Below are 110,903 nucleotides of genomic sequence, written 5' to 3'. Positions count from 1 at the left end.
TTGGCGATCGAGTTTTTCGCCACCAAAGAAGGCCCGGTGTTCAACGAAATGGCACCGCGGGTGCACAATAGCGGCCACTGGACCATCGAGGGCGCGGCGACGAGCCAGTTCGAAAACCATATCCGGGCGATTTGCGGCCTGCCGCTGGGCGATACCCGGCTGATCGAAGGCGGGGCGCAGATGCACAATCTGATAGGCGAAGAAGTCGGCCAGTGGCGCGATCACCTGTCCGACAGCGGCAGCCATCTGCATCTCTATGGCAAGCGCGAACCTCGCCCCGGCCGCAAAATGGGCCACGTCACGCAATTATTGCCATACGCCAAATGAACGCAAGCCCAGTACACCCGACCATCACGATGGTCCTTGCTCGCGCCGAAAATGGCGTGATCGGGCGTGACGGCGCCTTGCCTTGGCATCTTCCCGAGGATCTCAAACGCTTCAAACGGCTCACCATGGGCAAGCCGATGGTTATGGGACGCAAGACTTTTGACTCGCTGCCCGGGCTACTGCCTGGGCGTCGACATATCGTGTTGACCCGCAATACCGGCTGGCATGCTGAAGGCGCCGAGGTTGCAACCAGCATTGAACAGGCGATGCACCTAGCGGCTGAGGCCGAGGCGATAGCCGTTATCGGTGGCGCGCAAATCTATCGCCTGTTCGAGCCGCTGGCTGACCGCATCGAGATCACCCATGTGCATGCCGAAAGCGCGGGCGATACCCGTATCGATGATTTCGATCTGCGCATCTGGCGCGAAATCAGCGCCGAACATCATGGCGCCGAAAATGGCCGCCCGGCCTATAGCTGGGTGACGCTCGAACGCATATCTGCGACCGATTAGACGTGCAAAACCAGTTGCCGAAATCGCCAAATCGCGCCAATGAGAGCGGCATGACCACCAACAGGCATATTTCCAGCCGATGATCACTGCCAGCGCGACCAGACTGGACGGCAACCAGCCGGTGCCTGATGCTTTGCGTGGCGCGATGATCGCGCTGGGCAATTTCGATGGCTTTCATACCGGGCACCAGGCGGTGGCAGGCGAGGCCATCCGATGGGCAAAGGCTTCGGGTCGCCCCGCCATTATCGCCACCTTCGATCCGCATCCGGTGCGCTTTTTCCGCCCTGACGCGCCGCCCTTCCGGCTGACGACACTCGATCAGCGTGAGCGGCTGTTTCTCGCAGCCGGGGCCGATGCGATGCTGGTGTTCAGCTTCGGCAGGGAACTGGCCGGCACCAGCGCCGAGGATTTTATCACCGCGCTGCTGATCGAGCGCTTTGGTGCCCATGGTGTGGTTACCGGTGAGGATTTCAGCTTCGGCAAGGGAGCAAAGGGCAATATCGCCATTTTGCGCGATCATGGCGCAGCGCATGGGCTGGAGGCGCGCGCGGTGTCGCCGGTTAAAGATGGCGAGGTGATTTCCTCGAGCCGCATCCGCGAGGCGCTGCAAGCAGGTGATCCGCAAGAGGCGGCGCGGCTGATGTCCCGGCCCTTTGCGGTTCAGGCCGAAGTGCAGCATGGCGACAAAAACGGGCGCAAGCTCGGCTATCCCACTGCCAATCTCGATCTCGGCCATTATCTGCGGCCGAAATATGGCGTCTATGCCGTGACCGGCCGGCTATCCGATGGCCGTGTCCTCAAAGGGGCCGCCAATCTCGGTATCAGGCCGCAATTCGATCCGCCCAAAGAGCTGCTCGAGCCGTATTTCTTCGACTTTGATGAAGACCTTTACGGCCAGACGATCGAGGTGGCGCTGCATCACTATCTGCGGGCCGAGGCGAAATTCGATGATCTCGATGCGCTGATGGCGCAGATGGCACGCGATTGCGAACAGGCACGGCAGCTGCTTGGCTGAGCAGCCCCGGCCTGTGCGCGTCGGGAAGTTCTAGATATTGGTGCTGGTCGGTATCAGGCTCGGCTGGAGATAGGGATAGGGATATTTGCGCTGCTGATTGCGCGCAACGATCTGCTTCTCCACCTGTTTCAGCGCGGCTTTGAAGCGTGGCAACGCGGCCCCGGCGCCGATAATCTGCGGATCGCGGAACCATTGCGGATAGGGCAGGTGGTTACTGCGATAATCCCCCAATGGCCGATAATGCACCGAACCGAGCAGCGTTAGTACATTCAGCTGTTCCATCGCCAATGGCAGCGGCAGCATCGCGCGCAGCCAGTCCGGTTTGTCATGCCCTGCCTGGTCGGTCGGAGCCGGCTGCCAGGCAGCACCGCTGATTGCCGGGCCAAAGGCCATGAGGTCCTTTTGCGGAAAATTGACTGCGGCATGCTGGGCGCTGGCGGTGAAGATGATCATGGCGCAGACATCGGCAAGCTGGGCGCGGCTGGTGATCGGCTTGAAACCTTTGATCTTGCCCTCGCTGATGAGCGTATTGGTCCATGCCGTCAGCTCGGTATCGCCGGTGACCGCAGCGTCATCGGCATAATAGATGCGGACATATTGCGTCGCCCAGTCATGGATGGCCTGCCACACCAGCAATGCATCATCGCGATAGGGATAGTCGGGCAGCTTCTTGGCATCATTGACATTGCGCGCGGCCAGTTCAGCAGGCGGCATATGGGCGTAAAAGTCAAAGGCCAATCGGTCCTGCACTGCTGCCTGCTGGCTCGAATCGATTGTGCCGGCAAAGATATGATCGATCGGACCATTGCCCGCGATCAGCGAATTTGCCGCCTGATTGTTGATGAATAACGTGCCCTCGAAATGCGGCACCAGCAGTGCCCAGATCGGGTGAACGCTGGCAAGATGGCGATGGGTAGCGATGGCGATGGCTTCGGTGACCAGATGGGTACGGGCCAGATGCACAAACAGTTCGTGATAATTGCCGTCGGCGACTTGAACCACCAGCTTGGCCATTTCCCAGCCCCAGCTGTCCTCGGCCCGCGGCGAAGGGGTGAATATGGGATTGCTGCCGCTGTCCTGATCGCACTGAATAGCCACCGGCACCAATGATGCACCGCCCGGCGGTACCGCGAACAGCGCCATAGGCTGGGTGATATATTTGGGCAGACCGTCCCATTCGCCTTCCTTCAGCACGCTGAGTTCGGCATAGTCGCTGAGATAGACCCGGCCATCGGCCAGCGCCGTCTCGAGCGTGTCGCCATTGACCACGGCAGCATATTGGTCGGCGGTGACGGGGAAATTCTCGGGCAGCACCGAGATGCCTTTGATGAGTACCGAATTGGGGCCGGCAACGCGCATCCGGGCAAAGGCTTCGTCCGCCATGAATTGATAGGCAAAGCCGGGCACCGGCAGGGTATCGAACAGGGCGCGGTAATTGTCGAGCGACGGGGTTGGCGGACTGACATCGCCGGTTCTCATGACCAGCTGGCACAGTGCTTCGAAATGGCCTTTCAGTTGCGCCAGATGGTCATCATATTCGGCGCTGGCAGCGGCGGCATCGCCCACTGCCTCGGCAATATCGGCGGACGCATCGCGTTTCTTGCCATGCTGTGCAACCACGCGATTCAGCGTTGCCTCTATAGCGTCAAGCTGCTCCGAGACCTGGCTGTCCTCGGCTGCGGTGGCGGTGACTGTGTCGGCCAGGTCCGGGTCCTCGCGGTGCGACAGGTTGACCGCAATCTGGTTGCGCACGATCTTGATGCCGACGCCGATAAGGATGGCGAACCATTCGAGTGTCGGGGTCTCATTGGCGTCCACCGACTGGGCCAGCGGTACGCCTTCAAGTGTGGGGACATTGTCGTCCCACACATATTTGGCGCTGGCAGCGGCGATCTGTTCCGCCCGTTTCGCCTGTTCGGCGGGTGTGTCATTTTGCGGCAATGTCGGGTGTCTGGCAGCACGACCGGCGCTGGCAGTGGCGAGAATTTGTGCAGACTGGAACATGATCGGCCATCCTTGTTGAATAGAGCAAGTAACAGGGTGATGGCCGCACTATCGGTATATATCCTTAACGTCGCGTCAATAGCGCAATAACAATTACTTTCAAGGCACAGTAATTTTTACTCCATTATGGCGATATTTTCTATAATGTTAAACTAGCATTTACCTTGGTGATTTATCGCCAAACATATGCAGCGGGTCGCCCAAATATTGCAGCGCAAGTTTTTTCCTGCCATCCCCGAATTGGTGGCGGACGATTTGGCGATCATCCAGGCCAGGCGCATCATCTATCATTGCCGCTGGCTGCACCTTGCCCTGTTCTGCGGTGTCCCCGCAGCAATTTATGGCGGCAGCCCCGATAGCGGGCTGTTTATCCGGATTATCCTGCCGACAATTATCGGCGCGGCATTCATCCTCGGCTTTCTGTCGCTGACCATGGCGCGCAAAAAACGGCTGCACCCAAAAAATTCACGGCGGCTGGTGCGCGAGGCGGGCATTGGCTGCTGTATTGTCGCACTGCTGTGTTCGATATGGTGTGTGTTCAGCTGGCTGTCGGCGCCGGCGGAGATGAAAAGCCATTATCCGCTGATCATGGCCATGGGCTCGCTTGGCACCACCTTCTGCATGTCGAACATGCGTGCGGCGGCGATAAGCAACGCCGCAATCGGGCTGGTGCCGATCAGCTTTCTGCTGTTCTTCTCCGGCCAGCCCGTGGATATTGCAGCCGGGATCAGCATGCTTGTCGCCAGCGCCTTTTTGCTGCGCATGATATTGGAACAGCATCACCAGCTGGTTGATCTGTTGCTGCTTCAGAAGCAGCTGCACGATCTTGCGGTCACCGATCCGCTTACCGGGCTGCTCAATCGGCGCGGTCTCGATGAAAGCCTGGAAGTAGCGATGGCGCCGCACCGCGACAGGGTGCGGCCTTTTTCGATCGCGCTGCTCGACCTTGATGGCTTCAAGCCGATCAATGACTGTCATGGCCATGGCATTGGCGATATGGTGTTGCAGGCCGTGGGGCAGCGCCTGCGCGCAGCGGCCGGGGATAAGGCCAGGGTGGTGCGGATGGGCGGCGATGAATTTGCCGTACTTATCCCGCATGAATCGGATATCGCCCCCGATGCTGTCGGTACGCATATGCTGGCGGCGCTCGCGGCTCCATTTCGCATTGCGGATCTCAATCTTGCCATCGGTGCCAGTATCGGCGTTGCCCAATGGCCGCGCGATGGCGATAACCCGGAACAGCTGTTCGACACGGCGGATAATGCACTCTATTCGGCAAAGGCCGCTGCCAAGGCGAGCGCCCAAGCTGTCGCCATGCCCAGAGACGATGAAGGGCAAAGTGCCATGGGCCTGCGATAATTTTACTTGATGTCAATTTTTGTTGACAGATGCTCGCATTGCCGCTTGTTTGTAGCCATGGACATGGAATCCCCCCGGCTATGAATTACCATCACGGCAATTGCGATGACTGCAGCGTACGGAATCACGCCATTTGCAGCGCGCTCAGCGATGACGAACTGGCGGTACTCAACAGCAAGGGGCGAAAGCACCGGCTGTCGGCGGGCCAGACTTTGGTATGGGAAGGGGATGAGTCGCTGCTGGTGGCCAATGTTGTCGAAGGGGTGATGAAGCTCTCCACTTCGATGGGCGATGGTCGCGAGCAGATTGTCGGCATTGTCTATCCATCGGATTTTATCGGCCGCCCCTTTGGTGGCCGCAGCCTGCATTCGGTCACCGCGCTGACCGATGCCCATCTCTGCGCTTTTTCGCGCCGTGATTTCGACAGTTTCGCGCGTGAGCATCCCGATCTTGAGCACAAGCTGCTCGACCGGACGCTGACCGAACTTGATCGCGCACGCCACTGGATGTTGCTGCTCGGTCGCAAGACAGCACCGGAGAAGATTGCCAGCTTTCTGCTCGAAATGTCCGAGCGTCTGGCCGATCCGACGGATCCGGGAAAGACGGTATCGGGCGTGTTCGAACTGCCCTTTGGCCGCCAGCAGATTGCCGATATTCTCGGCATGACGATCGAGACGGTGAGCCGTCAGCTCAGCCGGTTGAAGAAAGCGGGCATCATAGCGCTGCCCGACCGGCGTCATATCCAGATCGTCGATCGCCACCGGCTGGCGCAGGAAGCTGAAACCGATATCTGATCCCGCTTCCAGGGTGCTTGCTGAGCGATGCAGGCACCAGCTGATGAGCCCGTGATGCCGATAGAAAATCGCCAACGGGCCGGTGCCATAGCTGTAACCTATGGTGATGTGTCGCCGCGATAGTCGGGGCATGTAGTGGCCCCGAACTTTCTTGTTTCGCTGCTGTTTCTTTGACCCAGATCAATGAACGCCGGCACTCTTCCGGTGCAATCACGCCAGCATGTGGGGGGCTATGCCGCCGCCCGGCAGATTGACCAAATGGGAAGGGCATTATGGAAACTCTGGTAATGAAGGCTGGCGGATGGCTGCTATTATCGCTGCTGGCGCTGGCGGCGGTCGTGTTTGCGGCGGACGGGGGCTTTGCGGTACATATGGGCATTGTCGCCCTGGTGTGCCTGTTCATGATGTGGCACACAATGAGCGGCGCCGATTATGCGTCGATGGCAAAAGGCATTTTGCGGGTTCCGGCAGATCCCGGCCGATATGATGATGATGTCGTGCGCTGGGGCGTGATTGCGACCATCTTCTGGGGCATGGCGGGCTTTCTTGTTGGCCTTTATATCGCTCTGCAGCTGGCCTTTCCGGTGCTTAATCTCAATCTGGAATATACCACTTTCGGGCGGCTCAGGCCGCTGCATACTTCGGCAGTGATCTTTGCCTTTGGCGGCAATGCCCTGCTCGCCACCAGCTTCTATATCGTCCAGCGCACCTGCCGTGCGCGGCTCGCTTTCCCGGGCCTCGCACGCTTTGTGTTCTGGGGCTATCAGCTGTTTATCGTGCTGGCGGCTACCGGCTATCTTCTCGGCATCACCCAGTCGAAAGAATATGCCGAACCCGAATGGTATGTCGACCTGTGGCTGGCGATCGTGTGGATCAGCTATGGCGTGGTGTTTATCGGCACCATCGCCAAACGCTCCGAACCGCATATCTATGTCGCCAACTGGTTTTTCCTGAGCTTCATCCTCACCGTGGCGATGCTGCATGTGGTCAATGCGCTGACCATTCCGGTGTCGTTCCTCGGCTCGAAAAGCTATAGTGCCTTTGCCGGGGTGCAGGATGCGCTGACGCAATGGTGGTATGGCCACAATGCGGTCGGCTTCTTCCTCACCGCCGGTTTTCTGGCGATGATGTATTATTTCGTGCCGAAACAGGCCGAGCGACCGGTGTATAGCTATCGCCTGTCGATCATCCACTTCTGGTCGCTGATCTTCCTCTATATCTGGGCCGGTCCGCACCACCTCCATTATACTGCGCTGCCCGACTGGGCGCAGACTCTGGGCATGGTGTTCTCGATCATGCTGTGGATGCCGAGCTGGGGCGGTATGATCAACGGCCTGATGACGCTCAACGGCGCCTGGGACAAGATCCGCACCGACCCGATCATCCGCATGATGGTCCTGGCGCTGGCCTTTTACGGCATGAGCACCTTTGAAGGCCCGATGCTGTCGATCAAGGCGGTGAACTCGCTGTCGCACTATACCGACTGGACCATCGGCCATGTCCATAGTGGCGCTCTGGGCTGGAACGGCATGATCACCTTTGCGGCTATCTACTATCTGGTGCCGCGCCTCTGGGGGCGTCAGCGTCTCTATTCGCTGCGCATGGTCAACTGGCACTTCTGGCTCGCGACCATGGGTATCGTGCTCTACGCCGCGGCGATGTGGGTTGCCGGCATCATGCAGGGCCTGTTGTGGCGTGAATATGGCGCTGATGGCTATCTGGTCTATTCGTTCAGCGAGGTCATCGACGCGATGCTGCCGATGTATCTGATCCGTGCTGCGGGTGGGCTGCTCTATCTCGCCGGTGCCGGGGTGCTGGTCTACAATGTCTGGCGCACCATCCTCGGTCATCAGCGCGAGGAAAAGGCGATGACCGAAACCCCCTATGATGCCGAGGCCGACCGTCCGGTCGTGCCCCAGGCCATGCCGGCCGAGTAAGAGGGAAAAGACCAATGGACAATCTGGCAAAAAACCACAAAAAGCTCGAACGCAACGTCACCCTTCTTTCGGTCTTCGCCTTTCTGGCGGTGATTATCGGCGGCATCGTCGAGATTGCGCCCTTGTTCTGGATCGACAACACCATCGAGGAGGTTGAGGGTGTACGGCCCTATACCCCGCTCGAACTGGCCGGGCGCAACATCTATATCCGCGAGGGTTGCTATACCTGCCATTCGCAGATGGTGCGCCCGTTTCGCGACGAGGTCGAGCGCTATGGCCATTACAGCCTTGCGGCGGAGTCGATGTATGACCACCCATTCCAGTGGGGCTCGAAGCGCACCGGGCCCGATCTGGCGCGTGTCGGCAACCGCTATTCGGATGAGTGGCACCGGGCACATCTGATCAATCCGCGCTCGGTGGTGCCGACGTCGATCATGCCGCCCTATGCCTTTCTTGCCGACCGTCCGCTGAAAGCCGGAGATATGCGCGGTGACCTCAAGGCACTGTCCCTGGTCGGTGTGCCCTATGACGAGGCGGCGATTGCAGCGGCCAATGAAGACCTGGCGGCGCAGGCCGATCCCAATGCCGATACATCCGAACTGGAGGCACGCTACCCCAAGGCGCAGATACGCGATTTTGACGGCAACCCCGGCCAGCTGACCGAGATGGATGCGCTGATTGCCTATCTGCAGATGCTGGGCACGCTGGTCGACTTTGAGTCCGCCGAAGCACTGGAGGAACCACGATGAACTATGAAGCGATGCGGCAATTTGCCGACAGCTGGGGCCTGTTGTTCATGGCGATATTGTGGATCAGCTTCGCATTATGGCTGTTCCGCCCCGGCGGCGCCAAGCACAGCCGCGATGCGGCAAACATGATTTTCGCCGAGGACGAGAAAGGCGGGGAAGACAAAAATGGCTGAGAATATTCGCACCGATGAAGCGACGGGTACCCAGACCGTTGGTCATGAATGGGACGGTATCGAGGAGCTGAACACGCCGCTGCCGCGCTGGTGGCTGTGGACCTTCTATGCCACCGTCTTCTGGTCGATTGTCTATGTCATCCTCTATCCGGCATGGCCTTTGGTCAACAGCGCCACTGCCGGGGTACTTGGCTGGTCGAGCCGTGGCGATGTCGAGCAGCAACTGGCGGCACGCGAGGCCGAGCTGGCACCGATCCACGAGGCGCTGGTGGCGGCGGATATCAACAGTCTGGTCGCCAATGCCGAATTGAGGAACACCGCGATCCAGGGTGGCCAGTCGGCCTATAAGGTGCATTGCGTGCAATGCCATGGCGCCGATGCCGCCGGTCTGGGCGGCTATCCCAATCTGAACGATGATGACTGGCTGTGGGGCGGAGATCTGGAAGCGATCGAATATACGCTGATTCATGGCATCCGGAACCCCGACCATCCGGAAACCCGGTTCTCGCAAATGCCGGCCTTTGGTGCCGATGGTCTGCTCAATGATGCCGAAATTGGTGATGTCGCCTCCTATGTCCGGCTGCTGTCCGGCGAGGAACAGGCCAGCGCCGCATCGCAGCGTGGTGCGACGCTTTTTGCCAATAACTGCGCCGTTTGCCATGGCGGCGATGGCAAGGGCAATCGTGAACTCGGTGCGCCCAATCTGACCGATGCCATCAGCCTTTACGGTACTGATCGCGAAGCGCTGACCGAAACCATCTATTACAGCCGCAATGGTGTGATGCCGCGCTGGGGCCAGCGTCTCGACCCGGCAACGATCCGCATGCTCGCCGTTTATGTCCACTCACTGGGCGGCGGCGAGGTAGCGCCGGCTGCTGCTGAGGATCAGGCTCCTGACGCTGCAGAAACCGCGTCAGCCGTGCCACCGGATGACGGAAAGGCGGGTGATGCCAGTTCCTGACGACACCCTTGAGCCCCCCCTTCAGCTCTATGCAGCACGCAAGGATGTCTTTCCCAAGGCGGTAAACGGCTTTTTCCGCCGGCTGAAATGGCAGATCATGGCGGCAACGCTGGCGATCTATTACATCACCCCGTGGATTCGCTGGGATCGTGGCCCTTATGCCCCGGACCAGGCGGTGCTGGTCGACCTTGCCAATCGCCGTTTCTACATGTTCGGCCTCGAAATCTGGCCGCATGAATTTTATTATGTTGCGGGAATGCTGGTGATGGCAGGCATCGGCCTGTTTCTGGTTACCTCCGCCGTCGGTCGCGCCTGGTGCGGCTATGCCTGCCCGCAGACTGTATGGACCGATCTGTTCCAGCATGTCGAGCGCTGGGTCGATGGCGACCGCAATGCCCAGTTCCGGCTCAAGGACTCGCCGTGGAATGGCACCAAGATCCGCAAGCGGTTGACCAAATGGGGCATCTGGCTGTTCATCAGCTTCTGGACCGGCGGTGCGTGGATCATGTATTTCGCCGATGCGCCGACGCTTACCGTCGACTTCTGGCAGGGCGAGGCACATTATATCGCTTATGCCACGGTTGGCATATTGACGGCGATCACCTTCATCTTTGGCGGCTTTATGCGCGAGCAGGTGTGCATCTATATGTGCCCCTGGCCGCGCATCCAGACCGCGATGATGGACGAAAAATCACTGATGGTCACCTATAAGGACTGGCGCGGTGAGAAGCGTGGCAGCGTCAAGAAAGCGCTGAAAAATCCTGGCGAATTTGGCGACTGTATCGATTGCAACCAGTGCGTTGCGGTATGCCCCACCGGCATCGATATTCGCGAAGGCCCGCAAATCGGCTGTATCACCTGCGCTTTGTGCATCGATGCCTGTGACACAGTGATGGAACAGACCGGTCGTCCACGCGGCCTGATCGACTATATCACTGAGGAAGATGCCGAGCGCGAGCAGAAGGGCGAGAAGGCCCGGGCCAGCTGGAAGATGCTGCTGCGCCCGCGCACCATGGCCTATTTCACCGTCTGGGCCAGTATCGGTGTGGCGATGCTGTTTGCCGTCGGCAATCGCAGCCGGCTCGACCTGTCGGTGCAGCAGGATCGCAGCCCGGCCTATGTCCAGCTCGCCAATGGCGATGTACGCAACAGTTTCACCGTTAAGCTGCGCAACATGGAAAACCGCCCGCGCGATGTCGTGGTGTCGGTAAGCGGCCTGCCCGGTGCCAGCATCTGGAGCGAAAGCGTGCCGCGCCGTGACGGCCAGACCAGCATTACCGCGACGGTGCCCGCCGACAGCGTTGGCAAGCTTAACCTGTTCGTTGTCGCACCGCGCGAGGGCGGCGCGGACGAGGCGTTCACTATCACCGCTACCGGTGCCGATGCCGAAGCAGGTGACAGCGGCGCTACCGACAGCGACACATTCACTTTCAAAAGGCCGGAACGGTGAGCATGATCATGGGCAATGAAGCAGGCGATGACCGCAAACCCGGAAAGGGCAAGATCAACGGCTATCATGTCACCGCGATGCTGGTGGCTTTTTTCGGTGTAATTATCGCGGTCAATCTGGTGATGGCGCGCTACGCCATTTCCAGCTTTGGCGGTACGGTGGTCGATAACAGCTATGTCGCCAGCCAGAAATATAATGACTGGCTCGAGGCGGCCCGGGCCCAGCAACGCTATGGCTGGACCATCGCCGAACCGCTGCGCCAGGACGGCCATGTCGTGATGCGCATTGCCATGACTGAGGGCGGCGGCGCGATGACCGGTGCCAGCATCACCGCCGAGGCGATGCATCCGGTCGGTCGCAGCGACTCCTTCACCTTCACCTTTTCCGAGACCGCGCCCGGCGTCTATCGCAGCGTCGATCCGGTTCCCCAGGGACGCTGGAAGCTGCAGATCAGCATTGATCGCGCCGGTCAGACCTATCGCATGCGGAGCGAGATCCTGTGAACGCCAGCTATCCGATAGCGGTGTCCGGTGGCGACAATGCCACAATTGAGGCCACTTCCTGCGAGGATAGCCGTTTCGCCGTGCCCGCCATTCGCTGCGCCGGCTGTATCTCCAAGATCGAGCGCGGGCTGCATGCGGTGCCCGGGGTGGTGACCGCGCGGGTGAATTTCTCGTCGAAACGGGTGGCAGTGACGCATGATCCGGCACTCAGCGAAGCCGATCTGCTGCATGCTATCGAGGATATCGGCTTCGAGGCGCAGATCCTCGCCGACAATCCGCTGGCTGAGGAAAAGGGGTCGAGCAAGGCGCTGTTGCGGGCACTGGCGGTCGCCGGTTTCGGCATGATGAACATCATGCTGCTCTCGGTCAGCATCTGGTCGGGTGCCGATGGCGAGACAAGAGCGCTGTTTCACTGGCTCTCGGCGCTGATCGCCATCCCGGTCATCGCCTATGCCGGACGCCCCTTTTTCGCCTCGGCGATGATGGCGCTCAGCCATCGCCGCACCAATATGGATGTACCGATCAGCATTGGTATATTGCTGGCCACCGGGCTCAGCCTATACGAGACCGCGACCGATGGACCGCATGCCTATTTTGACGGTGTGGTGATGCTGATCTTCTTCCTGCTTGCGGGGCGTGCGCTTGATGGCATGATGCGCGACAAGGCGCGCAGCGGCATTGCTGCCCTGCTCGGCAAGAGCGCGCCCGGTGCCATGGTGGTGCAGCCCGACGGCACGACTGAATGGACCAGGGCCGGTGACATCCGCTCCGATATGGTGATGCAGCTTGCTGCCGGCGAACGGCTTGCCGCCGATGGCGTGGTTGAAAGCGGCCTGAGCGGTTTCGACATGGCGATGCTCACCGGCGAGAGTGACCCGCAATATAAAGGGGTCGGCGAGGCGGTTTATGCCGGAACGGTGAACCTGACCGCGCCGGTGCGCGTTCGTGTCACCGCCAGCGGCAAGGATACCGGCATCGCCGATATTGCGCGGCTTATGGACGAGGCCGGGCAGCATCGCTCTTTCCATGTTCGCGTCGCCGACAAGGCGGCCCGCTATTATGCCCCGGCGGTCCATAGCCTGGCACTGCTGTCTTTTGCCGGCTGGATGCTGGCCGGGGCGGGCTGGCACCAGTCGCTGCTGATCGCGGTGGCGGTGCTGATCATCACCTGCCCCTGTGCGCTCGGCCTCGCGGTGCCGGCGGCGCAGGTGGTCGCGGCGGGGGCTTTGATGAAGCGCGGGGTGCTGGTCAAGGATGGCAGCGCGCTCGAGCGGCTGGCCACTGCCGACCATGTGATTTTCGACAAGACCGGCACATTGACACTGGGTCGGCCGCGTCCCGGCGATCTTGGCCATTTGTCGGATCAGCAGAAAAGCATCGCGCTGGCGCTGGCGCAGCTCAGCCGCCATCCGCTGAGCAAGGGGCTGCGCGAAGTGCTGCTTGCCGAAAAGATTGTCCCTGCCGATATCAGCAGTCCCGAAGAGGTCGCCGGTGAAGGCATGCGGGCGCGCTGGAAGGATGAGGATGTCCGTCTCGGCAAGGGCGGTGATCAGACCGAAGGGCTGGCGGTCACGCTGACCATTGGCGACGACACCAGCCTTGTCCGCTTTACCGACCCGCTGCGCCCCGATGTCGATGATGTGCTGGCGGCGTTCGCGGCCGAGGACATGCAGGCCTCGATCCTGTCCGGCGACAATCTCGATGCGGTGGCACCGGTGGCACGGCGTCTCGGCCTGATGGCACAGGCCTCGGCAACGCCACAGGAAAAGCTCGCGACCATTGACCGGCTCAGCGGTGCCGGGCGCAAGGTGCTGATGGTTGGCGACGGCCTGAATGACGGTCCGGCGCTGGCGGCGGCGCATGTTTCCATGGCACCCGGATCGGCGAGTGATGTCGGGCAGCAGGCGGCCGATGCGGTGTTCACGGGAGATTCGCTGATGGGCCCTGCGCTGGCGGTGCATATGGCGCGGCGCACCATGCGCATCGTGCGGCAGAATTTCGTGCTGGCCATCGGCTATAATGTGCTTGCCGTTCCGCTGGCAATTGCCGGGCTGGTCACGCCGCTAATTGCCGCGATTGCCATGTCGTTGTCGTCGCTGATCGTTGTCGGCAATGCGCTGCGGCTCTACCGCGGGCTGCCATGCCCAATTGCGATGCGCGGCAAGCTTGCCGGAGAAAGGGCATGAGCGGGCTTGCGATCCTGATCCCCATTGCCCTGTTCATGGGGCTGTGTGGCTTGGGGTTCTTCTTCTGGGCGATGCGCAATGGCCAGTTTGAGGATCTCGACGGCGCGGCGCAGCGGGTGTTGATCGATGACGAGGGACCTGAGCCTGTAAATGACCGGCAGCAGGAGGAGCAAGGCTGATGCACTGGTTCCGCAGCCATGTACTGGCCATCGCACCGGCGCTGTCATCGCTTTCGGCGATGGCGCTGTCTCCCATATTGGTCCAGCTGCTGTCGCCTGAAGACGGCGTGATGCTGATCAGCCTGTGTTCGTCCGATGGCGTTGAGCAGACCATCGCTGTGCCGCTGGGCGATGGCGCGGATGGCGATGGTGATGCGCCGATGGACCATTGCAAAATGGCCTGTCATGCAGCCTGTTCGCGCAAGGATCAGGGGAAACCGGCGCAAAAGCCGAAACTATAGACCGATGCGCCGGCTCTCTTTCGACCAGTGGAAATCAAAATGACCGGAAACTGCATTTGCGGCGCTGTCAGCATCACTATCGAAACCAGACCCGACTTCATCCATGAGTGCAATTGCAGTTTATGCCGCAAATCCGGTGCTGCCTGGGGGTATTTCCCAGGGTCGCAAGTGCACAGGCAGGGTGCGACCATATCCATGATGCGCAACGACAAGGAAAACCCCGTAGCCGAGGTCCATTCCTGCCCCCATTGTTTCACGACGACGCATTTTGTCCTGACGGGGTCACCTGATGGCGGGCAGGGGCCGCGGGACATGATCGGTGTCAATATGCGACTGTTCGACCCGGATGCGCTGGCAGGCGTCGAAATTCGCTTTCCTGATGGCAAGGCTTGGTCCGGCGAAGGCGAATTTGGCTATCGGCGCACTTCAGTCACCATAGGTGAGGGGTTTGCCTGGTAACGGTCTTTTGCCAGAGCCAATGGCACGCTTTCCATGATCACAATTGGAAAGGGCGGAGATTTCCCCCCGCCCTTTCCGGCATATCGCCATAATGCAGATGGCGTGCCGCTTAATTGCGACCTTCGCGGCAGCGCCGGGATTACAGCTTTATGCCGATGCCGACGCCAACGACCAGCGGGTCGAGCGAAATATCGACCGTCTGCGTTCCGGCAGCCGTGGTGGTGAACCGCGCGGTGGTATCGATATCGATATATTTAATATCGAGATTGAGGAACACGCGTTCGCTGACCTCGATATCGACGCCTGCCTGAAGCGCATAGCCGAAGCTGTCATCCAGGCTGACGCTGGTCGGGCCGACGGCGCCTTCAAGCGCGCTGCTGGCATCTTCGGAGAAGAAGATGGTGTAGTTGATGCCGGCGCCGACATAGGGCCGCACTTTTCCTTCGGGGGCAAAGTGATATTGCGCCGTTAGCGTTGGCGGCAACACCCAGGTTTCGGCCAGCGGGCCGAGCGTTCCGGTGGTGCCGCTAATGCCCGATGCAGTGTGCTCGGTCACGGCGGCAATCAGCTCAAAGCCGATATTGTCGGTGGCCATATAGGTGATGTCGACTTCGGGCATGATGCTGTTGTCGACGCTGACCTCTTCACCCGGGAAAGCGGGCAGGATGTCGCCGCTGCTTTCATTCGGGATGACGTTGATGGCACGCGCCCTGAGCAGCCAGTCGCCCTGTTCTGCCATGGCCGGTGTTGCCGAAAAAACCGCGCCAATTGCTGCGGTTGCTGCGAGCATGGTTTTATATGTCTTCACGATAAACTTCCCTGTCGTTTCTTCCTGTTTCAACGCTGGGGAAACTAGGATGATCGGAACGCAGTCTCATTGATCTGGAACAAGCAAAACTTTGATCTGGCGCAAAGACTTGGGAGGCGGTGAGGTTCAGATATGAAGATATGTGGACATATTATCCTGAATTGCTGGAACAGCCGGTACCGCGTTATACCAGCTATCCGACGGCGGCGGATTTTGCCGACAATGTCGGGGTGACGGATTATGAGGCGTGGCTCGACAAGCTGGCGCCGGATCAGCCGGTCTCGCTTTATGTCCACATTCCGTTTTGCGAGAAAATCTGCTGGTATTGCGGCTGTAACACCGCAAAATCCAGCCATATCGCCCGGCTCGACAGCTATTTGCGGGCGCTGTGCGACGAGATTGACTTGGTGACCCACAGGCTTGGCGGCAGGGGCCGGGTCAAACGCATCGCCTTTGGCGGCGGCAGCCCCAATGCGCTCGGCGCGTTGCGTTTCGCCCGGCTGCTCGACATGCTGATGCTGGCTTTTCTGGTGCGCGATCCGGTCATCTCGATCGAGCTTGATCCGCGCAGTTTCAGTGATGACTGGGTGCGTGTCATCCAGAGCGCCCGGATCAGCCATGCCAGCCTTGGCGTGCAGACATTCGATCCAAAGCTGCAACAGGCCATTGGCCGCATCCAGCCGACCGAGGATATAATCGAAACGGTCGCGGCGCTGCGCCGGGCTGGCATCACCTCGCTCAATCTCGACCTGATGTATGGCCTGCCGGGCCAGAGCAATGCCGATCTCGACGACACGCTGTCGCGCGCAATTGCGCTTCAGCCCGAGCGTGTTGCGCTGTTCGGCTATGCCCATGTGCCGTCGCTGATCCCGCGCCAGCGCTGTATCGATGACAGCGCGCTGCCCGGCGCCGCGGAACGCTTTGACATGGCGCAATTTGGCTATGACCGGCTGGTCCGGGCCGGCTACCAGCCAGTCGGGTTCGATCATTTTGCGCTGCCCCATGACCACCTCGCCAAGGTGGCGAAGAGCGGTCTGTTACGGCGCAATTTCCAGGGTTTTACCGACGACCAGAGCAATGTTCTGCTGGGTTTCGGGGCGTCCGCGATCAGCGAATTTCCCGGTCTTATTGTGCAGAACGAAAAGAATATCGGCGATTATCGCAGGCGACTGGCAGCTGGGGGGCTTGCCAGTTCGCGTGGCATAAAGCGCACGCTGAACGATCAGCGTCGTGCCGCGGTGATCGCCGATATACTCTGCCATGGCAGCGCCGATCTCTCCGCGCTGTCCGATGGCGGAGACCATCGTGACCAGCTCGCGCCGTTCGTTGCGCGCGGGCTGGTCACGTACCATGGCGATCATATCGCGCTGGCACCCGGGGCGCTGCCCTATGCCCGCACCATTGCGGCCCAGTTTGACAGCCATCGCGATTGCGCACCCAAGGTGTTCAGCAGCGCCGTCTGACGCGGCGGCCACGCCGGATTGCGGTAAATTACTGCGTGGCAAATAGCGCATCAATGCGTATGCTTTATCCCGATCGGGATAAGGAGTGCATATGACAGACGAGCCAGGCACCAGCTCGGCAAAACTGCTGCTCTTCGGTGCAACCGGTGACCTCGCCCGGCGCAAATTGCTGCCGTCGCTGTTTGCGCTGCATGCCGACCGGCTGATCGCCGACAATCTGTGCATCATCGGTACTGCGCGTAGCCAGCTCAGCGATGACGACTATCGCGCCATGGCCGGTGAGGCGCTGCATGCCCATCTGCCCGATTTTCGTCGGGATGAGGACGAGATAGACGCTTTTCTCAAACGGCTTCGCTATCAGCCGCTCGACGCCTCGACGATTGAGGGCTTTGATGATCTTGCCGCCAAGGTCGGCGATACCGCGCAGGGCCTGTCGATCTTCCTGTCGACAGCGCCATTCCTGTTCGAGCCGACGATCAAGGGGCTGCAATCGGCCGGTCTAGCGGGTGGCAATGTGCGCATCGGGCTGGAAAAGCCGCTGGGCAACGACCTTGCCAGCAGCCGCGCCATCAATGACGCCGTGATGCAGGCTTTCCCCGAGGAGCGGACCTTCCGCATCGACCATTATCTCGGCAAGGAGACAGTGCAGAATCTGATGGCGCTGCGCTTTGCCAATATGATGTTTGAACCGTTGTGGAATGCCAGCCATATCGACCATGTCCAGATCACCGTGTCGGAAACGGTCGGGCTAGAGGGGCGGCACGGCTTTTATGACGAGACAGGTGCACTGCGCGATATGGTGCAGAACCATATGCTACAGTTGCTGGCACTGACCGCGATGGAGCCGCCAGCGGAATTCGATGCCACCTCGATCCGCGACGAAAAGCTGAAGGTGCTGCGTGCGTTGCGCCCGGTGGATCGCGCTGAAGTGGTGCGCGGCCAATATGGTACCGGGGCCATCAATGGCGAGACCGTGGCCGGCTATGTCGAGGATCTCGACGCTGAATCGGATACCGAGACCTTTGTTGCCATCAAGGCGCATGTCGACAATTGGCGCTGGCAGGGTGTGCCCTTCTTCCTGCGCACCGGCAAGCGACTGGGGGAACGGCGCAGCGAGATTGTGATCCAGTTCAAATGCGTGCCGCACAACATCTTTGCCGGGCGCGGCGGGCGGCTGACCGCCAACCGTCTGGTGATCCGGTTACAGCCGGAGGAATATGTCCGGCTGCTGGTGATGGCCAAGGAGCCGCGGCTCGACCGTGACGCCGTGCTGCTGCGCGAAGTGCCGCTCGACCTGTCGCTCACCCAGGCCTTTGCCAGTGCCCAGCGGCGCATCGCCTATGAGCGGCTGTTGCTCGATCTGATCGAGGGCGACCCGACATTGTTTGTCCGGCGCGATGAGGTCGAGGCGCAATGGCGCTGGATCGATGCGATACGCGCGCTTTGGGATGACGGGGACAGCCCGAAAATCTATGCGGCCGGTGGCTGGGGGCCCAGCGCCGGTATCGCGCTTACCGAACGCGATGGGGTAAGCTGGTATGAATAGGGTTGTTGCCAGTGACCGTGCCATCACGATCATCGACAACGCCACAACTGACATGGTGGCCGATGCGGTGCAGGCGGCGCTGGGCAAAACCGGCAAATGCGCCATTGCTGTGCCCGGTGGCAGCACCCCGTTGCCGATATTTGCCGAACTGGCATCGCGTCCGATCACATGGGATAATGTGCTGCTGACGCTGGGTGATGACCGGCTGGTCGCTTGCGATCATCGCGCAAGCAACCATGGCCGCCTCGCCCATGCGCTGGCTGCTACCGATGCGGTGGTCACGCCGTTGCAAGCCCTTGCCCATCCGCCGCCGCGTTTCGACCTGATGTGGATCGGCATGGGCGACGACGGTCATATTGCCTCGCTCTTCCCAAGCGCGGATCCAAAAGCCGGGGGTGATCCGACGATTATCACCCTGACCCCTGACCCGCTGCCGCCCGAGGCACCCTATGACCGGATCAGCCTCAACATGGCGGCGATCAATAACAGCGATGCAATCATTCTGGTCGGCAAGGGTGCGGAAAAACGTGTGGTGCTCGATGCCGCGCTGACGGGCGAGAATGACCTGCCCATTGCCCGGCTGCTGCACAGCCCCGGTCCGCCCATAACCATTTACTGGAGCGCTGCATGAATCTGAATCCGGTCGTTGCCGATGTTACCGATGCGATTGTTGCGCGTTCGCGTGACAGCCGCGCAGCCTATCTGGAGATGATCGGCAAGGCCCGCGATGCCGGGGTGCACCGGCCGAAAATGTCGTGCGGCAATCTGGCGCATGGCTTTGCCGCGAGCGGCGATGACAAGGCAAAAATCCGCGCCGGTACAGCAATGAATATCGGCATCGTAACCGCCTATAATGACATGCTTTCGGCGCATCAGCCCTATGGCCGCTACCCCGAGCAGATCAAGATTTTCGCGCGTGAGAAAGGCGTCACGGCGCAGGTGGCCGGCGGGGTTCCGGCGATGTGCGACGGGGTGACCCAGGGCCAGTCGGGGATGGAGCTGTCATTGTTCAGCCGCGATGTCATTGCCATGGGCACGGCGGTGGCGCTGTCGCATGGTATGTTCGAGGCGGCATTGCTGCTTGGCATTTGCGACAAGATTGTTCCCGGGCTTTTGATCGGGGCGCTGCGCTTCGGCCATTTGCCGGTGATCCTGGTGCCCGGTGGGCCGATGCCATCCGGTCTGGCCAACAAGGAGAAGGTGCGGGTGCGCCAGCTCTTTGCCGAGGGCAAGGTCGGCCGCGAGGAACTGCTCGAAGCCGAGAGTGCCAGCTATCATGGCGCGGGCACCTGCACCTTTTACGGCACTGCCAATTCGAACCAGATGATGATGGAGATGATGGGGCTGCACATGCCCGGCGCCAGCTTCGTCAATCCTGGCCGCACGCTGCGCCAGAAACTGACCCGTGCCGCAGTGCACCGGGTAACCGAAATCGGCTGGGGCAATGAAGAACAGCCGGGCCATGATTACCGGCCTTTGGGCGAATGCGTCGATGAAAAGGCGATCGTCAATGCGGTCATCGGGCTGTTGGCCACCGGCGGTTCGACCAATCATGTCATCCATCTGCCGGCCATCGCCCGCGCCGCCGGTATCATCCTGAGTTGGGAGGATATGGACCGGCTATCCCAAGTGGTGCCGCTGATCACCAGCATCTACCCCAATGGCGCGGGCGATGTGAATCATTTCGCCGCCGCCGGGGGCATGCCGTTCGTGATCCGTGAACTGCTTCAGGCCGGGCTGGCGCATGGCGATATCCGCACCGTTTATGGTGACAGCCTGGCCGATGGCGCGCGCCAGCCGGTCGAGGATGATGACGGCGCGCTATACTGGGACGATGCACCCGGAGCGAGCGGGGACGAAGCGATGCTGCGCCCGGTTGCCAGCCCGTTCCGCAGCGATGGCGGGCTGAAAATGCTCAGCGGCAATCTCGGGCGGGCGACAATCAAAACCAGTGCCGTTGCCGAGGCGCGCTGGACCATCGAGGCACCGGCTCGGATTTTCGCCGACCAGCAACAGGTCGTTGCGGCGTTCGAGGCGGGTGAGCTGGATCGCGACACGGTGGTAGTGGTGCGGTTCCAGGGGCCTGTCGCCAATGGCATGCCCGAACTGCACAAGCTGAATGCACCGCTCGGCGTGTTGCAGGATCGCGGCTATCATATCGCCTTTGTTACCGATGGTCGCATGTCGGGTGCTTCGGGCAAGATTCCGGCGGCGATTCATGTCACGCCCGAGGCCGCGAAAGGCGGGCCGCTGGCCAGGCTGCGTGACGGCGATCTGGTGCGCGTCTGCGCCCATAGCGGCACACTCGAAGCGCTGGTCGATGCAGCGGACTGGCAGGCGCGCGAAACCGCAGCCCCGCCTACCGAAATGCCGGGAGTCGGACGCGAGCTGTTCGCAATGATGCGCCAGCATTGCGACCCCGCTGATCAGGGGGCTTCGGCAATGCTGGGGGCAGCGGGATTGTGAGCATGACCGAGATCATTACTGCCGATATTGGCGGCACCCATGCGCGCTTCGCCTTGGCGACTGTTACGCCCGGTCAGCCGGTGCGGCTCGATCATATCGCGGTCCGCCTTGTTGCCGATCATGCTACGCTGGCGGAGAGTTGGCGCGATTATGTTGTTTCACTCGACAGGATACCACCACGCAACGGCGCCATAGCCATGGCGGGGTCGGTGGCTGGTCAGGTGCTGGAATTCACCAATAATCCCTGGCAGATCGACCGCGCCACCATTGCCGATACACTCGATCTCGACCGCTGCCTGATATGCAATGATTTCGATGCGGTAGGCCATGCGGTGGCGCAGGGCGCGCCGCAGGATTTTGCGCCTTTGTGCGGACCTGGTACATGGCCCGATAACGGCGTCACCAGCATTATCGGCCCCGGCACCGGTCTCGGTATTGCCAGCGTATTGCGTCTGGAAAATGGTGCTTATCATGTCATCCCCACCGAGGGCGGGCATCTCGATTTCGCGCCGCTCGATGCATTTGAGGACAGGCTGTTGGCGCGATTACGTGACACGTATGACAACCGGGTTTCGATCGAGCGGGTAGTGTCTGGCCCCGGCCTCAAACCCATTTATGAAACACTGGCGGAGCAGGCAGGTGCAGAAACCCCCGGTCTCGATGACCGCAGCCTGTGGCAATCGGCACTTGGTGGTGAGGATCCCTTGGCATCGCGGGCGCTGGAGCGCCTGTGCCGGTCGCTGGGTGCGGTGACGGGCGATATCGCCATTGCCCAGGGTGCATCTGCGGTGGTGATTGCCGGCGGGCTTGGCGCACGGCTTGCCGGCCACCTGCCGCAATCGGGCTTTGCCGATCGCTTTATCGCCAAGGGTCGCTATCGCCAGCATATGCAGGGCCTGCCGGTCAGGCTGCTGGTGCATCCGCAACCCGGACTTTCCGGTGCAGCCGCGGCGTTTATGGCGCGTTACAGGGAAGAGAGCGCATGAGCCCGCCAGACGAACCTGCTATCGCCGCGATCATGCGCGCCGCGCCGGTCATTCCGGTGCTGGTGATTGACGATGCCACGCAGGCGGTGTCTTTGGCCGAAACGCTGGTCAGTGCAGGACTGCCGGTGATCGAGGTCACGCTGCGCACCAGCAACGCACTCATGGCATTGCGCGAAATGGCGCGGGTTCCGGGTGCGATTGTGGGCGCCGGTACGGTCACTGATGCCCGGCAGCTCAAGACCAGCCTCGATGCCGGGGCGCAATTTATCGTTTCGCCCGGCCTTACCGACCCGCTGGGGCATGCCGCCAGGACCGCCAATATACCGTTTCTGCCGGGTATCGCCACTGCGGGAGATATCATGCGCGGGCTGGATCTGGGGCTGAGCCATTTCAAATTCTTCCCTGCCGAGGCCTCGGGCGGTGCGGCGGCGCTCAGGGCATTGGCGGGACCGTTTCATCAGTGCCGCTTCTGCCCCACGGGGGGTATAAGCGCCGACAATGCCGCAGACTGGCTCGCGCTCGATCCGGTGCTGTGTGTCGGCGGCAGCTGGATCGCGCCGAAAATCATGCGGGGGCAGAAAGTCGATCTGGCGGCCTTAGCGGCACGCGCCAATGCCGCTGCAGCGCTGCGCCTATAGCCCGATCACTCGGCGTCGGGGTCTGCAGAGAGCGGCGAGGGCTGGACCACCCGCTCGCCTTCGCCGGTGCGCAGCTCGCGCGGCTCGAGAATCGCCGCGGTTTCGATGAAATCGAGGGCACGGCGCGCGGTGACATAGCGCTGGGCCAGCGCGATCCATTCGCGTGCCGGCTCCTGATTGGGCAGCCTTTGTACCTCTGTCAGTGCCCGTTCCACCCGCTCGGCCTCAAGATCGCGCGATGCCCGTTCGAGCAGCCGCGCCGGTGCGGGGGAGCTGGAACCTTCTTTGCGCAGGACAAACAGCTCGCGGGTTTCCCGGGTGACCATGGTCCACCAGTCCTCATCGGTCCGGGCGCCGGCCGCCGATGGCGAAATTTCCGCAAGGCCGGTGCGCAATTCGTCCATCGTCACAGGATTGCGCGATGCTTCTATGATCGTCGCCACCGCATTGGGCTGGGCCGCGCCGAAGCGCAGCTTGAGCTGGTCCTCAATATAGCCGAGCGGCGAACCGCGATCGAGCGCACGCCGTGCGGCAAAGGCGATCAGCAGCCCCTCGGCGCGGGCGGCGTTGCCCGATGCCGCCTGGGCCTGGACATTGATACGCGACAGTCGGTCTTCCAGTTCGGCAACGCGGCGCGACAATCCGCCACTTACCAGAGAAACATCGTTACTACTGGCTGCAGGTTCGGCCGGAGGCGGGCTGGCGACAGTGCCATCGGCCTGTATCCGCCGGTCGAGCTGGCGCACCGGCTCGCTCAATGCGACGGGGGTCTCGGCGCTTTCAGCCTCGGGTGATGCACTGTCACTGCCCAGCAGGTCAAAGCGCGACAGGGCCCATCCAGTGGCGATGCCGCCGCCGACAAAGGCAAGCAGTGCAAGAAAGATCAGCGGCCGCAGACCCATGCCCTTGCCCGAGCGCGACGAAATGGGTTCATAATCCTTGTTCATGAGCGTGCTTTACCAAGTCTCTTGTGAACAGACCGTGATGGCCGGTTAATACAGTTCAGTCCCTCTGGCACAATATTCGTGCCTGCGCCAGCATTGCCGCGTCATCGGGGCGATGTGCGATCTGCACGTCATGCCATGGGGCTGCAGCCGAATCGGCGGCGCGTTGGCTGATGGCGAGCAGCATATGGGATGAAGCGGTCAGTCCAAGCCGCAGCATTTCCGCTTCGACCGCTTCGACCGCCGCGCCGGAATAGGCCATGATCACCGAGGGACTGTCGAGCGCGTCGATTGCGCTTTCGGGCAAGTACTGAACGCGGGTTTCATAGCAGATGGCGGTGCTGATGCTGAGGCCGTTCCGTGGTTCGAGTGCGGTATGCGTGCTGCCGGTCAGGCGCAGTGCATGGGCATGGCCATCACGCACCAGCGCATCGACACAATCCTCCAGCCCGTTCTCGCCGGTAAAGGCCGGGGTGAAGCCACTTTCCCGCGCTGCTTCAGCGGTCTTGGCGCCGACGCAATAGGCAGGCAGGCCGGTCAGCATCGCCAGCTGCTCGCCGCCATGGCGCAGTATATTGGCGCTGCCGATCAGCAGCGAATCGCAACCTTTGGGGAGAGTCCATGGCACCGGTATGACGGTGAACAAGGGCGCTGCGACAGGGTCGAGGCCGGCATCACGCGCGGCGCTGCAACTGGCTGTCAGCCCGGGCTCGGGCCGGGTGATCAGCAGCGGTTTCACGATCCCGGCGGGTCGAACAGCCGGGTAATGGTTTCGGGCGCGGTGGCAAGCATCGACGCGGCGAGCCGGTCTACGGCTTCCGCGTCGGTTTCATGGTTGGCCCCGTCGAGCGCCAGTGTCTCGGCAACATGATCGCGGCCATCTTCGGAGTAGAGAAGGGCGCGCATGGCCTTTTGGCCATTTTGCGTTGCCACATGCGCCGCCACCGAACTGTGGCAGGAACCACCCAGCGCGGCGAGAAAGCGACGCTCGAGCATCACCGCATCATGCGTCGGTGCATCGTCGATAGCGCTCAGAAAGTCACGCAATGCGGCATTGTTGCTGCGGGTTTCGACGCCGATGGCGCCCTGCGCCGCTGCCGGTGTCCATTCATCGATCGCCAGCGGTGCACCAAGCCCGGTTTCGCCGAGACGGTCGAGCCCGGCCTTGGCCAGCAAGGTGACATCGGCGATGCCCGCTTCGAGCTTGGCCAGCCGTGTCGCGACATTGCCGCGGAACAGCACCACCTCAATGTCCGGGCGCAGGCTGCGCATCTGCGCCGCGCGGCGCGGCGAGCTGGTGCCGAATTTCGCACCATGCGGGATATCGCGGATCGAGTCGGCGCCGATCAGCATGTCGCGAGCGTCGGCGCGCGGCAGGATCGCGGCAATGGTGAACTGGTCGGGGCGGATGGTCTCGACATCCTTCATCGAATGCACCGAGAAATCGACATCGCCATTGTCGAGCTGATGATCGAGCTCGCGTGTCCAAAGCGCTTTGCCGCCAACCTCGCGCAGCGCCCGGTCGGTAATCTTGTCGCCGCTGGCCTCCGCGGCGCAAATGGCGATGGCACTTTCGGGCAGGCCATGCGCCCGGCACAGCCTGTCCGCAACTTCATGCGCCTGCGCCATGGCCAGCGGTGAACTGCGCGTACCCAGCCGCAGCGGTTGGTTTTCAGGCAATGCGGTGATGCCCCGGGCAGGAGCGGTGGTGTCATTCGTCATTTCATTATTGGTCCTAGCGCGGAACATCGTTAAGGGAAAGCGTCATGGCCTTGATCCTTGGCATTGAATCCAGTTGTGACGAAAGCGCGGCTGCACTGATCCGCGATGACCGCAGCATATTGGCGCACCGCCTTGCGTCGCAGGAAGCGGCACACCGCCCCTATGGCGGCGTGGTACCGGAAATTGCTGCGCGCGCGCATGTCGAGAGCCTGCCGCCGCTGATCGTCGGGGTGCTGGATGAAGCTGGCATCGCACTCGAGGATTGCGATGCGGTCGCGGCAACATCGGGGCCGGGACTGATTGGCGGGGTGATGATCGGCATGGTCATGGGCAAGGCCCTCGCCATGGCTGCGGGCAAGCCGTTCCTGGCGATAAACCATCTCGAAGGTCATGCGCTGTCGCCGCGACTCGATGATGCCAGCCTCGCCTTTCCCTATTTGCTGTTGCTGGTCTCGGGCGGGCATTGCCAGATTTTGCGGGTCAAAGGGCCGGGTGATTATGCCCGGCTGGCGACCACCATCGATGACGCGTTGGGCGAGGCGTTCGACAAGACGGCCAAGCTGCTCGGGCTCGGTTATCCCGGTGGTCCGGCGGTGGAGAGAATGGCGCTGGACGGTGACCCCGAAGCGGTGCCGCTGCCCCGGCCTTTGCTGGGATCGGACGAGCCGCATTTCTCCTTTGCCGGTCTCAAAAGCGCAGTGCTGCGCGCGGTGGAGAGCGGACGCCATGCCAGCGCCGATATTGCCGCTTCGTTCCAGCAGGCGGCGATCGATTGTGTCGTTGATCGGCTCAATCATGCGCTGCGCGCCATGGATGACGAAGCCCCGGTGACCCGGCTGGTGGTCGCCGGGGGCGTTGCCGCCAATCAGCGTGTGCGCTCGGCGCTGGAAATGCTGGCCGGAGACCATGGCCTTGCCTTTTCCGCACCGCCGTCCTGGCTGTGCACCGACAATGCAGCGATGATCGGCTGGGCCGGGATGGAGCGGTTTCTGACCGGTGACAAGGGTGATCCGCTTGACTTTCAGGCGCGGCCGCGCTGGCCGTTGGACAGCGCTGCACCGGCAGCGCGCGGGGCGGGGATAAAGGCATGAGCGATGCGCCGCAAATAGGCGTGCTTGGCGCGGGCGCATGGGGCACTGCCCTGGCGCAACTGCTGGCTTCGGATGGCCGTGCCGTGCGGCTCTGGGCGCGCGAGGTGGAGGTGGCTGAAGCTATCAATACGGCGCATGAGAATCCGGTCTTCCTGCCGGGCCAGCCGCTCTCCGCACAGATCACCACGACCGATGATCTGACCATGATGAACGGTCTGGAGGCGCTGCTGGTGGTCACCCCGGCACAGCATATGCGCAGCGTATTGCAACAGCTTGAAACGCCCGGCGCACTGGTGCTGTGCTGCAAGGGGATCGAGGCCAGCAGCGGCCGTTTCATGACCGATATTGCGAACGAGATATTCCCTGACGCGCCGATAGCGGTGCTTTCAGGCCCGACCTTTGCGCATGAGGTCGCGGCGGGAAAGCCGACAGCCGTGACCCTGTCCTGCACCGATGATGCGTTATGGGAGCAGCTCGCTCCGATGATTGCAAGGCGCCATTTCCGGCCCTATCGCTCGCGCGATATGATTGGTGCAGAGATTGGCGGCGCAGTGAAGAATGTGCTGGCCATAGCCTGTGGCGTGGTCGATGGGCTTGGCCTTGGGCAAAATGCACGGGCGGCGCTGATCAGCCGCGGCTTTGCCGAGATGGTGCGTTTTGGCGTCGCTTGTGGTGCCGAGGCAGAGACGCTTAACGGCCTGTCGGGCCTGGGTGATCTGGTGCTGACCTGCTCTTCCGAGCGCTCGCGCAATTTTGCTCTCGGCCGGTCGCTGGGCGAGGGCGAAAGCGCACAGGCGCTTATGACCGGGCGCACCACGGTGGCCGAGGGTGCGCATACCGCTCCCGTGCTGCAAAAGGTAGCGCAGGCGCGTGATGTCGATATGCCGATTGTCGATGCGGTGTGCACCTTGCTGAGTGGTGTCGCCGATGCCCAGAGCGTTGTCGAAGCGTTGCTGTCGCGCCCGCTGGGTGCCGAGTGACTCGGACGGAATGACGGATCGGCCATGAGCGACACCACCTCCTCTGCTCCGGACAAGCCATCGGGTGATCCACCCGGCGATGGCGATGCGGATATTTCGCAACTGGCCAAGGGTGGACGCACCAATTTCTTCGGCTTTTTGCTGCGACTGGCGGCGCGACTGCCGTTTCTGTTCATCGCCGGTCGGCTCTATGGCCCGGAGATTCTCGGCCGCTTTGCCTATGCGATACTGATTGTCGAACTGGCGGCGCAACTGGCGACGCTCGGCCTGCGCCGCGGCCTGGCCGAGCAGCTGAGCCGCACCGAACGGCCGCATGTCCATGTCGTTTTCGATGGTCTGCTGGTCAGCACATTGGCCTCGGCGCTCGCCGCGCTGGTGCTGATCGCTTTTCCCCAGGCGATGTTCCCCAATAGCCCGATCAACGATCTCGACCGGTTCCTGCCGTTGATCATCTTTGCCATTGTCGGCTCCGATGTCGCGCTGGCAGCGCTGGCCTATCGGTTCGATATCGCGTCGACGGTGCGTGCGCGTGCGATTATCGAACCCTGGACGATCAGCATCGCCGCGCTCGGCTTTTACTATTATTCCACCCGGGACGGGCTGATCCTGTCCTATGTCGCATCGATGCTGGCCGCACTGCTGGCCTCGGTGATTCCGCTGATCCGCAGCTATGGCCTGCCCATTGGCTGGCGACCCAGGCCGGTACAGCTGATCTTGCTGGCGCGGCAGAACATCCCACTTGCCGCTGCCGATGCGGTCGAATGGGGCAGCCGCCGGCTGGATCTGGCGATATTGGGATTGTTCGTGTCGCCCGCTGTGGTCGGGATCTATTATGTCGCACAGCAGGTGGCCAGCCTGCCGCAAAAGCTCAAGACCAGCTTCGACCCGATATTGGGGCCGGTCATTACCCGCAATCTCGAAGCGGGCCGGTTAAGGGACATTGCAGCGCAGGTCAGCCAGGTCGGCTTCTGGATCATCGCGGCCCAGGCCGGGGTGGCGTTGGCGCTGGCGATACCCGGCGAGGCGGTTATGGGTCTGGTCGGGCCGGAATTTGTGGGCGGTACCGGCGCGATGGCGCTGTTGCTGATTGCCGAGGTGGTGGCGGCGACCGCCGTAGTCAGCGAATCGGTGCTGGTCTACGTCGCGCGCCACCGTAACCTGCTGCTGTCGCTGGCGATGCTGGCGGTGCAGGCAGGGCTGAGTGTCGGGCTGATCCTGCTTTGCCACCAGCTTGGCTATGACGAGAAATTCCAGGCTGCAGCGCTGGCGCTGGCGCTGGCGCTGGCGCTTGGTTTCGCCTCGGTGGCCAAAGCACTGCTGCTGTCAAGGATATTGGGCGCACCGGTCAATGGCTGGCGCTGGGCACTGGTCTGGGCCACGGCGGTTGCTGCGGTGGTCGGCTGGGCCGCGACGCAGTTTCTGCCCGAATGGGCTGAACTCGCCTTTGGCGTACCGGCGATCCTCGGCATTTATGGCTGCGTGATCTGGTATAAGGGCTTTGGCGAGGCCGACCGGGTGCTGTTCCGCAAAAATTCCGATAAGCCGCAGCCCGCAGATTCCGCCTAGCCTTATTGTGTCGGCAGCTGTGCCGCGACCAGCTCGGACAGACGTGCTTCGGAGCGCGCACCGAAATGGCTGATAATCTCGGCGGCGGCAATCGCACCCATGGTCAGGCACTGGCTGACCGGGCGGCCATCGACAATGCCTTTCAGGAAACCGGCAGCGAACAGGTCGCCTGCGCCGGTGGTGTCGACGACTTTCTCGATCGGCTGGGCACGGACCGAGGCATATTCGCCCTGGTGCATTGCCACCGCGCCATCGGGGCCGCGGGTAACCGCCAGCGTCGGCACCTGTGGCGCAACCTTGGCGACGGCGGCATCAAAATCGTCGATCCGTGTCAGCGACTTGATCTCCACCTCATTGGCGAAAAGGATATCGATCCTGCCCTCATCGAGCAGCTGCTGGAAATCGTCGCGGTAACGGTCGATCACAAAGGCATCGGACATGGTGAAGGCGACTTTGCGACCGGCGGCGCGGGCCAGGTCGATGGCATGGAGCATGGCATTGCGCGGTTCTTCCGGATCCCAGAGATAGCCTTCGAGATAGAGGATACCGGCGCTGGCGATCAGCTCTTCATCAAGCGCACTGGCGGGCAGAAATTGCGAAGCGCCGAGAAAGGTGTTCATGGTGCGCTGGCCGTCGGGTGTGACCAGGATCAGGCAGCGCGCCGTCGGCGGCTCTCCCTCGCGCGCGGCGGTGGTGAAATCGACTCCGGCAGCGCGGATGTCATGCGCGAAAATCTCGCCCAGCTGGTCATTGGCGACTTGGCCGATAAAGGCGCAGCGTGCGCCAAGCTCGGCCAGACCGGCCAGTGTGTTCGCCGCTGATCCGCCGCTGATTTCCTGGGCCTTGCCCATATCGGCATAGATGTTCCGCGCCTGATCGGCGTCGATCAGCATCATGCTGCCCTTGGTCATCGCGTGCCGGGCGAGAAAGTCATCCTCGGCCGAGGCCATGACATCGACAATGGCGTTTCCGATGGCGAGGACATCATAGCGGGTATCGGTCATGGCGGGTCAATTCCTTCGGAAATGGAGCCGGGTGGCCCCTCGAGACAATGTTTCCGCGCGCCCTATCGGAGCGGTGCAGCCGGTTCAAGCGACAATTGCCGAAGCCTGTCGGCCGCCGGTCCAAAAGTGACGTGGAAAAGTACTGCCGGTCTTGACCTGTATCACTGTCTTGCTGCACTATGGCGCATATGATTATCGACGCCTTTTTTGCCTCGGTGCGCCAGATTGGTGATCGCGCCATATTGAAGATCCTCGCCAAATCGGCGCTGGTGACGCTGATATTCTTTATCGGCCTAGGCTTTGTTTTCTGGTGGCTGGTTGACTGGCTCACCGAAGCGCTGGTCGGCTGGATGCGGGCGCCGCTGGGGGAGTGGGCCTATATGCTCGCCTATCAGGAAGCAGCAGCAGGGTTTCTCGCCATTGCCATGGCACTGCTGGCCAGCTGGCTGTGGTTCCGTACCATTGCTGCGGCGCTGATCCCGATATTCGGTGATGATGTGGTCCGCGCGGTGGAACGCAAACATTATCCGCATGCCTTGGTGCGCGCGCATGAAATCAGCTTTGGCCATGGCCTGCGGCTGGGCCTCAAAAGCCTGTTGCGCACGCTGGGCTATAATCTGTTGCTGCTGCCGCTCTATATCATCCTGGCCTTTACCGCGATTGGTCTGCCGGTGATGCTGATCATCGTCAATGCGGTGCTGATCGGGCGCGATTTCGATGACATGATGCGCGCACGCCATGGCGAAGCTTTCGGCCTGCACAGCGAAGACATACCGCTCTTCCCGGCCGGCACACGCTTTCTGCTCGGCCTCATCACCGCACTGATGCTGACAATTCCGCTTGTCAATTTCCTCGGCATGATTATCGGTACGGCGATGGCGGCGCATATGGCGCAAAGCAAGGCGGTAAAGGAGCATGTCCGGGCCCAAACGCCCTGACCGCAATCCACCGCCTGCACGCAAGCGGGAGCGGCGGTTGACCATGAGCAGGGGATATTGCGGAAAGATCGGGCTTGTCACTGGTGTGGCGCTGGCGCTGGCGGGATGCGCGGCGGCCCCTGCTGCTGCACCCGTGCGTAGCGTCGCACCACCGCCGGTCGCGGCACCGCCACCGATAGACAGGCGCGGGCTTTCGGCGATACTCGACCGCAGCGATGATGAACTGGTGGCGCTGTTCGGCCCGCCGCGCCTTGACGTGGTCGAGGGTCCGGCGCGCAAGCTGCAATTTACCGGTGCGAATTGCGTGCTCGATATCTATCTCTATCCACCGGAACAGGGCGGCGAGCGCAGGAGCAGCTATGCCGATGCCCGCAATCTGCAGGGCGCAGCGGTGGACCGCGCCGCCTGTGTCGCGGCGCTGCGCAAATAGCCCGAACCTCCACCTTCAGGATTATAACGCGTAATCGAACCCGTTCTGCACCAGCTTTTGCCAGCGTTTCTGGCGGTGTTTGTAAAAGACCTTTGCGAACCCGGCGATTAGCGGTGTCAGCAGCCCGGCCTCGATGATCACCCGGTCGGTATAATGCGTACCGTTGCCATCGGCGCGGATTTCGATCCTGTGGTCCCAGCGTCTGATCAGCGGCCCATAGCCATTATCGCGGATCGCATGGACACCCGCCTCGGCTTCGGGGAAGCTGATGCGGATCGCTTGCCAGCCGACCGGCACAAAACCGAACAGCCACATCCATGCCCTGTACTCGCCCTCGGACCAGTTTTCGGGGAAAGGCTTGCCCGCCCTGGGGGTGAAGCGGATCAGCGGGCTGGCGATATAATCGAGCAGCTTCGAAGTACCGATATGCTGCCGAACTGTTTCCAGTGGCGCATCCAAATGGATGGAAAGGGTGACGGTACGTGGCATCACCCGCTCGGCGTCAGACAGTAAAGCTCTCGCCGCAGCCACAGGCACCGGTGGCATTGGGATTGTTGAACACGAACCCGGCGGTGAAATCATCCTCCTGCCAGTCCATGGTCGAGCCGATCAGATACATCACCGAAGCGCTGTCGACATAAAAAACGCCGCCGGGGGTTTCGATCTTCTCGTCAAACTTGGCTTCCTCGGTGACATAGTCGACCGAATAGGCCAGCCCCGAACAGCCGCGGCGCGGCGTCGAAAGCTTGACGCCAATCGCGTCCTCAGGCGCCTGCGCCATCAGCTTGGCTATGCGCTGCTCGGCGGCCGGCGTCAGGATGATGGCGGCGGGGGGCTTGCGGGTTTTGGTCGTCGTGTCGGTCATAATCGTTTTCCTTATCCCCCTCTCCTTCAGGGGAGGGGCTAGGGGAGGGGGATATCCGCTTGCACTACACTAAATGGACAGTCCCCTCTCCCAACCCTCTCCCCTGAAGGGGAGAGGACTATCCTCATAGCATACCCAGCTCTAATTTTGCATCATCGCTCATCTTGCCCGGGTCCCAGGGCGGATCCCAGACCAGATTGACCTCGGCATGGCCGACACCGGGCACCGCGCCAACCTGCATCTCGATTTCACCGGGCATGGTCTCGGCGACCGGGCAATGCGGCGTGGTCAGGGTCATGGTGACGATGGCATGCGCGTCTTCGGTAACCTCGACACCGTAAACCAGGCCGAGATCATAGATGTTGACCGGAATTTCCGGGTCGTAAATTTCACGCAGCGTCTCGATCACCGCATCGTACAGCGCGCCACCCGGCCCATCGGGAATCGCCTCGCCCGGCTGCTGTGCCAGAAAGCCTTCAAGATAGTCCTTCTCGCGCTCGCCTGCATTGGTCCGGCCCTCAGCCGTCTTCTCTGCAGCCAGCGCGGCATCGACGGTATCATTTACCCGCACCTTTTTGGGCGCTTCGACGCTGTCGACTTCCTCGACGCTGAATTTGGCTTCCTCGTTCATATGCCCTGCCTGCCTGTTGCTGCGCTTCATCCAAATATTGTCGCGACGCGTTTAAGGCCGTGCACCAGCGCCGCGACATCGTCCGCGTCCGAATAGAGACCGAAACTCGCCCGCGCCGTGGCGGGCACGCCGAGATAGTCCATCAGCGGCTGGGCGCAATGGTGCCCGGCGCGGATTGCCACCTGCTCTTCGTCCAATATGGTGCCGATGTCATGCGGATGCACCCCTTCCATGGTGAAGGAGAGAATGCCCGCTGATTGCTCCGGCCCGAGCAGCCGTATCGAGTTGATCTGGCTGAGTTGCTCACGCGTCTGCCGCACCAGCTCGGCCTCATGCCGGAACAGCTTTTCCGGGTCTAGCGCATCGACATAATCCACAGCTGCATGCAGCGCGATCACCTCGGTAATCATCGGCGTGCCTGCTTCAAACCGGCCGGGCGCGGGGGCATAGGTGGTTTTGTCGAAAGTGACCCGGTCGATCATCGCGCCACCACCCTGATAAGGCGGCATGGCGTTCAATGTCTCTTCATGCGCCCAGAGCACGCCGACACCGGTGGGGCCGTAAAGCTTATGGCCGGAAAAGACATAAAAGTCGCAGCCCAGCTCGGCCATGTTGAGCCGCATCCGCGGCGCCGCCTGACAGCCATCGAGCAACAGCTTTGCACCGACAGCATGCACGGCTTTGGCGGCGCGCGGCACATCGAGGATGGAGCCGAGAACATTAGAGACATGCGCCAGCGCCACCATTTTGTGCTGTTCGGTGAGGTTCGCCTCAAGCCAGTCGAGGTCGATCTCGCCATTTTCGGTCAATGGGCAGATATCGATATGCGCGCCCTTTTCCTCGGCGAGCAACTGCCATGGCACGATATTGCTGTGATGCTCCAACTGGCTCAGCATGATGCGGTCGCCCGCCTGAATATTCTGCCGACCCCAGCTTTGCGCCACCAGATTAATGCCCTCGGTCGCACCGCGGACAAACACGCATTCATTGGGGGATGCTGCGCCGATGAACCGCGCCACCCGCTCACGCGCGGCTTCAAACGCCATGGTCATATTGGCCGAACGGGCATAGACGCCGCGATGGACAGTGGCATAATCCTCGCCCATGGCGCGGCTCATCGCGTCGATGACCTGCTGCGGCTTCTGCGCTGAGGCGGCGGTATCGAGATAATGCCAGCGCTGGCCGTCCGCAGTGCTTAGGCCGGGGAAGTCGTCTCTTAAGCCCCTCCCGTTTACGGGAGGGGTTTGGGGAGGGAGTGCATGGTCAGAAGACCTTCCCCCAGCCCCTCCCGCAGGCGGGAGGGGAGCAGTTTTGACAGCCTCACTCAAAGGATCGCCTCCAGTGCCTCAAGTGCACGCCCCTCAATCGCTTCACGGGCCGCATCGTCTTCCACCGACACATAGGCGTCGGCGATAAACGCCTGCAGCATCAGCCGCTGTGCCGTGACCGGCTCGATGCCGCGCGAGGCCATGTAGAACAGCGCCTGTTTGTCGAGCTCGCCGACGGTCGCACCATGGGCGCATTGCACGTCATCGGCGAAGATTTCGAGTTCGGGTTTGGCATTGGCGGTGGCGGTGCGGTCAAGCAGCATCGCCTTGACCGACTGTTCGGCATCGGTGCGCTGCGCATCGCGGGCGACATTGACCTTGCCGAGAAACGAGCCGGTGGCCTTGCCGCCCAGCACCGAGCGGACCACCTGATTGCTGGTGGCTTCAGGCTCGGCATGGGTGACTTCGGTGACAATCTCCAGCGTCTGATCGCCAGTGCCGATAATCGCGCCGCCCAGCTCAAAATGCGCGCCCTTGCCCAGCGTCACTTCGATATGGATGCGGCCATAATCATTGTCCGCAGCAAGCAGATGCAGCGCCATCTCGGCCCGTTCTTCAAGCCGAACATCCAAATGGGTTATAGAAACACCGCCAATAGGCACGAGTTGGATAATCTGCCTCACCTGCTTATCGCCAGCGGGCACGATGATCTGCTCGGGCCCCTGCGGCAATTCACCCCAAACGGCTTCCAATGCCTTCAGGTCACCATAGCGCCAGCTCTCATCGCGGCGAGTGGGTAGGGGGAGGACGTTACTCATCGGCGTTCGGCTTTCATTTCGCGGCGCAGTTTCGCCAGCAATTTGGGTTTCTTGTCATCAATGCACGCCTTGATGACGGCGTCAGATGGATTGTCTTCATTGTCACGCACACATTTCGCGGCTGTTTTACAAAGGCGCTTGTCGAGGCGCAGACTGCCACTCGACTTGTCGAGCGAGCAGGTCAGATCACCTTTGGGATCACGCCCCACCATGACAGACAGGTTGTTCAGCTGCTGGCCGATGACAACAATCTCTGCATCCACCGACTCCGGTGAAGATTGCGATGCCGCCTGAAGAGACAGAAGGAGCGTGAGCAGAATCATGCGGCAATCGCCTCATAGCCCTGCTCTTCAAGTTCCAGCGCCAGTTCGGGGCCGCCCGATTTGACGATACGGCCATCGGCGAGGACATGGACATGATCAGGTTTCACAATGTCGAGCAGGCGCTGATAATGGGTGATCAGCAGTACTGCCTTATCGGGCTGGCGCATAATCGAATTGATGCCCTCGCCGACAATGCGCAGTGCATCGATATCGAGGCCGCTATCGGTCTCGTCGAGAATGGCGAGCCTGGGGTCGAGAATGCCCATCTGAACCATCTCGTTGCGCTTCTTCTCGCCGCCGGAAAAGCCGACATTCACCGCGCGCTTGAGCATGTCCATGTCCATTTTGAGCAGCGCCGCCTTTTCCTTGGCCAGCTTGATAAAGGCGCCGCCGGACAGCTCTTCCTCACCGCGCGCACGACGCTGGGCATTCAGGCTCTCGCGCAGGAATTGCAGATTGGACACGCCGGGGATTTCGACCGGATATTGAAAACCCAGAAACAGGCCCGCTGCAGCGCGCTCATGCGGGTCCATGTCAAGAATATCCTCGCCGCTAAAAGTGGCACTGCCCTCGGTCACCTCATAGCCATCGCGCCCGCCCAGCACATAGGAGAGGGTCGATTTGCCCGCACCATTGGGCCCCATAATCGCATGGACTTCGCCGGGATTCAGTTCGAGCGAGAGGCCTTTGAGGATTGTCTTGTCGCCAATGGCGGCGTGGAGATTGTCAATTTTGAGCATGGTCAGTCTTTCGTCTCGGGGGAGGCCGATGGCGCAGGTGTTAACGTTATGGGTGGTGGGGGCTTGGTCGCGGGGACACCCAACCGCCTTTTCTGGAAACTATTGTAGAATTCTGGGAAACGGCTGGCGGCATATCGATCGCCGGGGCTGTCAAGGCCGGACTGTGTGTCGAAGATATCAGCCATCCGCGCGCCGAAAAGCATGGCCCGCAGCGGCGCGATCTGCGCATCGGCCTGTGCGGCGTTCTCAAACACACCATCATCAAGCACTTTGGCACGGACAGCCTTGTCAAAGGCGGTGCGCTCTTCGGCGCACTCGACAAAGGCGCGATCAAACAGCCGGTCGGTCTCGTCAAAATCCTCATACAGCGTTGCGCCGCTAGCCGATATCACCCGCACACCGCATGAGGCATAGGGGGGCATTTGCGTGATCATGATGCGCGCCCATTCGGGCCGAGGCCTGCTGGTGATATCGCTGAGAAATTCCTGCGAATCGGCCATGATGCACATCTCGCTGCATATCGGTGTGCTGGCGGCGCCAGAGTCCGCCGCATATTCGTCTTCGCCCTGTGTGGTGGTGTACAGGAGCGGCAAGCGGCTGACGAAATAGGTGCTGGCAGGGGACAGGCTGCCGGTATCGTTATCGAAGCGGTTAGTGATCGCGCCGATAAACGCCATAGCGCGCAGCAGCGTGAACTGGTCGCGTGCTTCTTCGCTAGTGCTGAAATAGCCATTCTCGACCAGATAACTGCCCATGGCGGTGTCAAAATTGGCGCGTTGCTCTGCGCATGCTTCCGATGCGAGGGCAATCAGCGCATCGGTTTCGTCAAAATCCGCAAATGGTGTACGCTCGTCCTGCTCGATGGCCATGATCGCGCAGCTGGCATAGTCCGCCAGCTTCTCTGGTGCGACATCCGCCCATTCGGGCCGCCCCTCGGCCAGGTAGAGGGCAATTTGCGGCTGGCCGCTTTGCATGACGCACAGTTCATCGCAGGGTGCGGCTGACCCGGATACCGTTCCGAATAGAAGAAGTGCGGCCAGAATCACCCAACCGACCCCTCGAGCGAAATCGCCAGCAGTTTCTGCGCTTCGACAGCAAATTCCATCGGCAGTTCTTTCAGCACCTCTTTGGCGAAGCCGTTGACGATCAGGCCGACGGCGTTTTCCTCGTCCAGACCGCGCTGCATGGCGTAGAACATCTGATCATCGCTGATCTTGCTGGTGGTCGCCTCATGCTCGATGGTGGCGGTCGGGTTCTTGACCTCGATATAGGGCACGGTGTGCGCGCCGCAGGTGTCGCCGAGCAGCAGCGAGTCGCACTGGGTGAAGTTGCGGACATTCTCCGCCCTCGGGGCGACACGCACCAGGCCGCGATAAGTATTGTCCGACTTGCCGGCACTGATGCCCTTGGAGATGATGGTCGAGCGGGTGCCCGGCGCATTGTGGATCATCTTGGTGCCAGTATCGGCCTGCTGGTAATTGTTGGTCAAAGCCACCGAGTAAAACTCGCCGACACTGTCCTCGCCATTCAGCACACAAGACGGATATTTCCAGGTGATGGCGCTGCCGGTCTCGACCTGGGTCCAGCTGATTTTCGAGCGCCTGCCCTGACACAGGCCGCGCTTGGTGACGAAATTATAGATACCGCCCTTGCCCTCTTCATCGCCAGGATACCAGTTTTGCACGGTGGAATATTTGATCTCGGCATCGTCGAGCGCGACCAGCTCGACCACCGCGGCGTGGAGCTGGTTCTCGTCGCGCTGCGGCGCGGTGCAGCCTTCAAGATAGGAGACATAGCTGCCCTTGTCGGCAACGATGAGTGTGCGCTCAAACTGGCCGGTATTCTCAGCATTGATGCGGAAATAGGTAGAGAGCTCCATCGGACAGCGCACGCCTTCAGGGATATAGACAAAGGTGCCATCGGAGAACACGGCGCAGTTCAGCGCGGCGAAATAATTATCCTTCACCGGCACTACCTTGCCGAGATATTTGCGCACCAATTCAGGATGCTCGCGGATGGCCTCGCTGATCGACATGAAGATCACGCCGGCCTTGCTCAGCTCCTCGCGGAAGGTGGTGGCGACCGAAACCGAGTCGAACACCGCATCGACAGCAACCTTGCGCGCGCCCTTCACATTGGCGAGTACCTTCTGCTCTTCGAGCGGAATGCCGAGCTTCTCATAGGTTTCGCGGATCGCGGGATCGAGATCATCGAGACTGTCGAGTTCAACCTTCTTGGTCGGCTCGGCATAATAATATGCGTCCTGATAGTCGATCGGCGGCACGTTGAGTTTTGCCCAATCGGGGCTGGTCATCGTCTGCCAGATGCGAAACGCCTTGAGGCGCCATTCGAGCATCCATTCTGGTTCCTGCTTCTTGTTGGAGATGAAACGGACTGTATCCTCATTCAGACCCTTGGGCGCGAATTCCTGCTCGATATCGCTCGACCAGCCATGCTCATAGCTGCTGGCCTTTTCCGCTGCTTCCCAGGCATCGGGGTCGCGTTCGCGGCTGGCATTTTCACGCGCAAGGGTGTCATTATTATTATCGGTCATGTAGATGTTCCATCTTGGACGGAGAGGAAGAAGACGGTTCGGAAACAACGAGCCGCGGGGCAGCCCCGGGCGCGCGCACCAGATCGGCCAGCGTCACCGCGTCGAGCGCATTGCGGATCGAGCGATTGACCACCGCCCAATGCGGTTTGACGCTGCAGGTTGATTCGAGCATGCACTCGACATGACCGGGTTCGAGGCAGGACGTGACCGCAATCGGTCCGTCGACTGCCTCGACAATCTGGGTCAGGGTTATCGTCGCGGGCGGACGGGCGAGGCGAATGCCGCCACCGGCACCGCGTGTCGAGTCGATCAGTTCAGCCGCGGCGAGGCGGCTGACCAGCTTTTGCGCCGTCGGCAGCGGGATGCCGGTTTGCTCGGCAAGCTGGCGGGCGCTATGGCGGCCAGAGCTTTTGGTCGCGTTTTGCCCCGATCCGGCAGCGATGACGGCACGGGCGCCGCAATGGCTCGCAGCGGCACTCATCAGCACAACGGCATAATCGGCAAGACTGGAAAGACGCACAAATTCCTCGGTAAATCGGGGTCAGACATTAAATCAGACCAATTCAGTATGATTTATCAAATGACGTGTTTTGCGCCTTTTTGCAAGGAGATTCTGCTGCGCTATGCGGGATGATCCACTGTCAGGTGCGCGTGGTCAGAGCACTGATTTCGCCATCAAACTGGCTGCGCTGATCGATCATCTTGGCGATAATGCCCTCGCGATAGCGTATTTCATTGGGCGTCATACCGGCAAAGATTTTGAGCTCGCGGATCATGTGCGACTGGTCGTAAAAGGCATCGCGCAGATAATCGGCATCATCATCATTGGCATCGACCAGCGCCCGCGCGGCGCGCAGCGCGCGATATTTGCGCGACAGATATTTAGGCGACATGCCGTAATAATGCTTCACCTTGCGCGCCAGCTGCCGTGCCGACAGCGCGGTCTGTTCGCGCAGCTCGGGCACGCTGGGTGAGGGGTCGGCGGCGAGCCAGGCGTCAACGGTATCGGTGAAGGTCAGGATATCGGGCGACGAGGCGGCGACCAGCCGGCGCAACACCACATCGGCGCGCTTCGCCATCTCTTCGACGCAACTGCATTGCTGCAACGCATCGAGATGCTTGTGGATATCGGGGAAGAAATCGGTGGCGGAGATGGCGCGGTCGGTGATTTCTGCCGCCGAGCGCGATGTCACCGCGCCCCAGCCGGCGGGCAGCAGCCCCATGCCGAACATGCGGAACGGGCCAGTGATGGAGAAGCGATTGAAACCGGAGGTCGGACCGACCAGCACGGTGCCCGATGCATGGGTCTCGTGCCCGTCTGCAAAAGACATATCGGCTTCGCCGGTGAGAATGAAGCGGACCTGGGCCACGGCCGCGCGCTCTATGTCCTCGAACGCTTCGTCCGGACAGTCGAAATGATAATAAATCGACACATAGTCGCGCAGCGTTTCCGCCGGCGCATGATAATCGAGTGAAGGCATGCGACCCATCATGTTGGTTACGACCCCTGAGTCGCCTTATAACTCAGAAAACCAACAAAAAAAAGGCGACCCTGCCCTTACTTGCGGAAAAGCCGGGTCGCCTCAGTGAAAGAACCCCTTACGTGATGTATGGAGCCCTTCGGGTCGCTCCATCTATATATGTCGTTACATCCGGAGAATATTGGATGGATTCGCCATGTTTGCCGCGATGCCCGAAAAACATCGCCCGGCTTGCAGGGACCTTGTCGCAAGCGCGGGTAATCAGTCGCCTGCGGTGGCCAGTTCCTTGCGAATCCAGTTGTCGACTCGCTCTTCCATGATGGTCAGCGGCACCGGACCGGAGCGCAGGATCACATCGTGAAAATCGCCATAGCTGAAGCGTGGACCAAGCTGCTGCCGGGCACGGGCGCGCAATTCCATGATTTTCAGCTTGCCTATCATATAGGCGGTCGCCTGGCCGGGATAGACGATATAGCGCTCGATCGCCTTGCGGATATCGCCTGACGGGTTGGGCGTATTCTCGGTGAGATAGGCGATCGCTTCCTCGCGGCTCCAGCGTTTGTGGTGGATACCGGTATCCACCACCAGACGACAGGCGCGCCATAATTCCATGCCGAGGCGGCCAAAATCGGAATAGGGGTCCGTGTAAAAGCCCATATCCTTGCCCAGCTCTTCCGAATACAGGCCCCAGCCTTCGGAATAGGCGGTCACCCCGCCAAAGCGGCGAAAGGCCGGCAGTGCGCCCAGCTCGGTCTGGATCGCCAGCTGCAGATGGTGGCCGGGCAGCGCCTCATGATAGGCCAGCGCCTCCAGCTCGTTCTTCGACATGTCTTTCAGATTGTAGAGATTGACATAATAGGTGCCGGGGCGCGAGCCATCGGGCGCGGGGCGCTGATAAAAAGCCTTGCCGGCGGATTTTTCGCGAAACGCCTCGACCGGCTTCACCGTTAGCGGTGCCTTGGGCAGGGTGTTGAAAAAGCCGGGTAGCGCCTTTTCCATCGCCGCGATCCGGGCATTGGCATCGGCGAGATAGGCCTCGCGCGTGTCGTAGAAAAATTCATCCGATGTGCGGACATGTTTGAAAAAGTCCTGCAGGCTGCCTTCAAAGCCGACATCATCCATGATCTTGCGCATTTCACCATGGATGCGCGCGACATTGTCGAGTCCGATCTGGTGAATCTCGTCAGGGGTGAGACCGGTGGTGGTATAGTTTTGCAGTCGCTCGGCATAGTAGATCGCACCGTCATCGAAGCGCCACACGCCGTCGCCATCGCTGGCCATGGCCTGTTGCCGCTCCATTTCGGCGATCAGCCTGGCATAGGCGGGGGCCATGCTGGTCAGCATCGCTTCGCGCCCGGCGGCGATCAGCGCGTCCTTCTCCTCCTGGGCCAGGTCCAGCCGGTCGACCTTGGCCTTGAGGTCGGCATAAAGCGCCGAGTCCTCGCCATCGTCAAACGGGGCCCCGGTGGTGACGTTGCGGGCATCGGAAATGACATAGGGGAACACCCAGTCGGGCACCATCACACCTTTATCGGCACGCTCGGCCGACATCGCCACAAGCTCTTCAAACAAGGGACCGATTCCCTGAACCCGGCTGATATAGGCTTCGGCGTCCGCCTTGCTGGCGACGCGATGAATATTGATGAGGAAGGCGGGCAATTGGGCCTGGGCGCCGTTCATCTGATCGAAAATATAGTCATTGCCACGGAAGGGGAAGGCACGCTGCGCGCGCTCCATCTGATATTCGAACAGGCGATAGCTCAGCCGGTTGGAAGGGTTCAGCATCTCCGGGTCGAAGCGCAGCCGCATCTCGGCGAGCGCCTTTTGCCCGCGTTCATAATCCTCGACTGCCTTGGCATCGGAAGGGTCGTTCCACTTGCCATAATCCTCATCGCGAATGCCGCGAAATGCCTTGGCGAGAGGTGATGAAGCGACATTGGCAGCATCGACTTTCTTGAAAAACGCCATCAGCGCCGCGTCCTGGTCCTGTTCCTGCGCTTCGGCTTTGGCGGTTTGCGGCGCGGCGCTGCCACCAGATCCGGGGGCGGATGCGGTTGCATCGCTGGCGGCGAATCCAGCCAGTGCCAGCAATGGCAGGCCGGACAGGGTGGCAAGAAGATGGTGACGGCGCGACATATGGTCTCTCCAACAGGGTCTTATGCGAAAAATTGCGCGCAGATGTTGCACTTTGGCGGAATGAACACAAGCAGCACTGAATATCGGTGGCAGCTATGATCGATAAAACATCGTCGACAATCACACTGCGCTGCTTGTCACCGGGGCAAAGCCCTGCCAAGGGGGGCGGAGCCAATCAGCCACTAACCACCATGCTCTACTCGCTCGCTCGCCCTTTGCTGTTTACGCTCGACGCCGAGAAAGCGCACCGGCTGACGCTGGCCGGGCTGCGCTTTGTCCCGGCGCTGGGTGCAGGCGCCATCGATCCTCGCCTTGCGGTCAATGTCGCCGGCATCACTTTTCCCTCGCCTGTCGGCCTTGCCCCCGGCTTCGACAAAAATGCCGAGGTGGCGCGCCAGATGCTCAATTTCGGCTTTGGCTATGCCGAGATCGGCACGGTGACGCCACGGCCACAGGCGGGCAATCAGAAGCCGCGGCTGTTCCGGCTGACCGAGGATGAAGCGGTGATCAACCGCATGGGATTCAACAATGATGGTGCCGATGTGGTGGCGGCGCGGCTCAGCTCGTGGCGCGGGCTTCCGGGCATTATCGGTGCCAATATTGGCGCCAACAAGGACAGCGCCGACCGCATTGCCGATTATGCCGCCATGGCGCTGATGATGGCACCACTGGCCGATTATCTGACGATCAATATCAGCTCACCCAATACGCCCGGCCTGCGTGCGCTGCAGGACGAATCGGCACTTACCGGCTTGCTCGATGCGGTGATAGAAGCGCGCGGCGACATAGAAGTGCCGCTTTTCCTCAAACTCGCGCCCGATCTCGAACCGGCGGATATCGATGCGATTGCCCGCATCGCCATCGACAGGCGACTCGATGCGCTGATTATCGGCAACACCACCATTTCCCGGCCGCCACTGGCATCGTCGCATGCCGGGGAGGCCGGCGGCCTGTCCGGGGCACCACTGGCATCGCTGGCTCTGCAGCGGCTGAAGGATTTTCGCGCCGCCACCGGTGGTGCTATCCCGCTGATCGCAGTGGGCGGTATCGACAGCGCCGAAAGTGCCTATGAACGTATCCGCGCCGGCGCCTCGCTGGTCCAGATTTACAGTGCACTGGTCTATCACGGCGTCGGCCTGGCGCAGCAGATCAACCACGGATTGTTGCACTTGCTCGAACACGATGGCTTGGCGACACTGCGCGATGCCATCGGGATCGATGCCGCATAGCCTGCGGCTTATAAGTCTTGCCGAGGTGCGATGCGGGCATTAACGCATTTCGTCATGAAAAAACTCGCTGCCATCTTCGCCTTTATCTGTTCCATCTCGCTGGTCCCACTGGCCTATTGCCAGGACAGCACCGCACCAGCGGAAAGCTCCGGACTGGTCTCCGCCGCCGATCCACGCGCGGCCGAGGCCGGGCGCGAAATATTGCGCAAGGGCGGCAGTGCCACCGATGCGGCGATGGCGATGATGCTGGCGCTGACTGTTGTCGAGCCGCAATCCAGCGGCATTGGCGGCGGTGGTTTTCTGCTGCACCATGATGCCACCACCGGTGCCGTTGACACCATTGACGGGCGCGAAAAAGCGCCGTCCTATGTCGATGAGACGCTGTTTCTTGATGACGAGGGCAAGCCACTTGGCTTTTTCGATGCGGTGCAGGGCGGGCACAGCGTCGGCGTTCCCGGCAATATCCGGCTGATGGCGATAGCGCACAAACGCTGGGGCAAGCTGCCCTGGGCCGATCTGTTCGCCCCGGCCATCCGGCTGGCGGAGCAGGGTTATGTCGTTAACCGTACGCTTGAGGGCCGACTCGACCGACTGAAGGACATCTGGGCCCGCTTCCCGGCGGCGCGCGATATCTATTGGCAGGACGGTGCGCCGAAAAAGCAGGGCGACAAGGTGGTCAACAAGGCGCTGGCGCAGACCTTGCGTACCATCGCGCTGGAAGGGCCTGACGCTTTCTACACCGGTACCGTGGCGCAGGATATTGTCGCGACCGTAAGCCAGTCCCCCGTCAGCCCGGCGGCAATGACACTGGCAGACCTGGCTGCCTATGAAGCCAAAGAACGGCCAGCGGTGTGCATGCCCTATCGCGAATATAGAATCTGCGGCATGGGCCCGCCATCATCGGGCGCGACCACCGTGTTGCAGATTCTCGGCACCCTGAGCGCCTTCGACATGCAAGCGCTGGGCCCGGACAATCCAAAGGCCTGGCATCTGATCGCCGAGGCGATGCAGCTCGCTTATGCCGATCGCGAAAGCTATCTGGCCGATGCCGATTTCATATCGGTGCCGGTTGCCGGGTTGATCGACCCGGACTATCTCGCCACCCGTTCGGCCATGATTTCGCCCGCGCGCGCGCGCAACAGCTATGAGGCGGGCAATCCGCCGGGATCAGCGCCGCGCACTGCCGCGATTTCCGGTGAAGTATCGGGCACTACCCATTTTGTCGCGCGCGACCGAGACGGCAATCTGGTCAGCATGACATCGACCATTGAGGGGCCGTTTGGCAGCCAGCTGATCGCCGGCGGCATGTTCCTCAACAATGAGCTGACCGATTTCACCTTTGCCCCGACGAGGGACGGCGCACCGGTGGCCAATCGTGTCCAGCCCGGCAAGCGACCGCTCTCATCGATGTCGCCAACCATCGTCTACAAGGACGGCAAGCCGATATTGGCGCTGGGTTCGGCCGGCGGCAAACGGATCATCATGCACGTCACCAAGACGCTGATCGGCTTTATCGATTTCGACCTGCCGATCGACCAGGCGATTGCCATGCCGAATATCTATTTCGGTGGCGATGCGGTGCTGCTCGAACGTGGCACACCATTGGCGGACATGTCCACTGAACTGACCGATTTTGGCCGGACCATGGTGATCACCGGCCTGCCGTCCAAGGTCAATGCCGTGGCCTTGACGCCCAAAGGCTGGGTTGGTGCCGCCGATCCGCGCAGCGAAGGGGTCGCGCTCAGCGAATAGCCGGACCTAATAGGCGCGTGGATGCCTAATAGGCGCGTGGATGATGGTGCACAGAGATTTGCAGCCTGTTGCAATCCCGCTTATCTGGAACAGACAATATGGCCCGAACATGGCGCAAGACCATGAGAGATTCTGGGAGAGGGGTGCCGGGACGTTATGATCGATAAATCACTTGAGCAGTTCGACCGATACAATAATCTGGTCGAGATGTTTCTCGCGCGCGTCGCCGAGCAGGGCGATGCTCCATTTCTCTGGGCCAAACGCGATGGCGAATGGCAGCCGGTCAGCTGGAATCAGGCGGCGGCACAAATGGCGCTGCTCGCCGGGGGTCTGAAAAAACTGGGCCTGAAAAAGGGCGATCGGGTGATGCTGGTGTCGGAAAACCGGCCCGAATGGTGCATTGCCGATCTGGCGATCATGGCGGCGGGCTGTGTCACCGTGCCGACCTATACCACCAATACCGAACGGGACCATCTGCATATCCTCAACAACAGCCGCTCGAGCGCGGTTATCGTCTCCAGCGCAAAGCTGGCGCAGACGCTGCTTCCGGCGGTGTTGCGCGCCAGCGATTGCCATCATGTCATCGGCATGGAAGACCTCAGGATCGCCCAGGCCAGCGGCTATGATTATACCCGCTGGGAGGAGCTGGTGGCCGGAGACGAAGCCGATATTGCCACGGCGCTGGACAAGGTGCGCCAGCAAATGGCGACCGTGACCCGCGATGATCTGGCCTGTCTGATCTATACCAGCGGAACCGGCGGCGCGCCGCGCGGGGTGATGCAGCATCACGGCGCGATATTGCACAATGTCAAAGGCCCGACCGAAGTTATCAAGCACGACTTTTCCTGGGACGATGAGGTATTCCTGTCCTTCCTGCCGCTCAGCCATGCCTATGAACACAGCGCCGGCCAGTTCTTCCCCATCGGCCTGGGCGCGCAGATCTATTATTCCGAGGGACTGGAAAAGCTGGCGAGCAATATTGAAGAGGTGCGCCCGACGCTGATGGTGGTGGTGCCGCGATTGTTCGAAGTGCTGCGCGCACGGATGCTGAAAACGCTGAAGCAACAGGGCAAGGTCGCCAATTACCTGCTCGATAAGGCGCTGAAGATCGGCGAGAAAGAGGCGGAAGGCCGCAAGAGGCTGCGCGACAAGCCGATGAACTTCGTGCTCAACCGTACGCTGCGGCCCAAGGTCGGCCAGCGCTTTGGCGGGCGGATCAAGGCGATGGTCTCGGGCGGCGCGCCGCTCAACCCGGATATCGGCGTGTTCTTCCAGTCGCTCGGCCTCACCATGCTGCAGGGCTATGGCCAGACCGAAGCGGCGCCGATCATCGCCTGCAACCGTCCGCAAACCGGCCTGAAAATGGATACGGTCGGGCCACCGCTGATCGATACCGAGGTACGCATCGCCGATGATGGCGAGATACTGGTGCGCGGTGAGCTGGTGATGCACGGCTATTGGCGCAATCCCGAAGAAACCGCACGGGTGCTGAAGAAGCTGCCGGGAGATGGCGAGGATGAAGCGCCATGGCTGCACACCGGCGATATCGGCCATATTGACGAAGCCGGCCGGATCGTCATCACCGACCGCAAAAAGGACCTGATCGTCAATGACAAGGGTGATAATGTCAGCCCGCAAAAGGTCGAGGGGATGCTGACGCTGCAGCCGGAAATATTGCAGGCAATGGTGTCGGGCGACAAGCGGCCCTATGTCGTCGGGCTGATCGTGCCTGATCCGGAATGGGCACTGGAATGGGCGCGCAGCGAGGGCAAGAAATATGATTTTGCCGAGCTGCAGGACTGCCCGGCCTTCAAGACCGCGATCCGCGGGGCGGTCGACCGGGTCAACAAGGATCTGTCGGTGATCGAGAAGGTGCGCCGTTTCGTCTTTGCCGACGAGCCCTTTGCCATCGAGAATGAGGAAATGACACCGTCAATGAAGATCCGGCGCCATGTCATCCGAGAGCGCTATAAAGAGCGTATCGACGGTCTCTACAGGAGCTGATCGGAAAAGAGGCGACCGGGCCTGGCGGCTCAGGCCGCTTTTGCCAGCGGGATCTTGTCGACCCATTCGGGCAGGAAAACCGGCTCGCGGTCGGACCATCCGGGTGCAGTGGCGGCGGCTTCGCTGATCGATTGCAGCAATTCCTTGCGCCTTCTGGGTGCCAATTCCGGTGCGGCGGCGGCGGCGCAGAAGCTGCTTGGCAGCCATGGCCGTGCTGCTGCCGACAGCAGCCGCTCATAGAGGAAGCGGTAGGAGGAGAAGCTGTCGAGCGCGCCCTGCGACAGATCGAAAATGCCCAGGGTGATCAGCTGTGCCAGCATATCTTCGGGGCAGCCGCGTGCGCCTGGCGATGGCAGCTGCTCGCGAATATCGGCAAGCACCTGATAATGGAGATATTGTGAGCGGATCGAGCAGGATTCCTCCCGATTGCGGGCCCAGAGCGCAAAAGCATCGGCGCGCGCCAGACCAATATCGAGCGAGCGCTTGATATAGCGCTGGGCAGCAGGGGAAAAGCTGGCAAATTCGCGCATCTCGGCGACAAAAAGGGTATTGCTGCCTTGTCCGGGCCCGTTGCGGCCGCGATGGTTCGCCCTGTTTTCGCGCATCATTCCGGCTCCTTGTAATGGTGCCAGTGTCGCCCTTTATGGTTAGTATTTGGTTAAGCGCGTCGACACGGGTTCGACGAAAGGCCTTGGTCGCCCGGTGTTTCGACCAAGGCGGGGGCTGGTTCGACAAGCCATGCTGCGAAAAGGCGACAAGCAGGGCCGGGTTCTGCTAGACAGCGGCGCATGATGAAGAACCGTCCCGCACTGCTGGGCAGGCCAGCTGTCGACATCCAGGTTGCCCTGCTGTCCATTCTCGGCTTCTGGCTGTTTTACGTGATCGTCACCACATTGCGCTCGCTGGTGATCGATTATCCGGTCGACCAGAGTGAGTTGGCGGCGCGGCGCGTTGTCGTCACTTTGCTGGGCATCGGCGCTACGCTTGGCCTGTACGCGATCATGCGCGGTTTCGACCGCAAGCCGCTCGGCATACGCATTGCCAGCGCCTTTGTCGGGGCCGTACCCTGTGCGCTGCTGATCGGTGTGTTCAGCTATCTGGTCTATAATCTCTACGACCCGGCCAGCCTGTTTCGCGATCAGAAGGCGCTGGAGGAATTTCAGAACCTGCCGCCCGGCGGGGTAATCATGGAGGTTGCGACTGCGCGCTATTTCTTCCTCGTCGCATGGGCCGCGCTATATCTGGCGATGAGCTATGCCGGCGAGGTTCGCTTTGCCGAACGTCGTGCCGCGCGTTTTGCCCAGGCGGCACAGCAGGCGGAGCTGCGCTCGCTGCGCTATCAGGTCAATCCGCATTTTCTGTTCAACACACTCAATTCGCTGTCTTCGCTGGTGCTGCGCAACAAGCCGCATGAAGCCGATGCGATGATCATGAATCTCTCGACCTTTTATCGCAACAGCCTGTCGGGCGATCCGCTCGATGATGTGCCGCTGTCCGAGGAAGTCGACCTGCAGCGGCTCTATCTCGATATCGAGAAAGTACGTTTCCCCGAGCGGCTGCGTATTGCCATCGATATCCCGGACGATCTGATGGATGTATGCGTCCCCGGGCTGATTCTGCAGCCACTGGTTGAAAACGCGATCAAATATGGTGTGTCGCGGACATCACGTCCGGTCACCGTATCGATCAGCGCCCATAGCGAGAGTGACCTGCTGGTTATCACCGTGCATGATGATGGCGACCCGGTTACGGTCGATCTGGGCGGAGATGACAGCAACGGCATCGGCATCGCCAATGTCCGCGACCGGCTGGAAACCCGTTTCGGCAACGCTGGTACCCTGCTCACCGAGGCGCATCCCGGCGGCGGCTTCAGCGCGCGGCTGACCTTGCCGATATCGCGGCGCAGCAGTGCCGATGAGCTGACCTGATCACAGCACGCGGCGGGGGAGAAAAGAGGGTAATTGATGATAAGGACAATGATTGTCGATGACGAGCCGCTCGCGGTCGAGCGGCTGCAGCTATTATGTGACCAGGTCGATGGAATAGATCTGGTCGGCACCGCCAATGACGGTGTATCGGCGCTGCGCATGGCTGAGGGGCTGCACCCCGAGCTGCTGCTGGTCGATATCAATATGCCGCGCATGGACGGTATCGGCCTGGCCAAGGCGCTGGCGGCACAGGGTCGCCCTCCGGCGATTATTTTTGTCACCGCCTATGACCGCTTTGCGGTTGAGGCGTTCGATCTCGCGGCGGTCGATTATCTGCTCAAGCCGGTGGCGCTCGACCGGCTGAAGCGGGCGATTACGCGGCTGCGCGAACGCTTGCCTGCACTCAATGGCGATGTCGTCGGCACCAGTGCCGACAATATGGACAGTGACGGGTTGCAGAGCGACTGGGCGCGCGAATTCTGGGTGCCGCATCGCTCCGAGCTAAAGCGTATCGATGTTGGCCGGATCGATCGTATCGAGGCCGAACGCGATTATATGCGGCTCCATGTCGGGCCGCGCAGCTATTTGCTGCACGAAACGATCAAGGCACTCGAATCGCGGCTTAATCCGGAGCAATTTGTGCGTACGCACCGTTCGCACATTGTGCGCAAGGATTTTATCAAGGGATTGCGCCATGAAGGCGGTGGAGTGTGGCTGACGTTGCTCGATGACGGCACCGAGTTGCGGATCGGCCGGACCTATTTGACACAGGTGAAGAAACTGGCCGGGCGCTGACGGCCCGGCCCTGACCGCCGGATAATCGGGAAGGCTTTGTCCGGCGGCCGGTTGGTATTGTCAGACGATGATGGCCTGGATCGAAGCCAGCGAAACGGTGGCTGCGGTCAGGGCGAACATCAGTTTATATCCAAGGGTCATTGTTCTTTCCTTTCATATCGTACCGCACCGGGCGGCTTGATCATTGTTTCGGGGATGGAATCATATTCGTTACAGATGGCGAAATTTAATTTCGCATAGCTTTCCGAAACAAATATCTCGACGCATTAAATGTGGTGCCCGAAGCGATATTCAAGAGGGTCGATTCAGAAGTTTTCCTGCAGAATCGAAAAGGGCCCCGTGAGGGGCCAGTTCGATGGTCCATGACCGGGGCTGTGCCCTGGCGGGACCGGAGCGCCGGAAGAGGGGTGGACTCCCGGCGTCCCAGTTCAGTTTGCGAAGATCGTGATGTCGCTCGATGCCAATTGGGTGCCGCTTTCCTTGGCTGCGAGGACCTCGACAATCGCTTCGCGACCGCTGTCCAGTGCTTCGGTCATGCAGCGCCGGTAATCGCTGTGGTCGCGCAGGTTGAGGCGTGGTGCCGGGCGGCACACTTCACGTGCAGCATATTTGATGCGGCGCTGGAGTGTTTTCTGGCCGGCATCGCTTTCGAGATTAAGGTCATTGATCTGCACCTCTACCGAGCGATAGGTGCGGTTGGGGTCGCGATCCTCACCGGCCTGGGCGGCAATCGGGCTCAGGGCCACACCGGCGATCAGAGCGGCAGCGCCAAGACGGCGGGCCAGGCGGGATGATGTGGTCGGGCGTTTCGGGGAAGTCAGTACACGCATTGTCTTGTCCTCTCGGGTCATCATGGCGACCGGACCTTCGGGGAATGGTCCGATAACCGGTTTTCCAAAGTGGGGACGGTGCCCAAAGGGTAGCAAAACACCGTCCCCTATCCAGATCCCATTGCTGGGCCGGAGGGAGGAACTGGCTTGGGGAGCGTGATGTTCCTCCTCTCGCAATTCCGGTTATACCCGCATCGGCAGGGCCAATCGCCGGGCCTTCGATGGACAGCGTTGCGATAGCGTTATGTGGCGTTCGTCGAGACGAACGGCGTTAAACCGTCGACAAGTGTTTACATAAGACAATTTTGTGACCGACGAACGCCAGATTTGTTCGCGCATCATGGTCGAATCAGGTGATCAGTTGCGGCGCTTCGGATGGAATCAGCCGAATCGCAAGGCGCGATTCTAGATCAGTCCGGCGAGCGGACTTGAGGGATCGGCATATTTGCGCGTCGCCATGCGCCCGGCGCGATAGGCCAAACGTCCGGCCTCGACCGCATATTTCATCGCGCGTGCCATCATCACCGGATCCCTGGCCTCGGCAATGGCGGTGTTCATCAGCACTCCGTCGCAACCCAGCTCCATCGCCACCGCGGCATCGGAGGCGGTGCCGACCCCGGCATCGACCAGCACAGGCACCTTCGCACCCTCGACGATGAGCCGGATCGTCACCCGATTCTGGATGCCCAGACCCGAGCCGATCGGCGCACCCAACGGCATGATCGCCACCGCACCGGCATCTTCCAGCCGCTTGGCGGCAATCGGATCGTCGACACAATAGACCATCGGTTTGAAGCCTTCCTTCGCCAGTGTCTCGGTGGCGTGCAGCGTCTCATACATATCGGGATATAATGTCTTGGCCTCGCCCAGCACCTCGAGCTTGACCAGATCCCAGCCACCCGCCTCACGCGCCAGCCGCAAGGTGCGGATCGCCTCATCGGCGGTGAAGCAGCCGGCGGTGTTGGGCAGATAGGTGGTTTTCTTCGGATCGATATAATCGGTCAGCATCGGCGCCTTGGGGTCGGCGATATTGACCCGGCGTACCGCTACGGTGACGATCTCGGCACCCGAGGCCGCCAGCGCCGCGGCATTTTCGGCAAAGTCGGCATATTTGCCGGTTCCGATGATCAGCCGTGAGGTGAATGTGTGTCCGGCGACGGTCCAGCTGTCATCGTCGAAGGTGGTGGGGGAAGACATCATATCATTCATAAAAGGCGATATAGAATAAGCCGCAGCGAAAAACCATCACCCGCCGCCGACAAAATGGACGATTTCCAGAGCATCGCCATCGCCGAGGATGATATCGGCATGGTGACTGCGCGGCGCGATCTCGCGATTATGCTCAACGGCGATTTTCGCCGGATCGAGTTCGAGCGTTGTGCACAGGTCGATGAGCGAGCTGCCCTGCGGAACCTGCCGGGATTCGCCGTTGACGGTGATCGATATCATGTTGTTCATGCCGTTTATGTGGCGTAACCGTTGCGGCTATACAAGACACTTGCGGTGGCGCCATCGCACCACAAGAAAAAAGTGGAGTGTCGGCAAAAGCCATGCAACATAGTGCGCCGGAGCGGCGGTGATCTGCTGCATCGCTACAGGGGAGGCAATGGGCGATAATAATAGCCGCAGACCGTTAAAGTCGCGCACCACCGGTTGGGCCAGCGGACTCACCCGCGCATTGCTCGCCACCGGGATTACCCCCAATCAGATATCGGTGCTTGGGGTCGGTTTTGCGGCCATCGGGTCATGGCTGATGCTGGTCGCTGCCAATGGCCAGCCGCTGCTGTTCCTGCTCGCGGCGCTGTGCATCCAGCTGCGGCTGTTGTGCAACATGCTCGACGGGCTTGTCGCGGTTGAAGGCGGGCGCGGCACCGCGACCGGGCCATTGTTCAACGAACTGCCCGACCGGGTCGAGGACAGCCTGTTCCTGATTGCTTTCGGTTATGCGCTCGGATGGCCCTGGCTGGGCTGGCTGGCGGCGCTGCTCGCGGTAACCACCGCCTATGTTCGCGCCATGGGCAGCGCGCTTGGCCATGGTGATGATTTTTGCGGACCGATGGCCAAGCCGCACCGTATGGCCTTGCTTACCCTGGCCTGTTTCGCATTGGCGATTGAGGGCCAGTATCAGGGCAGTGCGGTCATCGGCCTGTGGCTTTTTGTCGCGCTGGCGGTTGGCACGACAGCTACCATTTTGCGACGCACATGGCGGTTGCGGCAGAAGCTGGTGGATGCGGCCGGATGATCCTGCGCCACATCATCTTCGCCATTACACGCTTTCTGGTCGGCGGCAGTCCGATCTGGCAGGGCAGCGCTCCTGCGGCCGGGCCACGCATCTATTTCGCCAATCATGGCAGCCATCTCGACACGATATTGATGTGCGCTGCGATACCGCCCGAGTTTCGCGCTGTGACCCATCCGGTCGCCGCTGCCGATTATTGGGGCAAGAACGCCCTGACGCGCTATATCTCGCTGCGCGTGCTGCACGCTGTGCTGGTTGACCGCAAGGCTTCGCGAAACCCGCTCGAACCGTTGCGCGAGGTGCTGCAGCGCGGGGAGTCGCTGATCATTTTCCCCGAAGGCACGCGTCGCGATGATGCGCTCCCGGGCAAGCTCAAATCGGGCATTTTCCATTTGGCACGCGAATTTCCCGATGCCGAGCTGATCCCGGTCTATCTCGAAAATCTCAGCCGTGCCTATCCCAAGGGAGCAATCCTGCCGGCCCCGATCAGCTGTTCGGTTACCTTCGGTGCGCCGCTGGTACGGGTCGAGGGGGAGCAAAAGGCGGTTTTCCTCGATCGTGCCCGCGACTCCATCATTGCTCTGGCGGAACATGCCGCATGAATGATCCAACATTCCTCTATCTCATGTCCGGAGTGGTCGGCCTTTTGCTCATCGCCAGCGTGGTCGGCTTCGTGCTGGCACGGCGATCAGGACCGGATGGCCCCAATGCCACGGTGCAGAATCTCAATCAGCGTATCCGTGCCTGGTGGCTGATGGTGGCGATTTTCGGCCTTGCCTTTTTCTTCGGCAAGGGGATTACGATCATGCTGTTCATGCTGGTCAGCTTTTACTGCTTGCGCGAATTTCTCTCGATCACACCGACACTGGCAGCCGATCATCGCGCTACTGTGGCCGCCTTCTACATCTTCATTCCAATGCAATATTGGCTGATCTGGATCGACTGGCCGGCACTGTTCTCGATTGCCATCCCGGTCTATGCCTTTCTGCTGTTGCCGATCCTCTCGGTCGCGCGCGGCGAAACCAAGGATTTTCTGGTGCGCAGTGCGAAGATTCAGTGGGCGCTGATGCTGACCGTCTATTGCATCAGCCATGCCCCGGCGCTGATCAATCTCGATATTCCGGGTTTTGAAGGACGCAATTTCCTGCTGCTGTTCTTCCTGGTCACTGTGGTCCAGATTTCCGATGTCGCGCAATATGTCTTCGGCAAGCTGTTCGGCAAACGCAAGCTGGCCCCCAGTGTCAGCCCCAACAAGACATGGGAGGGCCTTATCGGTGGCGGCCTGTTTGCTACTCTGGTCGGTGCCGGACTGTGGTGGATCACGCCATTTACCCCGCTGGCAGCTGCCGCCATAGCCTTCACCATCGTGCTTGCGGGCTTCTGGGGCGGGCTGGTGCTTTCCGCAGTCAAGCGCTCGCTTGGTCGTAAGGACTGGAGCGCGATGATACAGGGCCATGGCGGTGCGATGGACCGGATGGACTCGGTCAGTTTCGCGGCCCCGATCATGTATCATATCACCAATTATTTCTACGCGCTCTGAGCGGTCAGGCGATGGCGATAATGCTCCAGCGTCGCTTGCCCCGCAACTGGCCCGCCATGCTGGTGGCGCTGTGGAGCTTTGCGGAGGCTTGTCTATTCTTCATTGTAGCGGATGTCGCGTTGACGGTTCTGGCAATATCCCGGCCATGGCGACAGGTCTGGCCATTGCCCTTTATTGCGGCCTTTGCGGCCATTGTCGGGGGCTGGCTGCTCTATGCGCTTGCCGGTCATGACATGGCAGCGATCCAGACAGTGGTGATCGCCCTGCCCGCCATTGATGCCGCGCTGATGAATCAGGCGATGGACGACTATGCCGGGCAAGGCTTTGTCGCGATGCTCTCCGGCGCGTTTTCGGGTGTTCCCTACAAGCTTTATGTGCTGGGTGCCGTGGCCCGGGACAGCGGCTATGGCTTGTTGGCGCTGCACACTTTCGGCGCGCGCCTGCCACGCTATTTTCTGGCGGCGGTGCTGGCCGCGATCATTGCATGGCTTTTGCGCCGCTTGCCGGACCGGGTGCGGATAGCGTTGATGCTGCTGTTCTGGGTGATATTCTATGGCTGGTATTTCAGCACCATGCCCTGATGCTGCCGGGGATTCGTCAGCGTCTGGCGCGGCGGTTGAGATAATGGCCTAGCGACAGCAATGTCACGCCGATAAGCGTACCGATAATCTCGCCGCTATGGTCATGAAGCTGTAGTGCGCCGGCCATGACCGCAATGCCAAGGCCACCCAGAGTGAGCGGTAGCAAAAGCCGGTGACGCACAAAGCCGTCGACAAAGGCAATGGCGGCAAGGATCGAGGCGAGTCCCAGACCGATTTCGTGCACAATATGGTCGAAAAAAATGCCGCCGGCCGAGGCCAATAGAGCCAGCACCACCGCACTGATCAGGCAATGCACAGCGCAAAGTCCGGAAAGCGCCATGGCGAGGCTGTCAAGGCCGCCTGATCGTCCGCGCTGAACGCCCTTGCTGTCCGGCCCCTGTGCTGCCGCACTGGCAGCCTGTGCCGGCGCACTATGAATATGGGGAGCAGAAGCCATGGCTGGCACTTAGGTTATAACATCACATTAGACAAGGCTGCGCATCAGGCGGAGTAAATTTTCTGCCAGCACCGCTGCCGCGCCGACAAAGCGGCGCCGGTATCGCGATTAGGCCCTTGTAACGTCGGGCTTGCGGGCGCACATGGGCCGCATGGAGACTGCAACTGCGACCATGCCTGCCGCTGACCGCGCAGATGCCGCTTTGGCCCGCCCCATCGCCATTTCCAACTGGCTGTGGTCGGTCGCCTTTCTGGTGTTCGCCATGGTGGTGGTCGGTGGCATCACCCGGCTGACCGAATCCGGCCTGTCGATCACCGAATGGAAACCGGTGACCGGGGCGTTGCCGCCGCTGAGCGACGCCGCCTGGGCCGAGGAGTTCCGCAAATATCAGCAAATCCCCGAATATATCGAGATTAACGGCCCGGCGGGCATGACGCTGTCCGAATTCAAGTTCATCTATTTCTGGGAATGGGTGCACCGGCTGCTCGGACGGCTGGTTGGCGTCGCCTTTGCCCTGCCGCTGCTGTGGTTCTGGGTGAAGAATGCGATTCCGCGCGGTTATAAGGGGCGGTTGCTGGCACTGCTGGCGCTGGGCGGGTTGCAGGGCACCATCGGCTGGTGGATGGTCGAATCGGGCCTCACGCTGCGCACCGATGTCAGCCATTTCCGTCTGTCGGTACATCTGCTCAATGCGCTGTTCATCCTCGGTGGCATTGCCTGGACCGCGCTTGACCTCAGGCGGCATGCTGCAGGTCTGACACGCCCGGCGCGGATGACCGGCTTTGGCGCGGCGGTGCTGGCCATATTGTTTGTCCAGCTGCTGTTCGGGGCATGGGTGGCCGGGCTCAATGCCGGACTGGTCTCGGATAGCTGGCCGCTGATGGAAGGTGCGCTGGTGCCCAATATCAACTGGGGTCTCGGTCTCGGCCAGCTGTTGGTCAATGATCCGACGATGATCCATTTCGTCCATCGCTGGTGGGCCTGGGTGGCAGTAGCGGCGCTGATATGGCTGGCGCGCAAGGTCCGCCATAGCGACCGGCGCATATCACTGGCGGTGCATACGGCCTTTGGGACACAGATTTTTCTCGGCATCGCCACGGTGATGACCCAGGTGAACATCACCTTGGCGGTGCTGCATCAGGCGGTCGGCGCGCTGGTGGTGCTGTCCACTGTGTGGGCCGTGCATCGTCTGGGCTGGCCCGAAATACCTCCGAAATCGCGAGTCCTGAAAATGGCAAGGGATAAGCAACAGGAGCAACATGATGACCGCTTCCGACTTTGACGGCAATCGTATCGTCACCGTCTATTGCAGCTTTGCCGATATTGACGAGGCGCGCACCGCCGCGCGCAAGATCGTGCAGGAGGAGCTTGCCGCTTGCGCCAATATCCTTGGCGAGACGCGTGCCATTTATCGCTGGCATGGCGAGGTGCGCGAGGATGGCGAGGTGGCGGTGCTGTTCAAGACCCGCATGGCGGCTCTGCCGGCGCTGAAGACCCGCATTATCGCGATGCACAGCTATGATCTGCCGGGCATCAGCGTGTGGCGCGCCGATGACAGTGAAGAGGCATTTTCCGATTGGATCATCGAACAGACCGGCGGCCAGACAATATAGACCCTGTCCTGGACATTGTTGATGGCATGTTTTGCGGCTGACTTGGTGCCGCGGACAGGCTAGGCAGCCATCATGTCTGTTACGCGCGCCATGTTATCGGGATTACTGCTGTCCTTGCCGCTCGCCTTTGCCGCTGTGCCGATTGCGGCAGCGCAAAGCAGCACGGATATCCGCGCCTTTGCACCCCCTACAGGCCAGCCGCTGCTGTACCGCCGGAATATTACCCGCCCTGCCGGCGACAATGTGATGAGCCAGAGCATCCACCGCTGTATCCGCTTCACCCGGATCGGCAGGGGCTATCGGCTCGATGCCCGGGTGGCCGATATTGCCAGCGAGGGTCCGGACCGGCTGGTCGCGCTGCTGGGCATTGGCACCGCGATCAAGCGCGATGAATGGCTGATCCTCGACCTCACTTCATCGGGCGACATCATCGCAGTGCAGGATACACAAGCGACATGGCAGCGGTTGATCGATGCGGTCAAAACCATGCGCGGCTCGCTGGAGCAGCGTATCGCCGAACCGGCGGCACGCAGCATCGGCTATCGCCTGCTCGATGAAATTATCGCGACGCCACCCGAGGCACGCGATGCCTATCTCGCGGCATCGGTGCTGCCGATATTGGGTCAGGCTGCAATCGCACAACAGGGCAGCCACTGGGTCTATCGCCCCGGCGGCGAACGCGCCACCCCGGTGGAGCGCGCCGATGGCAGCCGCTTATGGGCGCTGCGGTCGCAGCTAGATGAAGGCGCGCCAGCGCTGAGCAGCAGCGAGGGAGAGATGACGGTTGCCGCTGATGGCTTGTTGCTGGAGCTACGCCGCACTATCCGCACCAAGGCGATGGGAATGGAACGTGTCAGCACCGAGAAATGGCAGCGCATCACCGATACAGGCGCGGTCGACCGGCTGTGTCGCCAGCCAGAAAATACACCATAAGGTATTATTTTACCCGCCCGAAAACCATTAGAAATGCTTGACTCAGCCGTGATTGGCCGCCATTAGCGCGCCTTCTGCAATATCGGCATCATGCTGAATTGCACACCGCTTAGCATAAGCGACACTGTTTTGCAGGCCGGTTCGATGCCGATCCGGCCGTCACTGGAGGTTTATGGGCCATGAAGGCGCTTACCAAGATGACCAAACCGGCGCTGCCGGCAGAGGTTGAAAAGAAATGGCATATTATTGATGCCGAAAATCTGGTGGTTGGCCGCGTTGCGGTGATCATCGCCAATATCCTGCGCGGCAAGCACAAGCCGAGCTATACCCCGCATGTCGATTGCGGTGACCATGTCATCGTCATCAATGCCGACAAGGTGAAGTTCACCGGCAACAAGACCAAGGACAAGCGCTATTACAAGCACACCGGCTATCCCGGTGGCATCAAGGAAACCTCGCCAGAGCGTATTCTTGAAGGCCGTTTCCCCGAGCGTGTCCTGGAAAAAGCGGTTGAGCGCATGATCCCGCGTGGTCCACTGGGCCGCGACCAGATGCGCGCGCTGCATCTCTATAATGGCACTGAGCACCCGCATGAGGGCCAGAAGCCAGCGACCATCGATGTTGCTTCCATGAACCGCAAGAATAAGGTGGGTGCATAATGTCCGATACCCGTCAGTCCCTTTCCGACATCAAGGAAATCGCCGGTGACGCCGTGGCCGAAAATGCCGCTGCTGCCGAAGCTGGTGAAACTGTAACAGCCGAACCAGAAGTTCCGACCATGCCGCTGCGTGAGCAGGAGCTGGATCAATATGGCCGCGCCTATGCCACCGGTCGTCGTAAGGATGCGGTTGCCCGTGTCTGGCTCAAGCCCGGCACCGGGAAGATCACCGTCAATGGCCGTGATCAGACAACCTATTTCGCGCGTCCGACACTGCGTCTGGTGATCAACCAGCCGTTCGCGATCACCGATCGTGCCGGTCAGTATGACATTGTCGCCACGGTCAAAGGCGGCGGCCTGTCGGGGCAGGCCGGTGCGGTGAAGCACGGCATCAGCCAGGCGATCACCAAGTACGAGCCAGCTCTGCGCTCGACAGTGAAGGCAGCAGGCTTCCTGACCCGCGACAGCCGTGTGGTCGAACGCAAGAAATATGGCCGCGCCAAAGCCCGCCGGAGCTTCCAATTCTCCAAGCGTTAATTTTGCCTGTCCATTACCGAACAACAAAAAGCGGGCGGCTCAATCGGGCGCCCGCTTTTTTTATCCGTCATTGCGAGGAGCGAAGCGACGCGGCAATCCGGAGCAGGTGCATGCTATCCTGGATTGCTTCGCTGCGCTCGCAATGACGAGTTTCATATTGTGGTCGTCACGCGCTGTTCTCCTATCTGCTCAAGAGCACTATCAGCTTAAGAGCTTGGCCTCGCGATAATGCAGATACTGAACGGGATTGAGCGCTGGTCCTTCCATCCCCAAAGCCGCAGGCAGTGCACTATCAATATCGCCATGGCGGAAGCGGAAGCCGTTGAACAACAGCTTGACCGGCAGCGCCTTCTGGCTGGCGAGGAACAGGTCGTCCGCCATCTCCCCAAGCAAAGGTTTCAGCAGCCATGCCGGCAGCGGCATAAAGGCCGGGCGCTGCAATATGCGGCCAAAGGCGCGTGCAAATTCGCGCTGGCGTACCGGGTTAGGTGCAACCGCATTGACCGCGCCGCTGACCTCCTTGTGCGCCATGCAGAAGGTGATGGCGCGGACCAGATCGTCGCGGTGAATCCAGCTCAGCCATTGCTGCCCATTGCCGATGGGTCCGCCAACACCAAATTCGAACGGCAACAACAATTGCGCCAGATAACCGCCCTGATGCGCCAGCACCATGCCGATGCGCAGTCTGACGATACGCATGCCGAACAGCGAGAACCGATCAGCCAGCGCCTCGACCTCGCGGCAGCTTTTTGCGGCAAAGCCGCTGCCGCGCGGGCTGCCTTCATCGATCACCGCCTCGCCGCCATCGCCATAATAGCCGACTGCACTGGCGCCGATATAGACCGGTGGGCGGGCGATCTGGCGACGGCAGAAATCGTGCAGCTGCTGCGCCACCTCGGCGCGGCTGGTGAGGATCAGCTGTTTGCGCTTGGCGGTCCACAGTCCACCCGCGACAGACGCCCCGGCAAGATTGATGATGGCATCAAAATAAGGCCGGCCATCGGGATGCTCATCGGCGATCCAGTCAAGACTGGTCATCAGCTTGACCGGATGGCGCAGATGGCGTGCGCTGGAGATACTGCGAGTCAGCACGCTGACCTCATGCCCGGCATCGACCAGCGCCTCGACCAGGCGGCTGCCGACAAAGCCTGTGCCGCCAGCGACCAGTACGCGCTGTTGCGGTGGCAGGGCGCTGGCCAATGTCGCCGGGTCGTCGCCCAGTTCGGCCATGGCATCGAGACGGCGCGCGGCGAATAGATCGCGCAGGCCGAAGATGATTACTGACAGTGCCGATAGCGCGAGAAATAGCGAGAGCCAACCCTGCCAGACAAAGGGCAAGGCGCTCGGGAGTTGCGCGGCGGCAAAGAGCTTGGGCAGCAACAGCGCCAGCACCACGCCATAGTTGAGCGTGAGCAGCGTATGGGTCACGCGCTCGCTGGCAGGTAGCAGGCGCACCCGGTCTTCCTCGACAAAATCCACCAAGGTTATGCAGAGCTCGATCACCAGCAGCGCCATCAGGGCGATCGCCCATGCTCCAGCAGGAGCGGTCAGGCCGAGCATCAGAAAGACAGCGGCATAGATCAGGTTGCGCATGCCATGGAGCCGCAATTCGAACTGTTGGCCCTTGGACCAGCCCAGCCGCTGCGTCATCTCATGATGGAACAGCGTATCAAAGGCGCCCATGAAAATCTGCAACAGCAACAGGGCGATCAGGATCGGATCATTCAGCATGGTGCATTCTCCTCATCTTCAAACAGGCAGACTTGCTCGATCATCACGCCGAACAGGCGGTGTGAGAGCTTCAGGGTGAAGGCGAAGCGTTGTTCGCCTTTAGCAATATGGCCGATGCTGAGATCGCCGGGGCTGAGCCAGCGCGGCAGACGAAAGCGCTTGCCGAACAGCATCAGGAAATAATGATCGCTGAGGAAATCGAGGCTTTGGTCATCGGCATCGAGGCGCAAGGCGATACCGATACCCATGCCAAGATATTCTTCCAATCCTGTGGGTCCGGCAAAGCGTTTCACCGAGTGAATGACCTGCGGGAAACCAGCGCGGCGGCCATATTGGCGCGACCAGATCTGGCCCGCAGGTGCATTTTTATGGGCGGGCAGGCTGGTGATGGTGACCGCAGCCGGACCGCAGACGGAAAAGGGCAAAGGCGCGCCGATCAGCCGCGCCGCCTGGGTTATCAACCAGCCCGCTGCATTGGCCTTCTGTTCCACTACCATGCCGTGATAGCTGATCACGCTGTTACCCGACGCACTGCGCGAGAAGCGACGGCGGATGGCGGCGGGCAGGGCCAGCCATTTGCCCCGCGGCAACAGTCGGGCAAAATCGGGGCAGGGTGCAGGGGTGTTGAACCGCGCTTCTGCCTCTTCGCTGCGTGGCGCTGAAACTGTGCCTTCAGCTCTGATTGCAATATTTCCAGCCATAATAGTCAATCCTGATCTTTCTGTAGAAAGAGAAATCAATAGCCAAATTTTTTTACGTGCCGAAGCGCGCGGTTCAGTCGGTATTTTTGCCTTTTGGAATGAATTTCAGCACCGTGCGGCCCATTTTGATCAGCCGCGCCAGGGTGCCGGTGGGGACGGTCATCATCTCCGAATACCAGCCATCCATGGTGGTGACGAAATCATGCATTGCCTCGATTCGCTGGCGCGCCGCCGGCGAGATACGTGGGTCATTTGCTGCCTCATTGCGGCACATACCGAGTGCGGCGACGGCAGGGTCGATTTCACGCTCTTTGCGGCCTTGGGCGATGCGCGTCAGCATCTGCCACAGATCGACTTCGGCGACGAAATGGTCACGCCGGTCGCCCATCACCGGAACCCGGCGGATCAGCTTCCAGCCGATCAGCTCCTTGAGCGAGTTGGAGGCGTTGCTGCGGGCAATGCCGAGCAGGTCGCTTATCTCTTCGGCATGCATTGGCCGCTCAGCGAGATAGAGAAGCGCATGGATCTGCGCTACGGTGCGGTTGACGCCCCATTGGCCGCCCATCTCGCCCCAGTGCAGCACGAACTGGCGCACAGCCGGTGCGAGAACATCGCCATCGGGCGAATCACTTTGCGGTTCTATCTCTGTAATTTCTGTCATGACAGAAATATCTGTCACAAGTCTCTGGTGCTGTCAACCACCTTCGTCGTCATGGAGGAGGGCCTTTGGCTGTTCCTGTCACAGGCGTTGTGTCATATTAATGACATTAAACTTCAATTTCTCTGACATATGTGCATATTGGTCCCTTATGGACAATATCGCGAATCCAAGTCTTACCAGACCGTTGGTGGTGCAGCCGATACCTGCGTGCGCGCCATCGAAATGGCTGTTGATGCGTGAAGCGGCAGTGCTCGCCAATCTGCTGAGCGGGCGGATGTCGAGGCAGCGCATCGCCGCAACACATCAACCGGCCTGTGACGGCCGTCCGGTGATGCTGCTGCCCGGTTTCCTGTCGTCACCCGGTGCGATGGGCGTGCTGCACGACGTGCTGGCACGCACCGGCTACAAGGTGCGCGACTGGGGCATGGGCCGCAATATGGGGGCCCGGCGCGATACGCTGGAGCGTCTGGCGGAGCAGATCGATGCCATGGCGCAACATCATGGCGCACCGGTGACGCTGATCGGCTGGTCGCTGGGCGGGGTCTATGCCCGCGAGGCGGCCAAGAACAGCCCCGATATCATCCGCAGCGTGATGACGCTTGGCGCACCCTTTTCCGGTGATTTGCGCGCTAATAATGCCTGGCGCATCTATGAGCATGTCGCCGGCCATCCGGTCGACGCGCCGCCGGTTGCGGTCAATACCCGGGAAAAACCACCGGTGCCGACCATCGCCTTCTGGTCACGCCGCGACGGCATTGTCAGCCCGGTCAGTGCCCGGGGCGAACATAATGAGCGCGACGCTGCCATCGAGCTCGATTGCGGCCATCTCGGCTTTGCCTCGAAACCGAGCGCGGTTTCGGCGATCCTCAGTGCGCTGTCCGGAGCGGCCTAAAGTCCGAATATTCCGGTAATATCGTCGCGCACACGCAACAGCTTTTGGGTTTGCCTGTCGAGCAGCGCCCAGCTGGTTATGGCTGTGACGATGGTCTTGCCTCCGGCATTGTCGAAGGCGACATTGCGGTTGAACCGCGCCCCGCGCGGCGGATCGGAAATCCAGGTGCGCCCGGTGACGCTTTCGCCGAGCGCGATATTGCCGCGATAATCAATTTCGTGCCGCGTCACCATCCAGATATAGCGCTGCTGCATCTCTTCTGGCGCAATGCTGCCCCAATGGGCGGTGGCGATATCCTGAATCCACTGCACCCATATGGCATTGTTGACATGGCCAAGCTCGTCAATGTGCTGCTCTTGTGCGGTAAAAGTCTGGGTGAAGGGCGTCACTCCTCCACCATTCCCATCTGCCACAGGATGAAGGCAAACTCTTCCGCCGTTTCATAGAGCGAATCGAAACGGCCCGATTTGCCGCCATGGCCAGCGCCCATATTGGTCTTGAGCAGCAGTATATTGTCGTCGGTCCTGGTGTCGCGCAGCCTGGCCACCCATTTGGCCGGTTCCCAATAGGTTACGCGCGGGTCATTGAGGCCCGCGGTGACCAGCATTGGCGGGTAATTCTGCGCCGATACCTGATCATAGGGGCTGTAGGAGCGGATGAATTCGAAATCCTCCTTGCTCTCGATCGGATTGCCCCATTCGGGCCATTCGCCCGGGGTCAGTGGCAGCGACGCGTCCAGCATGGTGTTGAGCACGTCGACAAAGGGCACATGCGCCACCACCGCACCCCAGATGTCCGGGTCGCTGTTGACGATGGCACCCATCAACTCGCCGCCTGCCGAGCCGCCACTGGCGGTAATGCGGCCCAGCGACGTATAGTTTTTCGCCGCCAAGCCGCGCGCGACGTCGACAAAGTCGTTGAAGGTGTTGGTGCGCGCCTTGAGCTTGCCGTCGAGATACCATTGGCGACCGAGATCATCGCCGCCGCGAATATGGGCGATGGCATAGATGAAGCCGCGATCAACCAGGCTGAGCCGCGTGGTCGAGAAATTGGGCGGGATGGCATAGCCATAGGCACCATAGGCATAGAGATGCAGCGGCGCGCTGCCGTCGCGCGGCGTGTCCTTGTGATAGACTAGGCTGACCGGCACCATCGCCCCGTCGCGTGCCTCGATGGTGACACGCTCGGTGCGGTATTCACCGGCATCATAACCGGATGGAATTTCCTGAACCTTCAGCGTTTCGAGCGATTTATCCGCAACATCATAGTCATAAACGGTATCGGGGGTGACCATCGACTCATAAGAGAGCCGCAGCTTGGTGACATCCCATTCAGGGTTATTGCTGGTCCCGGCATTATAGCTGGCCTCGGGGAATTGGATCGGCTCGATCCGGTCCGGATCGTCATAATAGCGGATTTCCACCTGATCGAGGCCGTTGCGGCGTCCTTCAATGACGTAAAAGTCCTTATAAGCCTCCATGCCGGTCATATAGAATGTGTCCGACCCTGCGATCAGCGTCACCCATTCGCCGGGATTGTCGATGCTGGCGGTGGCGAGGCGGAAATTGATATGCTCGTCATTGCTGTGAATATAGAGTGTGCCATCACGTTCCTCGACCGCATATTCGCGGCCCTTTTTGCGCGGTGCAACCAGGATCGGTTCGGCGGTCGGATTATCGGCGGGCACCAGCCGCACCTCGCTGGTCTCATTGTCGCCGGTGGCGATGATGATATATTTCTCGTTTGATGTGGTGCCGATGCCGACGCGGAAGCCTTCATCGGCCTCCCTGTACAGTTCAACATCCTCTTCGACCGGCGTGCCCAGCACATGCAGCCGGGCATTGTCGGTACGCCAGTTTTCATTGGCCAGACCATAAAGCAGAGCGCCCGAGTCGGCGCGCCAGATCAGGCTGGAGAGCGTACCCGGGATGGTGTCGGGGAGCAGTTCGCCGGTGCGCAGATCCTTGATGCGGACATCGAAACGCTCCGAGCCATCATCATCGGCGCCATAGGCCAGCAAATTGCCATCGGGGCTGACGGAAAAACTGCCGAGGCGAAAATAATCGAGCCCCTTGGCCAGTTCGGTCTCGTCGAGGATCAGAACCCTATCGCCGCCGGCAACCGATTTGCGGTACCATTTTTTATACTGTGCGCCTTCCTCATATTCGATCCAGTAGAGCCAGTCGCCATCCTTTTGCGGCACCGAGCTGTCATCTTCCTTGATCCGCCCCTTCATCTCGGTGAACAGCGCTTCGATCAGCGGCTTGTGTGCCGCCATATTCTGCTCGAACCAGGCGTTTTCCGTCTTCAGATAATCGAGCACATCCTCGTCATCGACTGTAGGGTAGCTCTGGTCCTTGAGCCAGAAATACGGGTCTTCCACGGTGATGCCATGGGCTTCGAAACTATAGGGACGCTGTTCGGCCATTGGCGGCTGAGACATACGGGATGCTTTCTCTTCTGTTTCTGGCTCTTCTGTTTCTGGCGGTTCTGTTTGTTGGGCAGGTGCGGGTGCGACACTCAGCGTGAGAGCCGCCGCGACAAGGGCTATGGGGCGTAATTTCAGCGACCATAATTTCACTGACATGGGAAACCTCCATCGGACAATGGGGAAGGGCAACCAGCTGGCCGAAGCACTGGCGCAATGATGGTGTGGCGACTATGTGTAAGACAACAGGCTTTTGCAAGGAGAACGATGATGCTCATGTCCACCCATGAAGCACGGCTGAGCGCACTGCGCGAACAGATGAAACGTCAGGAGCTGACTGGCTTCATCGTGCCGATCTGCGATGAGCACATGTCCGAATATATTGGCGGCTATGCCCAGCGGCTCGAATGGCTGACCGGCTTTGGCGGCTCTGCGGGCAGCGCGGTGGTGATGGCGGAGAAGGCGGCGATCTTCACCGATGGCCGTTACACTATCCAGGTACGCGATCAGGTCGATGGCCGTCATTATGACTATATCGGCACCGCCGATCAGTCGGTGACCGGCTGGCTCGGCGATCATGCCCGCAAGGGCGATGTTATCGGCTATGATGCCTGGCTGCACACCCGCTCCTTCGTCAAGGCGATGGAAAAGGCGTTGGCGAAACAGGGTGCAAAGGCGGTTGCTGTCGACAGCAACCCGATCGATGCGGTCTGGGCCGATCAGCCTCAGCGCTCTGCCGCACCGATGGTGGTGCACGCGCAAGAATTCGCCGGCAAGTCGGCCGAAGAGAAGCGCCAGGATGTCGCCGACTGGCTGGAGAAAGAGGGCCATGACGCGGTGATCGTCTCGGCGCTCGATTCGGTGGCGTGGCTGTTCAATGTGCGCGGTGATGATGTGCTGCACACACCGGTGGCGCTGAGCTATGCGCTGGTGCATCGCGACGGCAGTGCCGATCTCTTTGTCGCACCGGAAAAACTCACCGATGATGTGCGCGCGCATCTGGGCAACAAAGTCGCCGTGCATGATTATGCGGCTTTCCCCTCGGCCTTGGCTAACCTCGCGGACAAATCGGTCGCGGCGGACCCCGAGCGTGCCGTAGCCGCGATTTTCCAGACACTCGATGATGCCGGCGCGAAGATCAGCGAGAAGCGCGACCCTACCGTGCTCGCCAAGGCGATCAAAAACGCTGTCGAGGTCGCCGGGCACCGCGCCGCACAGGCGCGCGATGGCGCCGCACTCAGCCGGTTTCTGCATTGGTTCTCGGTTGAAGCCCCCAGGGGCGGGCAGGATGAACTGTCGGTCGCGGCGAGGCTGCAGCAATTTCGTGAAGAGACCGGTGCGCTCAAGGATTTGAGCTTCGACACCATTTCCGGTGCATCCTCCAATGGCGCCATCTGCCATTATCGGGTGTCGGAAGAAACCAATCTGCCGATCACGATGAACAGCCTCTATCTGGTCGATTCGGGCGGGCAATATCTCGACGGCACCACCGATGTCACCCGCACCATGGCGGTGGGCGAGCCGACAGCCGAAATGCGCAAACGCTTCACCCAGGTGCTGCAGGGGCATATCGCGCTGGCCTCAGCGGTTTTCCCCAGGGGCACGACCGGCGGCCAGCTTGATGCCCTGGCGCGACAATATCTCTGGGCCGATGGCGTCGATTATGCCCATGGCACCGGCCATGGCGTCGGCAGCTATCTCGGTGTGCATGAGGGGCCGCAGCGCATCGCCAGCTTTGGCGGCATGAGCGAGCCGCTCAAGCCCGGCATGATCTGCTCCAATGAGCCCGGCTATTACAAGACGGATGAATATGGCATCCGCATCGAGAATTTGGTGCTGGTCGAAGAACGCATCATCGACGGCGCAGAGCAGGCGATGCTCGGTTTCGACACGCTGACCTTCGCGCCGATTGACCGCAATCTGATCGACCCGGTGATGCTCAGCAATGCCCAGCTTGGCTGGCTCAACCGCTATCATGAAAAGGTTATGGCGATTGTCGGGCCGCAGCTCGAAGGTGATGCGCTGGAGTGGCTCAAGGCGGCCTGTGCGCCACTCGCCAATGATCCTTGATCGCGCTTGACCGAATCATAATGTTCGCATTATGTTCTTGATCGATGATAGCTAAGGGAGGACAACAACATGATCGGCTATGTGACCATCGGTACCAATGACCTGGAACGCGGCGCGAAATTCTATGACGCCATCGCCAGGGAACTGGGTGTGGGGCGGATGATGGATGAAGACACATTCATCGCCTGGGGCGAGATGGATGGCGGTGCTGGCATTGGCCTGACCAAGCCTTTTGACGGCAACCCGGCCAGCGTCGGCAATGGCGTAATGGTGGCATTGCAGGCGAAAGATCCGGATCAGGTCAAGCGCATCTATGATATTGCACTGGCCGAAGGTGGCAGCGATGAGGGTGCGCCGGGGGACCGCGGCGGCGGCTTTTATGCCGGTTATTTTCGCGACCTCGATGGCAACAAGCTCAATGCTTTCTGCATGACCGCCCCGCCCGAAGGCTGACTCATGCCCCGGCTCGACCAACACTTCGTCCATCTCGGCCTTGGCGCCAAGGCGGTGGTCGAGCCGGAATTTACCGGCATGAATTGGTATGCAGGCTATGCCGAGCGACACGACAGCGCGGATGGGAGCGAAGGGCGACTGGTCTCCATGTACCGCTTTGACAGCAACTGGGATGCATGGGAAATGCACCCCAGGGGTGATGAAGTGGTAATTTGTACCGAGGGTGCAATGGTGCTGATCCAGCAACATGCAGATGGCAACGAAGAGCGGATAGAATTGCGCGCTGGCGATTATGCCATTAATCCCGCTGGTGTCTGGCACACAGCCGATGTGACCGACCCGGCGACAGCCATCTTTGTTACTGCCGGCAAGGATACCGAGCACCGACCGCGATGATCCTTATGACCGGAGCCCTTATCGCCAGTTGACAGGCCGGATGCCGCGCGCAAGAAATTACTCCATGATCGACAATCCCGGTAATCCCGATCCCCGCGCCGGTTTCCGGCTGATCCATCCGCTGCGTGTCCGTTATAATGAGGCAGACATGCAGGGCATTGTGTTCAATGCCAATTATCTGGTTTATGCCGATATCGGCATCACCGCCTATTTCCGGGCACTGGCCATGGCGACATTTCCCGATGATACACAGCCGCATGCGGCGGATTTTCTCGGGTGTTTTGGTGGTGATTGCTGGGTGCGCCATGCCGATGTCGATTTTCGTGCTCCGGCGCGCGCTGATGACCTGCTCGACATCTGTGTCCGCATCACCCGTTTCGGCCGCACCAGCTTCTCGACGCTGACCCATATCGTCCGTGACGATAGGCTGCTCAACGCCATTCAGCTGACCCAGGTCTGGTTCGACCGCGCGACGGAAGAGGTCTCGCCGGTGCATCAGGGATTTATCGATGCCGTCCACGCCTATGAGGCGGTTGCCCCGGCGCAGAAGCTTCCGGCTTAATCGGTCGAATCGTCCTTCAGCGCCCGGCTCTGCGCCTTGCGTCGCCGCAGATTCTCGCGCAGCTGCGCCGCCAGCCTTTCCTTGCGGCTCATCGGTTTTGCCGGGGCCTCTGCTTTCTTGCCGGATCGGCTTTTATCGGACATGGGCATTGTCTGCCATGATGCTTTGGCAGGAGCAATACGCTTGACAAATGCCGCGCCGCTTCGCATAGGCGCGCTCTGCCGTTTGCGGCGCGTTTTTACCGACGTGCCGATAGACGCAAAATGCAAAATGGTTGGCTGCTGTAGCTCAGTGGTAGAGCGCATCCTTGGTAAGGCTGAGGTCGAGAGTTCAATTCTCTCCAGCAGCACCATTTTGTTTTTCTGCATGTTTAACCCTCCTAAAGCCTTGAAAGGCATAGAAAAATTAGTGTTTAATACGCCTGTTTTCCGGTCATGGGTGATCGGCCCTGTAAAGGCCAGTTTGAGCACGATTCTGCGCAAGGCATAATGCCCGGAATCCCAGAGTTTTGCGGGGTTTTCGAGGAATTTGAGCGAGAGTTTAATAAGGTCTCTGTAGCCTTGTGCCTTTTCCGGCTTCCGGGCGGCTTTTTCAGCTAATAACAGCTTACTGGTTTCCAGCGCCGAGATACGCTCTTCATAGGCTTTAATGACACTCTGATTGGTCGTCTCGACGATGAGATCAAGCAGGCGCGCAATCTCCTGCTCCAGCTTTGCGATCTGCTGCTTTGCCGATTGCTGCGCTTCCTTGGTCTGGGCCTGCCGTGCCTGCCAGAGATCATCGAAGAGGGCTACAGCGAGCATAAATAGCTCTTTAGTCGGTGTGAGGTCTTTGAGCAGGTTCTTGAACCTTAGCTCAAGCTCGTCGCGCCGGATCGTCTTGGCGTAATCCGCGCAGTCTTTATTCTGGCAGATATAATAGGGGTATTTCTTGTATTTGCCTTTGCACCATGCGGCTGTGAGCATATTGCCGCAGCTCGAACAAGCCACCGCCCCGCGCAAGGGGAAGTCGTGACTAATGTCTTGGCGCATCGGCGCATAAATACGCTGATTGCGCTTGGCCTGTATCTTCTGGAAGGTCGCAAAGCTGATCAAAGGCTCATGCTGCGCCTTACGCAAGGACACACCCCAACTCGGCGCTTCTAAATACCCTGCATAGAGTTTCTGGCGTAACAGGCGTGGCACGGTTTGCTTGTGGAAGGTGCCATTGGGCTTGTCCTTGGGATAGTCCGGCTGGCGCTGCAAAAAGCGCTCAATTTCCGTTACTGCGGCAAAGCGCCCATTCGCATAGCCTTCAAGCGCTTCCTGCACGATGGAGGCAATCGGCTCATCGCGCACAAGGATTTTCCCGCCGCCTTTAGCCTTGATGTATTTATAGCCCCTCGGTGCGCGGCGCGTCCAAAACCCTTTTTCGAGCCTTGCCTTGGTTTTCTGATAGGATTGGCGGCTATTTTGCTCACGCTCAAGCTGCGCCTGGGCGGCAAACATGGTTTCGGTAAAGCGGCCTTCGGGTGTGTCCTCGGTCTTGAAGTTGAGGAAGTGAACCAGCGCGCCGCGTGAGGCAAATTCCCGGCGCAAGCGCAAGTGCATCTCGGTCAGCCGGGCAAAGCGCTTATGATCGTCAAAAATAACGATATACTGCTTATTGGTCTGCTGGCGCTCATCGAGATAGCGCAGGATTTGGAACATGGCCGGGCGCTCAAACAGATCGGCCTTTCCGCCTGTGACGGTATCAAGAAAAACCTCTTCCACCGGATAGCCGTTATCCTCGGCATATTTGCGGCACAGATGTTCCTGTGATTGCAAACCGCTGCCCTGTAGCTGGCTGCGGTCTGAGATACGCGCATAAATGAGCGCGGTAACCGGGCTTGTCGCCGTTGCTGGTTTTGTACGTATGTTTGTCATCCTTTCCTCTTATCTATGGGGTTGTGCCTTTGCTCTGCGTATCAAAGGCGGTGGTTAAACTGGTCTCGCTTGCAACAAGTGAGCGTATCACCTCTTGCAGCGATTGCGCGGCGTCCTGATTATCTTCCTCAAAGGATTCACAGGAATGTTGAGTGACGTCGACATGCTGCACCGGGCAAAGATCAAAGCCCATATCGACAAAGGTGAGCATGATCTTATGCAGCGTAGCGATTAACTCGCGCTGCTCTTCCTCGGTCGCATCAAAGTCCTTGGTGAATTCGAGATATTTGGCAAAGTCGATTTCAACGATAGGCCGCTTAGGACTGGCGGCCGCCTCTGTGTTGCTGTTGTCCTGTTCTTCCGTGCTGCGCGCCATGGGCGGGGTCTCCTCTGCGGTTGGTTTGTAATTGTCCCCTTCATCCTCCTTTCTCAAAGAAAAGAACAAATATAGAACAATCTTCCCAACATTGCACTTACCCATTTGGCAAGTGGCTGATGATTCGGGAGCATAAACCACGCCGAACGCCGATCCGGGGGATTTGGCGAAAAAACCGCAAGAAAGATCAAAAATAAAATATGGGTTGCGCATGCAACCCTGCCTCGTGGCGAACAGTGGGGGTAGCAAGGGCAAGGAGGCTCCGCACGAGGGTCCGCGCCATTCATGGCGTGGAGACGTGGGGATGCCTTGCCCGCGCGAGGGGCAACGCCCCTTAGCAATAGAAAAGGAAGTGTTTCGCCAGAAACACTATATCTGCATCAGGGATCGAAGCCGGATGGCCGAGACACCTATGTGGCTCGGTTTACGAGAGCCCGCCCGGATGCCGCAGTTTCAAAGTGATTTGCCAGATCGACAGAATTGCTGTAAATTATACGTGTTCTTGGCATGAACCAGCCACCCGTCGTTGCGAAGCTGTTGACAGCACTGCTTAAAATCTAATCTTTTCCCTTTCAGCATTTTTTTCGGGCTTGAAAGGCGGTCGACGGGTGACGCTTATTTTTCGAGCCAGGAGAAAAATAATGCTAAACGATAACATACGTCCGTCCTCGATTGACGGCATCAAGCGTCTTGCTACGCAAATCAAAAAAGCAAATGGCACCAAGCATTCAACCGCATTGGATCTCGCAGCAAAGTCCGGTGGGTTTGAAAACTTTACACATGCAAGGCGGTCGATAGCTAAATGCACCGAGCTGCTCTCTGGTGAACATCCCCTGTTTTTGACGCGCTACTGGTATGAAAGCGATCCATATCGCCATGGCCGCGAAACGTTAGAAATAAGATTAAGTAAGCCGCTATTGGAGATTTGTAGCAAATCAGAATTGAAAATGGTTAGAGGTTTAGGTGGTAGACTCGTGGCACCTGACCATATTGTGAGTGATGTTGTTGCCCACTCGCAAGAATTTGCCAGAGGCGAGATTTGTAAAGCGGTTAGAGCGCTTCTTTTCATGGAAGCTACAGGTTTGAAGCCATCGGACGATTTTACAGGAGCATATCCAGAAAATGATCGTAGCAACAAAGTGCCGGGTAGCGATCATGTCACTGAATGGTATGACAATAGAACAGGCCAACAGTTTCATATTGATGAGCCATATTTTTCAGCAGTGGATGTTGAGAAACGCGCAGCTTGGGCGGAACAGCATTGCTGGCATCTGCAAGCGTCGAAATGGCCGGGAATCTACTACCCTTACTCATGTGGCTTCTTCGTAGCGACCGATGCATCAACAGGTTATGATTTTGAAGCTTTGATGGCAAAAATTGACACGATGCCAGCACCTCTGACTTCAAAAGATTGGTCGGGCGCATCCGCGCCCAATCATGACGTGTTTGTCAGCCCGATGGCTAAAACACCGCAAGATATTAGGCGTGCGAAATGCAAGGGAACTATCATAGCTGAACCAAGCCGGACAACTATACCCTATGGCGCTTTCTTTGGGCCACAGAGAAGAAGGCCGCGCGGCAAAATGCCGCTGACAGAGCATGTTGAAGCTGGAAAAATAATTAAAGCAGTCCTCCATTCAGATGCAAAGCCGTATAGCGTGAACCGAAGGATGGATAGCGTTCGTTGCGAGCTGGAAAATTGGATGGAGATTGAAATCAGGCACAACGAACCTGATGATTTTGATTTCTTCGATGTTTATTATCACGATCCAGATGAAGATGGACCATTTGCGAAGGCGGCCGAAAGTTCCGCTGGTCTCATTGAAATCTTGGAAGAGCTTAAATCAAAACTGCACGGCTTTTATCCGGACTGCGCGCCACTGAGGACGCAAACCAGTAAGATTGATACTGCGATAAAGCTTACCCGAAAATATATTGAACGCCATAAGCTGGCAGCATGATATCGGAATCAACGCCCCTCCTTTGATGGCGGGGCGTTGATTTGCCGAAGGCTCAATCAATCAGGATAATTTCAACTTCTTTGCCGGCAACTCCAACCCTAAAGGTCTTGTTGTCAGCCTCGATCTCGAAAACATGCTGAACAAATCCAATAAACAATGTGTCGGGCGCTTCGGCAATATGGTCGTCGCGCTCCATAACTCCCAATGAATCTGCATCAGGCATTGATTCTGGCCTGTAGCTCACCAGACGAATTGATCGGGGTGTTTGACCCAAATATTCAAACACCGCTTCAACGGCAATGATAGCAGCGCCATTTCGACTTAGAACCACAGGCTTAGAAAAGAATGAGTGTATCTTTTTTCCGATAGCCTTCCATGCATCTAGGTTCTCATTAATCGGCTTTCCAAGGAAAAACGTCCCAGCAAGTAATGACCAAAGCGGTATCTGGGTTGATAAAATCTCCGTCAAAAACGCGGGGATACTTGCGCTTGGCCCTATATCGCCTTCTTGGAAGGGCGCACCAAACTGACGTTCAAGCTCAAGGCGATACTCTTCGCTACGATCCTCGATGTCGTCAGAAGTCTCATCCTCCTGATAAGTCTCATCAATGATCGCGATTAGAATGGTATCATCACTTTCCTGAAGTTGCTTCATGGTTGATGCTTTCTGTTTCAAGGTTCCGAAGGCATCACAAATGCCGTCCATGGTCCATGCTCTCATGCAGGATACGCATGATGTAGATCGTCTGACCTTCGCAGCGATAGAAGATCACATGCGAGCCTGATTTTCGGCCTCTAATCACTTTGGGAACACCGTAGCGCTCCCGTCCGCTGTTCGGCTTGGCTTGGATGGCTTGCAAGGCCGCCCAAATCTGGCGTGTGTATTTTACGCTCTGCTCTTCGCCCCATTGCCGCACAGTATAGATCGCTATGGACTCAAGATCGTCCATAGCGCGGCTGGTAATTTCCAATGTGAACTTACTGCGGGAGGACATCCGTATTGACGATCACTTCATCTTTTTGCGCCTTGGCCATGCCGCTCTCGACAATCTTATCAAAAAGGGCTTCGGTTAGCGCGGTTGTGCGGCCTTGCCGAATATCGCGCTCGCCTGCCTCTAACGCGGCTATAAGCGAGTTTTGCTCACGCTCACGCTGCTTGCGCACCATGTCGCGAATGGCTTCGGACATGCTGCTATAATAACCGTTGCTGACCTTATTGCGCAAAAAGCTCTCATCAATATCGGGGAAAGATACTTTCATCATACATCATACCTCTTTCCCCAATTATACCCCATATACGGCCATAGCGCAAATGAACATCTGCGTATGCTGAAAGTCGATGCAAACAGGCTTTATGTTTGCGCGTGATTGATCGGCAAGACGATCTTGGTGCGATAGCGCCATTAGGCCGAAGGGATGCAACGGGAACGCTTAGGGTTCCCTTGCCGAACAAGCGAAGCGCCGTGAGCCAAGATGCGCTGCATTGCAGCGCACATCTTGCGTAGCTCCAAAATGCCAATTCTGCTTCTTCTATGCGCCAAGGTGTGAACCGATGACGCCCCCGGTCTTAAGCGCAACGCACTGTCTCTAAGACATCACTTATCAAGCCGGTTAAGAATGACCCTAATGCGATCCCGCATATCCTGAGCTGTCGTCTCTAGTATAGGCAGATCGTGTGATTTGATCCGATGTATTCGCAATTCCATTACGGCAAGCTCGGCTGATAGATCACGCAATAGGCCGAGCCATTCCTGCTTGCTGGGTGTCTCGGCAAAACCAAGCCTATCTTCTGTGTCTTGATCTTCTGTCATGCGGCTAGCTTCATCTGGTTTTTTTCCGGTTCCCACATGCGTTTAGCAAAGAGCCGTTCTTCATTCCCGACGGCGTTTAGGTAGATTGCGGTGGTTGTAGCTGAGGAATGGCCCATCCAGCGTTGGATAAGATTGGGTGGTACAGAGCGCGTTGCGGCCCAGATACCAAAGCCATGTCGCAAGCCTTTGCAGGTCGCCATCGGGCCTCCGATCTCTGCTGCTTGCATCACGCGCTTGATCCAACGCCATGCTGTGCTGCGATGGATAGCCCAAAGGACACTTTCGCCTACTGATTTGATGGATAGGAGCATCTGAGCCAGTGCCTTTGGCACCGGGACAGTGCGAAACACCAGCTTGCGCCGCTTCAACGTCTGAAAGGTGATAACGCAGCGCTCAGGGTCGATATGAAAACGTTTGAGATTTAGAGCTTCGCTGGTCCGGCACCCGGTGTAGGCGAGCAGATAGCAAAGTGCTCTGATCTTTGGCGGCTCATGATCTGCCGCCGTCAGAAAGCGCACTCTCTCACTTTCCGAGACATATTTGCGCTGTCCCGTTTCGTCAAAAATCTGCCAGTCGATTGTTTCCTGATACGCCATGTCCTTGTTTGCCTCTTGCTTGCAACACTGTTCACAAGAGCGTTGCGACGAGTTGAGTCACTTTTCCTGTAATTCCGCCATTCATGGCGATTGCTTCCATCATAGGAAATCAGGCGCGAACCAGTTAAGTCAATGAAATCTATAGAAAGCTCTGCGACATTTTTGTGAATAACGTTGCATTCGGCCATTCGTGATGAATGCTAATTATATCAAAATCACGTCTCAAAAGCGCTCTGGTGCTAGGCTTTGCAGTCAGCCTGATGGCTCCGGGAAAAGCGCAGGAGATTAGGTTTGTTGAAGATGGATTGGGAGCTGCTAATCGCTGGGTAGAAGACAATCCTAAAGACGTTGCTATCATCGTTCGGTTTGGAGCCAAGACGGCCGTTGATCCCAAAGTTATAGTCTACTGGTTGCAGAAGGATTTCGCCGATAATGGGTGTAGCGCAACGCATTTTCTTTTTGAGCGCGGTGCTGGTGGGTCAGCGGTTGGATTTGTCACACGCAATCACGCATGGGGTCCATTCTCGCTTGCTGATTCACGCAAGAGCGTTGCAGAGACTTGCAAGCAGCATCTCTTTGAAGTGGAGCGCGGCTTGAATTAGCCTGTCGGGATTGGAAAAGCTGAACTATCGGTGCTTGTATCGGCGACCCTATCAAATTGATCTTGTGACCGTTGTATGATTGCAGAAGTGTCATTGCCGCTGCTGCTAACCCTGTGTTCCGCATATTTGGCATCTGCTAAATCGTTACTCTGCGATAGAATTCTCTCCAACTCGCTATCTGACGCATTTTCAATCTGGCGTTTGCGATATTCGGCCTGCGCCCACTGAGCGTAACGCGCCGTGTCAGGATTATCGGCGTATTCAGGCCTGATCTTGCCAGTCGCTGGATCAATCATTGTCGCTACAAGGACAGTCTCCAAGCGCTGGCGATACTCTGCCATGCTTTCACCGTCGCGGCGCTGCGGAATATCATCGGGCTCCATAACCTTGTTGGCGATCTGCTCGCGCCAGGCATCACCCATTTCTGCCTCGAAAGATTTTTCCATCTGTGCAATCTGACCTGCCAGTTGTTCTGATATGCGGCGCGCTTGTTCTGCGATACTAAGCTGGGTTTGTTGCTGCTGCTCTTGCTTGCGTTTGTCTGCGTTGCCGATGCCAAGCGCATTCGCAATTTGCTGTGCCCCCGGCATGATAAAGCTGGCGCTGTCGCCATTTTGCACTATGGCCGCGGCATGCAGCATATGCCGATCAGAATTGCTCAGCGTGAAGTCGATATTTTCTGTAAAACTGGTTCCATCACTAGTGATGGAAGGCGCACGTAGTGCGCCTTCGGCGCTGAGATTTTTCTGGTCGCTCGCGCCCAAAAAATCACGTCTTAAACTGATTGTTGTCTCTGCTTCTCTGCCGTCACCGCTCGGCATCACTCCCTCACATGGCCGCGCCTTATGGACGTCTGACCATCGTAATTATCTCATATTTATGGTAAAAATAGGGTTAATAAAGCGTTACTGTTCACCAAAATCATACTCAAATCCGAGAGAAGCGAACCCATTCGAAGGGCGACTTTCAACGACAAGCTGAAACAACGACTCGTTTTTTCCTTGTGCTGTCACCCAAATTGGGTGCAGAGACGCGCACCATGTTTGAAGGACATGGAAAATGAGTGCTAATGTACGGATTTCGAAAAACCCGCTCACAAAGCATTTTTTGACGCTGATGCGTGATCGAGGATGCCCTGGCGGGCAATTTCGATTCTATCTAAATCGCATTGCTTACAATCTAACCTACGAAATGTTTTCCGACCCAGTAGTCGGTTTCCCCCACGTCATAGATGTCGAAGGGCAAACCCCGCTAAACAACCGCAAGCAAGGCAGATTCCAAGGCAAATTTATTGAAAGTGAAAAGATTGCCCTCTTTTCCGTGATGCGAAGCGGAATGAGTATGGGGTCAACTATGCATGAATTTTTACCGAGTGCAGTAATTGGTCACGCCGGTTTTGATCGTGATAAGGGCTACAAGAAAATCTACGATGCTCTGCCTAAAGAGCTCGATGATCATTTCGTTATTCTGTACGATTCTGACATAGTCACCGGGCGGAGTGTTCTCGCGTTTCTTGATCTTATCGCCAAAAAATATCGGTCTTTTGACTTCTCGCGCTTGGTTTTGGTGACTGTGGTTGTTTCGAAACCTGCTTCGGAAAAGTTGGGTTCTCGTTACCCCGGCCTCCAAATCTATTGCGCCGCGCAAGATGAAAAGATTACACCCGATGAGCAGCACTGCATCCCAGGTTTAGGCAACATTAAGCAGCGCATTTTTGGCCCTTATTCTATTGATTTCGAGGACTAATCGGACATGGCCCACACACAAAAAATAGAAGAAGCGCATGCGTTAGCCGGAAGATCGCGAAAGATTAATGTTCGTCGTTCAGATACGTGCGCAGGAGATTATAGCCTTAGGCGGCCGACCAGAAGGCGATCCACAGGAAGGAGAGACAGTTCTAGGCTTGGAGTTGCCTCACATCGATCAAGCATAAAGCCAGTGAATCGATCGCAGGGATCTGAAAATATTGACAATTTTACAGAAAGTGATGTAAAAAATGCGTCTCTACCCGGAGAACAAAATATAGCTGACGGGATTGAGTGTGAAAATTTGGAAGTCAATTTTGAGTTGTTACAAAAAGTATTTGCCGAAGCGGGCAAATATGAAGGCGTAAAAGGCGAAAAGAGGCGTGGATCACTAAACGTCGCTAGCACGGATAATGAAATTCTTGAGCTGATTGCAGCCGAGTGTGACGAGAGTGTCTCGCGTCTCGCCACTATTGGGATTGAGCACGAGCTGCGCCGCGGTGTTGAGCACGTGCGTCAAGGTGAGACTGTAAAGCTTACCCTCTCATTTACTGAGGAGGCAAAAGCTCTAATTGCTGAAGAAGCGAATAGGCTGGGTATAACCGAGGCGAGACTTAAACGCTTTCTCCTGCATCGGTTCACTCAACGAGCGGTTTTGACGCGGACCGATGGTATCGTGCTGCCTACACCGCCCCCCGAACTCAGTATTGAGCAGGCGAAAGATATTCTAGCTGACAACTGGAAGCAATATCGTCCTCGCGAGGGCATCATCAACTATTTGAAGGCTGAAGATGGGATGGGCCCGCTCGTGAAGCGGGGGTTATTAACTCGAAAACTACTAAGGAGGCTATCCCCTAAAGCAGAGGCCGTTCTCGCAGCATATCTGTCTCGTGGTGGCTCTCTCAAAGAGCATGGATTGGATGTTCCTACGCAATCAGACCTGCGCCGTCGTGGATTGACGCCGGAAGTCGTAAAGCTCGCCCAGAGTATTGTTAATGCTGTCAACTATGACAAGCAATCAAGCCAAAAGGCGCATCTTGAAGTGTCTTGATGTCATAAAGTCAGAATTAACAATTGACATATTTATACATATCACGCACACTGCGTGTACAAGGATGATGCTTCCTTCTAGTCGATGCGGAACTCATTCCGACTGGGTAGTCGTTCCAAACAGCAACTAGAGATACCGGCATTGAAGCGCGCTCAAACGATGTGTGGGATCGTTATGCCGGTCGTGGGTGCGAGTGATATTATTGCCGGGACTGGCCTACTGCCTGCCTGCAATATGCTCACCCAAAATAGGTGCGGCCTAATGGTGTCAATTGGAGAAAACAGATGAGGCCTTTCAGTTTCTTTTGGATTATATTGTCTGCTTTGTTGCTTTCGGCTTGTGGCGGCAGCAATGAAACAAACCTGCGCCACCAAGCAAAAATTTCTGCAAATAATGCTCGGCAGTCCGAAGCTGAGCGTGACAAGGCTGAAATTGAACGTGACAAAGCTGAAATTGAGTCACGGACAGCCATTACCACTGAGCGTGAAAAAACAAAGCAAACAGGAATGTGGACCAATGCGATACCAATGGTAGCTGCTTTTTTGCTCTCTGTGATTGCATTAGTGGGTTGGTTTTTGATGCGAATGTACAAGCATAAAGTCGATGCAGAGTCAGAAAATGAGCAAATGGCTCACATAACTGAACTGATAAGGCTAGAACATGTGCCTGCTGAGGCTGGCGAGCTAATGATACACAATCTTCGCATTGCGAAAAACGGTGGCGACGTACGATCAATGCTCTTACCGCGAAAATCTCATGTGAAGAAAGGCGTCACGATTGACCAAGTGGCAGCTTGATACTTAGCGTTCCAAATTAAAGTTGCGTATCATTTGCTGCTTCTGAATTGATTGCTGCCTACGCATAGCGATGAAGCGTTCGCGGTCGGTTTGTAGCTCCTCCGTTTGCTGTCCGATTTCCTGCTGGCGGGATTGTGCTTGTTGCTGAATAGCGCGCCGTTGCTCAAGCTGCTGCTCTATCAGGCGGTCGCGTTCGCCTTGGTCGCGTTTTCGTGCTGCTTCGGTCTCAATGCGGTTTTGCTCTGTGAGTTGCTTGTGCTTACCTGATAGTCGATCCCAGAGGCCTAACAGACCGCGTCTGAACCGCTCCTGCCGTTCTGCCTGTTCGCGTAATTGTCGCTCCTGCTGGCGCTGATCAAAAACCGCACGTTCGCGCCGCTGGCGTTCGATCTCTGCGGCCTTGGCCTTTTCGTATCGCTCCTTACTAAGCCGGGTCTGATCGGCTTGTTCATTATAGAGCCGCCCCAGCATTTGGCTCATATCCTGCGCCATTTGATCTTTGGCCTGCTCAACACTTTGCAGGTCTTGGGGATCGCCAAGTCTTTGCTCGGCTTCTTTCCTTTTGATCCCGGCCTTGCGGGTGATGGAGTGGATTTCACCGTCCGTATCAACCGCGACAAAGGGGCGTTTGTCTCCTCTGGCGAGATAAAGCCCGCGCTCTTTCAACGCATGATCAAAGGCTGTCCTACTGTCCGATATGCTCCATGAGTCCGATATAGCATCAATGACCTGTTGTGGGTCGCGCTCATGGCGCTTGGCCTGCTGCCAGTCGGCAAGGGTGTAATTGCGGGGATCGCTTTTTGTCCTGTCGGCTAATCCTTCGGGCATTCTCCACCCGTGTTCACGGTAAAGCTCCCGGCTGACCTCCTGCATCTTCATTCGGTCATAGGACATTTGTTTGGCCGTCATGGTGTCGGTATCGATCCGTGACCACACAGCATGAGCGTGACGCCTGCCATCTTTCTCATGAAAGACAATGGCGCGGGGCTGGCCTGATAATCCTAAGCGCTCCTCTGCCCGGTCAATAGCCGATTCAAAGTCCGGCGTGCTGACCTGTTCCTGCGGCGGGGGATTGAGCGAGAGTGAATAGAGAAACTGTTTGCACTTGGTGCCGCGAGAGACCGCATAGGCTTCGTTGAGACAGCCATGTAGATTATCCGAGGCAAAGCCGCGCAGCTCATGCACCGTTACATGATCATTCTCTTTCTTCATAAGATGATCGGCCAGATTGCGCGCACCGCCCCGGCTATTGCCGACAAGGATCATCGCTTAATCTTCCGGCTTCACGCCGAGCGCTTTAATCAGATCAGCGCGCATTTTCTGGATGGTCAGACAAGCGGCCTGAATTTGCAGTAAAGTATCGGACGATTCAGGCAACGCCCCGTTCTTGGCCGCTGCCGCAATCTGGCGCATGGATGCGGCCATGTCGGATGACCCCAGCGCGGCCAATATCCGCGCGAGCATCACGCTATCAGCTTTGGGGTTGCGCGAAGGGCGTGGCCTGTCGCTATGCTCTACCCCCAGCTTGTGTCGGATATAGACCGCTAGCGGTTTTTCACCCGCCTTGCGCTCAAGCCGCTCCCGTTCTTCTTCGCCCAGCCGTATCGTGAGGTTGCGTGTTTTCATGACGCCCTCCCTCACGGCTCAATGCTGTCGGAAGGATCGAGCGAATCCCAGTCGATATGCTCGGCCTCCAAGACCGCATTCCAGTCTGCTAACTCATCGAAAAGAGTGTTCAATGTAGATGCCTCTAAGGGCACCATTTTGTAAATCGGGCAAAAATGAGCCTGAATTTCCGCCTAAAGCACTGAAAGCAATGGCAGTTTTGGGAGTTCTATACCCGCTCTCACGAGCGTATTGCAGCGGCTCGGAAAACACCAGTTTGATCACCAGTCGTTTGAGTTCAAACACCCCGGAAAGCCATATATTATAAGGGTTTGCGAGGAATCGCAGCGGGAGTTCTAGACTTTCATTGAAGTCCGGCTGTGGAGCGTCCGTCTTTGCCGCTTGCTCGGCCAAGACGAGCTTGCGTTGCTCCAGCTCACCGATTTTGTTTTCAAGCGCGCCGATAGCGCGATCATTGGTAGCCTCAACAATCCGGTTCACCAGCTTGTCGATCTGCGCATCCGCGCGCGCAATCTCGGTCTTGATTGCGGCGGCGTTCTCTTTGTCCTGAGAGACCCTTGTGCTCCAATAGATACGAAAGGCGGCAACGGTAGCCTTGATAAAGCCCTTGCTCGGCTGGAGGCTCTTGAGAACCGTCTCAAACTCTCCTTCGATCTTGGCGCGCGGGATTGACTTGCCGTATTGTGAGCAGCCCTTTTTCTGACAGAGATAATAGGCATAGCTTTTGTATTTGCCACGGGGCCAACTCGCGGTCAGATGATTGCCGCACTCAGAGCAGCGGACTGCACCCCGTAAGGGAAAGTCCCGGTTCAGGTCCTTACGGGCAGGCGCATTGGCACGGCCTGCAATTCGGTCCTGTATCTTTTGGAAGGTTGCCTTGCTGATGAGCCCTTCATGCTGCGCATCGCGGATCGAGACGCCATAGGCTTCCGAGCTTATATAAGCGGCATAGAGCGGTTGTGTGAGCAGTCTTGTGACCTTTTGGACCGGGACCTTGCCGTTGTGTTTTGGAAAACGCGGATGGGCTTCTAAATGCCGCGCGACTTCCGCTTGGCTGGCATAGCGCCCGGAGGCAAAGCCTTCGAGCACATCGGCAATGATCGAGGCATAAGGCTCATCACGCACCAGCACCTTGCTATTGCTGCCTCGGGCTTTGGTGTATCTGTAGCCAATCGGCGGACGAGAAAAGGCAAAGTAGCCCGCCTCCATCCGAGCAATTTTCTTCTGTCGATTTTGCCGTGCAATGACCTTGCGCTCCAACTGCCCCGCTGCAGCATGGATCGTTTCGCTGAACTCTCCCTCAATGGAGTCATCAAATGTGTAGTTGAGGCACTCGCGGATTGCGCCGCGTTTTTTCATCTCATCGCGTAAGATGAGATGGAACACCGTGTCTCTGGCAAAGCGCCGCAAATCATCGAAGATCACGACGAAGTTGGTCTGCGGGTTGTCATCAAGGAAGTTCAGCAACTCGACCATGGCTTGGCGCTTCATAAAGTCACCTTCGCCTGTGACCTTGTCGTGAAAGACTGCGGCGACCTCATATTCCTTGGCCTCAGCATATTGGCGGCAGCGATGTTCTTGAGAGCCTAACCCTGTCTGGCCTTTGTCTGAAATGCGGCAGTAAATCACCGCCTGTTGTTTGTTGTTTTGTGTCATGGCGATCCTTTCCGGGCCGTCCCATCGGACGCGGCCTCATTATAGCTTTGCGTGCATTTTCTATGCTCTAATTTTACCACATCGGACGCCTCAAATGGGCGCTGACCGGGGCCTTCGAGATTTGATCCACAGGCTTTTTTGCCCGGCGCAAAGCGTGCGACATCCCATTGGTAATCAATGAAACACGCGACGGTATTCCAAATGAGCGCAGCCAGTTCCTTGCGCTCAGCCGAGTCGACTGCAGGATCATCAATGAGCGACTCAAAGACCGCGAGGTCTTTGGCGCTCATGGTGTACTTCTTGTCGAGGATCGCAGCGACCAGCGTTTCAATGGGCGGACCGTCGCTTGCCGTGTCGCTGCCATGATTGGCGTGCATATTGGTCAAGTGGTTCATGGGTTCACCACTCCTTTCTGCCGCCTATCTGCGCGGCTAGTTATTGACTGGATTGCGGCTGCGCACTGCGCGCCAGCAAAACAAAAAGTGTCCCGCAAAATTCCAAAACTGTGAAGGAATATATTCCTAAGCGCACACGTCCGTGTGGATCAGGACGCCGCTAACGCGACGGCTCCCTTCGTTGCTGCGGCGCAGCCTTTGCCTGCCGTTTTTCAACAAAGGCTTTGCGATCCGCGTTATCCGGCGCGTGGTCATGCGGCCGCAGCGTTTCCTGCTTTTGCCCGGTATGACGCTCGCGTTCTTGATCGCGAATGGCTTGGCGTTCCTGGCGCAAGTCCATCTCGATCTCACGGCCCCGGCCATAGGCATTACGCGCCACTTCCGCGACCTTGAGCAGATCGGCAATGCCGAAACTGCGGCTGTCTTTGAGATTGCCTTCCGCGTCCTGATAGGTCCGTGCCAGATCAGCCGACAGATAAGGGCCGTTCTCACCCTCATTGCGCCAGATGGTCGCCTTGATCGCACCATCGCGGATCGTGTCTTCAGGTTGCTTTGTCATCTTCTGCGTCCTTTCTTTGGGTTATCGTGAGTGTGAGAAGCTGCGTTTTGGCGCGTTGCGTACCGCATCAAGCCGATGCTCGATAAAGCGGATGCGATCTTCAATGCGCGTGATTGCCGCTTGATCGACTGATCGCCGCACCGAGCCATCAGGCGTAAGCGCCAACGTGGGTTTTGGCGTCGCACGCTGCGCTGTCAGGTGGTCAAGCTCCGCCTTTGTTGGAACCGCCGCGTGTTGCTGCGATTGTGTTCGCTCTTGCGCTTGCGCCTTTTCAGCTTGCCGCTTGGCAATGAATGCCTTGCGGGCAGGGTCATTGGCCCGGTCAAATGCCTTGCCAGCTTTCGGGGCATTTTCAGCAAAACCCTTTGGGGTGGTCGTAAAGCTCATTGGCCCATATCCACAAAGGACCATTGTCCGCCCGCATATTGCGGATAGCCAGCATAGCGGCTTGGCACAGGGCTTTTTCTGACTCGGAGCCATTTATGCCCGATCAGCGCCTTAACTCTCACCCGGTCCAATGGCGGGTAATAAGGGTTGGGATGGTAGCGCCCGGCCATAAAGCGTTGCTCATAATAGGGCTTGCGATCCGCATAGGCGGGGTGATCCAGACCATCGGCAAAGATGAACTGTTTGCCTTCCGGCATGTTCAAAATTTCATCGGGTGAACGCAGCAAGCGTTGCTGTTTGGAGCGGTGCCGAGAGGCCTGATCATAATGCGCTAGGTGCAAGCTCGCCTCAATCGGATCACCACCCGTCAGCAGCGCATCAATGCTTTGTTGATAAGAGAGGTTTGCGCGGCGCTGGGAGAGAGACTCGTTATATTCCAGCGTCTCGCTGCCAAGCATATCCGACAGGCGCTTGGCGGTTGGGTAATCGCGCACGCCGAACCAGCTTTGACAGGCTGCACTGGCCGGGATGATGTTCTGCGCTTCCGGCCCAGTGGCCTTTAATTGGTCCAAGCTCTGGTAGATGGCCCAAGGGCGAATGCCGATGCCTGCGCCATAGGTGAACATGCGTGTGACCAATGGGAACGCGCCAAGCTGAGCGCATTCATCAATGATCCAAGTCTGCGGCTTGGCCTGTGGCGCACGGCTCTTGTAGATCATGCCCGCCACGAACAGCGCTTTAATGACGGGCGACCAGCTTTCGATAAACTCAGCGGGCGGCATCAGATTAACATGGGTCGGTTTAGAGCCACACATGTCGGCCATGGACGCCGTGAATGGCGGTGAGACCGAAACCATAAGCGCCGGATCAGACAGGGACGCGATGCCCTTCATGATCGTGCCGAGAATGCCCTGGAAGCCGTTGGATGAGCTATCCCGCGAGGCGGCTATTTCTTCCTCAACTGCCTTGGCAATTGGAAAGCCGCACTGGTGCATATCATAGGCGAAGTTCATCCATTCTTCGCTATTGCCCGGAATGAGGTTGAGCACCTCATAAAGACGCGGCAGCGTCAGAACCTCGTCCAGATATGTGATTGTGAGGATCACCGCTTCACCAAAGGCCTGTGCGCGGCTGTCAAAATACTCCGAATTATCGCCGCCGGACTTTGGAAAGAAGTTCTGGCAGAAGACTTTGACATCCGACACCAGTGTCGGACTGTCCTTGCGGATATAATCGACCGGATTGATACGATGTTGCGGCAGGCCGTGCAGCCCTGCGGGATTCCAGTAAAGGCAATGCTTGCCGGCTTTTGTTTGGTCTTGGCTGATCGCGGCCAGTTCGCCCTTCATGTCGAGCACCAGCATGGAATGAGCATAAGTGCCAGCGCAGATATTATAGCCCAGCACATCGCGCAGCTTGCCCGAGCGCGCGCCTGCAATAAGCAGCGCGCCACCCGCGCCGTTCCAGTAAATGGGGCGGTTGCCCGCAAAGCCGACCATCAGGCTATTGGCTGTATGTTTGAAAAATCCGGCGCTACCCAGCTCGTCATCAAAGACAAAGCGCGCGCTGCCATAGCGGAAGGTTTCGTTTTCCATTGTCGGCTCTCCAAGGCACAGCCGGACCGTCCCGAAAATCGCAAAGCGACCCGGCTGCAAGGTTCAAAATTGTGAGAGAGAGAATGTGTATGAGCCGAGGAAACCCGCGCGCTGTTTCCTCGTCTGGCTTAGCCTAGCCGGAGCACTGCCCCAGCATGGCGAGGCCGATCAGGATCATGACGATCCAGCCCCAAGGCGGAATACCATCTTCCTTGACGGTTTCTTCCTTCCAAACCGTCCCAACGGGACGATATGTGGTTTTCTTTGGCATAGCGAAATCACCTCCTTTCAATGGTTGGTTAGTATTGGTCGCGGCCGAAAATAAGCGCAGTCAGACGCGCCGAGCCAAGGCGGAATGTGACCGCCAGCAGCATTTTCGATCCTGCAAATGTGATCAGGCCGCAACCCAAGGCCCAGAGGATCGACACAAGCCAATCCCAGCCATGGCCGTAGTTGCTGAGGGCAAAGACCTGCGCATCACTGACCGACGCGTGAAAAAGCAGCGGGGCCAGAAAGAATGTCGCTGCAACACCGCCTACATTGGCAAGCATATCCGAAGCTGAAGTAAATGCACTACGGCCTTTGTTTAGTGTTCTGCCCATCTATCTACCTTTTTTGTAAATATATCCACGGTTGAAACAACGAGGTTATATCTGTTGTTATTCAAATGACTGGAAATGCGGGCTTCTTCAATCTCACGGGTCAACGTGAACAAAGCAAGGGTTGGTCAAGTTGACCAAGCTGATAATCGCAATGTTCTAATTCTGCTAAATACGCGGTAAGATAGAAAACTATGCCGATGGCCGGAGCTCAAAATGGACTATTATGCTAGCGAGAACACTATAATTGATAGATGCCCAATGACTAACAGGGAATGGGCTTTCACTACTAGCGGTCTTCCTGGGGTTGATGTCAGAGACGAATATGATTGCTGGCGATGGTATAAGATTGAGCAACACCGCCGCGGCATTGGTAGCACCAAAATTGCAACAGATATTGGGAACGTGACGGGGTATTTTGTAGATAAGACATTCAAGATTAGTTTTAGAAACTGGCTTGGAAGTGTGAATGACTATTTTAATAGAGGGCTTATTCCAGACACACAATTCTTTCAGATTCTCTTAGATTATCGAAGATATCAGACCAAGAAGCGTGCTGATGATTTATACAACATGGCCGATGATGACACTATAATAAGGGTAGCCGAACGACTTTTTAGTTTTCCATTAGCAAGCAGTGCCCAGAGTAAAGTCTCTGATAGTGTAAACGATGAGGCTGCCGCGAGTTTGCAATTGATGTCTGGTTACTGGCACGTGCGAGCCGCACTTTCTGGCCGCAGCGCACTAGTGCCGGAAGGCGTGGTAAGTGATGCGATATTAATTTTCAATAAAAGAGATGGAAGCCGTGCGTTAGAGGCAACATTAATTCATGTATATAAAGGTGAACAAGTAGGATTGCCCCTATTTGGATTGATATTCCCACAAGACTTTAGCCAATATACTTGTATCTTCAGAAATCAGTCAGATGGTATCGCCACAAGTCATGTACTTCATCAGCGACAGCAAACCGAGAATGGTCGATTAGGCATTGATTTTCATCAGTCGGAATCAGACCCATTCCACCTCAGATTTCTCTCAGCATTATCAAAATGCGACTACGCTGAAGAAGCAGGGACTATCTGCTATAAAAGCCAAAGTTCCAATAAAGGTGCAATCGAAGATCTATATTGCACGTTAAATATCCGAAATATTATTGACCAAATTAAATGGAGTATAATATAATGGAAGTAATAGTAACAGCTCTAGACCCCGAATCTGTTAGGGCATACCTTGCAAACAAAGGTGGATTTTATTTTTTAGGAGATAGCATAGATTATTTAGAATTGTTAATTGACGCCGCAGTTCGTAATGACATTGTAGTCATGGAAAAAGCATTGAATCATGGCGTCAGTGTTAACTACCAAGAACCCAGAACTGGAATGTCGGCGCTGCATCATGCGGCGATGCATGGTAATGAAGAAAGTGTTCTCTGGCTTTTAGAGCAGAAGGACATCATACCTTATCTTCAAAACCATAGTGGTCTAATGGCAGTTGACCTAGCAAAGCAGTATGGGCGAAGTGGAGTTTTATATACGGCCCTTAGAGATGCTACTTTCAGATACAGCTTCAGTGAGATCGCTAATCAAGGAAATTGTGATCTGGGGGAGCCGTCGCAAGATATCGCTGACGAATATCCAGCAAACGACACGTAAATTGTTTTCTAGGGTTTTTTAAGTCAGTATGGCCTAGCTTTGGCTGGGCCATCGCTTTTCTCCGCAGTGTTAACAGAATTTTTACCATGAATATGAGATAATTATGGTGGTCAGACGCCCATAAGGCGCGGCCATATGAGGGAGTGATGCCGGGTGATGGCAAGGACACAACACCGTTAAATCTGAAAAGTGACTTCACGCTGAGCGCAAACGAGCACGAGCTACGCTCGCAGGCGCTGGCGGCCTACACTGCCGATGATAAAGGCACATCCATTATTCTGGCTGGTTCGCAACGATCCGCCACCGAGAGCCGTAGCGCGGACAGTAGGAAACGCCAAAGTGATCAGCAACAAACACAGCTAAGTATAGCCGATCAAGCCTGCCGTCTATCGGCGCAGCTCGACCGTCAGATTGCAGCACTAGAAGACGCATTCGAGGCAGAAATGGGTGATGCCTGGCGCGAGCAGATCGCCAATAAGGTCATGGACCCGGATGACATTCCGCAGCGCCGCGAGGACGAGACCATGGCCGATTATCGCGAGCGCTTAGAGACCGTGTTGATTGCCACCATGATCGACGAGAACGGCCAGATCAGGGCCGAATATGCCGATGACCCGGACACCGCCCGCTATGCCGAATGGGCGCAAGCGCAATACCGGAAGCGTGAGGTTGATGCGCATCTGGAACGACGCAATGATCCGGCACTCTCGGATACAGAACGCGATGCATTAGACCGAGATTTTGCAGCTAGCTCAACTTACGATAACGCGCGCCGTGTTGTCGACGATCATGCAAAACAGGCGGTTGATAATCGCCACATAGAGGCAACCTCAACGACTTCATCAGAAGCGGCAAACTTTGGTGTTTGATAAAACCTTTGAGCGCTAATTTAACCCGCGACGCAGCTCAAACAGATGCTGCGCAGCGGCTTCCGCGACTTTATCGCGCGATACCGCAAGACCAAACGGACCCCATGCATGGTTGCGCGTTTGGTATGCTACCGAAGAACCTCCATCGCCTCCACGCTCGTAAAAGAACCGCACAAGATGGATACCATGAGCCCGAAAGTCAGAGCGAAGAGTCGATTCTATCCGCGCAACGGGCACAGGCGTGCCCGCACCGAGCCTAATTGCTACCGCTATACCTCTAGGATTTTGCTGAACCCATTGGTTGGCCGCGCTGTCAGCATCCTCCAAAAACTGAACGGATTGTGTTTGTGAAGGCTGGTCTTGCGCCTTTGCTGGTTCGCTTTCCGATACGATAACAGCCAGACCAGCCATTGCCCACGCTATGACGTGCCCGCGCATTAGCTCGGTGGCCCTGCAAAGATTATGAGGGCCAGTGCAAGCCCTGATAAGGCAACAATGCCGCCGCCTGCACCGGGCGCGCTATGCGCAATGCCCCAGCCGATAATCCCGCCAACGATCCCGGTAATAAGCGGTATGTCGGTTATCCCAAAGCGGGCGTCAATGATACCAACAGCCAGCGCGCTAAAGATAAAGGCCGCCCCTGCGACGGTCCGCTTAACCCCGACATTCACGTCATGTTTTGCCATGCGATTCTCCCTGTTCGATCAGGGTCCGGCATGACAAAATGCAACCTTATGCACAAAAATGTTGCAGGGCTTTCTATAGATTTCATTGACTTAACTGGTGTGCGGCTGATTTCCTATAAATGAGGCAATCGGCAGAAGTGGCGCGATTGCTGACTTTCTCACTCAACTCGTCGCAACAGACTTGTGCAGAGTGTTGCGCGTTAAATCGGAGAAGAAAGATGGCCTATCAACAGTCCATAGACTGGCAGATTTTTGATGAAGCGGGGCGGCGCAAATATGTCTCGGAAGACGAGAGAGCGCGCTTCCTAGAGGCAGCCAACCATGAGCCGCCGAAGATCAAAGCGCTGTGCTATCTGCTCGCCTATACGGGTTGCCGCGTGTCGGAAGCTTTATCCCTCAAGCGCTTTCATATCGACCCGGAGCGCCGGGTGATTACTTTCCAGACATTGAAGCGCCGCAAGCTGGTGTTTCGCTGCGTCCCGGTGCCAAGAGCCATCACCGAGATGCTCTTGGCTGTCAAAGCATCCGGCGAAGCCAACCTATGGACTATTCACCGGAGCACAGCATGGCGCTGGATCAAGCGCGTCATGCGCGCCGCAAACATCACGGGGCCGATGGCAACTTGCAAAGGCTTACGGCATGGCTTTGGCATCTGGGCTGCCACCCGGTCCGTGCCACCAAACCTTATCCAGCGCTAGATGGGCCATGCCTCACCCGCAACCACGGCAATCTATCTCAACGCGGTTGGGAATGAAGAACGCCTCTTTGCCAAGCGTATGTGGGAAGCAGAAGTTAGCCAGATGAAGCTCGTCGCGTGAGTCAAAATCAAGCCGCCAAAAAAAGGTCAAGGTGTTTGAGGTAGCCGGAAAACAAGAATATAGGCGGAATAAATAATTTGGAGTGATATTTATAGAGTTGTATTTGAATATCAGGGCTATGAATTCAACGGATTTGTATACCGTAATTAAGCTATATAAATCGAGTATAAATAATGATGATTATCAAGGATTTGAATGAGAAATGCTTAGGTTAGCGGGTGGTTCAGCCGTCAAAAAGTAGGCGGTATATTGAATATAACCCTTGCTACTTCTTGGTCAGTCCGAGTCAGTGATATAACTATAAGTGCCAACACAGGAGACAGCCACCTTAAAGTAGATTGAAGGCGCTTGGTATTTTCACGCTTATTTTCAATTTTTAAAAAAACTTGATAAAATTGCGCTTGGGTTTGATCCTCAGACATTGCAATGACTCCTGAATTCCCGCCTTCAATGATAATTTGCACAACAAGACAAATGCCATGGTGTGAATTGTTACATTGAAAATGCGGCAGTCAGCCTTTGCTTAATCTGCGGCTTTTCTGAGTGGTGTTACATTTCGCTAACGAATGTTCTCCTATTACACCACCTTGCAATCTTTAGCAACGCTGACAAATGTTTTCCTTGCATAATGATATCCAATTTTTCTTAATTTTTAATTTACTCTCTGCTGCTATGTTCAGCTACGCAGATCACTGCATCTTTAAAAAATGAGCAGGCATACAGGCCCATAATAGACAATTTCTAAAGAGTGAGCCGTTTTGGCATTAGTCACTGTGTGCAAGATGTGCGCTGTAATACAGCGCATCTTGGCTCACTGCGTTCGGCAGGGGAGACATGCTGTCTCCCGCTGCACCCCTCTGGCCCAGTATTTCATGAACATTCCTGCAATTACACGAGCGGGTGTGGACCAATCTGTGCCTAAATCTCTGCATTGTCGGTGTGAGCAAGTTGACACAATATTGGGCGCTGTGATCTACTTCTGTTCTGGCCGAGCTTAGGCTGGTATGTACCATAAATTCTGTTCGGCAGGGCCGACCAAAGGCACGAAGTCCCTAATATGAACCTTGTTGCTGACATTGCTGAGCCATCCTTTCCAGAGCTGTGCCCCATTTCGGAGGCGGTTGCAGCCCTTTCTGATGCGGGAACGGAAAAGCGTGGAGCAATCTTCACGCGTTCAGAGGTTGTTGAGTTTATTCTCGATCTTGTCGGATACACAACTGACCGCCCTCTTCATCAAATGCGTCTGCTTGAACCATCTTTTGGCCAGGGAGACTTCTTGTTGCCTGCCATTGCTCGCCTGATAGAAGCTTGGAGAAATTCAGATGCGGAACCCGAAGCGCTTTTTTCTGCAATTCATGCCGTCGAGTTACACGCCTCGTCATGCGAAGGGCTTCGACAGAACGTGATTGCTGAGCTTATTGAAGCAGGCTTCACGAGATCATTTGCGGTGAAGCTCACTGAGAATTGGTTGCACCAAGGTGATTTCTTGCTGTCGTCAGTCGATGGCCAGTTTGATTTCGTTGTCGGTAATCCGCCTTATGTCCGACAGGAAATGATACCTGCCGTTCTGATCGCCGAATATCGAAAGCGCTTCGATACAATCTTCGATCGCGCTGACATCTATGTCCCCTTTATCGAGCGTTCATTGCGCCTCTTGAGTGGTAACGGGAAGCTTTGTTTCATCTGCTCGGACCGATGGATGAAGAACCGATATGGCCGCAAGCTTCGCGAGTTTGTCGCCGAACACTATCACCTAGAGACTTATGTTGACATGGTGGGCACTGACGCCTTTCATGATGAGGTAGTGGCCTATCCCGCGATCACTGTCATAGGCAGGGAGACTTCGGGCGAAACCAAGATCGCTCATAGACCAAGGATTTCCAAGAAAGCTCTGGACCTCCTTGCCAATGAGTTGCTGAGCGACGCACCTTCCGTATCTGTGAAGACAGCACGCGGCATCGCCAGTGGTTCAGAACCATGGATACTCGAAGCATCCGACCAATTATCTCTGCTACGCAGACTCGAGTCCGAATACTCTACGCTTGAAGAAGTGGGATGCAGGGTTGGTATCGGCGTTGCGACTGGTGCCGACAAGGCGTTTATCGGCAAGTTCGATCAACTTGATGTCGAGGAAAGCCGTAAGCTCCCACTAGTGCTTACTCGTGACATAGACAGTGGTTATGTCGATTGGCGCGGCTACGGCGTCGTCAATCCCTTTGACGATGATGGAAAGCTCGTCGATTTATCTGCATATCCTAGGCTTGCCGCCTATCTTGAGGCGCGCAAGGACCAGATCGCAGGACGGCATGTAGCACGCAAATCTCCAGCCCGATGGTATCGTACCATTGATCGAATCTATCCGGAATTGGCGCAAAGACCCAAGCTTCTTATTCCTGATATCAAAGGAGAGGCGCATATCGTCTATGAGGACGGTCGGCTCTATCCGCACCATAACCTTTACTACATCGTTTCTGACGAGTGGGACATACAGGCCTTGCAAGCGGTGCTGGTTTCTGGAATCGCAAAGCTGTTCGTCGCGGCATACTCAACACAGATGCGCGGCGGGTATTTGCGCTTTCAGGCTCAATATCTTCGTCGTATTCGGCTACCCAAATGGAAAAGCATTCCGATTACTCTACAAAAAAGACTTGTGGATGCAGCGCGCGCTAAAGACACAGAAATTTGCAACCAGTGTGTATTTGAGCTTTACGCTATGTCGAATGGTGAACGTGCGGCTTTAGAAAGTAAGGGAGAGTAATGGGGCTTGATCTAGCTAGCTATGAGAAAACAGCACGCGAAGCGGTGATGGCCTTTTGGGGCAATCGCGAAATGGCTAGACAGGCACAGATAGAAGCTGGCAACACCGATCAGGGTGAACGTGCGAGCGTAACCGCTGGCAAAAACATGGACGGTTTCGTTGCTCTGATTATCAACCTCGTTGAAGCCAATGGGCTGGGTCATGCCGACATTTGTCAGAACAAAGGGTTGCTTACCCTTCCCGGCTATTTTCGGCCGACCAAGCTTTGGGATTTGCTCGTGATTAACGATGGTCGGTTGGTTGCGGCCATAGAGTTGAAAAGCCAAGTTGGTCCTTCATTTGGCAATAATTTTAATAATCGAACCGAAGAAGCAATTGGCACGGCGCACGATTTCAGTGTGGCCTTTCGTGAAGGTGCGCTCGGCGACCAACCCCGCCCATTTACGGGTTGGCTCATGATGGTCGAGGATGCCGCAGGATCTCGCAAGCCTGTTAAGGACCGCTCGCCGCACTTCGATGTGTTCCCAGAGTTTCGCGGAGCATCTTATCTCAAGCGCTACGATGTTCTTTGCCAACGGCTGGTCCAAGAACAGCTCTATTCAGCCGCATCCACTATTGCCTCACCGCGCGCAGCTTCGACGACGGGAGAATTTCAAAATCTGTCCGAGCTAACCAGCCTCAAGACGTTTGTGACAGCTTTCGCAGCTCATATTGCAGCCGAGGCCGCAAGGGGCGGCGATGGATGACTTCACCGAAATTGACGCCCCTCCAGCCACCGCGTCGTTGAGCTCTCCAGCTCAGTTACAGGCTGGCCCGCCGATTGAACCCTATAAACGGCTATTTCTATATAGCGCTGATGACTGGGAAGAGTTCATCGACGAGTGGGTCTCGGCTGTTTTAAAGCCGGACTATGCCAAGGTGATGCGCTTTTCAGGCGCGAATGATCGGGGAATCGACATTGCGGCCTTTACTGATGAGTCGATGCTCGCAGGTGCCTGGGATAACTACCAGTGCAAGCACTATGCTGCCCCGCTTACCCCCGGAACCGCCTGGCCAGAGATCGGCAAAATTCTTTGGCATTCCTTTCAAGGACATTATGTCCCGCCGCGCGCCTACTATTTTGTGGCACCCAAGGGCGTAGGCACTACGTTGGCGCAGCTCCTTGCAAACACGGCCAATCTGAAAACCCAACTCTTGGAGGTGTGGGATAAGAATGTCGCAGACAAGATCACGTCAAAACAAACCATCGCTCTGACTGGCGAATTTGCAGAATATGTTGAAACCTTCGACTTCTCAATCTTCAAGTCAATTACACCGCGCGAACTCATTGAGGGACATCGCCAAACGCCATATTTCATCCCGCGCTTTGGGGGCGCTTTACCTGCGAGGCCCGTTCCTACGGCTCCGCCCACGGCAATCAAGGCTCATGAGAGTAAGTATGTAGGGCACTTGCTCGCAGCGTATGCCGACCACACCAAGAAAGAGTGCGCAGATGTGGCCGCCTTGAACCAGTGGAAGCCTTTGAAGGAACATTTCAAACGTCAGCGTGAGAGCTTCTACCATGCCGAGTCGCTGCGGATTTTTGTGCGAGATAAGGTGGAGCCTGGAACCTATGAAGGGCTGCAACAGGAAGTCTATGACGGGATCGTCGATACCGTTGACGCCGATCACCCAGACGGTCTCGCCAGGGTCAAGTCCGCAACCATGACTGCACAATCTATATCACTGGATGCACATCCGCTAGGCCAGAGTGCGCTTGTAAAAGACCGCCATGGGATTTGTCATCAACTTGCCAATGAGGACCGCCTCAAATGGACGAAATGATGGCACAAGGAGGTCTCACTTTTAACGGCACACTCGAAGCCGGCATTCGTGCCGTGGCCGTACTGGGCGCCGCTTTTCCAAGAGATTTCGATATCCAGCGCCTCACCGCGCTCGACTACCTATTGGTACACACCGAATTGCTCGGTGGCCCTGCCGACCTTCATCCCGAAGCGCCCATAAAGACTCCCGCAACGGATGTTCGCCGCCGTATCGTTCAGGACGCTGTCCATCTGATGATGACCCGCAACCTTATAGAGAGACTGCCTACTGACTCTGGCTTAAGATATCGGGCAGGCGAAACCGCTGCCATGTTTCTGGATGCGCTCACCTCGCCTTATCTGAAAGCTCTAAAGGAACGGTCAGTGTGGCTGGCCGAGCATTTTGCGCACTACGACGATAATGCGTTTGATGCACTAATGCGCCGTTTTTTCGACCAATGGGTTGTTGAATTCCAGGACGTCGAACGAAGTCTTGGAGGTCAGCAATGACCGACAGGCTTCAACTCAGAGCACTGGGATATTTCGGGCCGCATCGCGAGCCTTCAGTCATCGAATTTGGCCCCGGTTTGAACGTCATATACGGCGCTTCAAACACTGGTAAATCTTTCATTGTTGAGACTATCGACTTCATGCTGGGCGGCAAAGGGCCGCTGCGCGATGTGCCTGAGCGGGTGGGCTATAAGCACGCGCTCCTAGCGTTTGAGACCTCCGATGGTGAAGCTTTTACTCTCGTGCGCGACGTCGCAGGCGGTCCTTTCAAGCGCTTCGCAGGAATTCACACGACCGCACTCCCAGACAGTGACGGCGAGACCCTTGCCGAACAACATAATGAACGGAAGGACGATAACCTTTCGGCATTCCTGCTTGGCCTCATTGACCTTCAAAAACAGCGCATAAAGAAAAATCAAAAAGGCGAAACACAGAGCCTTAGTTTCAGAAATATCGCGCGGTTGATCGTCATAAACGAAGAAGAAATCATTCAGCAACGCTCACCGCTGGCCGATGGCGGCTATGTAAGCGACACGGCCAACACCTCCGCCTTCAAGCTGTTGCTGACCGGAGTGGACGACTCCTCCTTGGTGCCAGACAAGGCCAAAAGTGCCGAGAATCAGAACCGCCAAGCCCAGATCGACCTTCTCAATCAGCTCATTAAGGCCTCCCAGCAAGAGGTGAAAGCGCTCGCCGGACCTCCTAAAGAGCTGAGCGAGCAGCTAGAGCGCCTAGAAGAGGGAATGCATTCGCGTGGCGAACAGCTCGCTATCTCCGAGAAGGAATTTCGGGAAGCGTCTGGCAAGCGTCGTAAAGTGGCCAAGCAGATTGAGGAGGCTCGCAACCGACTAACTGAAGTGACGGCGCTGCTTGAGCGGTTCACACTTCTAACGGCGCACTACCGCTCCGATACGAATCGTCTTGAGGCTATTGCGGAAGCTGGGAGCCTCTTTGCAGCACTTGGGGAGGTCGATTGTCCACTGTGCGGTGCAGCAGCAGAGCATCATCGGCACGATCGCGACTGTGATGGTGATGTTGACCGGGTAATTGCAGCGGCGAACTCCGAGATCGGCAAAATCAAGCTCAAGCAGGGTGAGTTGCAGACAACCATCTCCTCGTTGCGCCAAGAGGCCGCCGCCTTTGAAAACAGATTGCCGAAACTTGAGCAGCGCCTATCGGGCTTGTCTGCGGAAATTGAGAAGGTGGTTGCCCCAAATCTTCGTAAAATGCGAAAAACCTACCGTGACCTCGCTGATAAAAGCGGGGAGGTGCGCGAGGCCTTGGCCGTGCATCGCAATCTCACAGACCTTGAAAAGCGGAGAGATGATCTTCTTGCTTTGGGCGAACAGGACGCAGCTAGCGATCCAAAGGATGTTGATCTATCGACGAGCACGGTTGACGCGTTTGCGACTGAAACTTTGCGCATCCTGAAAGCTTGGCATTTCCCGAATGTGACCCGGGTTCACTTCGATCTAAAGGCCAAAGATCTTGTCATTGATGGCAAAGCACGGACATCATTCGGGAAAGGACTGCGGGCAATCACTCAGGCTGCATTCACGGTTAGCCTGCAGGAATACTGCTTCAGAAACGATATGCCGCACCCTGGGTTCATTGTGCTGGATTCTCCATTACTCTCCTACCGAGAACCCGAGGGGGATGATGACGACCTTCGCTCGACCGACCTAAACCGCCACTTCTATGACTTCCTCAGTGACGCTGGAGCTGATCGCCAATTCATCATCGTCGAAAACACCGATCCGCCAAACGACTTTCAAAAGCGACCGCAGGTTACGATGTTCAGCGGTAACGATGGCCAAGGCCGCGAAGGACTGTTTCTTTAGTAAAATTCGAAGGAATTGTTGGGCGTACCCTTCGGGCCGGGCTTTCGTAAACCGAGCCACCTGCGGCGTCTCGGCCATTCGGCTTCAATCCCTTGCGCACTTAGGGACCAGCCCCTCAGCGCACTTCACACAAAATAGACGGTCTCCCGAGGCTCCTGCGCTTTGCTTCGTGCGCCCGCCGTCGATTTTCCATTCCGTTTGCACACCCCGATTTCGCCAATGGGCAGGGTTGCATGAGCAACCCATAACCAAAGGAAATTGAACAATGGCGATGAACCAGCAAACCAGCATGATTGAACCAAAAGAACCCGCATTGATTGCATGGCACGTCTCAAAGCGTGGCGAGAACAGCTATTGGCATCGCGTAGGCGCGGCTTGGGACCACAGGGACGGCAAAGGGCTAACTCTTATGCTCGACACTATGCCTATAGATGGGCGCGTTGTGCTGCGTGAACCAAAGACCAGCTAAAGCATAGAGTGGAGCAGTGATTTACCGCTCCAACTCCGGCCCGCGTGATTGCCTTCGCTCTTGTGCCTCTTTGGCCTGCCTTTGCCGTTGTGCGATAAAGGCTTGCCGCTTGGCGGCTTTGTCGTCCGCAGGTGAAGGCTTAGCGGCCTCTGTATTGAACGCAGCGCGCGGCTCTTGCGGTTTTGGCCTTGTGCGCTCCGGCGGGGCGCGTGCCGGTTCCTGCCTTGGCACCTTTTGCCTGCGTTTTTTCCTGCTGATTTCTTCGCGCTGCTGCGCAATCTCGGCAAGGCGCTTTTGATCTTGCTGCAATTCCTGTTTCTGTGCCTGTATGTCCTGATAGCGCGCCTTGGCCTTTTCATTCAGCTCGCGCCGTTCGGTCAGTTGGTTAAACACCAGTGCATCGCGCTGTACTTTGTCGCGTTGCTGACTAGCAAGTGCTTCCAACCTGTTTTGTTCAGTGAGGCGCTTATGCTCACCGCGCAGGCGATCCCAAAGGCCAGCCAGACCTTTGCGAAAACGCGCTTGTCGCTCGGCCTGTTCTTGGTGTTGCCGTTCGAGCCTTAGCCTGTCTTGCGCGGCCCGTTCGCTGCGTTGCTGATCGACCAGCGCTTGCTTTTGGCTGTTATGCTCTGCTTTTAGCGCTGCGGCCTTCTCGTACTGTTCATCTTGTAGGCGCGAGAGCATTGCGCTCATATCCTTCGCCATGCTTTCTTTCGCTCGTGTGAGCGAGGGAAGATCATCTTCATGACCCAGCTTATCCCGTACCGCCTTGGTCTTGACCTTGACCTGTTTTGGAATGGAGTAAATCTCACCATTATGATCAAGCGCGACAAAGCCGCGCTTGTCACCTCGGGCGAGCCAATAGCCGCGCTCTTTCAGAGCATGATCGAATGCCGCCTTGCTATCTGAGATCGCCCAGGCATCGCGGAACGCATCTATGATCTGTTGCGGGTCTTTGTCATGCCGCTTGGCTTGTTGCCATTGTTCTAGGGTGAAGTTACGCGGGTCAGACTTGGTTCTGTCTGCCAGACCTTCTGGCATGGTCCAGCCATGTTCATTGTAAAGCTCTCTACTGACATCTTGCAGTTTGTTCTTGTGAAAGGACATTTGCTTGGCTGTCATGGTCTCGGCATCAATGCGCGACCACACCGCATGAGCATGGCGTCTGCCTTCCTTTTCATGAAAGACGATAGCGCGCGGCTGACCACCTAAGCCCAACTCACCTTCTGCCCGGTCAATCGCCGACTCAAATTGCTCGCTAGTCACTTGCGCGTCCGCAGGCGGGTTAAGCGACAAGGAAAACAGAAACTGTTTGCACTTGGTACCGCGAGAGACAGCGTATGCTTCCTGAAACGCCCCATCCAGATTATCCGAAGCAAAGCCGCGCAGTTGATGCACGGTCACATGATCATTCTCATCTTTTTGTAAGTGCTGCGCCAGATCGCGCGCACCACCGCGAGAGTTGCCGACCAGAATCATGATGACCCGGAGCGTAAGCCGAGAGCGCGGACCAGATCAGCCCGCAGCGCTTCGACAGAGCCGCAAGCACGTTCAATCGCTTCCACCGTCTCAGGGCTTTCCGGCAATGCGCCTAGCCGTGCAGCGCTGGCCAGTTCACGCAGCGAAGGGCCAAGCTCGGATAACCCCAATCGTGCCAATATCTGCGCCAGTTCCTTCTGGCTGGCTTTAGGACGGTAAGAGCGGGAAGAGCGGGCGCCATCGGCCCCAAACAGTTTGAGGCGGACATATTCGCCCAGAGGGCGGCTCCCGGCAGCGCGTTCAAGCTGCGCGCGTTCCTCAAAGCTCAAGCGGATCGAGAAGGGTTTGGTTTGCTGAGTCATAAGCCGAGCTCCCCAAGCTCAGCTTCAAACTCTTTGAGCTGGTCGTTCCAGTCGCTCAGTTCATTGAAAATATGTTCTAGATCGGTCCCGTCAGCAGCACCATTTTCCTCTAGTCCTTACAGGCACCGACATTTTCTGCAGACGAGACGGTGTCTGTAGCGGCACAGCTGCGTTTTGCCGGCGGCCAGGATATTGCGGACAACAGCCATTTTAAGTCCAGATTCACTTCAGCTCTGAGGGGTTTTGAAAGGCGTGGGCCGGACAATAAGTCTTGCGGCGCAAGTCCGTGGCAGGGCAGCCTGTAGCAAAGAATATAAATTGCTGTCTCAAGGAGTAACAGTTTTGATAACCATCGACCATATTCTGAAGCTAGGTTCCATCTCCTGCCCCGCGCGGTTATGGGCCTATTGCCTCAAAATGGGGAAGATGCTGGGTTTCCAGGCTGTCATCTATGCATGCCCGCCGCCGCACAGAAAGCCGACAGATCCCGACACGATTATCCGTTTTCGTGGCATGAGCGCTGCCGAATTTCAGAGATTCGCAATGGAAGGGCTGATTGGTGAAGGGCATTTGACCAGCTCCAACGCGCTTGCCAATCCCAAGCCGTTTCGCTGGACCGATGTCGCGGATATGACGACCCACAAAGCGGATTTCGACCGGCTGCAGCGCGGTGCACTGGCAGTGGGCATGGATGATGGCTGGATATTCCCCTTATTCGGTCCACAAGGCCGGGTCGGGCTGGGCTCCTATGGCAAGCCCTTGCATGAAGACCTTTTGCGTGAGGAAATCGGACACGAATTGCACATATTCGCGCAAATGGCGCATTTACGATTGTGCCAGATCACGCCCGACCTGTTCGAGATCGAGAAACCACTGTCGCGTCGCGAGATGCAAATCGTTGCCTGGGCCGCATCGGGCAAGTCCAACAGCGAGATCAGCATGATTCTCGGCATCTCGGAAAATTCCATAGACAGCTATATGCGCCGCGCCTTTTCCAAGCTGAAGGTGCATGATCGCACATCCGCCGCCGTCAAGGCGATCAGCATGGACATAGTGCGAACCTGATTGCGCAGCCGCGGCGGGGCTTGTGCCGCAACCTTGTCCGTGCTGTGCACATGCCATGGCCGACGACCTGACCATCCTTGCCACACTGATGCGCCCTTCGCTCGGCCTGCCGGTCGATGATGCGCAGCAGACGCTGGTCACCGATGGCTGGTCGGATGCGGATCGGCGCGCGATCCTGTTGCGCAAGGCACGCCGGGCGCATCGTGTGGCGGCGCTGTTGCGACCCGAGGCGTTCGGTGGTGATGGCGGGGCACAGGCTCTGGCCGGTGACAGGAAGAACCATATCACCAGTCATTTGCAGAAACAGGCGGTATGGCGCAGCCTTACAGAGCTGCTCGATGCGCATCACATCCGCTATTGGGGAGTCAAGGGCCAGCGGCTGGGCGAGCAATTCTACCCCGAACCCGCACATCGTCAGGCCAAGGATATCGATATCGTTATCGATCCGTCGGACTATGCCGCCGCTATCGCGCTGCTGACGGAGCGAGGCTATCGCGCCAAGGCCCATCGTCGCTTCGGCAACCGCAGCAGCCGACTCGCGGCGATCATGGCCAAGGATGTGGTGCTGTCCGAACCGCGTCATGGCGTGATCATCGAGGTGCATCGCCGCCTGCTCTATATCGAAGCCATGGGCTTTACCGAGCATGTGCTGGCGGGTCAGCCACCGGGGGAATTTATCGACCATTACCAGCCCGGGCCGCAGCTTTATCTGTTGCTGCACGGTGCGCTCAGTCTGTGGAACCGGCTGAAACTGGTCGCTGACATATCGCTGCTGCTGCGACGGCTCGACCGGACCGGGCTTGATGCGCTGCTCGACCATGCAGCGGCGTGGCGCTGCCGCGATGCGATTATCAGCAGCCTGGCCCTTACCGAGCAGCTGTTCCCTGGATCGCTGGCTGCCGATGCCGCGGCACGGGTCGCTGCGTTACTGGGCGAGAGCAAGGTAGCGCAGGCGCAGCTGCGGCGCTACCGGCTGGCCTTGCGCGGGTCAGAGCTTCAGGATGGTCGGCCGCCGCCCTGGCAACGGGCGGAGTTCCCCACTGCAGCCTGGTATATCTATCCCGAATGGCGGATGCGGGCCTTTCTGACGGCCTATGTTCCTGTCGCGGCGTTTGCGCGTATGGTGTTGTAGCGCCAATATGTGTTGCCCGCCGGCAGTGCCAAGCGCCCTATCTTTCCGGCATGGGCTGCGATAAGCCCGTCAACAGAAAAGGGGAAAGGCCGATCATGTCCGGTGTGAGCCTTCAAAAACTCAGGCAATTGTCTGCGGCGCAAATGGCGACGCTGCCGCTGGTGACGCTGATGCTTGGCCTTGCCCGGTTTCTCACCCTTTATGTCCCGTTCCGCTGGTGGCGCGGCTGGATTACCATTGCCACCAGTGATCCGCTGAACGGTGCTCCGGCGCCCCCCGGTTCGGAGATACCGCCAGAGATACACGGTGTCGGTCGCATCGTGCGCATGGCAGCACGGCATGTTCCGTTCGATGCTGTTTGCCTGCCCCAGGCGATGGCGGCACAATGGTGGCTGGCGCGCAAGGGCTGGGACTCGCAGATCGTTATCGGTGTCGACAAAACGCGAAAGCCGGATCAGGAACCGGGCAAGCTGCACGATCTGCATGCCTGGCTGGTCTGTGATGGGCACATCGTCACCGGGCGCGCCGAATATAGTCGTTTCCGGCCGTTTACCCGGCCATCCTCCGGCTGACACGATGCGCGATCCCGGCCATATCACTCGTCCGCAACAGGGGCTTGGCGGCCTTATTGCCTCGGTGCGTGCCTTTGCCGGTGCGCGGTTGTGGCGGGCGCTGCTGCTGGTGGCGCTGGGCGCGGTGTTTGAGGGCCTTGGTCTGGTCCTCCTCCTGCCGATCGCCGAATTGCTGTTCATCGAGGGTGACAGCCGCACCGGATTGTCGGCGATGGTCGATCACTGGCTTGCTGCCGCCGGTGCCGGTGACCTGCTCAGTCGCAGTTTCTGGCTGTTCGGGGCGTTTCTGCTGTTGCTGCTGTTGCGTGCGGCGGTGCTGCTGAAGCGTGACCTGACGCTGACGGCCCTGTCGCAGGGCTATGTCGACCATTTGCGGGTCGGGCTGATGCGGGCGCTGGTCTTTGCCGAATGGCGCGACCTGCGGCGCACCGAGCGGGCGCATATGATGGACGGGATGACCACCGATATCGCGCGGGTCGGGATGGCGCTGCGCCAGTGCAGCCAGCTTGCCATCACCTTTGCCATGATTACTGCCTTCATCATTGCCGGTTTTGCAATCAATCCGGTGATCGGTGCGATCCTGGTGGCACTGGCGGTGGTCGGCGGGGTGTTCGCGCGGCTGCGGATGCGCAGCAGCCGCGATCTCGGCCGCAAGCTGACCGGCAGCAGCCGTGCCATTGCCGATATCACCATGCGCTTTCTTGCCGGTTTGAAAGCGGCCAAGGTGGCGCGCGGCGAGGCCGATATGCTGCACCGCTTTCAGCAGGCGGTGACGCAGGCGCGGACCCACCATATCGCCTTTACCCGGCAGCAGGGCGAGCTCAGGCGCGGCGTCGAGCTGCTGGGTGGTGTCGGCGCGATGGTACTGTTTGCCGCCGGCTATGGCCTGCTCGGGCTAAGTGGTGCCGAGATATTGCTGGTCGGTGCGGTGATATTGCGGCTGATGCCCAGCCTGACCGGCAGCCTTTCGGGCTTGCAGATGATCACCCATTCACTTGGCGCATTCGATGCCGCAATGGCGTTGCGCGCATCGGTGGCGGTGTCCGATGCGGCTGATGAGACAATCGACACCGCGCCACCGGTTACGACTGATGCCACACTGAATGTCAGCAACGCATCGGTTTTGGCCGATCCTGGCGATGGTCGTGCGATTGTTGCGGTATCGGAACTGACTTTGCCACCGCATGGTCTGACTCTGGTTACCGGACCTTCAGGTGGCGGGAAGTCGACACTGGTGGATATGCTGAGCGGGTTGTTGCTGCCTGATCGCGGACATATCAGCCTCGGTACGCTGCCCCTGACGGCGGAAACACGGGCGCAATGGCAGAGACACTTCGCCTATGCGCCGCAGGAGCCGTTCCTGTTTCAGGGTACGGTGCGCGACAATCTGTGCTGGCCCGAACGGCATTATGAAGCGGGGCATGTGCCCGATGACGATGCGTTATGGGCCGCGCTCGACAAGGTACGCATGGCTGAGGTCATCCGCGCCTTGCCCGATGGCCTTGATCAGCCCCTGTGGGATGGCGGCACCCGGCTTTCCGGCGGTGAGCGCCAGCGGCTTTGCCTTGCCCGGGCGTTGCTCGACCCGGCGCCCTGGCTGATTGTCGATGAAGGGCTGTCGGCGCTCGATCCTGCCATCGCCGCTGCTATTGTCGCAGCGCTGGGCGGGGAAGCACAGAAGCGGGGGGTTGTGGTGGTGGCGCATAACTGGCCTGGCGGGACGGAGATTGACCGGCATCTCGAGGTTTCTGAAGGTGCTGTAAAGCTGCGATGCGACACCATTTAGAGCAACGGCTTTTCGTGTTTGACCATGGAGGAATTATGAACCGGCTATTCCATTATTGCTGTGCACTTTTGATGACAGGCGCATTCGCGTCGGCAGCTTCTGCGCAATTGATGACCGAGCGCGGCATTGATGCCGCCAGCGCTCAGGCGGTTATGCAGGGCTGTGTTGCAGATGCCACTGCGAACCAGCAGCGTTTTTCCATAATCGTGGTGGATAGCGGTGGCCATATCGTTACAGCCCTGCGGATGCAGGGGGCACGCCCTGGCAACACCGCCTTCGCGACCGAAAAAGCGCAGGCCAGCGCCCTATGGGGTTTTGCGACATCGGGTATGGAGCGCGGCGCGCAGAATACGCCCGGCTTCGCCTATGCACCGAATGTGGTGACGGTGGCCGGCGGGGTGCCGATCTTCAGCGCAGACGGTCGCCATCTGCTGGGGGCCATCGGTGTTTCCGGTGGCGCGCCTGTTGCAGATGAGGCATGTGCCAAAGCCGGTATTGCCGCCGCCGGCCTGCAATCCGAACGGGCACGCTAAAGCGATTCAGCCCGGATGCACTGCAGCGCCTAGCTGGCGATGATTGGCGGCAAGGTGTCGATCCATGGGCGGGCCTCCTCGATCTGGTAGCTCAGCTCCAGCAGCGTCTTTTCGTTCCCGACAGCGCTGCTGAGCAGCACGCCAATGGGCAGTCCGTCGCTCAATCCCCAGGGCAGGCTGATGCTCGGCGTGCCGGCGAGGTTGTGGATTGCAAAGTGACCGACCAGCTTTCCGGACCGGTCGGAATTCTGCGCAAAGGGCAGGTCGCCACGGGTCCAGCCCAGTTCCGGCGCGGGCATGGCCGCCGATGGGGTCAGCCATGCATCATAGGCGCCCAGCCAGCTGCGTATCGTTGCCGCTTCGCGTTCGAGCCGCGCAATCGCCTGCATCGCCTCTCCCTCGGGCAGCGCCCTGTAATGGTCTGCAAGATCGACCGTCCATCCTTCCAGCAAGCCAGCCTCACGCGCTGATCCACCGGCCATCTGGTCGGCCGCATCGACAATCGGCACAACTGCCTGCCCCCAAAGAACGGTAAAGTCAGCAATGACTTCCTGTGATATCCCGATACCCGCTTCGACCATTTCGACTTGGTGGCCCAGTTCTTCCAGCTGCTCCGCAGCTTCCATCACCGCCCTGGCGACATCGGGGTGGGGCGCGTTACCGGTGGAGTCTTTGATGGTGACGGCAATGCGCTTCGGCTCGGTCGCGCCCGGCTTGACCACTCCGACAGGAGGCAATGGTCCGTCCACTGCCTCGGTCAGTGCCAGCATCATTGCGGTGTCGCGCACCGACAGGCTGACGCAATGCTTGATACTGAGATCGATCTCGCGCGCCGGATTCCCCTGATCCGGGAAACGCCCGCGTGACGGCTTGAGGCCGACCAGACCGCACTGGCTCGCCGGGTTGCGGATCGACCCGCCGCCATCGCTGGCCTGCGCCATGGGGATTATCCGCGCTGCTACGGCGGCGGCTGCACCACCACTGGAGCCGCCAGCGCTATGGCCGGTATTCCATGGGTTGCGGCATGGTTTATAGGCGAGCGGTTCGGTCGTGCCGAGCAGTCCGAATTCGGGGGTTGCGGTTTTGCCGAGAACAATCACGCCGGTTTCATCGATCTTCTCGGTATAGGGCGTTTTCTTCTCCCCCATTGCGCCCTTGAACATGGCCGAACCACGCTCAAACTTCATGCCGGGATATTCGTTGAGATCCTTCAGCGCATAGGGGAGCCCGGAATAGGCCCGGTCGGGGAAGGCCAGGTTGCGGGCCTTTTCCAATGCCTGCTCCGCACGCACATCGACGAAAGCGTTGATCTCCGGATCGACTTTTTCGATACGTTCCAGCGCTGCGCTAACCGCCTCTTCAGCGCTCATATGGCCATCGGCGATAAGCGAGGCCTGTGATACGCCGTCCAGTTTTGTCAGATCTGTGTTGCTGCCCGGTATATCCGCCTTCTTGCAGCCGCCCAGTGAGGCCAGTGCCAGGCCGGATGTCATGCCCGCCACCATCTGCCGTCTCGTAAAGTCCATTATTGCCTCTCCTTTTTCTTTCAGGCCTAGCGGCAATCGGGCCGGGATGTCCACCGACAGCGCCAACGCTATCGGGTGCGCTTAGTGCTTGCGATGGCGCTATCAGCACTTTACGGCGCTCGCCATGCAGTTTTTCTCCGACAATGCCGCGCCGGTTCACCCGCAGGTGATGCAGGCGATTATCGATGCCGATGCTATCGATGCGCCCTATGATGGCGACGCATTGAGCCAGCGGCTCGATGCGGCATTTTCGGAAGTTTTCGAGACCGAGGTTACTGCCATCTGGGTTGCCACCGGCACCGCTGCCAATTGCCTGGCGCTCGCCGCTTTGTGCCCGCCGCACAAGGGGGTGATCTGCCACAGGCTTTCGCATATCGAACAGGATGAATGCGGCGCACCCGGTTTCTACACCCATGGTGCCAAGCTGATGCTGGTCGAGGGTGAAGGCGCCAAGGTTGCACCCAACGCGGTGACCGATGCGCTGGCGGCGATCCGCGATGATGTGCATCAGGTGCAGGCGGCGGCACTGTCGGTGACCAATGGCAGCGAATATGGCCTGACCTATTCGCCCGAGGAGCTGGCGGCGCTGGGTGCGCTGTGCGATGAGCGCGGTCTCGGCTTCCATTGCGATGGTGCGCGCTTCGCCAATGCGGTTGCCAGTCAGAATGAGAAGCGGGGCGCGTCGCCCGCCGATCTGAGCTGGCGTGCCGGGGTCGACGCGCTCAGTTTTGGCTGCGTCAAAAATGGCGGGATGAACGCCGAGGCCCTCATCCTGTTCGACCGCGATCTGGCGAAAGACACGCGCTACCGGCTGAAACGCGCCGGGCATCTGATGTCCAAGGGGCGCTATATGGCGGCGCAGCTGCTGGCGATGCTCGAAGACGATCTTTGGCTCGCCAATGCCCGTGCGGCCAATGCCGGGGCGGCGCTGATCGCGCAGGCAGCAGGCAAGCGGCTGCTTTATCCGGTCGAGGCCAATGAGGTGTTCCTGACACTTGGTCCCGGCGAGGCTGATGCTCTGCGGGCGCAGGGTTTCGATTTCTACGACTGGGGCGTGGTGACGCCCGAGGCTGGCGGCCAGGCACGTTTCGTCACCAGCTGGAGCCAGGATGCCGGTGCGGTGCAGCCGCTGGCCGATGCGATAGCCGCGCTGTGACCGGCAAACCGGCGGACACACCCCCGGAAAATATCCGCGACATTACCGGCGAGATCAGCTTCTGGCAGCCATCGGTGCTGATCCCGTTCATGACAGTATCGCTGATCTGGGGCGGCACATGGATCGTCATCCGCGACCAGCTGTCGGTAGTGCCGCCCAGCTGGTCGGTGACCTATCGTTTCATCCTCGCCGCGGTGGCGATGTTCGCACTGGCGCGGCTGCGAGGCCTGCCGCTGGGAATGAGCCGTGAGGGCCAAATCTGGGCGCTGCTGCTCGGCCTGTTCCAGTTCAGCTTCAATTTCAACTTTGTCTATCGCGCCGAGATTCATGTGACTTCGGGGCTGGTCGCGGTGATGTTCGCGCTGCTGATCATCCCCAATGCACTATTCGGGGCGATCTTTCTCAAACAGCGGATCACGCCGCTCTTCGTCATCGGCTCGCTGCTCGCCATGGCCGGGGTGGCGGCGCTGTTCGCGCATGAATTCGAGGTCGCGGACCGGTCTTTCGACACGCTGTGGCTGGGCATCGGCTTTACCATGCTCGGCGTGCTCAGCGCTTCGGTCGCCAATATCATGCAGGGCACCGAGACGCTCAAGCGCTGGCCGATCATCACCATGCTGGCCTGGGCGATGCTGTGGGGTGCGGTGATCAATGCCGGCTATGCGCTGGTGACGGTGGGCGCGCCTGTGGCCGAGACGCGCTGGAGCTATTGGGCCGGGATCGCCTATCTCGCCCTGGCGGCCTCGGTGGTGACTTTTCCGCTCTATTTCGGGCTGATCCGCCGCATCGGCCCAGGCCGCGCCGCCTATAGCAGCACCATTGTCCCGGTGATCGCGATGCTGCTGTCGACGCTGTTCGAAGGCTATCAATGGACCGCATTGGCGATTTTGGGCGGCGTGCTGGCGCTGGCCGGGCTGGTCATCGCGATGCAGGCGCGTCGCTCGAGATAATGACTGGCCTCCATGCAGGACATACAGCTTCACTCAATGATGCTGTGCGCATAAGGTATCAAAAAGTCGGCAAGTTTGATAATGAATGCCAGAAAAGATAAGTATATGATTGCATCGTATATTTTATGTCTGGGGCTGGCTTGGCCAGAGCCTGGTTCCTGTTCACTAAAATCTGTTTTTTGATCACTGTAGAAATTTTCATATCCATTCAGCTCATCCAAATTGCCATGAGCATAGATAAATCGTTCAAATTTTTGCAGATATGACTCAATTATACGGTTGTTTCTGATTCGCCATTCCAGTCTTCTCTTGGAGTAAAGCCCGATCGCGGCAGGAACCAGGTACAGTACTATAGAGTAAACTTCCCTGGTCGGCGCATCTGACAAGAGCCATGACGCATAGCCAAATATCGCTGCAAAACTTATTGCCTCAAAATATGCTATATCCTTACGTATGAAAATATGGCGCTCCAGAACACTTTTATATTCTTCTATTATGAGCTGCTGTCGGGTTGCGTCATTCATATTTTCCACTTTCGTCATCCCGGCAAATAGCGCGCAGCCCATGTTTGTAAGTCGGGTATTCCGGCCTCCACCCCAGCACGCGTTTGGCCTTGCCGTTCGCCACCCGGCGGTTCTCGCTGTAGAATTTGCGCGCCATCGACGACAGTCCGGCCTCTTCCATGCTTTGTAGTGGCGGCGGCTCCATGCCGAGCATCTGTGCGCCATAGGCGGTGACCCGATGCTGGGCGCAAGGCAGGTCATCAGCGAGATTATACACCCCCTGTGGGCCCGAAAACCCGGCAACAATCCCGCTGACAATATCGTCGACATGGCAGCGGCTGAACACCTGTCCGGGCTTGTCGATCGAGCGCGCCTGACCCGAGCGCAGCCGGTCGAGCACGCTCCGTCCGGGGCCGTAAATGCCGGGCAGGCGGAAGACGTGCATATCCTCGCGCAGCGCCTGCCAGGCAAGATCGGCTGCCGCGCGGGCGGTGCGGCGGCCCGAGCCAACCGGTGCGGTTTCATCGACCCAGGCGCCCTCGACATCGCCATAGACGCCGGTGGCCGAAATATAGCCGGCCCAGCCATTGGCACCGGCAATTGCCTCACCATAATTTGCGAGTACCGGGTCGTCGCCGCTATCGCGATCAGGCGGCACCGAGGAAAGGATATGCGTCGCATCGGCCAGCGCCGCCAGCACCGCCTCTCTATTGCCAAAGGCGATGCAGCCATCGGCCGCATTGCGTCGTGTGCCGGTGACCTGCCAGCCCTCGCTGCGCAGCCGCTGCGCCAGATGCCCGGCGGTATAGCCCATGCCGAAGACGAACAGATGGCCGGCCAGATGCTCAGCCTGTGTCATTCCGGCTGCTCCGGTGCAGGGGCGTCGTTCGCCGCGCCCAACCCTTCGGGGACCACCATTTGCGGATTGTCGACATTGTCTGCTTTCCACTGCATCGCCATGCGCACCCGGGTCGCGCCTGAGGGATGGTCAAAGAAAAGGAATTCCTCAATCGGCCCGGGTTCGATCTTGCGATATTCGGACAGTCGCATCGCCACCTTGGCAAAGCCGTCGGGCTCTTTCGCGGTATCGAGGCCAAAACGGTCGGCGTCGCTTTCATTGACCCGGATCAGCGTGTTGAGCGCAGGCGTTGCCAGCAGGAAAAACACACTGAGCAATATGCCATAAAGCGGCAGCGCCGCCGGGTCGGCCATGTCGTGCACGCCCCAGCGCTGGCCGAAACGCGCGATCAGCCATGGCCCGGCCCTGGCGACAAAGAACAGGCCCACCGCCATGATCAGCGTCAGGATGATGATCGAGCGCCATGTATGACCGAGGACATAATGGCCGAGCTCATGCCCCATCACCGCCGCCACTTCCTCCGGATCGGTGCGCTCGAGCAGATTGTCGTTGAGCGAGATGCGGATGGTCGGGCCAACACCCGAAACATTGGCCGAGATGCGCTTGTTCTGTGTCGACTGGTCGAAGACATAGATATT

Annotated in this window: 119 protein-coding genes, 1 tRNA gene and 2 pseudogenes (2 of these 122 running past the window's edge); 71 read left to right on the top strand and 51 right to left on the bottom strand. The window is 58.3% G+C overall.

Annotation, left to right across the window (positions count from 1 at the left end; all coding sequences use genetic code 11):
* From AAFX04_13645 to AAFX04_13635, 3 genes are all read left to right on the top strand, one after another.
* A protein-coding gene (locus AAFX04_13645; GenBank protein ID MEO1046479.1) for a 5-(carboxyamino)imidazole ribonucleotide synthase crosses the window boundary here: on the top strand, positions 1 to 327 show its 3' end. It extends 753 nt beyond the left edge of the window; only the last 327 of its 1,080 coding nucleotides appear in the window; its start codon lies off the left edge, out of view; the stop codon is at positions 325 to 327.
* Positions 324 to 839: a dihydrofolate reductase gene (locus AAFX04_13640; protein ID MEO1046478.1), complete on the top strand. Its 516-nt coding sequence runs from the start codon at positions 324 to 326 to the stop codon at positions 837 to 839. Before AAFX04_13645 ends, AAFX04_13640 begins: the two co-directional genes overlap by 4 nt.
* A gap of 79 nt (positions 840 to 918) precedes the next feature.
* Positions 919 to 1,854, top strand: a complete 936-nt coding sequence (locus AAFX04_13635; GenBank protein MEO1046477.1) for a bifunctional riboflavin kinase/FAD synthetase — start codon at positions 919 to 921, stop codon at positions 1,852 to 1,854.
* A gap of 30 nt (positions 1,855 to 1,884) precedes the next feature.
* Here the strand turns inward: AAFX04_13635 and AAFX04_13630 are convergent, their stop codons facing one another.
* Positions 1,885 to 3,858, bottom strand: a complete 1,974-nt coding sequence (locus tag AAFX04_13630) for a lipoxygenase family protein (GenBank protein MEO1046476.1) — start codon at positions 3,856 to 3,858, stop codon at positions 1,885 to 1,887.
* A gap of 243 nt (positions 3,859 to 4,101) precedes the next feature.
* Between AAFX04_13630 and AAFX04_13625 the strand changes: the two genes are divergently transcribed.
* From AAFX04_13625 to AAFX04_13570, 12 genes are all read left to right on the top strand, one after another.
* Positions 4,102 to 5,217 carry a GGDEF domain-containing protein gene (locus tag AAFX04_13625; protein MEO1046475.1) on the top strand — a complete coding sequence of 372 codons (1,116 nt, stop codon included), beginning with the start codon at positions 4,102 to 4,104 and terminating at the stop codon, positions 5,215 to 5,217.
* A gap of 80 nt (positions 5,218 to 5,297) precedes the next feature.
* Positions 5,298 to 6,011: a Crp/Fnr family transcriptional regulator gene (locus AAFX04_13620; protein ID MEO1046474.1), complete on the top strand. Its 714-nt coding sequence runs from the start codon at positions 5,298 to 5,300 to the stop codon at positions 6,009 to 6,011.
* Positions 6,012 to 6,283: 272 nt separating this feature from the next.
* On the top strand, positions 6,284 to 7,948 hold the full coding sequence (gene ccoN, locus AAFX04_13615; GenBank protein MEO1046473.1) for a cytochrome-c oxidase, cbb3-type subunit I: 1,665 nt from the start codon (positions 6,284 to 6,286) through the stop codon (positions 7,946 to 7,948).
* A 14-nt stretch (positions 7,949 to 7,962) separates the two neighbouring features.
* The gene (gene ccoO, locus AAFX04_13610; protein MEO1046472.1) at positions 7,963 to 8,697 is read left to right on the top strand and encodes a cytochrome-c oxidase, cbb3-type subunit II; all 735 of its coding nucleotides are present in this window, start codon (positions 7,963 to 7,965) and stop codon (positions 8,695 to 8,697) included.
* Positions 8,694 to 8,870 (top strand): cbb3-type cytochrome c oxidase subunit 3, encoded by a 177-nt coding sequence (locus tag AAFX04_13605; GenBank protein MEO1046471.1) that lies wholly within the window; start codon positions 8,694 to 8,696, stop codon positions 8,868 to 8,870. The genes ccoO and AAFX04_13605 overlap by 4 nt, the downstream gene beginning before the upstream one ends.
* Positions 8,863 to 9,831, top strand: coding sequence for a cytochrome-c oxidase, cbb3-type subunit III (gene ccoP, locus AAFX04_13600; GenBank protein MEO1046470.1), 969 nt, complete (start codon positions 8,863 to 8,865; stop codon positions 9,829 to 9,831). The genes AAFX04_13605 and ccoP overlap by 8 nt, the downstream gene beginning before the upstream one ends.
* Positions 9,818 to 11,281 (top strand): cytochrome c oxidase accessory protein CcoG, encoded by a 1,464-nt coding sequence (gene ccoG, locus AAFX04_13595; protein MEO1046469.1) that lies wholly within the window; start codon positions 9,818 to 9,820, stop codon positions 11,279 to 11,281. Before ccoP ends, ccoG begins: the two co-directional genes overlap by 14 nt.
* Positions 11,282 to 11,283: 2 nt before the next feature.
* Positions 11,284 to 11,784, top strand: a complete 501-nt coding sequence (locus AAFX04_13590) for a FixH family protein (protein MEO1046468.1) — start codon at positions 11,284 to 11,286, stop codon at positions 11,782 to 11,784.
* 20 nt (positions 11,785 to 11,804) lie between these two features.
* Complete coding sequence (locus AAFX04_13585) at positions 11,805 to 13,970, top strand: heavy metal translocating P-type ATPase (GenBank protein ID MEO1046467.1); 2,166 nt, start codon at positions 11,805 to 11,807, stop codon at positions 13,968 to 13,970.
* Entirely contained in the window at positions 13,967 to 14,149 is a 183-nt protein-coding gene (gene ccoS / locus AAFX04_13580; GenBank protein ID MEO1046466.1) for a cbb3-type cytochrome oxidase assembly protein CcoS, read from the top strand. The genes AAFX04_13585 and ccoS overlap by 4 nt, the downstream gene beginning before the upstream one ends.
* On the top strand, positions 14,149 to 14,430 hold the full coding sequence (locus tag AAFX04_13575; GenBank protein MEO1046465.1) for a hypothetical protein: 282 nt from the start codon (positions 14,149 to 14,151) through the stop codon (positions 14,428 to 14,430). The genes ccoS and AAFX04_13575 overlap by 1 nt, the downstream gene beginning before the upstream one ends.
* Before the next feature lie 312 nt (positions 14,431 to 14,742).
* Positions 14,743 to 14,889 (top strand): hypothetical protein, encoded by a 147-nt coding sequence (locus AAFX04_13570; GenBank protein MEO1046464.1) that lies wholly within the window; start codon positions 14,743 to 14,745, stop codon positions 14,887 to 14,889.
* 139 nt (positions 14,890 to 15,028) lie between these two features.
* Here the strand turns inward: AAFX04_13570 and AAFX04_13565 are convergent, their stop codons facing one another.
* A complete protein-coding gene (locus tag AAFX04_13565) occupies positions 15,029 to 15,679 on the bottom strand; it encodes an OmpW family protein (protein ID MEO1046463.1) in 651 nt (216 codons plus the stop codon).
* 158 nt (positions 15,680 to 15,837) lie between these two features.
* Here AAFX04_13565 and hemN point away from each other — a divergent pair, with 158 nt between their 5' ends.
* From hemN to eda, 6 genes are all read left to right on the top strand, one after another.
* The gene (gene hemN / locus AAFX04_13560; protein ID MEO1046462.1) at positions 15,838 to 17,160 is read left to right on the top strand and encodes an oxygen-independent coproporphyrinogen III oxidase; all 1,323 of its coding nucleotides are present in this window, start codon (positions 15,838 to 15,840) and stop codon (positions 17,158 to 17,160) included.
* 91 nt (positions 17,161 to 17,251) lie between these two features.
* Entirely contained in the window at positions 17,252 to 18,706 is a 1,455-nt protein-coding gene (zwf, locus tag AAFX04_13555; protein MEO1046461.1) for a glucose-6-phosphate dehydrogenase, read from the top strand.
* The gene (locus tag AAFX04_13550) at positions 18,699 to 19,337 is read left to right on the top strand and encodes a 6-phosphogluconolactonase (GenBank protein ID MEO1046460.1); all 639 of its coding nucleotides are present in this window, start codon (positions 18,699 to 18,701) and stop codon (positions 19,335 to 19,337) included. The genes zwf and AAFX04_13550 overlap by 8 nt, the downstream gene beginning before the upstream one ends.
* Positions 19,334 to 21,172 (top strand): phosphogluconate dehydratase, encoded by a 1,839-nt coding sequence (edd, locus tag AAFX04_13545; GenBank protein ID MEO1046459.1) that lies wholly within the window; start codon positions 19,334 to 19,336, stop codon positions 21,170 to 21,172. Before AAFX04_13550 ends, edd begins: the two co-directional genes overlap by 4 nt.
* Positions 21,173 to 21,174: 2 nt before the next feature.
* Positions 21,175 to 22,158, top strand: coding sequence for a glucokinase (locus AAFX04_13540; protein ID MEO1046458.1), 984 nt, complete (start codon positions 21,175 to 21,177; stop codon positions 22,156 to 22,158).
* Positions 22,155 to 22,796, top strand: coding sequence for a bifunctional 4-hydroxy-2-oxoglutarate aldolase/2-dehydro-3-deoxy-phosphogluconate aldolase (gene eda, locus AAFX04_13535; GenBank protein MEO1046457.1), 642 nt, complete (start codon positions 22,155 to 22,157; stop codon positions 22,794 to 22,796). The genes AAFX04_13540 and eda overlap by 4 nt, the downstream gene beginning before the upstream one ends.
* Before the next feature lie 5 nt (positions 22,797 to 22,801).
* On the opposite strand, the gene AAFX04_13530 is transcribed toward eda, so the two are convergent.
* The 3 genes from AAFX04_13530 to hemC are packed head-to-tail and all read right to left on the bottom strand — an operon-like array spanning position 22,802 to position 25,462.
* Positions 22,802 to 23,743: a hypothetical protein gene (locus AAFX04_13530; GenBank protein MEO1046456.1), complete on the bottom strand. Its 942-nt coding sequence runs from the start codon at positions 23,741 to 23,743 to the stop codon at positions 22,802 to 22,804.
* 55 nt (positions 23,744 to 23,798) lie between these two features.
* On the bottom strand, positions 23,799 to 24,479 hold the full coding sequence (locus AAFX04_13525) for a uroporphyrinogen-III synthase (protein MEO1046455.1): 681 nt from the start codon (positions 24,477 to 24,479) through the stop codon (positions 23,799 to 23,801).
* On the bottom strand, positions 24,476 to 25,462 hold the full coding sequence (gene hemC / locus AAFX04_13520; protein MEO1046454.1) for a hydroxymethylbilane synthase: 987 nt from the start codon (positions 25,460 to 25,462) through the stop codon (positions 24,476 to 24,478). The genes AAFX04_13525 and hemC overlap by 4 nt, the downstream gene beginning before the upstream one ends.
* 44 nt (positions 25,463 to 25,506) lie before the next feature.
* On the opposite strand from hemC, the gene tsaD reads away from it, so the two are divergent.
* The 3 genes from tsaD to AAFX04_13505 are packed head-to-tail and all read left to right on the top strand — an operon-like array spanning position 25,507 to position 29,099.
* Positions 25,507 to 26,553, top strand: coding sequence for a tRNA (adenosine(37)-N6)-threonylcarbamoyltransferase complex transferase subunit TsaD (gene tsaD / locus AAFX04_13515; GenBank protein ID MEO1046453.1), 1,047 nt, complete (start codon positions 25,507 to 25,509; stop codon positions 26,551 to 26,553).
* A complete protein-coding gene (locus tag AAFX04_13510; protein MEO1046452.1) occupies positions 26,550 to 27,533 on the top strand; it encodes an NAD(P)H-dependent glycerol-3-phosphate dehydrogenase in 984 nt (327 codons plus the stop codon). The genes tsaD and AAFX04_13510 overlap by 4 nt, the downstream gene beginning before the upstream one ends.
* Positions 27,534 to 27,557: 24 nt before the next feature.
* Positions 27,558 to 29,099, top strand: coding sequence for a lipopolysaccharide biosynthesis protein (locus tag AAFX04_13505; protein MEO1046451.1), 1,542 nt, complete (start codon positions 27,558 to 27,560; stop codon positions 29,097 to 29,099).
* 2 nt (positions 29,100 to 29,101) lie between these two features.
* Here the strand turns inward: AAFX04_13505 and AAFX04_13500 are convergent, their stop codons facing one another.
* Complete coding sequence (locus AAFX04_13500; GenBank protein ID MEO1046450.1) at positions 29,102 to 30,103, bottom strand: adenosine kinase; 1,002 nt, start codon at positions 30,101 to 30,103, stop codon at positions 29,102 to 29,104.
* Positions 30,104 to 30,282: 179 nt separating this feature from the next.
* Here AAFX04_13500 and AAFX04_13495 point away from each other — a divergent pair, with 179 nt between their 5' ends.
* Positions 30,283 to 31,041 carry an EI24 domain-containing protein gene (locus tag AAFX04_13495; protein MEO1046449.1) on the top strand — a complete coding sequence of 253 codons (759 nt, stop codon included), beginning with the start codon at positions 30,283 to 30,285 and terminating at the stop codon, positions 31,039 to 31,041.
* Positions 31,019 to 31,471 (top strand): hypothetical protein, encoded by a 453-nt coding sequence (locus tag AAFX04_13490; GenBank protein MEO1046448.1) that lies wholly within the window; start codon positions 31,019 to 31,021, stop codon positions 31,469 to 31,471. The genes AAFX04_13495 and AAFX04_13490 overlap by 23 nt, the downstream gene beginning before the upstream one ends.
* 21 nt (positions 31,472 to 31,492) lie before the next feature.
* Here the strand turns inward: AAFX04_13490 and AAFX04_13485 are convergent, their stop codons facing one another.
* The 12 genes and pseudogenes from AAFX04_13485 to AAFX04_13430 all read right to left on the bottom strand — a co-directional run bounded on the left by AAFX04_13485 (position 31,493) and on the right by AAFX04_13430 (position 42,287).
* On the bottom strand, positions 31,493 to 31,960 hold the full coding sequence (locus AAFX04_13485) for a hypothetical protein (protein ID MEO1046447.1): 468 nt from the start codon (positions 31,958 to 31,960) through the stop codon (positions 31,493 to 31,495).
* A 13-nt stretch (positions 31,961 to 31,973) separates the two neighbouring features.
* On the bottom strand, positions 31,974 to 32,336 hold the full coding sequence (locus tag AAFX04_13480) for an iron-sulfur cluster assembly accessory protein (protein MEO1046446.1): 363 nt from the start codon (positions 32,334 to 32,336) through the stop codon (positions 31,974 to 31,976).
* Positions 32,337 to 32,460: 124 nt separating this feature from the next.
* Entirely contained in the window at positions 32,461 to 32,967 is a 507-nt protein-coding gene (locus AAFX04_13475) for an SUF system Fe-S cluster assembly protein (protein MEO1046445.1), read from the bottom strand.
* Between the two features lie 26 nt (positions 32,968 to 32,993).
* Positions 32,994 to 34,178 (bottom strand): annotated as a pseudogene (locus AAFX04_13470) (cysteine desulfurase).
* A gap of 113 nt (positions 34,179 to 34,291) precedes the next feature.
* Positions 34,292 to 35,053 carry a SufD family Fe-S cluster assembly protein gene (locus tag AAFX04_13465; GenBank protein ID MEO1046444.1) on the bottom strand — a complete coding sequence of 254 codons (762 nt, stop codon included), beginning with the start codon at positions 35,051 to 35,053 and terminating at the stop codon, positions 34,292 to 34,294.
* The gene (locus AAFX04_13460; protein ID MEO1046443.1) at positions 35,050 to 35,376 is read right to left on the bottom strand and encodes a hypothetical protein; all 327 of its coding nucleotides are present in this window, start codon (positions 35,374 to 35,376) and stop codon (positions 35,050 to 35,052) included. Before AAFX04_13460 ends, AAFX04_13465 begins: the two co-directional genes overlap by 4 nt.
* Positions 35,373 to 36,116, bottom strand: a complete 744-nt coding sequence (gene sufC / locus AAFX04_13455) for a Fe-S cluster assembly ATPase SufC (protein MEO1046442.1) — start codon at positions 36,114 to 36,116, stop codon at positions 35,373 to 35,375. Before sufC ends, AAFX04_13460 begins: the two co-directional genes overlap by 4 nt.
* Before the next feature lie 2 nt (positions 36,117 to 36,118).
* Positions 36,119 to 37,090, bottom strand: coding sequence for a hypothetical protein (locus AAFX04_13450; GenBank protein ID MEO1046441.1), 972 nt, complete (start codon positions 37,088 to 37,090; stop codon positions 36,119 to 36,121).
* A 68-nt stretch (positions 37,091 to 37,158) separates the two neighbouring features.
* The gene (gene sufB / locus AAFX04_13445; GenBank protein MEO1046440.1) at positions 37,159 to 38,670 is read right to left on the bottom strand and encodes a Fe-S cluster assembly protein SufB; all 1,512 of its coding nucleotides are present in this window, start codon (positions 38,668 to 38,670) and stop codon (positions 37,159 to 37,161) included.
* On the bottom strand, positions 38,660 to 39,190 hold the full coding sequence (locus AAFX04_13440) for an Rrf2 family transcriptional regulator (protein MEO1046439.1): 531 nt from the start codon (positions 39,188 to 39,190) through the stop codon (positions 38,660 to 38,662). The genes sufB and AAFX04_13440 overlap by 11 nt, the downstream gene beginning before the upstream one ends.
* Positions 39,191 to 39,311: 121 nt before the next feature.
* Positions 39,312 to 40,163 (bottom strand): helix-turn-helix domain-containing protein, encoded by an 852-nt coding sequence (locus AAFX04_13435; protein MEO1046438.1) that lies wholly within the window; start codon positions 40,161 to 40,163, stop codon positions 39,312 to 39,314.
* Positions 40,164 to 40,412: 249 nt separating this feature from the next.
* Positions 40,413 to 42,287, bottom strand: coding sequence for a DUF885 domain-containing protein (locus tag AAFX04_13430; protein MEO1046437.1), 1,875 nt, complete (start codon positions 42,285 to 42,287; stop codon positions 40,413 to 40,415).
* Between the two features lie 191 nt (positions 42,288 to 42,478).
* Here AAFX04_13430 and AAFX04_13425 point away from each other — a divergent pair, with 191 nt between their 5' ends.
* The 3 genes from AAFX04_13425 to AAFX04_13415 all read left to right on the top strand — a co-directional run bounded on the left by AAFX04_13425 (position 42,479) and on the right by AAFX04_13415 (position 47,272).
* The gene (locus AAFX04_13425; GenBank protein ID MEO1046436.1) at positions 42,479 to 43,516 is read left to right on the top strand and encodes a quinone-dependent dihydroorotate dehydrogenase; all 1,038 of its coding nucleotides are present in this window, start codon (positions 42,479 to 42,481) and stop codon (positions 43,514 to 43,516) included.
* Positions 43,517 to 43,570: 54 nt separating this feature from the next.
* Positions 43,571 to 45,268: a gamma-glutamyltransferase gene (gene ggt, locus AAFX04_13420; GenBank protein ID MEO1046435.1), complete on the top strand. Its 1,698-nt coding sequence runs from the start codon at positions 43,571 to 43,573 to the stop codon at positions 45,266 to 45,268.
* A gap of 156 nt (positions 45,269 to 45,424) precedes the next feature.
* On the top strand, positions 45,425 to 47,272 hold the full coding sequence (locus AAFX04_13415; GenBank protein MEO1046434.1) for an AMP-dependent synthetase/ligase: 1,848 nt from the start codon (positions 45,425 to 45,427) through the stop codon (positions 47,270 to 47,272).
* Positions 47,273 to 47,301: 29 nt separating this feature from the next.
* On the opposite strand, the gene AAFX04_13410 is transcribed toward AAFX04_13415, so the two are convergent.
* Positions 47,302 to 47,877, bottom strand: coding sequence for a hypothetical protein (locus tag AAFX04_13410; protein MEO1046433.1), 576 nt, complete (start codon positions 47,875 to 47,877; stop codon positions 47,302 to 47,304).
* A gap of 183 nt (positions 47,878 to 48,060) precedes the next feature.
* Between AAFX04_13410 and AAFX04_13405 the strand changes: the two genes are divergently transcribed.
* Both AAFX04_13405 and AAFX04_13400 read left to right on the top strand, forming a co-directional pair.
* Positions 48,061 to 49,200: a histidine kinase gene (locus AAFX04_13405; protein MEO1046432.1), complete on the top strand. Its 1,140-nt coding sequence runs from the start codon at positions 48,061 to 48,063 to the stop codon at positions 49,198 to 49,200.
* Between the two features lie 33 nt (positions 49,201 to 49,233).
* On the top strand, positions 49,234 to 49,995 hold the full coding sequence (locus AAFX04_13400; GenBank protein MEO1046431.1) for a LytTR family DNA-binding domain-containing protein: 762 nt from the start codon (positions 49,234 to 49,236) through the stop codon (positions 49,993 to 49,995).
* Positions 49,996 to 50,423: 428 nt separating this feature from the next.
* Here AAFX04_13400 and AAFX04_13395 read toward each other — a convergent pair whose 3' ends face one another.
* Positions 50,424 to 50,825 carry a UrcA family protein gene (locus AAFX04_13395; GenBank protein MEO1046430.1) on the bottom strand — a complete coding sequence of 134 codons (402 nt, stop codon included), beginning with the start codon at positions 50,823 to 50,825 and terminating at the stop codon, positions 50,424 to 50,426.
* 405 nt (positions 50,826 to 51,230) lie between these two features.
* Positions 51,231 to 52,283 (bottom strand): annotated as a pseudogene (thiS, locus tag AAFX04_13390) (sulfur carrier protein ThiS).
* A 148-nt stretch (positions 52,284 to 52,431) separates the two neighbouring features.
* Here thiS and AAFX04_13385 point away from each other — a divergent pair.
* The 4 genes from AAFX04_13385 (at position 52,432) to AAFX04_13370 (ending at position 55,185) form a co-directional block, all read left to right on the top strand.
* Positions 52,432 to 53,067 carry a CDP-alcohol phosphatidyltransferase family protein gene (locus AAFX04_13385; protein ID MEO1046429.1) on the top strand — a complete coding sequence of 212 codons (636 nt, stop codon included), beginning with the start codon at positions 52,432 to 52,434 and terminating at the stop codon, positions 53,065 to 53,067.
* A complete protein-coding gene (locus AAFX04_13380; GenBank protein ID MEO1046428.1) occupies positions 53,064 to 53,666 on the top strand; it encodes a lysophospholipid acyltransferase family protein in 603 nt (200 codons plus the stop codon). Before AAFX04_13385 ends, AAFX04_13380 begins: the two co-directional genes overlap by 4 nt.
* A complete protein-coding gene (locus tag AAFX04_13375) occupies positions 53,663 to 54,604 on the top strand; it encodes a phosphatidate cytidylyltransferase (GenBank protein ID MEO1046427.1) in 942 nt (313 codons plus the stop codon). Before AAFX04_13380 ends, AAFX04_13375 begins: the two co-directional genes overlap by 4 nt.
* Before the next feature lie 164 nt (positions 54,605 to 54,768).
* On the top strand, positions 54,769 to 55,185 hold the full coding sequence (locus tag AAFX04_13370) for a hypothetical protein (protein MEO1046426.1): 417 nt from the start codon (positions 54,769 to 54,771) through the stop codon (positions 55,183 to 55,185).
* 16 nt (positions 55,186 to 55,201) lie between these two features.
* Here the strand turns inward: AAFX04_13370 and AAFX04_13365 are convergent, their stop codons facing one another.
* The gene (locus AAFX04_13365; protein MEO1046425.1) at positions 55,202 to 55,642 is read right to left on the bottom strand and encodes a MerC domain-containing protein; all 441 of its coding nucleotides are present in this window, start codon (positions 55,640 to 55,642) and stop codon (positions 55,202 to 55,204) included.
* Between the two features lie 151 nt (positions 55,643 to 55,793).
* On the opposite strand from AAFX04_13365, the gene AAFX04_13360 reads away from it, so the two are divergent.
* The 5 genes from AAFX04_13360 (at position 55,794) to rpsI (ending at position 59,383) form a co-directional block, all read left to right on the top strand.
* The gene (locus tag AAFX04_13360; protein ID MEO1046424.1) at positions 55,794 to 56,924 is read left to right on the top strand and encodes a COX15/CtaA family protein; all 1,131 of its coding nucleotides are present in this window, start codon (positions 55,794 to 55,796) and stop codon (positions 56,922 to 56,924) included.
* Positions 56,902 to 57,255: a divalent-cation tolerance protein CutA gene (gene cutA, locus AAFX04_13355; protein ID MEO1046423.1), complete on the top strand. Its 354-nt coding sequence runs from the start codon at positions 56,902 to 56,904 to the stop codon at positions 57,253 to 57,255. Before AAFX04_13360 ends, cutA begins: the two co-directional genes overlap by 23 nt.
* Positions 57,256 to 57,327: 72 nt before the next feature.
* The gene (locus AAFX04_13350; GenBank protein MEO1046422.1) at positions 57,328 to 58,188 is read left to right on the top strand and encodes a hypothetical protein; all 861 of its coding nucleotides are present in this window, start codon (positions 57,328 to 57,330) and stop codon (positions 58,186 to 58,188) included.
* Between the two features lie 179 nt (positions 58,189 to 58,367).
* The gene (rplM, locus tag AAFX04_13345; GenBank protein ID MEO1046421.1) at positions 58,368 to 58,847 is read left to right on the top strand and encodes a 50S ribosomal protein L13; all 480 of its coding nucleotides are present in this window, start codon (positions 58,368 to 58,370) and stop codon (positions 58,845 to 58,847) included.
* A complete protein-coding gene (rpsI, locus tag AAFX04_13340) occupies positions 58,847 to 59,383 on the top strand; it encodes a 30S ribosomal protein S9 (protein MEO1046420.1) in 537 nt (178 codons plus the stop codon). The genes rplM and rpsI overlap by 1 nt, the downstream gene beginning before the upstream one ends.
* Before the next feature lie 201 nt (positions 59,384 to 59,584).
* On the opposite strand, the gene AAFX04_13335 is transcribed toward rpsI, so the two are convergent.
* From AAFX04_13335 to AAFX04_13325, 3 genes are all read right to left on the bottom strand, one after another.
* Positions 59,585 to 61,114, bottom strand: coding sequence for a TIGR01777 family oxidoreductase (locus tag AAFX04_13335; GenBank protein MEO1046419.1), 1,530 nt, complete (start codon positions 61,112 to 61,114; stop codon positions 59,585 to 59,587).
* Positions 61,108 to 61,815 carry a DUF4166 domain-containing protein gene (locus tag AAFX04_13330; GenBank protein ID MEO1046418.1) on the bottom strand — a complete coding sequence of 236 codons (708 nt, stop codon included), beginning with the start codon at positions 61,813 to 61,815 and terminating at the stop codon, positions 61,108 to 61,110. Before AAFX04_13330 ends, AAFX04_13335 begins: the two co-directional genes overlap by 7 nt.
* Positions 61,816 to 61,888: 73 nt before the next feature.
* On the bottom strand, positions 61,889 to 62,476 hold the full coding sequence (locus tag AAFX04_13325) for a MarR family transcriptional regulator (protein MEO1046417.1): 588 nt from the start codon (positions 62,474 to 62,476) through the stop codon (positions 61,889 to 61,891).
* 232 nt (positions 62,477 to 62,708) lie between these two features.
* Here AAFX04_13325 and AAFX04_13320 point away from each other — a divergent pair, with 232 nt between their 5' ends.
* On the top strand, positions 62,709 to 63,368 hold the full coding sequence (locus AAFX04_13320) for an alpha/beta hydrolase (protein MEO1046416.1): 660 nt from the start codon (positions 62,709 to 62,711) through the stop codon (positions 63,366 to 63,368).
* Here AAFX04_13320 and AAFX04_13315 read toward each other — a convergent pair.
* Both AAFX04_13315 and AAFX04_13310 read right to left on the bottom strand, forming a co-directional pair.
* Positions 63,365 to 63,757: an acyl-CoA thioesterase gene (locus tag AAFX04_13315; protein MEO1046415.1), complete on the bottom strand. Its 393-nt coding sequence runs from the start codon at positions 63,755 to 63,757 to the stop codon at positions 63,365 to 63,367. The two genes, AAFX04_13320 and AAFX04_13315, sit on opposite strands and share 4 nt — an antisense overlap.
* Entirely contained in the window at positions 63,754 to 65,796 is a 2,043-nt protein-coding gene (locus AAFX04_13310; protein ID MEO1046414.1) for a S9 family peptidase, read from the bottom strand. The genes AAFX04_13315 and AAFX04_13310 overlap by 4 nt, the downstream gene beginning before the upstream one ends.
* 276 nt (positions 65,797 to 66,072) lie before the next feature.
* Between AAFX04_13310 and AAFX04_13305 the strand changes: the two genes are divergently transcribed.
* The 4 genes from AAFX04_13305 (at position 66,073) to AAFX04_13290 (ending at position 69,277) form a co-directional block, all read left to right on the top strand.
* Positions 66,073 to 67,866: an aminopeptidase P family protein gene (locus tag AAFX04_13305; GenBank protein MEO1046413.1), complete on the top strand. Its 1,794-nt coding sequence runs from the start codon at positions 66,073 to 66,075 to the stop codon at positions 67,864 to 67,866.
* Positions 67,867 to 67,935: 69 nt separating this feature from the next.
* The gene (locus tag AAFX04_13300) at positions 67,936 to 68,319 is read left to right on the top strand and encodes a VOC family protein (GenBank protein MEO1046412.1); all 384 of its coding nucleotides are present in this window, start codon (positions 67,936 to 67,938) and stop codon (positions 68,317 to 68,319) included.
* 3 nt (positions 68,320 to 68,322) lie between these two features.
* Positions 68,323 to 68,715 (top strand): cupin domain-containing protein, encoded by a 393-nt coding sequence (locus tag AAFX04_13295; protein MEO1046411.1) that lies wholly within the window; start codon positions 68,323 to 68,325, stop codon positions 68,713 to 68,715.
* 64 nt (positions 68,716 to 68,779) lie between these two features.
* The gene (locus AAFX04_13290; GenBank protein MEO1046410.1) at positions 68,780 to 69,277 is read left to right on the top strand and encodes a thioesterase family protein; all 498 of its coding nucleotides are present in this window, start codon (positions 68,780 to 68,782) and stop codon (positions 69,275 to 69,277) included.
* Here AAFX04_13290 and AAFX04_13285 read toward each other — a convergent pair.
* A complete protein-coding gene (locus AAFX04_13285; protein ID MEO1046409.1) occupies positions 69,274 to 69,420 on the bottom strand; it encodes a hypothetical protein in 147 nt (48 codons plus the stop codon). The two genes, AAFX04_13290 and AAFX04_13285, sit on opposite strands and share 4 nt — an antisense overlap.
* Positions 69,421 to 69,554: 134 nt before the next feature.
* On the opposite strand from AAFX04_13285, the gene AAFX04_13280 reads away from it, so the two are divergent.
* The 3 genes from AAFX04_13280 to AAFX04_13270 all read left to right on the top strand — a co-directional run bounded on the left by AAFX04_13280 (position 69,555) and on the right by AAFX04_13270 (position 71,076).
* Positions 69,555 to 69,629 (top strand) — tRNA-Thr (locus AAFX04_13280).
* A gap of 841 nt (positions 69,630 to 70,470) precedes the next feature.
* A complete protein-coding gene (locus AAFX04_13275) occupies positions 70,471 to 70,836 on the top strand; it encodes a hypothetical protein (GenBank protein MEO1046408.1) in 366 nt (121 codons plus the stop codon).
* Between the two features lie 54 nt (positions 70,837 to 70,890).
* The gene (locus AAFX04_13270) at positions 70,891 to 71,076 is read left to right on the top strand and encodes a hypothetical protein (protein MEO1046407.1); all 186 of its coding nucleotides are present in this window, start codon (positions 70,891 to 70,893) and stop codon (positions 71,074 to 71,076) included.
* A 118-nt stretch (positions 71,077 to 71,194) separates the two neighbouring features.
* Here the strand turns inward: AAFX04_13270 and AAFX04_13265 are convergent, their stop codons facing one another.
* Positions 71,195 to 71,770, bottom strand: a complete 576-nt coding sequence (locus tag AAFX04_13265) for a hypothetical protein (GenBank protein ID MEO1046406.1) — start codon at positions 71,768 to 71,770, stop codon at positions 71,195 to 71,197.
* 428 nt (positions 71,771 to 72,198) lie between these two features.
* Here AAFX04_13265 and AAFX04_13260 point away from each other — a divergent pair, with 428 nt between their 5' ends.
* Positions 72,199 to 73,518: a DUF5623 domain-containing protein gene (locus AAFX04_13260; protein ID MEO1046405.1), complete on the top strand. Its 1,320-nt coding sequence runs from the start codon at positions 72,199 to 72,201 to the stop codon at positions 73,516 to 73,518.
* Between the two features lie 52 nt (positions 73,519 to 73,570).
* Here the strand turns inward: AAFX04_13260 and AAFX04_13255 are convergent, their stop codons facing one another.
* The 4 genes from AAFX04_13255 to AAFX04_13240 all read right to left on the bottom strand — a co-directional run bounded on the left by AAFX04_13255 (position 73,571) and on the right by AAFX04_13240 (position 75,925).
* Positions 73,571 to 74,224 (bottom strand): hypothetical protein, encoded by a 654-nt coding sequence (locus AAFX04_13255; protein ID MEO1046404.1) that lies wholly within the window; start codon positions 74,222 to 74,224, stop codon positions 73,571 to 73,573.
* Entirely contained in the window at positions 74,208 to 74,513 is a 306-nt protein-coding gene (locus AAFX04_13250) for a type II toxin-antitoxin system RelE/ParE family toxin (protein MEO1046403.1), read from the bottom strand. The genes AAFX04_13255 and AAFX04_13250 overlap by 17 nt, the downstream gene beginning before the upstream one ends.
* Entirely contained in the window at positions 74,497 to 74,781 is a 285-nt protein-coding gene (locus AAFX04_13245; GenBank protein ID MEO1046402.1) for a hypothetical protein, read from the bottom strand. Before AAFX04_13245 ends, AAFX04_13250 begins: the two co-directional genes overlap by 17 nt.
* Positions 74,782 to 75,325: 544 nt before the next feature.
* Positions 75,326 to 75,925 (bottom strand): site-specific integrase, encoded by a 600-nt coding sequence (locus AAFX04_13240; GenBank protein ID MEO1046401.1) that lies wholly within the window; start codon positions 75,923 to 75,925, stop codon positions 75,326 to 75,328.
* 260 nt (positions 75,926 to 76,185) lie between these two features.
* Here AAFX04_13240 and AAFX04_13235 point away from each other — a divergent pair, with 260 nt between their 5' ends.
* Positions 76,186 to 76,527 (top strand): hypothetical protein, encoded by a 342-nt coding sequence (locus AAFX04_13235; GenBank protein MEO1046400.1) that lies wholly within the window; start codon positions 76,186 to 76,188, stop codon positions 76,525 to 76,527.
* On the opposite strand, the gene AAFX04_13230 is transcribed toward AAFX04_13235, so the two are convergent.
* Positions 76,524 to 77,348, bottom strand: coding sequence for a hypothetical protein (locus tag AAFX04_13230; GenBank protein ID MEO1046399.1), 825 nt, complete (start codon positions 77,346 to 77,348; stop codon positions 76,524 to 76,526). The genes AAFX04_13235 and AAFX04_13230 overlap by 4 nt on opposite strands.
* A 238-nt stretch (positions 77,349 to 77,586) precedes the next feature.
* Here AAFX04_13230 and AAFX04_13225 point away from each other — a divergent pair, with 238 nt between their 5' ends.
* From AAFX04_13225 to AAFX04_13215, 3 genes are all read left to right on the top strand, one after another.
* A complete protein-coding gene (locus tag AAFX04_13225; GenBank protein ID MEO1046398.1) occupies positions 77,587 to 78,273 on the top strand; it encodes a uracil phosphoribosyltransferase in 687 nt (228 codons plus the stop codon).
* 192 nt (positions 78,274 to 78,465) lie between these two features.
* Positions 78,466 to 79,323 (top strand): hypothetical protein, encoded by an 858-nt coding sequence (locus AAFX04_13220; GenBank protein MEO1046397.1) that lies wholly within the window; start codon positions 78,466 to 78,468, stop codon positions 79,321 to 79,323.
* 284 nt (positions 79,324 to 79,607) lie between these two features.
* Positions 79,608 to 80,120, top strand: coding sequence for a hypothetical protein (locus AAFX04_13215; GenBank protein MEO1046396.1), 513 nt, complete (start codon positions 79,608 to 79,610; stop codon positions 80,118 to 80,120).
* A 3-nt stretch (positions 80,121 to 80,123) separates the two neighbouring features.
* Here the strand turns inward: AAFX04_13215 and AAFX04_13210 are convergent, their stop codons facing one another.
* From AAFX04_13210 to AAFX04_13180, 7 genes are all read right to left on the bottom strand, one after another.
* Complete coding sequence (locus tag AAFX04_13210) at positions 80,124 to 81,386, bottom strand: relaxase (protein MEO1046395.1); 1,263 nt, start codon at positions 81,384 to 81,386, stop codon at positions 80,124 to 80,126.
* A 3-nt stretch (positions 81,387 to 81,389) separates the two neighbouring features.
* Positions 81,390 to 81,746: a hypothetical protein gene (locus AAFX04_13205; protein ID MEO1046394.1), complete on the bottom strand. Its 357-nt coding sequence runs from the start codon at positions 81,744 to 81,746 to the stop codon at positions 81,390 to 81,392.
* 93 nt (positions 81,747 to 81,839) lie between these two features.
* Positions 81,840 to 83,402, bottom strand: a complete 1,563-nt coding sequence (locus AAFX04_13200) for a recombinase family protein (protein ID MEO1046393.1) — start codon at positions 83,400 to 83,402, stop codon at positions 81,840 to 81,842.
* Positions 83,399 to 83,797, bottom strand: a complete 399-nt coding sequence (locus tag AAFX04_13195) for a hypothetical protein (protein MEO1046392.1) — start codon at positions 83,795 to 83,797, stop codon at positions 83,399 to 83,401. The genes AAFX04_13200 and AAFX04_13195 overlap by 4 nt, the downstream gene beginning before the upstream one ends.
* Positions 83,798 to 83,957: 160 nt before the next feature.
* Positions 83,958 to 84,356 (bottom strand): hypothetical protein, encoded by a 399-nt coding sequence (locus AAFX04_13190; GenBank protein ID MEO1046391.1) that lies wholly within the window; start codon positions 84,354 to 84,356, stop codon positions 83,958 to 83,960.
* A 21-nt stretch (positions 84,357 to 84,377) separates the two neighbouring features.
* Positions 84,378 to 84,743 (bottom strand): hypothetical protein, encoded by a 366-nt coding sequence (locus AAFX04_13185; protein MEO1046390.1) that lies wholly within the window; start codon positions 84,741 to 84,743, stop codon positions 84,378 to 84,380.
* Entirely contained in the window at positions 84,740 to 86,242 is a 1,503-nt protein-coding gene (locus AAFX04_13180; protein MEO1046389.1) for a type IV secretory system conjugative DNA transfer family protein, read from the bottom strand. Before AAFX04_13180 ends, AAFX04_13185 begins: the two co-directional genes overlap by 4 nt.
* A 15-nt stretch (positions 86,243 to 86,257) precedes the next feature.
* Here AAFX04_13180 and AAFX04_13175 point away from each other — a divergent pair, with 15 nt between their 5' ends.
* Entirely contained in the window at positions 86,258 to 86,413 is a 156-nt protein-coding gene (locus tag AAFX04_13175; GenBank protein MEO1046388.1) for a hypothetical protein, read from the top strand.
* A 58-nt stretch (positions 86,414 to 86,471) separates the two neighbouring features.
* On the opposite strand, the gene AAFX04_13170 is transcribed toward AAFX04_13175, so the two are convergent.
* On the bottom strand, positions 86,472 to 86,609 hold the full coding sequence (locus tag AAFX04_13170) for a hypothetical protein (protein ID MEO1046387.1): 138 nt from the start codon (positions 86,607 to 86,609) through the stop codon (positions 86,472 to 86,474).
* Positions 86,610 to 86,637: 28 nt separating this feature from the next.
* Complete coding sequence (locus tag AAFX04_13165; GenBank protein MEO1046386.1) at positions 86,638 to 86,940, bottom strand: hypothetical protein; 303 nt, start codon at positions 86,938 to 86,940, stop codon at positions 86,638 to 86,640.
* Between the two features lie 213 nt (positions 86,941 to 87,153).
* On the opposite strand from AAFX04_13165, the gene AAFX04_13160 reads away from it, so the two are divergent.
* From AAFX04_13160 to AAFX04_13150, 3 genes are all read left to right on the top strand, one after another.
* The gene (locus AAFX04_13160; GenBank protein ID MEO1046385.1) at positions 87,154 to 88,119 is read left to right on the top strand and encodes a hypothetical protein; all 966 of its coding nucleotides are present in this window, start codon (positions 87,154 to 87,156) and stop codon (positions 88,117 to 88,119) included.
* A complete protein-coding gene (locus AAFX04_13155; protein MEO1046384.1) occupies positions 88,119 to 88,589 on the top strand; it encodes an ankyrin repeat domain-containing protein in 471 nt (156 codons plus the stop codon). The genes AAFX04_13160 and AAFX04_13155 overlap by 1 nt, the downstream gene beginning before the upstream one ends.
* Before the next feature lie 146 nt (positions 88,590 to 88,735).
* Entirely contained in the window at positions 88,736 to 89,458 is a 723-nt protein-coding gene (locus tag AAFX04_13150) for a hypothetical protein (GenBank protein ID MEO1046383.1), read from the top strand.
* 437 nt (positions 89,459 to 89,895) lie between these two features.
* On the opposite strand, the gene AAFX04_13145 is transcribed toward AAFX04_13150, so the two are convergent.
* The gene (locus AAFX04_13145; protein ID MEO1046382.1) at positions 89,896 to 90,144 is read right to left on the bottom strand and encodes a hypothetical protein; all 249 of its coding nucleotides are present in this window, start codon (positions 90,142 to 90,144) and stop codon (positions 89,896 to 89,898) included.
* A 218-nt stretch (positions 90,145 to 90,362) separates the two neighbouring features.
* Here AAFX04_13145 and AAFX04_13140 point away from each other — a divergent pair, with 218 nt between their 5' ends.
* Positions 90,363 to 90,842, top strand: a complete 480-nt coding sequence (locus tag AAFX04_13140; protein MEO1046381.1) for a tyrosine-type recombinase/integrase — start codon at positions 90,363 to 90,365, stop codon at positions 90,840 to 90,842.
* Positions 90,843 to 91,192: 350 nt separating this feature from the next.
* On the opposite strand, the gene AAFX04_13135 is transcribed toward AAFX04_13140, so the two are convergent.
* Positions 91,193 to 91,384, bottom strand: a complete 192-nt coding sequence (locus AAFX04_13135) for a hypothetical protein (protein ID MEO1046380.1) — start codon at positions 91,382 to 91,384, stop codon at positions 91,193 to 91,195.
* 635 nt (positions 91,385 to 92,019) lie between these two features.
* Between AAFX04_13135 and AAFX04_13130 the strand changes: the two genes are divergently transcribed.
* The 6 genes from AAFX04_13130 to AAFX04_13105 all read left to right on the top strand — a co-directional run bounded on the left by AAFX04_13130 (position 92,020) and on the right by AAFX04_13105 (position 98,342).
* Complete coding sequence (locus AAFX04_13130; protein ID MEO1046379.1) at positions 92,020 to 93,720, top strand: Eco57I restriction-modification methylase domain-containing protein; 1,701 nt, start codon at positions 92,020 to 92,022, stop codon at positions 93,718 to 93,720.
* Complete coding sequence (locus AAFX04_13125) at positions 93,720 to 94,466, top strand: PaeR7I family type II restriction endonuclease (GenBank protein ID MEO1046378.1); 747 nt, start codon at positions 93,720 to 93,722, stop codon at positions 94,464 to 94,466. The genes AAFX04_13130 and AAFX04_13125 overlap by 1 nt, the downstream gene beginning before the upstream one ends.
* Complete coding sequence (locus tag AAFX04_13120) at positions 94,459 to 95,544, top strand: ABC-three component system protein (protein ID MEO1046377.1); 1,086 nt, start codon at positions 94,459 to 94,461, stop codon at positions 95,542 to 95,544. Before AAFX04_13125 ends, AAFX04_13120 begins: the two co-directional genes overlap by 8 nt.
* On the top strand, positions 95,532 to 96,032 hold the full coding sequence (locus AAFX04_13115) for an ABC-three component system middle component 2 (protein ID MEO1046376.1): 501 nt from the start codon (positions 95,532 to 95,534) through the stop codon (positions 96,030 to 96,032). The genes AAFX04_13120 and AAFX04_13115 overlap by 13 nt, the downstream gene beginning before the upstream one ends.
* Positions 96,029 to 97,873 carry an AAA family ATPase gene (locus AAFX04_13110; GenBank protein MEO1046375.1) on the top strand — a complete coding sequence of 615 codons (1,845 nt, stop codon included), beginning with the start codon at positions 96,029 to 96,031 and terminating at the stop codon, positions 97,871 to 97,873. Before AAFX04_13115 ends, AAFX04_13110 begins: the two co-directional genes overlap by 4 nt.
* Positions 97,874 to 98,138: 265 nt before the next feature.
* Positions 98,139 to 98,342 (top strand): hypothetical protein, encoded by a 204-nt coding sequence (locus AAFX04_13105; protein ID MEO1046374.1) that lies wholly within the window; start codon positions 98,139 to 98,141, stop codon positions 98,340 to 98,342.
* Between the two features lie 21 nt (positions 98,343 to 98,363).
* Here the strand turns inward: AAFX04_13105 and AAFX04_13100 are convergent, their stop codons facing one another.
* Positions 98,364 to 99,821 (bottom strand): relaxase/mobilization nuclease domain-containing protein, encoded by a 1,458-nt coding sequence (locus AAFX04_13100; protein MEO1046373.1) that lies wholly within the window; start codon positions 99,819 to 99,821, stop codon positions 98,364 to 98,366.
* Positions 99,818 to 100,183: a hypothetical protein gene (locus AAFX04_13095; protein ID MEO1046372.1), complete on the bottom strand. Its 366-nt coding sequence runs from the start codon at positions 100,181 to 100,183 to the stop codon at positions 99,818 to 99,820. The genes AAFX04_13100 and AAFX04_13095 overlap by 4 nt, the downstream gene beginning before the upstream one ends.
* A gap of 252 nt (positions 100,184 to 100,435) precedes the next feature.
* On the opposite strand from AAFX04_13095, the gene AAFX04_13090 reads away from it, so the two are divergent.
* The 5 genes from AAFX04_13090 to AAFX04_13070 all read left to right on the top strand — a co-directional run bounded on the left by AAFX04_13090 (position 100,436) and on the right by AAFX04_13070 (position 105,271).
* Positions 100,436 to 101,248: a LuxR C-terminal-related transcriptional regulator gene (locus tag AAFX04_13090; GenBank protein MEO1046371.1), complete on the top strand. Its 813-nt coding sequence runs from the start codon at positions 100,436 to 100,438 to the stop codon at positions 101,246 to 101,248.
* Positions 101,249 to 101,303: 55 nt separating this feature from the next.
* On the top strand, positions 101,304 to 102,380 hold the full coding sequence (locus tag AAFX04_13085) for a nucleotidyltransferase family protein (protein ID MEO1046370.1): 1,077 nt from the start codon (positions 101,304 to 101,306) through the stop codon (positions 102,378 to 102,380).
* 95 nt (positions 102,381 to 102,475) lie between these two features.
* Complete coding sequence (locus tag AAFX04_13080; GenBank protein ID MEO1046369.1) at positions 102,476 to 102,952, top strand: lasso peptide biosynthesis B2 protein; 477 nt, start codon at positions 102,476 to 102,478, stop codon at positions 102,950 to 102,952.
* 4 nt (positions 102,953 to 102,956) lie between these two features.
* A complete protein-coding gene (locus AAFX04_13075) occupies positions 102,957 to 104,738 on the top strand; it encodes an ABC transporter ATP-binding protein (GenBank protein ID MEO1046368.1) in 1,782 nt (593 codons plus the stop codon).
* 71 nt (positions 104,739 to 104,809) lie between these two features.
* Entirely contained in the window at positions 104,810 to 105,271 is a 462-nt protein-coding gene (locus AAFX04_13070; protein ID MEO1046367.1) for a heme-binding protein, read from the top strand.
* Positions 105,272 to 105,300: 29 nt separating this feature from the next.
* Here AAFX04_13070 and AAFX04_13065 read toward each other — a convergent pair whose 3' ends face one another.
* Positions 105,301 to 106,797, bottom strand: a complete 1,497-nt coding sequence (locus tag AAFX04_13065) for an amidase family protein (protein ID MEO1046366.1) — start codon at positions 106,795 to 106,797, stop codon at positions 105,301 to 105,303.
* 124 nt (positions 106,798 to 106,921) lie between these two features.
* Here AAFX04_13065 and AAFX04_13060 point away from each other — a divergent pair, with 124 nt between their 5' ends.
* Both AAFX04_13060 and AAFX04_13055 read left to right on the top strand, forming a co-directional pair.
* Positions 106,922 to 107,953: a beta-eliminating lyase-related protein gene (locus tag AAFX04_13060; protein ID MEO1046365.1), complete on the top strand. Its 1,032-nt coding sequence runs from the start codon at positions 106,922 to 106,924 to the stop codon at positions 107,951 to 107,953.
* Positions 107,950 to 108,903: a DMT family transporter gene (locus tag AAFX04_13055; protein ID MEO1046364.1), complete on the top strand. Its 954-nt coding sequence runs from the start codon at positions 107,950 to 107,952 to the stop codon at positions 108,901 to 108,903. The genes AAFX04_13060 and AAFX04_13055 overlap by 4 nt, the downstream gene beginning before the upstream one ends.
* Positions 108,904 to 108,932: 29 nt before the next feature.
* Here AAFX04_13055 and AAFX04_13050 read toward each other — a convergent pair whose 3' ends face one another.
* The 3 genes in view from AAFX04_13050 to AAFX04_13040 are tightly spaced (each overlapping or abutting the next) and all read right to left on the bottom strand, a layout consistent with a single transcriptional unit that may run on beyond the window.
* Positions 108,933 to 109,445, bottom strand: coding sequence for a hypothetical protein (locus AAFX04_13050; GenBank protein MEO1046363.1), 513 nt, complete (start codon positions 109,443 to 109,445; stop codon positions 108,933 to 108,935).
* Complete coding sequence (locus tag AAFX04_13045; GenBank protein ID MEO1046362.1) at positions 109,420 to 110,265, bottom strand: SDR family oxidoreductase; 846 nt, start codon at positions 110,263 to 110,265, stop codon at positions 109,420 to 109,422. Before AAFX04_13045 ends, AAFX04_13050 begins: the two co-directional genes overlap by 26 nt.
* On the bottom strand, positions 110,262 to 110,903 hold the final stretch of the coding sequence (locus AAFX04_13040) for a M48 family metallopeptidase (GenBank protein MEO1046361.1). 702 nt of this gene lie beyond the right edge of the window; the window shows 642 of its 1,344 coding nt (coding positions 703–1,344); its start codon lies beyond the right edge, outside the window — the gene reads right to left on this strand; it ends in the stop codon at positions 110,262 to 110,264. The genes AAFX04_13045 and AAFX04_13040 overlap by 4 nt, the downstream gene beginning before the upstream one ends.

The sequence above is a fragment of the Pseudomonadota bacterium genome, from assembly GCA_039818985.1.
Lineage (GTDB): Bacteria > Pseudomonadota > Alphaproteobacteria > Sphingomonadales > Sphingomonadaceae > Alterisphingorhabdus.
Note: the sequence above shows the minus strand (reverse complement) of the source record. Positions and strands in the feature narration are given on the sequence as shown.

Bases quoted from the DNA above. Each gene is read 5' to 3' on its own strand.
- AAFX04_13640 (MEO1046478.1), top strand. From the start codon at position 324: ATGAACGCAAGCCCAGTACACCCGACCATCACGATGGTCCTTGCTCGC.
- AAFX04_13635 (MEO1046477.1), top strand. From the start codon at position 919: ATGATCACTGCCAGCGCGACCAGACTGGACGGCAACCAGCCGGTGCCT.
- AAFX04_13630 (MEO1046476.1), bottom strand. From the start codon at position 3,858: ATGTTCCAGTCTGCACAAATTCTCGCCACTGCCAGCGCCGGTCGTGCT.
- AAFX04_13620 (MEO1046474.1), top strand. From the start codon at position 5,298: ATGAATTACCATCACGGCAATTGCGATGACTGCAGCGTACGGAATCAC.
- ccoN (MEO1046473.1), top strand. From the start codon at position 6,284: ATGGAAACTCTGGTAATGAAGGCTGGCGGATGGCTGCTATTATCGCTG.
- ccoO (MEO1046472.1), top strand. From the start codon at position 7,963: ATGGACAATCTGGCAAAAAACCACAAAAAGCTCGAACGCAACGTCACC.
- AAFX04_13605 (MEO1046471.1), top strand. From the start codon at position 8,694: ATGAACTATGAAGCGATGCGGCAATTTGCCGACAGCTGGGGCCTGTTG.
- ccoP (MEO1046470.1), top strand. From the start codon at position 8,863: ATGGCTGAGAATATTCGCACCGATGAAGCGACGGGTACCCAGACCGTT.
- ccoG (MEO1046469.1), top strand. From the start codon at position 9,818: ATGCCAGTTCCTGACGACACCCTTGAGCCCCCCCTTCAGCTCTATGCA.
- AAFX04_13590 (MEO1046468.1), top strand. From the start codon at position 11,284: ATGATCATGGGCAATGAAGCAGGCGATGACCGCAAACCCGGAAAGGGC.
- ccoS (MEO1046466.1), top strand. From the start codon at position 13,967: ATGAGCGGGCTTGCGATCCTGATCCCCATTGCCCTGTTCATGGGGCTG.
- AAFX04_13575 (MEO1046465.1), top strand. From the start codon at position 14,149: ATGCACTGGTTCCGCAGCCATGTACTGGCCATCGCACCGGCGCTGTCA.
- AAFX04_13570 (MEO1046464.1), top strand. From the start codon at position 14,743: ATGATCGGTGTCAATATGCGACTGTTCGACCCGGATGCGCTGGCAGGC.
- AAFX04_13565 (MEO1046463.1), bottom strand. From the start codon at position 15,679: ATGCTCGCAGCAACCGCAGCAATTGGCGCGGTTTTTTCGGCAACACCG.
- hemN (MEO1046462.1), top strand. From the start codon at position 15,838: ATGTGGACATATTATCCTGAATTGCTGGAACAGCCGGTACCGCGTTAT.
- zwf (MEO1046461.1), top strand. From the start codon at position 17,252: ATGACAGACGAGCCAGGCACCAGCTCGGCAAAACTGCTGCTCTTCGGT.
- AAFX04_13550 (MEO1046460.1), top strand. From the start codon at position 18,699: ATGAATAGGGTTGTTGCCAGTGACCGTGCCATCACGATCATCGACAAC.
- edd (MEO1046459.1), top strand. From the start codon at position 19,334: ATGAATCTGAATCCGGTCGTTGCCGATGTTACCGATGCGATTGTTGCG.
- AAFX04_13540 (MEO1046458.1), top strand. From the start codon at position 21,175: ATGACCGAGATCATTACTGCCGATATTGGCGGCACCCATGCGCGCTTC.
- eda (MEO1046457.1), top strand. From the start codon at position 22,155: ATGAGCCCGCCAGACGAACCTGCTATCGCCGCGATCATGCGCGCCGCG.
- AAFX04_13530 (MEO1046456.1), bottom strand. From the start codon at position 23,743: ATGAACAAGGATTATGAACCCATTTCGTCGCGCTCGGGCAAGGGCATG.
- hemC (MEO1046454.1), bottom strand. From the start codon at position 25,462: ATGACGAATGACACCACCGCTCCTGCCCGGGGCATCACCGCATTGCCT.
- tsaD (MEO1046453.1), top strand. From the start codon at position 25,507: ATGGCCTTGATCCTTGGCATTGAATCCAGTTGTGACGAAAGCGCGGCT.
- AAFX04_13510 (MEO1046452.1), top strand. From the start codon at position 26,550: ATGAGCGATGCGCCGCAAATAGGCGTGCTTGGCGCGGGCGCATGGGGC.
- AAFX04_13505 (MEO1046451.1), top strand. From the start codon at position 27,558: ATGAGCGACACCACCTCCTCTGCTCCGGACAAGCCATCGGGTGATCCA.
- AAFX04_13500 (MEO1046450.1), bottom strand. From the start codon at position 30,103: ATGACCGATACCCGCTATGATGTCCTCGCCATCGGAAACGCCATTGTC.
- AAFX04_13495 (MEO1046449.1), top strand. From the start codon at position 30,283: ATGGCGCATATGATTATCGACGCCTTTTTTGCCTCGGTGCGCCAGATT.
- AAFX04_13490 (MEO1046448.1), top strand. From the start codon at position 31,019: ATGTCCGGGCCCAAACGCCCTGACCGCAATCCACCGCCTGCACGCAAG.
- AAFX04_13485 (MEO1046447.1), bottom strand. From the start codon at position 31,960: ATGCCACGTACCGTCACCCTTTCCATCCATTTGGATGCGCCACTGGAA.
- AAFX04_13480 (MEO1046446.1), bottom strand. From the start codon at position 32,336: ATGACCGACACGACGACCAAAACCCGCAAGCCCCCCGCCGCCATCATC.
- AAFX04_13475 (MEO1046445.1), bottom strand. From the start codon at position 32,967: ATGAACGAGGAAGCCAAATTCAGCGTCGAGGAAGTCGACAGCGTCGAA.
- AAFX04_13465 (MEO1046444.1), bottom strand. From the start codon at position 35,053: ATGAGTAACGTCCTCCCCCTACCCACTCGCCGCGATGAGAGCTGGCGC.
- AAFX04_13460 (MEO1046443.1), bottom strand. From the start codon at position 35,376: ATGATTCTGCTCACGCTCCTTCTGTCTCTTCAGGCGGCATCGCAATCT.
- sufC (MEO1046442.1), bottom strand. From the start codon at position 36,116: ATGCTCAAAATTGACAATCTCCACGCCGCCATTGGCGACAAGACAATC.
- AAFX04_13450 (MEO1046441.1), bottom strand. From the start codon at position 37,090: ATGCAAAGCGGCCAGCCGCAAATTGCCCTCTACCTGGCCGAGGGGCGG.
- sufB (MEO1046440.1), bottom strand. From the start codon at position 38,670: ATGACCGATAATAATAATGACACCCTTGCGCGTGAAAATGCCAGCCGC.
- AAFX04_13435 (MEO1046438.1), bottom strand. From the start codon at position 40,163: ATGATGGGTCGCATGCCTTCACTCGATTATCATGCGCCGGCGGAAACG.
- AAFX04_13430 (MEO1046437.1), bottom strand. From the start codon at position 42,287: ATGTCGCGCCGTCACCATCTTCTTGCCACCCTGTCCGGCCTGCCATTG.
- AAFX04_13425 (MEO1046436.1), top strand. From the start codon at position 42,479: ATGCTCTACTCGCTCGCTCGCCCTTTGCTGTTTACGCTCGACGCCGAG.
- ggt (MEO1046435.1), top strand. From the start codon at position 43,571: ATGAAAAAACTCGCTGCCATCTTCGCCTTTATCTGTTCCATCTCGCTG.
- AAFX04_13415 (MEO1046434.1), top strand. From the start codon at position 45,425: ATGATCGATAAATCACTTGAGCAGTTCGACCGATACAATAATCTGGTC.
- AAFX04_13410 (MEO1046433.1), bottom strand. From the start codon at position 47,877: ATGCGCGAAAACAGGGCGAACCATCGCGGCCGCAACGGGCCCGGACAA.
- AAFX04_13405 (MEO1046432.1), top strand. From the start codon at position 48,061: ATGATGAAGAACCGTCCCGCACTGCTGGGCAGGCCAGCTGTCGACATC.
- AAFX04_13395 (MEO1046430.1), bottom strand. From the start codon at position 50,825: ATGCGTGTACTGACTTCCCCGAAACGCCCGACCACATCATCCCGCCTG.
- AAFX04_13385 (MEO1046429.1), top strand. From the start codon at position 52,432: ATGGGCGATAATAATAGCCGCAGACCGTTAAAGTCGCGCACCACCGGT.
- AAFX04_13380 (MEO1046428.1), top strand. From the start codon at position 53,064: ATGATCCTGCGCCACATCATCTTCGCCATTACACGCTTTCTGGTCGGC.
- AAFX04_13375 (MEO1046427.1), top strand. From the start codon at position 53,663: ATGAATGATCCAACATTCCTCTATCTCATGTCCGGAGTGGTCGGCCTT.
- AAFX04_13365 (MEO1046425.1), bottom strand. From the start codon at position 55,642: ATGGCTTCTGCTCCCCATATTCATAGTGCGCCGGCACAGGCTGCCAGT.
- AAFX04_13360 (MEO1046424.1), top strand. From the start codon at position 55,794: ATGGAGACTGCAACTGCGACCATGCCTGCCGCTGACCGCGCAGATGCC.
- cutA (MEO1046423.1), top strand. From the start codon at position 56,902: ATGATGACCGCTTCCGACTTTGACGGCAATCGTATCGTCACCGTCTAT.
- AAFX04_13350 (MEO1046422.1), top strand. From the start codon at position 57,328: ATGTCTGTTACGCGCGCCATGTTATCGGGATTACTGCTGTCCTTGCCG.
- rplM (MEO1046421.1), top strand. From the start codon at position 58,368: ATGAAGGCGCTTACCAAGATGACCAAACCGGCGCTGCCGGCAGAGGTT.
- rpsI (MEO1046420.1), top strand. From the start codon at position 58,847: ATGTCCGATACCCGTCAGTCCCTTTCCGACATCAAGGAAATCGCCGGT.
- AAFX04_13335 (MEO1046419.1), bottom strand. From the start codon at position 61,114: ATGCTGAATGATCCGATCCTGATCGCCCTGTTGCTGTTGCAGATTTTC.
- AAFX04_13330 (MEO1046418.1), bottom strand. From the start codon at position 61,815: ATGGCTGGAAATATTGCAATCAGAGCTGAAGGCACAGTTTCAGCGCCA.
- AAFX04_13325 (MEO1046417.1), bottom strand. From the start codon at position 62,476: ATGACAGAAATTACAGAGATAGAACCGCAAAGTGATTCGCCCGATGGC.
- AAFX04_13320 (MEO1046416.1), top strand. From the start codon at position 62,709: ATGCGTGAAGCGGCAGTGCTCGCCAATCTGCTGAGCGGGCGGATGTCG.
- AAFX04_13310 (MEO1046414.1), bottom strand. From the start codon at position 65,796: ATGGCCGAACAGCGTCCCTATAGTTTCGAAGCCCATGGCATCACCGTG.
- AAFX04_13305 (MEO1046413.1), top strand. From the start codon at position 66,073: ATGTCCACCCATGAAGCACGGCTGAGCGCACTGCGCGAACAGATGAAA.
- AAFX04_13300 (MEO1046412.1), top strand. From the start codon at position 67,936: ATGATCGGCTATGTGACCATCGGTACCAATGACCTGGAACGCGGCGCG.
- AAFX04_13295 (MEO1046411.1), top strand. From the start codon at position 68,323: ATGCCCCGGCTCGACCAACACTTCGTCCATCTCGGCCTTGGCGCCAAG.
- AAFX04_13290 (MEO1046410.1), top strand. From the start codon at position 68,780: ATGATCGACAATCCCGGTAATCCCGATCCCCGCGCCGGTTTCCGGCTG.
- AAFX04_13285 (MEO1046409.1), bottom strand. From the start codon at position 69,420: ATGTCCGATAAAAGCCGATCCGGCAAGAAAGCAGAGGCCCCGGCAAAA.
- AAFX04_13270 (MEO1046407.1), top strand. From the start codon at position 70,891: ATGATCGTCAAAAATAACGATATACTGCTTATTGGTCTGCTGGCGCTC.
- AAFX04_13265 (MEO1046406.1), bottom strand. From the start codon at position 71,770: ATGCGCAACCCATATTTTATTTTTGATCTTTCTTGCGGTTTTTTCGCC.
- AAFX04_13260 (MEO1046405.1), top strand. From the start codon at position 72,199: ATGCTAAACGATAACATACGTCCGTCCTCGATTGACGGCATCAAGCGT.
- AAFX04_13255 (MEO1046404.1), bottom strand. From the start codon at position 74,224: ATGGACGGCATTTGTGATGCCTTCGGAACCTTGAAACAGAAAGCATCA.
- AAFX04_13250 (MEO1046403.1), bottom strand. From the start codon at position 74,513: ATGTCCTCCCGCAGTAAGTTCACATTGGAAATTACCAGCCGCGCTATG.
- AAFX04_13245 (MEO1046402.1), bottom strand. From the start codon at position 74,781: ATGATGAAAGTATCTTTCCCCGATATTGATGAGAGCTTTTTGCGCAAT.
- AAFX04_13240 (MEO1046401.1), bottom strand. From the start codon at position 75,925: ATGGCGTATCAGGAAACAATCGACTGGCAGATTTTTGACGAAACGGGA.
- AAFX04_13235 (MEO1046400.1), top strand. From the start codon at position 76,186: ATGGCTCCGGGAAAAGCGCAGGAGATTAGGTTTGTTGAAGATGGATTG.
- AAFX04_13230 (MEO1046399.1), bottom strand. From the start codon at position 77,348: ATGCCGAGCGGTGACGGCAGAGAAGCAGAGACAACAATCAGTTTAAGA.
- AAFX04_13225 (MEO1046398.1), top strand. From the start codon at position 77,587: ATGAGTGCTAATGTACGGATTTCGAAAAACCCGCTCACAAAGCATTTT.
- AAFX04_13215 (MEO1046396.1), top strand. From the start codon at position 79,608: ATGAGGCCTTTCAGTTTCTTTTGGATTATATTGTCTGCTTTGTTGCTT.
- AAFX04_13210 (MEO1046395.1), bottom strand. From the start codon at position 81,386: ATGATCCTTGTCGGCAATAGCCGGGGCGGTGCGCGCAATCTGGCCGAT.
- AAFX04_13205 (MEO1046394.1), bottom strand. From the start codon at position 81,746: ATGAAAACACGCAACCTCACGATACGGCTGGGCGAAGAAGAACGGGAG.
- AAFX04_13200 (MEO1046393.1), bottom strand. From the start codon at position 83,402: ATGACACAAAACAACAAACAACAGGCGGTGATTTACTGCCGCATTTCA.
- AAFX04_13195 (MEO1046392.1), bottom strand. From the start codon at position 83,797: ATGAACCACTTGACCAATATGCACGCCAATCATGGCAGCGACACGGCA.
- AAFX04_13190 (MEO1046391.1), bottom strand. From the start codon at position 84,356: ATGACAAAGCAACCTGAAGACACGATCCGCGATGGTGCGATCAAGGCG.
- AAFX04_13185 (MEO1046390.1), bottom strand. From the start codon at position 84,743: ATGAGCTTTACGACCACCCCAAAGGGTTTTGCTGAAAATGCCCCGAAA.
- AAFX04_13180 (MEO1046389.1), bottom strand. From the start codon at position 86,242: ATGGTCGGCTTTGCGGGCAACCGCCCCATTTACTGGAACGGCGCGGGT.
- AAFX04_13175 (MEO1046388.1), top strand. From the start codon at position 86,258: ATGTTTGAAAAATCCGGCGCTACCCAGCTCGTCATCAAAGACAAAGCG.
- AAFX04_13170 (MEO1046387.1), bottom strand. From the start codon at position 86,609: ATGCCAAAGAAAACCACATATCGTCCCGTTGGGACGGTTTGGAAGGAA.
- AAFX04_13165 (MEO1046386.1), bottom strand. From the start codon at position 86,940: ATGGGCAGAACACTAAACAAAGGCCGTAGTGCATTTACTTCAGCTTCG.
- AAFX04_13160 (MEO1046385.1), top strand. From the start codon at position 87,154: ATGGACTATTATGCTAGCGAGAACACTATAATTGATAGATGCCCAATG.
- AAFX04_13155 (MEO1046384.1), top strand. From the start codon at position 88,119: ATGGAAGTAATAGTAACAGCTCTAGACCCCGAATCTGTTAGGGCATAC.
- AAFX04_13150 (MEO1046383.1), top strand. From the start codon at position 88,736: ATGCCGGGTGATGGCAAGGACACAACACCGTTAAATCTGAAAAGTGAC.
- AAFX04_13145 (MEO1046382.1), bottom strand. From the start codon at position 90,144: ATGGCAAAACATGACGTGAATGTCGGGGTTAAGCGGACCGTCGCAGGG.
- AAFX04_13140 (MEO1046381.1), top strand. From the start codon at position 90,363: ATGGCCTATCAACAGTCCATAGACTGGCAGATTTTTGATGAAGCGGGG.
- AAFX04_13135 (MEO1046380.1), bottom strand. From the start codon at position 91,384: ATGTCTGAGGATCAAACCCAAGCGCAATTTTATCAAGTTTTTTTAAAA.
- AAFX04_13130 (MEO1046379.1), top strand. From the start codon at position 92,020: ATGAACCTTGTTGCTGACATTGCTGAGCCATCCTTTCCAGAGCTGTGC.
- AAFX04_13125 (MEO1046378.1), top strand. From the start codon at position 93,720: ATGGGGCTTGATCTAGCTAGCTATGAGAAAACAGCACGCGAAGCGGTG.
- AAFX04_13120 (MEO1046377.1), top strand. From the start codon at position 94,459: ATGGATGACTTCACCGAAATTGACGCCCCTCCAGCCACCGCGTCGTTG.
- AAFX04_13115 (MEO1046376.1), top strand. From the start codon at position 95,532: ATGGACGAAATGATGGCACAAGGAGGTCTCACTTTTAACGGCACACTC.
- AAFX04_13110 (MEO1046375.1), top strand. From the start codon at position 96,029: ATGACCGACAGGCTTCAACTCAGAGCACTGGGATATTTCGGGCCGCAT.
- AAFX04_13105 (MEO1046374.1), top strand. From the start codon at position 98,139: ATGGCGATGAACCAGCAAACCAGCATGATTGAACCAAAAGAACCCGCA.
- AAFX04_13100 (MEO1046373.1), bottom strand. From the start codon at position 99,821: ATGATTCTGGTCGGCAACTCTCGCGGTGGTGCGCGCGATCTGGCGCAG.
- AAFX04_13095 (MEO1046372.1), bottom strand. From the start codon at position 100,183: ATGACTCAGCAAACCAAACCCTTCTCGATCCGCTTGAGCTTTGAGGAA.
- AAFX04_13085 (MEO1046370.1), top strand. From the start codon at position 101,304: ATGGCCGACGACCTGACCATCCTTGCCACACTGATGCGCCCTTCGCTC.
- AAFX04_13080 (MEO1046369.1), top strand. From the start codon at position 102,476: ATGTCCGGTGTGAGCCTTCAAAAACTCAGGCAATTGTCTGCGGCGCAA.
- AAFX04_13075 (MEO1046368.1), top strand. From the start codon at position 102,957: ATGCGCGATCCCGGCCATATCACTCGTCCGCAACAGGGGCTTGGCGGC.
- AAFX04_13070 (MEO1046367.1), top strand. From the start codon at position 104,810: ATGACAGGCGCATTCGCGTCGGCAGCTTCTGCGCAATTGATGACCGAG.
- AAFX04_13065 (MEO1046366.1), bottom strand. From the start codon at position 106,797: ATGGACTTTACGAGACGGCAGATGGTGGCGGGCATGACATCCGGCCTG.
- AAFX04_13060 (MEO1046365.1), top strand. From the start codon at position 106,922: ATGCAGTTTTTCTCCGACAATGCCGCGCCGGTTCACCCGCAGGTGATG.
- AAFX04_13050 (MEO1046363.1), bottom strand. From the start codon at position 109,445: ATGACGAAAGTGGAAAATATGAATGACGCAACCCGACAGCAGCTCATA.
- AAFX04_13045 (MEO1046362.1), bottom strand. From the start codon at position 110,265: ATGACACAGGCTGAGCATCTGGCCGGCCATCTGTTCGTCTTCGGCATG.